This is a genomic window from Halovulum sp. GXIMD14794 (assembly GCF_054457455.1).
Genome location: NZ_JBTLNF010000011.1, coordinates 57039 through 152073, shown reverse-complemented (window position 1 = coordinate 152073; position 95035 = coordinate 57039). Strand labels below are relative to the sequence as shown.

Genomic DNA, 95035 nt, shown 5'->3' with positions numbered 1-95035 from the left:
AACTGGGAAGTGACCATGGCCGAGTTGTTCTCGGACGCGGGCTACGCGACGGGAATGTTCGGAAAGTGGCACCTTGGTGACATGCCGGGGCGCTTCCCGACCGACCAGGGGTTTGACGAGTGGTACGGGGTCGCGAACACGACCGATGAATCCGAGTATTCCTCGCAGTTCCAGTTCGATGCCTCGGTAAGCGGACAACCGATGATCCAGAGGGCGGTGCGCGGCGAGTCCCCGACCGACGTAAAGCCGTACGATGTCGCAGCACGGCGGGAAATCGACGGAGATCTGACCGAACTCGCGATCGACTTCATGGAACGGCAGGTCGCTGCAGACACATCGTTCTTTGCCTTTGTGCCCTTTACGCAGCCCCATCTGCCGACCCTTCCGCATCCCGATTTCGACGGGATTACCGGCAATGGCCACTACGCCGACGTCCTGGCCGAAATCGACTTCCGGTCAGGGCAAATTCTCGATGCGATCAGTGATCTCGGGATCGAGGACGATACGCTCGTCCTCTGGCTGAGTGATAACGGGCCGGAGTATTTCGCTCCATGGCACGGCACAGCCGGTCCGTGGCGCGGTGCCTATTTCACCGCCTGGGAGGGATCGCTGCGGGTTCCGTTCCTTGCCAGGTGGCCGGGACGGATCGAAGCTGGCAAGACCAGTAATGAGATAGTCCACCTCGTGGATTTGCTGCCGACGCTTGCCGAGTTCGCTGGTTTCGAAACGCCCGACGACCGTATCATCGACGGTGTGGATCAATCCGATTTCTTTCTCGGAGAGCAGGAGACGTCCAACCGCGAGGGCTTCATCATCTACAACAATGATGACGTCTACGGGTACAAGTGGCGGAACTGGAAGGTGCACCTTGTCGACCTGGAGAACATGAACAGCGAACCGATGCCGCTCAATGTGCCCCGGATCTATAACCTGATCACCGACCCGAAAGAGGAGTATCAGGTCCAAGAGCAATCCACCTGGGTTCTTCCGGTTATCTTCAGCAAGATCGTCGAATTCCAGACCACGCTCGCTTCGGAACCACCTATCCCACTCGGCACGCTCGATCCCTACCTGCCGCCGAATTGAGACCCAACCTTAGAGCAGACATTGCCAGTTTGGGCCTCAAGGGCAGCTCAGCGCAGTGAGCGGTCCGATGCCACCTTCCGCCAATGGCGGCGTTGTCCGCGATCCGGGCGTAGGCTCGATCTTGCTTTAACGTCCGGTGCTCGTAGAAGCAGCCATTGGGGCGCGGGCGGGCGAAAACTGCGGCGCGACCTGAGGTACCCCCCGAAAACCGGACAGTGACGGAAGCTACGATCTGACGTCTGCTGGTCTCCAAGAACGAGGAGATCAGAACATGTCGAAACGCAGAAACCATGACGCGGGCTTCAAGGCTCGGGTGGCGCTGGAAGCCGTGAAGGGCGAGCGCACGGTGTCGGAGCTGGCCGCGGAATACGGCGTGCATCCGACCATGATCCATCAGTGGAAGAGGGCGCTGCTTGAAGGAGCGTCTGACATCTTCGAGCGCGGCGGCAAGAAGAAGGCTGAGGTCGACGAGGAGACGGTGCGGTCGCTGCACGCCAAGATCGGAGAGCTGGCCGTCGCCAACGATTTTTTGTCCAGAAAGCTCAAGCCGTGGACCGGCAAGTGAGGCGCGGAATGGTCGAGAAGGATCACCCCACGTTGTCGATCGGGGCGCAATGCCGCCTGCTGTCGATCTCGCGGTCGTCGTTCTATTACGCACCGCAGGGCGAGACCGGGATGAACCTGGCACTGATGCAGCTGATCGACCGGCAATTCCTGGAAACGCCGTTCTACGGGGTCCGGCAGATGACCTGGCACCTTCAGAACGAGGGGCATGCCGTGAACCAGAAGCGCATCCGTCGTCTGATGCGGCTCATGCGGTTGATGCCGATCTATCAGAAGCCGACCACCAGCAAGCCCGCCAAGGGCCACAAAACCTACCCCTACCTGCTTGGAGGCTTGCGGGTCGATCGGCCCAACCAGGTCTGGTGCGCCGACATCACTTACCTTCCGATGCGGCGGGGCTTCCTTTACCTTGTCGCCATCATGGACTGGTTCACCCGCAAGGTGCTGGCCTGGCGCATCTCGAACACCCTCGAAGCCGACTTCTGCGTCGAGGCGCTGAACGAGGCGGTCCACCGCTTCGGCCCGCCCGAGATCATGAACAGCGATCAGGGCTCGCAGTTCACGTCCTTCGCCTGGACGGACCGGCTGAAACGGCTTGGCATCCGGATCTCGATGGACGGCAAAGGGCGCTGCCTCGACAACATCTTCATCGAGCGCCTGTGGCGGTCTCTGAAATACGAATGCGTATATCTGCACGCCTGGGAGACCGGCTCGCAGGCCAAGGCCGGCATCGGACGCTGGATCAGCTTCTACAACCACCAGCGGCCCCACGCCGCCCATGGCGGACAGCCACCCGCCGTGGTCTACTTCAAACAGATCGAAACCGGCCAGCGGGGACAGAGAGTAGCTTAAATCAACCCGGAAACTGTCCAAAGATCGGGGAGTAGCTCACACAGCCGTGGCGAGTGACTCCCCATTTCGAACTGGCTCTGAGAAAGAGCAAGCGTACTGAGTTTTTTTCACCAACAGTGACCATGTTGGCTATTTGGTCGCTCCCGCCGTCAGGCCTGCCACTAGTTTCTTCTGCAGCGGCAGAAAGAGCATCAATGTCGGCAGTGTCGCCACGACCGAGCCGGCCATTACGGCCCCCCAGTCCACCTGAACGTCTCCGAAATACTGGTAAAGACCCAAGGGGATCGTTTTCTTCGCGTCGTCGGTGATCAGCGCAAGCGCCAAAAGGTATTCGGACCAGCACTGCAGGAAGCCGAATGTACCGGCCGCCACCATGCCGGGCCACATGATCGGCAGAATAATCCGGGTAACCACGGTGAACCGCGAAGCGCCGTCCACGATCGCAGCCTCGTCGAGGCTTTTGGGGATCGTTGTCAGATACCCGACCAGAAGATAAATCGTGAATGGCGTGATGAAGGCCGTGTAGCAGAGGATCAGGCCGATATGGCTGTTGATCAGCCCACCCCGCGCAAAGAGGATGAAGATCGGATTGACCAGGATGATCCAGGGAAAGAACTGCCCGCCCATGATCGCCCCGAAGATGAAGCCGCGACCGAAGAACCGGAAGCGTGACAGGCAATAGGCCGCGAACAACGCGATCGTGCAGCCCAGCACCGTCGCGGTCACGCAGACAAGCAGGCTGTTCGCGACATAGGTGAAATAGCCGCTCGTGAGGATCTTGGCGTAGTTTGCCAAGGTCCAGCCGCCGTCCGAAGCCACCAGCGATACCGAGAGCTTCTCGAACGAGCCCTTGAAGACATAGAACGCGGGCGCCAGAAGGAATATCGCGAAAAGGGCGAAGGCGATCAGCAGGCCCCCGTTCTCGATCAGCTGGGTTGGGTGTAAACGTCTGCGCATGTCTCAGCCCACCTTGTCCTGCATGTCCGACAGCCCGAACCAGCGGAAGTAAGCAGCGCCGAAAGCCGCCATCACTACCGCCATGGTGACACCGATTGCCGCCGAATAGCCGATCCGCAGATCCACGAAGGCCTTCAGGTAAACCTCGGTGGCCAAGACGTTGGTATAGGTCCCCGGCCCGGCGCCGGTGGTCAGCCAGACATAGACGAAATTGTTGAAAGTCCAGATCACGCTCATGAGGGTCAGCACCGAGATCGTTGGCATGAGGTAAGGCAAGGTGATGAACCGGAACTGCTGCCAACGGTTCGCCCCGTCGACCTCGGCAGCTTCGACCTGTTCCTCGGGGATGGTCTGAAGAGCAGCCAGCAGCGAGACACCCACAAGCGGCGTGGTGTTCCATACAATGATGGTGATGATCGCAGGCCAGACCGTCGCGAGGTTCGCCGTGAAGGCCACGGGGTCCGAGATCAGTCCGGTATTCAGCAACGCCTCGTTGATCGGCCCGTGGGTCGGATCGAAGAGCCAGCGCCAGGCAATCACGGCGACCACCGGGGGCGTCGCCCATGGCACCAGCAGAATCAGTCGGGCGATGGTCGTCATCCGCATCTCGCGAAGAAAACGCGAGTTCAGCAAGAGCGCGAAACCAAGCCCGAGGAGGATCCGGAAGAACACCGAAAGACCGGTCAGCCAGACGACCGTGTTGATCGCGATATCGAAGAAGGAATCGCTCGTCAGGAACTCTGCATAGTTTGCCAGTCCCACCGGGTCACCACCCTTGCGCAACTTCAACAGCGTGATGTCCGTGAAACTGAGCTCCAGGTTGTAGAGGGTCGGGTAGAGGTAGAAGCCCACCAGTACCAGGAAGGTCGGTAGCAGCATCGAGAAAATCGTCAGCTTCTCGTGCATTCGGGGGGAAAGCCGCATGTGTCCTCCGGCAAAGCAGCGGGGCCGGCGGAACCGGCCCCGTATTCAGGGTCCGGGACTCAGTTGCCCAGCATCCGGTCGATCTCGCTCAGGAGGTCTTCGGCCGCATCCTCCAGCGAGGACTGTCCCGAGAGGGCGGTGCCGAAGGCGCGCGAAGTGGTGTTCCAGAGCGGCCCCACTCCGACGCCGCTGTCGGCATACGCGCCCCAGGTGCGGGTGTGTTGTGCAAGCTGGGTCGCAAATCCGCTTTCCTCGGGCCGGTAATCGATTTGGCTCAGCAGGGTCTTCTGCGCAGGGAACTGATTGACGTAGTAGTCTTCGAAAAGACCCGCTTCGGTCAGATACTGAACCAGTTTCCACGATTCCTCGGGATGGTCGGTGCTGGCGTTGACCACCAGGGTGCGTCCGCCGAGATGGGTCATCGGGCCTTCGCTTCCAGCCATCATGACCCCCGACTGAAGCGGCACATCCGCGCCGGGATTGGCCTCTTCGTAGGCTGCGAGCAACTGCCGGAAGGTGTTGGTCGGCATCACCCCGATCGCCTGCTCGCCCTCGAGCATGGCCTGCATGATAGCTGGGTCATGGGCCTGGTCGATCGCCAGGATCGACTGCGGCGCGAGTCCCTCATCGAGGTATGTCTTGAAATAGCCCATTGCTTCGACGAGCTGCTCCTGGCTGACACCGGTGGTGTATCCGCCATTGCCGTCCTCGACGATGAAGGCCGAACCGTTCGACCAGAGATAGTAGTTCACCGGGAACCACACCTGGTTCGCCGCCGCGAAAGAGAAGCCGGTCTTGCCGGTCTTTTCCTTGACCGTACGGCTGTCCTCCAGCAGCTCATCCCAGGTTGTCGGCAGGTCCTCGATCCCGGCCTCTGACAGTACATCTGTGCGATAGACCATCGCCCAGGTGTCGGCGGACCAGGGCACGCCCCAGGCCTTGCCGTCGTACATTGTCAGGTCTGTTGCGATGAAATCGTCGAAGCCGTTGGGAAACTCGCCGTACTGCGTCAACTCGTCGACGGGCAGAACGACTTCAGCTTCGGCCATTTCCTGCGTCCAGACAAAAGCAATGTGAACAACGTCCGGCCCTTGCCCCACTGCGGATTCGCGCAGGTACTGGTCCCGGCTGTCATTCCAGGAAATGGTCTGGAGATCGACCTTGATGCCGGGATTGGCCGCCTCGAATGCATCGAGTGCGGCACGCATTTCTTCCCGCTCGCTGTCATTGAAGCGGAAAGAGATTTCGACGTCCGCCGCAGCCGACAGTGCGGTGGTTCCCAGCAACGCCGCCCCGACGGCAAGCGTGCGAATTACTTTGGTGGGCATTGAGACCTCCCTGTGGTCCATTGTCATTTCACCTCGCATCGCGCGATGCAGAAGCGCTTCAAGGCGTCCTCGTCCGGCACGAAACCGATGCCGTCCCCTTGAGGAACTGGCACGAACCCGGCGACCGGACGCAGGTCGATCGGGCCAAGTTCTGTTCTGAGTGGGTTGGGGTTGGCATCGAGCTCCACGCGGCCACCGCCACCCAGTGCGGCGAGGCAGTGGAACGAAGCCGCAAGACCAAGTGCCGTTCCCATGTAATGCAGCGTCACGCCCACGCCGTGAGACAACGCATGACGGCCCGCAGCCATACAGCCCGATACGCCGCCCCATTTCGCGACATCCGGCTGGATGACCCCCAGCGAGCGGTTCTCGACATGCGCTGCGAACCCGGCTTCGGAGAGGATGTTCTCGCCTGCCGCCAGAGGGCACGACACGTTCTCGGCAAGCTTGCGCCAGTCTTCGGGCGACGCATGTGCCGAGATCGGCTCCTCGACGAAAGCAAGATCGAACCTGGCCAGATCCGCGATCGCGACCGTCGCGGACGCGGCAGTCCAGTTCTGGTTGGCGTCGACGCAGAGCATTAACCCATGCGCGTCGTTGCTGCGAAATCGAGAGAGGATCGCCAGATCCCTTTCCGGATCGAACCCGACCTTCAGCTTTGCACCCGTATGTCCGGCCTCGTGCAGCCGCTCCGCCAGACTGTCGACCTCCCCCACTCCGGGAGTGGAGGCATAGACCTGGACCCTTGCCTCAGGTTGCTCCGAGATCGCCGCCGACAGCGGCACTCCGGCCCGCCGCGCGGCCATGTCGGCCACTGCCATGTCCAGGGCGGCCAAAAGGTGCGCAAATGGCCCTGGCTCTCCGGTATGGATGATCATGCGGGCAAGGTCCCGCTCCAAGGAAGGGCGCAGTGCGGTCCAGTCGGACGGGGTCCGCCCCAACACCGCAGGGCCCACCGGATCCTCGAGCAATGCGAGCTTCGCCAGGTTTCCCTTCGGCGGGTAATTGCACCAGGCCTCCCCCCATCCCGAAGCGCCATCCGATGCCGTCAGTTTCAGAAGCAGGCCGTTCCGCACCGGCATCGGAGCAAGGCTGGAGACCGGGCCACCGTCGACCGCACAAGACAGCGCGAAGGCTTCGAGTCGGTCAATTCTGCCGCCGTCAAGCATGGAGGAACACTCCGGATTCGTACTTTGCCCATAAAGTACCTACTGATTAATCAGTGTTTGTCCAGTGATAAATCTTTGATTGACCAACCTCGTTCCGCACCCTATGCAAAACGGAAGGAAACTTGATGAAGAAACCAAGCATGTCCCGCGCAGACGCCTATCACGACTTCCGCGACCGCCTGCTTTCGGGCGAGCTGTCCCCCGGTCAGTTCGTCACCCAAAAAGAGCTGGCCGAGCTTGCGGGGGTACCGCTTGGCACCGCGCGCGAAGCGATCCAGCGCCTGCAACATGAATCACTGCTGAAGGTACATCCGCAGCGGGGTATCCAGATCGTCGACGTGACGACCCGCTTCATTAGGCAGGCTTTCGGCTTGCGCCAGGCGCTGGAAACGTATGCCGTGCGTGTTTTCGCGGGCGGGGGCTTCGAAGCCGAGATCGACGCGCTGCTTGGCGACACACGTGCCATCCTCAACGAGGCCGAAGGCGCGCACACGCCCGAAACCCTGCAGCGCGCGGTCGAAATCGACTGGGTGATGCATGACCGGATCGTCGACAGCACGGACAATGCGCTACTGATCGAAACCTTCCAGGTCAACGTCGCCCGCCTGCGACTGATAAAGGTCAACAACCGGCTCTCTCCCGAACGCGCGCTGACCGCACTCGCCGAGCATATCGAGATCCTTGAATTCTGCCGCGACGGCAAGGTGGCCGAGGCCGTCGACGCCATGTCGCAACACATCGACGTGGCGACCACACGGGCGCTGCAAGGCATCTGAAGGACAGCAAATGGCACGCATCCAGCTTTCGTCGGCGGTAAAGAAATACGGCGCCCAACAGGTGATCCACGGCGTCGACATCGACATCGAGGACGGGGAGTTCACGGTGCTCGTCGGTCCTTCCGGCTGCGGCAAGTCCACCTTGTTGCGCATGATCGCGGGGCTCGAAAGCATCTCGGGCGGCGAGATCTCCATCGGCGAGCGGGTGGTGAACGACCTGCGCCCGAAGGAACGCGGCATCGCCATGGTGTTCCAGAACTACGCACTCTATCCGCACATGACAGTGGCCGAGAACATGGGCTTTGCGCTGCGCCTTTCGAAAGCCGGCAAGGGAGAGATAGATCAGAAGGTCCGCGCCGCTGCCGACATTCTCGATCTCGGGCCCTTGCTTGAACGCTACCCCCGCGAATTGTCCGGCGGGCAACGCCAGCGCGTCGCAATGGGCCGTGCGATCGTCCGCGATCCCTCGGTCTTCCTGTTCGACGAGCCGCTGTCGAACCTGGATGCCAAGTTGCGGGTACGGATGCGGACCGAGATCCGGGCTCTGCACCAGAAGCTGCGTACCACCGTTGTCTATGTCACCCACGACCAGATCGAGGCGATGACCATGGCCGACAAGATCATTGTGCTTGAGGGCGGCCACGTCTCGCAGGTCGGTAGCCCGCTGGAACTCTATGACCGCCCGGCCAACCGGTTCGTCGGGACCTTCATCGGCTCCCCATCCATGAATATCCTGCCCGCTGTTGCCGAACCAGGCGGACTGCTGCTCGAGAATGGGCAAGGACTGGTCGCGCCCCATGCGCTGGCCGCTGGCCGATCGGTCGAGTTCGGCATCCGCCCCGAGCACCTCACGCTTTGCGGCGACGACGCCGGCATCGCTGCCCGCGTACTTGTGGTCGAACCAACCGGCGCCGAGACCCATGTTGTATGCGATGTGGCGGGCACCGAGGTAACTGCCGCGCTGCGCGACCGAGTTGACTTCGGCCCCGGCCACATCATGCACCTGGCACCGGATCCGGGTCGCGCCCATTTCTTCGATCCCGAGACGGGTCTTTCCCTGGCCGCCCCTACCCACTGACCACGACACCCGCTTCCGGAGGCTCTTGCGCCCATGTCAGAACGGCCGAATTTCATCTTCATCATCGCCGACGACCACCGCCACCGCTCGATCGGCACGAACGGGTGTCGCGATGTAGCCACCCCGCATCTCGATGCGTTGGCTGCACGAGGCACCAGCTTCGATGCGGCGCACTGCCAGGGCGGCTTCGACGGCGCCGTCTGCGTTCCGTCCCGCGCGACGCTCATGACCGGGCGGAACGTCTTCGCAATCGACCACGCGCAGAAGGCGATGTCCGGCCTGCCATGCCCTTATACCGATCGCACCGCGACGATCCCGACGGAGTTCCGCACATTCCCCGAGATCCTGCGCTCCGAGGGCTACAACACCCACGGGATCGGGAAATGGCACAACGACCGGGCGGCGTTCGCCCGCTCGTTTGCCACAGCCGACAGCGTCTTCTTCGGAGGAATGTGCGATCACGACAAAGTGCCACTGCATCACCACGACCCCGACGGCGCCTATCCGCCCGAGGCAGCGCAGGAGGTCAAGGGTTTCTCGACCGAAATCTTCCGCAGCGCGGCGCAGCGCTTTCTGGAAAGCCGCACCGGAAGTGATCCGTTCCTGCTCTACGTGGCCTTCACGGCCCCGCACGACCCGCGAACGCCACCAGCGCACTTTCGGCCAGATCCCGGCGCATTGACCCTGCCCGCCAATGTCATGCCCACCCATCCCTTCGACAATGGCGACGCCGCTTTGCGGGACGAGCTGCTGGAAGGTTTCCCCCGGTCCGAGGAAGCCGTCCGCGAACACTTGGCGGACTACTACGGGATGATCGCGCAACTCGACGATGCGATTGGCCAGATACTCGCCACCGCCGAGACGCGTAACCTCCTCGAGAACACCGTGATCGTGTATACGTCCGACCACGGCCTGGGCATTGGCAGTCACGGGCTGATGGGCAAGCAGAACATGTACCAGCACAGCCTGGGCATCCCCTTGATCTTCGCCGGCCCCGGAGTAGCGGCGCGCGCTCGCTGCGATGCTCTGGTCTGGCATGCGGATACGCGAGCAACCCTGCTGGACCTTGCCCGAAGTGACGCGGTGAATGAGGACGGGCAGTCGTTGAGGCCCTGGCTCCGCGGCGAAGAAGGTGAGCGACGCTCGCATCTCGGGGCGGTTTACAAAGCCTCGCAATCGATGATCCGGGACGAGCGATACAAGTTCATCCGCTATTCTTCGGGCAATGGTGCCGATCCGCAACCGGCCCGGAACTCGACAACACCAGGATCCGATACGGAGCAACTGTTCGACCTCATAAAAGACCCGGACGAGCGGTCAAATTTGGCGTTCGCACCCCAATTCACGTCGGTCCGGGAGAAGTTAGGCGCTGCCTTAGATAAATGGCACCAGTCTCTTGATGCATAGATCCCGTAGAGAACACACTCGAACGGTTTAGTTCCGCGTAATGCGTACGGAGAAAGGCTGCACGGGACCTGACAAATCGAAATAGTCCAAACCGCGCTCCTGGCGGAGAATAATGCGATCATCGGTGCCATCCCCTATCCCCTGTGGCCGGACTCGCGGAAGAAGCTGGCCACAGGCTGGCGCGCATTCTTTTAGACCTTGCCTAGTTCATACAGCTTGCGAATGAACACCTTAGGGCCGCCAAAACATAAGGTTCCGACGCACAACACCCGCCGCACACAAAGCGATCGGACAATATGGCTCCCCAATACCTCTAGGACTTCGGGTATTTTGGTGACCTGACACTGAACTTTCACCCAGCCGCGACCGGAGTCCGGTTGGTGTTTGTGCCGGTTGGCGCGGGTTCGCTAAGCGGTCTGATCACGAGACCGTGTCTTATCAATGTGGTCGTAAAGCTCCAAACGGTGGCCCTTTTAGGACCCGCCGTTCGCAGGCCGCTATGTTCAGATGGCTCGGTACCAAAATCCGTACCGAAGATTCCGTGGATGTTCCAAAGATTACACGCCATATCGGTACCAACGCAGCAAGGGAATACCGAAATGGAAAACGCCGGCAGTAAGGGGAACGCCAACCTCACCATCTCTGACGAGGTGGATGCCAGACATGCCGGTTTTGCCGAGAACTTCGGCAACGACGGCTTTTTCGAGGACGCCCTCATCACCTGCCTCGGGCAGATAGACCGCATCTGCACCGTGTTTTTCGGCGAGGAAGCTAGTGCAGCAGGTCTCGACGCAATGGTCGGGCACTACTTCTCTAAGCTCGTAGCTGAAGGCGGGTGGAGACATGCCTTGGAAGAGGAGTTCAGCGGCATCTACTCAGGACTTCCTATTGGCGGGTTGTTCCATGACCTTGATGCTTATGCGAACTACGGCATCGTATTGGCGCCGGCGAGAGACGAGGCAATCCGGGAACAGCTTCTCGCTGCCATGGTCAAGAAAGCCAAAGGCTTTCTACAAGCGATCCCCTTGAACGCATGGGGCATCCGGAACGAGCATGCGGTCGCACTGGTACGCAAGGCGTCGGTACGCTTCAAGCTCGATACCGGGCAACCCGTAGACGCGGAGGAGCTTTCTGTGATCTCCGGCCTCGCCCTGCAGTCAATTAAGAACCGGCTTGCTGGGACGACCAAGGAGATTATCGGCAACCAGAACAAGATCGAGGCGCGGGAGGCCTTGGCCTGGCTCTCAAGCCGCAAGGACTTCCGGCCATCACTTTGGCGGCAGCAGGATGACGGAGAAACGATCAATCACCTGGAAGCCAGCATGGCGGAAGCTGTCTTCATTCCGGTAGCGGCAGATGGATCGGCTTTCACCACCAGCAGTTCAAAAGATGGATACTACTACGTCGGAGCGGAAGGCTACGAACGCCGCTTCGAGGACTACGATGAAGCGCTTCTCGCACTTCAGGCGATGGTGACGCCGGTATGGCGTCGCCCAACTGCCGGCGGAACCTGGACAAGGGTGCGAGCAACCGGCTGGCGACGCATCCCGCGCTCCGAACTCACCAACGCCTAGCCTCCCCGGCCAGGACACCTCAATCGAACAAAGCGAACACCGCGGCCTCGGCCGCGAACAGAGAGACTCTGTCATGCCCAATCCGATAACGTTCCTGTTCAACCTAGACTCTCGCGGACAATACCGACTTGCGCAGGACGACGCACAGTGGATCGTCGAGAAAGGCCAACCTGGAAAAGCTATTCCTGGGAAAGATCGCGGCTACCGCGGACTCGATTTCGTCTGCAGCCAGAAGACCGTTCTAGAGCGATGCATCCGCGAACGCGGTATCGTACTTTGCCTGTCGGCTGTACATCTCTTGATGGCCCTTCCGAGCAGTTTCTCCAGTTCGCGGTCCGCAGTCGCTCGGTACGGGGGAGACGAATACAGACGAGATCTAGTCGCGGCTGCCAAGGAAATCGCTCTACGAGCCAGTTCCGACCTCGCTCCCGATGTACGTACCGCCCACTTTCACGCACTGATCCCGCTCGAAACTCCCGTTGCGGAGACGCTGGGCAAGAAGATCCTTTTGAGCAACCGCGATCCAAGACCGGAACTGATCAGCGCCGATATGTTCCCCAAAACTCACGATTGGGTCCGGAGCCTTGGGCCAGACGTATACGCGCTGTGGCTCAATTGGGTGTCACGATCGGTTCGGAAGAAACTCAGGGGAATACCCACCGCTAAAGGCGTGCTTTCCGAACCCGCGGCCGGCACCGACGCGGCCTAGTCTTAGACCAGCCCTGCAATGCACGATCATGCGCCTGCAATCCTTCCGGCAAGTCATTCGGTCCGTTTAGCTGTGTTCCACCCACTGAACTCGCCAGCGGCATACCGGAGCTCGCCCAAGAGCAATTTGCCAGACGGCAACATAACCAAAGCCCGCGAGGTTGTGTCGCCCCGGAAACATCGATCCCCATACCCACCATCGCGCCAGAAACCTTCCGGTATCTAGGATCCGCACCCGCCGCTGCCAGGGATGCCCCGCATAACGAAGCTGCTCCACCGGAACACCTACGGAGCGCAGAACAGGGCGAAATGGATCCGGACAGCACTTGGCTAACTCGATGGTCCGGTGCGCCACCCAAGCCGGTCACCTGCGAAGAGCGCCAGCATGAGGTTCTGTCTTCGCAGACGAGGGAAAAAGAACACGGCCGCACGCTACGAACGCAAAACTCAGAGTAACGAAGGAGCCCCCCCAATGCCGAAACCTGATCTAAGCCGGGTAATCGACTTCCCAATCGATCATCAGCCCCACCGCTTGTTCCTCGCGGACGGAGAAGAAGTAGACCCGACGATCTTTTACAAGTTGGAGCCAACGAGTGCCAAGCAGGTAAGATATAATGGCAGGTTCGACCTTCGCCCGGAGATCGATCTAAAATCGTACACCTGCAATTCGGTCATCGACTGGATCGAAATCTACTTTGAGACCGCCGATGAACACCAACCAAAAAACATACAACGCCGCCTGGCAAAAGCTTGCAATAAGACAGTTCACGCCAGGGTCTGGTGTCCGCTTGTAACAACAGAACACCAAGATCAGGGGACGCAGTTCGTCTTGCGTATGCAGGAACCGGACGCCCGCGCGCTATTCAGAGCGATCGATGCGATAAGGTCCTATCCCGACCTACTGCCCGCAGAATATCAGCCGATCACCATAGAGGCGATGGAGCTCTCGATCGACTTCTACCCGGAGGACCAAAGCGCGTCCGCGCGCCTTCGAATGACCGACGTTCTGCGACGGCATCTTCTGCCTCAAGACGTAATTTGGGCGCACAAAAACGGATTCCCCAGAGTTGCGTTCGATGAGTTGACACCAGAGGGTGTGCCGAAACTACGCAGGAACGGCAGGCCGAGAACGAAGACCCGCCCTCTGCTCGACATCCCGGAGGACTTCCCTGACCACTCAAACGACGTAGACGAAGCAACACACCGCGCGAACATGGTGCGGCTTCAGACGGACCGACGCGGACTTGCAAGGTTTGGTCCCGTCACCGGGACGTACTATGCAGGTGCGCAAGGGGACCCTCTGATGGTCAGGATCAACGACAAAGTCGAGGACAAGCGAAACCTTGCGAAGGGCACGGTACACCTCCTGACACCGGAGCAACGTCGATCCAGGATAGAAGTTGACGTGAAGGGCCCGGTGCTGAACGTACTCGGCCTGACCTTCGTAGAGGACCTTGGAAACTTCAATTTCCAAGAACTCAGAAAGTACGTGTTCGACTTCAGGATCCCCGTCGTCGATGTGCCGGCGGGTATGGGGGAAGCAAGCACGCAAAGTGCGCTCAAACGAAGCCCTCAGATCAGAGCTTTCGAACGCAACGGAATTATGGGCGTGCAGGCTGCGTGTTTTTCGAAGCATCGGATGGATGGGGAGGATCACCTAGAGAAGCGGATGCTGGGGGAGCAGAGCAAGGCTCCGAGAAATCAGGGAGTGAAGGGCTATACGGTCGGGTATGTGGAGCTTGTGAAGGTAGTGCACTCGAGACTGGGAAACCTGACACGGAAATGGAGAAGAGACGTAGCAAGGGAGATCGACAGGCGTGGATGGTCGGTGTCAGAGGAGAAAGCGGATGACGAGTGAAGTTTTCGTCGTGCCGTTTATCGGGGCCCTCTCCTTCTCCCCCAGTCAGCAAATAGGGAGGCCTCTAGAAGGCGGCTGGATTGACCGACCGCATTCAGTCAGGAGAGCCTTGTTTCATTGCTACTCAGCGCTGACTTGACTCGCTGTCGGGCGCCCAATGCAGGCAAATCGAAATGAGGCAGAAAAGTTCTCGCCCGAAACCGGGTTTAGGCGACGACCGAGCACCCCGCCTGGGGTGCTCGGGAAGAAGCTTCAGTAGGCACCCGCGACTAGCCTCCGTGCGCCTCGAACATCTCTCGGAACATCAACTCGCAAGCGAGATAGAGTGCGGGGTTCATCCGGAGGTCCCGCCCCTCACCTGCTTCGTCGTAGGCCTCCAGGATGGCTTCTTCCGTTCTTGTCAGCGGGTGGGAGAAATGCTCCAGGAGGACACTCCAGACCTCTGGGTGGTACTCACGCATTGCGGCGCGGAGAAGCGGGATGGGCTCAACCCCGCAGGCACTCGCAATAGCCGGGATCCGCTCGATGGGCACACGGGCCTCTCCGCTCTTCATCATCGACAGAAAGTTCGGTCGCCCCAGTCCGGCTCTCCTCGAAATCTCGGCTTGTGTAAGGCCGGAATAATCGATTGCTCTCGCAAGCATGCCTGCAATGCTCTCTTTATGCGTCACTGCTTGTCCTTTCTCAAGTGATGCCCTCAGTTATGTTGTATATGAAATCGTTAGATCCTTCAGATGCGGACACAACAGATATATTCATCCGTTACTTATAAGTATAAATTAGATTTATTATTCAAATTTAGGACGGCATTGGAACGAGAGGAACTTTGAGCGGCGCGAGATGCCGTCAAATTTCAGAAAACCTAAGTACTTAAAAAAAGTATGTTTTTCGACGTACTTGGTACGCATCCACGACGCACCATAAATACCACAACTATATGAATTATAATCATAAAATGAAATATCAGTTAGGCATCTAGATTCGGCGACAGCGACCCACTCAGAGTGAGGCCCGGCAGATCAGCAAGAAGCCGTTCACCGGTGATGATTACTATCTTTTTTCTTCCGAACTAGGGAAAACACCCGACGGCAGAGCCCGCTCGTCGTATAATAGACGCAGACAAACACAGAATGAGAGCTGCCCAATGACGAAGACAAAAACCATCCGTGACGCCTGCGACGCGTGGCTCAAGACCTGCGAAAGGAACGGGCTGGAGCGCGCAACGCTTCGAAGCTACCGCGGCCATGTCGCTCATCACATCGACAAGAAGATCGGTAGTCTGCCGGTCGCGGAGCTCACTCGAGCCGACGTTCGTGACTTCATCGATGAAATGCAGGACGAAGGCATGTCGCGCTCAATGACCAAGAAAGTTCTCGCGAGCTTGCGGTCGGCTCTTGGGGAGGCTGTCGAACGCGAATGGATTCCCCACAACGTGGCCCGGGATGTGAAAATGAAGCGAAATCGGCGCGACGAGCCGGAGCGGGCAATCCCCACCAAGGAAGAGATCAGAATTATGATCTCAAACACTCCGGATAGGCATCGCCCCCTGATAGTCACGGCGATCTTCACCGGGATGCGGGTTTCCGAACTGCGTGGACTGGCCTGGGACAACGTTGACTTCGACCGGAAGGTGATCGAAGTCGTTCAGCGGGCGGACTACTACAACGAACTCGGTAAGCCCAAGAGCCGCTCAAGCAAGCGAGTGATCCCGATGGCGCCGCGTGTCATCGAGGAGCTCTCGCAGTGGAAGCCCAAATGCCCGGCGGGTCCACAGAACCTCGTCTTCCCCAACGGTGCGGGAAAGATCGAGAACTTGTCGAACATCTACACCCGCGTCTTCGCCCCGCTACAGAGGGAGAACGGCATGGTCGGCGATGACGGCAAGCCCAAGTTCGGCTTTCACGCGCTACGTCACGCTGCAGCCTCACTCTTCATTGAACAAGGCTGGACGCCCAAAAAGGTGCAGTCGATCCTCGGGCACTCGTCCATCACCATGACGATGGATGTCTACGGACACCTCTTTGAGAACCCAGAAGAGGACGTGGCGCTGTTTGAAAAGATGGAGAAAGATCTGCTCGCAGCCTAGGAAAAATCCACATGAAAAAATACAGAAGGGCTCCCCCGGGAGCCCTTTTCTCATATTACGAAGAAGATTTTTCGGTGAAGCAAGAAGTCACTTGGTGGATTATGATTCCGCTGCTCTAACCGGCTGAGCTACTCCGCCACGGCGAGGGGGTGTTTAGGGAATCGCGGGGAGGGCGTCAAGCGGGAATAAGCCCTGACCCGAGCTTCTGTTCGACGCCATCCGACGGGCAAGGCGCTCAGGAGAATTCGCTTTCGCAAAGAGCCGATTGGACCTTGCACTATGAGTTGCAAGACCAAGGCCAGGCCGAGCGGCGCTCTTGCCGGAAAGGTGACGGCTGCGAATGCACCCGCCTCGCCAGCCTCCTGTGGACTTCCTGTATCAACCGAAGATGTCGGCGGTGATCCCGGCGTACCAACCGAGCGATTCCTCGTAGGTCTGCTTGCGCAACTCTGCGGCCTCGCCGGTCTGACTGACGAAGCTCTCGGTGCTGGCGATCCTTTCGTCGGTCGCCTCGTAGGCCCCGCCGACCTTCACACCATCTTCGGGGGCGATCAGCGACCAGCAGGTGTTGGCGAACTTGGGCGGGAATGCTCGGCTGCCGGTCAACTCGGCGCGGATCGCCATCGACGCGACCTTGGCCTGGCTGTTCGCCGAGAAAGCGGACTTCGGCATGTCCCCGGCGATTGTCGCGTCTCCGAGAACATAGACGTTCGGATCCACGCGGCTCTGCATGCTGGCCGGGGCGATCGGGCAGTAACCGCTGTCGTCTGACAGACCGGCTGCTTCGGCGATGTGGCCGGCCTTCTGCGCGGGGATCACGTTGCAGACGTCAACCTTCTCGACCTCGCCGTCGATGACAATCTCCATTGCGTCCGGCCGCACCTCGACATTATCGCCGCCGAAATCAGGTCCGATCCGGTCGATCATGCCGGTGTAATGCACCTGCCAACCTTCCTCGAACAGGCCCTGCTTGGAGTACTTCTCCTTCGGATCCACGATCAGGATCTTCGCGGTCGGGTTCGTCTGCTTCAGCAGATGCGCGACCATCGAGACTCGCTCGTAAGGTCCTGGCGGGCAGCGATAGGGATTGGGCGGTGCAATCATGCCGAACACCCCGCCCTCGGGCATTGCCTCGATCTGCGCCTTGAGGAGCTGCGTCTGAGACCCCGCCTTCCACGAATGCGGCATCCGGTTCTGCTGGCTGATATCCCAGCCGGTAACCGAACCGTCGATGAAATCGATCCCGGGCGAGACCACCAGCCTGTCGTAGGGGAGCGATCCGCCCGAGGCGAGCGTCACCGTCTTCGCGTCGCGGTCGACGCCCACCACCCAGTCGTGCACGACGTTCACCCCGTAGTCCGTGGCCAGCGTGCCGTAGGTGTGCCCGATCGACGCGAAGTCGCGGAAGCCACCGATGTAGAGGTTCGAGAAGAAGCAGGTGTAGTAGGTCCGGGTCGGCTCGATCAGCGTTACATCGAGCGCACCGTCGCTGTCTTTCGCAAGGTATCGTGCGACCGTAGCGCCGCCTGCCCCGCCACCGATGACGACAACGCGCGGCGCGCCCTGCCCGGCAACCATCGACGAAGCCAGTCCGGCGGTGCCGGCCGCCGCGGCGCCGAGAAACAGTCTTCTGCTGAGTCTCATGATATCCTCCCCGTTGTCACTCTATGGTTTCGAAGTAGGCAGCGAGCGCGGCGATCTCCTCGTTCGACAGCCGCCCGGCCATCATCTGCATCACGGGATGCGGCCGGATCTTGGACTTGTAGGCGTGCATGGCGATCACAAAGTCCTCGGTAGGCCAGTTCGTGATCGACGGAATACCCTCGTCGGCGCCATCGCTCTGGTGGCAGGTCACGCATTCACTGGAGAGGTACTCGCCCCAGTCCGGATCGCCTTCCAGCGCAAGGATGGCCGGGTCGAGTGCGTGGTCAGTCGGGGTCGCGGTCGGTTCTGCCTCGGGAATGTCGCGCGGGCTGTCGGAATGGCTGCGCAGGTAGGCCAGAAGGTCCGCGCGGTCATCGGGGTCCTTCAGCCCGGCATAGCTCATTCTCGTGCGAGAGACGACGGACTTGGGTGCCTCGATGAACGCGTCGAGTGTCTCGAGGGTCCAGATTACCCCGTCCGCGCCAGCGCGCTGCATCGCCTTCGAATAGGTGAAGCCATCCACCGCACCGGCCGGCCGCCCGAAGATACCGTTGAGGTGCGGACCGACCCGGTTCTGCGCGCCGTCGCCTATCTGGTGGCAAGACTTGCATTGCGCGAACAAATCCCCGCCCCGCTTGGCATCACCGATCAAATCGGCCGATGCGGGCAACGGCGCGAGGCAGATCGCCAGTGCTGCGAACCTAGTCCGCATGCGCCTGAAGATAGGCGATGATGGCGGCCAGATCCTCGTCCTCGCGCAGGCCACGGAAAGACATCTTGGTGCCTTTCATGAAGCCTCGCGGGTCTGCGAGGAACGCCGCCAGGCTGGGCTCGTCCCAGACGAGGCCGTCGTCGGCCATAGCCGACAGGGCCTTGGAGTATCGGAAGTCTGCGACCATACCCGCCGGCTGGCCATAGATGCCGTTCAGCACAGGCCCTGTGCGGTTCTTGGCCCCCTCACCCACCTGGTGGCACGACTGGCACTGGCGGAACACCTTCTCGCCCGCAGCGACCAGTTCCGGGTCGGGACCGGCGGTCGCGGCTTCCGTTTCCGCCTCGGCCTCGGCGGCGGCGACTTCGGTCTCTTCTTCCGCCTTGGCCACCGCTTCGGTCGTGCCGTCGTCGTCCGCTGTGTCGGGTGTCACGTCTAGTACGCGTGCGCGCATGGTGATCTCGACGCTATCCTTGCAGGTCTGCATGCAGGGCTCTTCGCCGAAGGCGTCAAGTTCAACCTCGGCACGGTCGTCGGGGAAGAAGCCCTCTTCATTCGGCAACCGCACATCGAGGAAGTTCTCGTGGCTCAGTTCGAATTCTTCGTCGTCAACCACATCGTTGACGTAGAGGATGTAAGCGGTCAGTGCGTAGACCTCGTCGTCTGTCAGCGACTGTGCATCGCCAAATGGCATCGCGCGGTGGACATAATCCCAGACGGTCGAGAGGTAGGGCCAGTAGGAACCGACAGTCTTGACCGGATCCTCGGTGTCGAGCGTGTCGAAACCGCCCGCAAGCGCGGGCCAACGTCCGACGGCCTCGCCGAAATCACCATGACAGGCGGCGCAACGTTCCGCGAAGAGTTCCTCGCCATCCCAGACCGTGCCACTGCCTTCGGGCAGACCGGCGCCGTCGGGGCGGATGTCGATATCCCAGGCGGCGATCTCCGCCTCGGTTGCGGGGCGTCCCAGCCCCAGATCGCCCGCCAGCACCGGCGAAGTCATGAGGGTGGCGGCGAGAGCGGCGTTAAGAAACTTCGACATTTTCCGCGATGCCCTTCTCGTTCACGGCCCAAGTCTGGATGCCGTTGTTGTGGTAGATCGAGTTGGTGCCCCGGACCTCGCGCAACTGGTCCTTGGTCGGCTGCACGTAACCTGTGGAATCATGCGCGCGGGACTGGAGTAGCAGCGGCCGGCCGTCCCACATGAACTCATAGTAGAAACGGTGCAGGGACTTGTTCAGGCTCGGTCCCGACATGCGGGCCTGATGCCAGTTGGCCCCGCCGTCGAGGGTCACGTCCACGCGCGGAATCGTGCCCCGCCCGGACCAGGCGACGCCGGTAATGACGGTGTGACCAGGGCCGTGGGTGATCGGCGCTTGCGGCGAGGGATTGGTGATGACCGATTTCGCGTCCATCTCCCAGGTGAAGCGCCGCGCGCGGCCGTCCTCCAGAAGGTCGGTATATTTCGAGGTCTCCTCACGGTGGTGCCAGGGCTCATCGCCGACCTCGATACGGCGCAGCCATTTCACCCACATGTTGCCTTCCCAGCCAGGCACGACCAGCCGCACCGGGTAGCCCTGTTCGGGCCGCAGAGCTTCCCCGTTCATGCGGAATGCGACGAGGCAGTCGTCCATTGCCTTCTCGAGCGGGATCGAGCGGGTCATGGCGGAGGCATCGGCGCCCTCGGGCAGGATCCACTTGCCGGCGGTCTTCACCCCCGCCTGGTCCAGGATCAGGCGCAGCGGCACGCCGGTATACATGACGTTGTGGATCATGCCGTGGGTGAACTGGCAGCCGTTCAGCTGCGCACCGCGCCATTCCATACCGCTGTTTGCGGCGCATTCCAGGAAATAGGCGTGGTTCTCTCGCGGGAAGCGCTTGAGGTCCTCCAGCGTGAATACCAGCGGCGTGTCGACCAGCCCGTTGATCATCAGCCGGTACATCCCCGGATCGATCTCGGCGATCCCGGCATGGTGGCGCTCGAAGCAGAGCCCGTTGGGCGTGATGATCCCGTCCAACTCGTGCAGCGGCGTGAAATTGACCGAGGAGACTGCGTCGGCGGTGAGCCAGGGCACATTGCGCCTCACGACATGGGCCTCGTGCTCCGAAGGCATTCCGTAGGGGCGCGCATCCACCCCTTCGCCCAGCGCCTGCGCCCAGGGCTGCACCTCGGTGATCGCCGGGTCGTCTGCGCGGGCCTGCGCAGCGACCACCGCACCTCCGGCGGCGAGGGTGCCGGTCAGAAAGCCGCGTCGGCTGGTTTTGGCATCATCGGACATAGCGGTCTCCTGCTTCTCGGGTCAGGCCCCGACGACTTTCACGCTTTGATTGGCATCGAGCTGGATCGTGCCCTGGCGCCGGATGTAGGCCTCGGCCACATCCCAGATCGGCGGGCCCTCGGTGCCTTCGTTCACGCTGGCCCAGCCGGCGACCACATAAGTCTTGGCCGCGTCGATGAGTTCGCCGGTCTTGAGCAGCGTCATCTCTGTGATCCGGCTGCCTTGCGGCTGGGTGATATCTATTCGGTATCCCATGCCCCCGACGCGGACCATGTCACCACCTTGCTGGTAGTAGGGATCGGGGTTGAAGAGGTTGTCCGCGACGTCCTCCAGCACGGTGTGCAGGAACTCCCCCGTCATCTCGGTGCGGTAGGCGTTGGGATAGCTCATCGCCGTAACCCCGAAGAGCGCCTCGCGGGTGATGTCGGAGCCGGGGATCAGCGACGGCCCCCAGCGGAAGCCGGGCGACAGGGCGATATCGGCCTCGCGCTCCTCGATCAGGGCCTGACACAGTAGATCGTCCCAGGTGCCGTTGAAGTTCCCGCGCCGAAAGAGCGTGGTCTCGGTCGTGCCCAGAACCTCGTTCAACTCCGCTTCGTAGGGCGCGCGCTCCTCGTCGATCAGCGCCGCCATCTCGGGATCCGGCGCGATCACATCCGAGAAGAGCGGGATCAGCTTGTGGCGGAAACCCTTCACCTGGCCGCCCTGCACGTCGAGGTCCAGCCGCGTCAGGAATTTGCCGTGGCTACCCGAGGCGATCAGCAAGGTCTTCCCGACCACCACCGGCTCGGGCAGCGCATCGTGCGTGTGCCCGGTCAGGATCACGTCGATGCCTGGCACGCTCGCGGCCAGCTTGCGGTCCACATCGAATCCGTTGTGCGACAACAGGACCACCAGCCCGGCCCCTTCGGCCCGTACCTCCTCGACGATCTCGGCCATGTTGTCCTCGCGGACTCCGAAGGACAGGCCGGGGAACATCCAACTGGGATTCGCAATCGGCATGTAGGGGAAGGCCTGGCCGATGACGGCGATCTTCACCCCGCCGCGCTCGAAAAAGACGTAGGGATCGTAGGCCCGTTCGTCCCATTCGGTGTCGAATATGTTTGCGCCGAGGAAGGGGAATTGCAGTTCGTCGTCCACGATCTCGGTCAGCCGGTCGATGCCCAGAGTGAACTCCCAGTGCGCGGTCATCGCCTCGATGCCCAGCGCGTTCATCGCACGCACCACGTCGCCGCCATCGGTATTGAGCGCGGTGTAGCTGCCCTGCCAGGTATCGCCGCCATCAAGCAGCAGCGCATCAGGTCGATCCGCCCGGATCGCCTTGACTGCCGTCGCCGCCCGGTCAAGCCCGCCGACCTTGCCATAGGCCTTGGCAAGCGCCGCGAAGTCAGAGTTGGTCAGCGCGTAGGCGGCCGGCGTGCCCGGTTCTATACCGTAGAGCCTCAGGAAATCGTCGCCGGTGATGTGCGGAGGCAGGCCCCGCGCCTCGCCCACGCCGATATTGATCCCCGGTTCGCGGAAATAGACCGGCTTCAGCTGGGCATGGATGTCGGTGATGTGGATCAGGCTGACATTGCCCATCGTCTCGAAGCTCAGAAGGTCGTCCTGGGTGAGCGCCTGCTGCGCGGCCAGCCGGGCCCAGTTGCCGTAGCCGCCCGCCCCGTAGAGCGCTGCTGCCGCCATGCCGGTCTGCAGGAAATCGCGCCGAGAGATCATAGGTCCTCCGTTCCGCGCCCGACGCGCGGTTCCTGGAAGCCCCCGGAGACCTCCGGGGGCGACTGCTGCTGAGTTTGGCTTGCCGCTACTGGCGGACGGCCGGGCTCTCGATCGACAGGCCGTTGCCGCGAGATGCGACGTAGAGCTCGAGCGCCCGGAACACGTCGGATCCCTCGGCGAAGGTCTCGCCTCGCGTGTCCCGGATGCAGCCACGGAAGCGGTTGTGCTGCGAGATCAGCTTGCCCTGCTTCAGCCGATAGGTGGGAAATCCATTGGTCTGCCCCTGGCTCAGATGGTCGGCCCGGATGTTGTAGCCGTAGTTCTGCTCGTGGCAGTTGGCACAGGACAGTTCCAGCTGGCCGAACCGGGTATAGTAGGTCTCTTTCCCCTGCTCCCAGTAGGGCGCGGCTGGGCCGTCGATGGCGACGTTCATGGGCAAACCCCGCGACTGATGCGCGATCAGGGCGACCATGCCTTGCATGTCATCGCCCGACCATTTCCAGGGCTCGGCCTTCATGTTCTCGGTACGGCAGTTGTTGATGTAGTCCTCCATGGTCCACAACTCGCCGACGGCCTCGTTCACCTTGGGCATCGTGGTCCGCAATCCGGTGAAGCTCTCGACGTCACCGTGGCAGGACTGGCAGCTTTCGCCCGCCTCGCCCTCGACCGTCGCATAGGCGTCGAGCGCCGCGTCGACATAGATCATGCCGGGATTGTCAAAGTCGTCCATCTGCAGCGCCTGGGTCTCGGGCGTGCGGAACCGCCAGCCCGAGTAAATGGTACTCAGCGCGTCCGAGAGATGCTCGGGCGCCGGCGCCTCGGTGGTCAGTTCGAGCTCTTCGTTCACGATCAACGTCGAGTCGTCCTGACCGACTGCCGCGGTGGCGGCAAAGGCGATACAGAATGCTGTTGCGACAGTCTTCTTCATTGTTCCTCCCTGGATCGCAGGCCTCAGGCCATGGCGACCGATTTGGATTCCTCGTAGACGTCGCCGTCGTCGTCATACCAGGTGAACTGGAAATCACCGGCCTCCGGCACCTTGGCCTCGAACTCGAAGTACGGGTTGGTCGACACCGCCGGGTCCATCGTGACGTCGATCACGTTCACGCCGTTGAAGTCGCAGGTGAACCTGTTGATGATAGAGCGCGGGATCACGTTGCCGTCGCTGTCCTTGCGCTGGCCCGACTCCATCGGGTGGCTGATGAGGGTCTTGATCGTCACCACCTCGCCGGCCGAAGCCTTCTTGGGGACTTTCACACGGGCTTTCACACCTTGTGCCATTCTCGGTTCTCCTCCTGCTCAGCCGCCACAACCGCCGATCGTCACCTTCACTGTGCGCGCGGTCCGGACGAAGGAGCCGTCGGCCAGCTGCGCGACGGCGATGACGTTCTGGGTCTTGGCAAGCCGGATCCGCGTCGACGCGGCCTGCGACCCTGCAAGCTCACCGAACCTGAAGGTCACGACCTCGGCCTCGGGGTTGCCCTCGGCAAAGACCGCGATGGCCGCTGCGCCGGGCGCCGACACCTCGATCGGAACCGTGTTGCCGTTCTCCGCGATCTCGGGCGTCGTCAGCTCGATGCCGTCACCGTCCGCCACGTCCGCGCCGCCGGTGAAGTCGGCCATCGCCTCGTCCATCGGCTTGGCCAGCGCGCTCAGAGGCGCAAGGCCCGCGGCGGCGACTGCCCCCGCACCGATAATCATCCACTGCCTTCTGGTCAGGTCCATCTCAGCTCTCCGCTATTCGTCCTTGAGCGTCATCAGGAAGGCGACGACATCCTCGACTTCCTGCGCGGTCAGCAGAGGCTCCAACGCGCCGGAAGGTGCCTTGCCGGTAAATGCATCGCCCGGACGGGTGAAACCGGACGTTCTGTAGAAGGACGGCATCACGGTGCCGTCGAACATCATTTTGGCATTCGAGACGATGCCCCGCAGTTCCGCCTCGCTCCAGCGATCGGCAACACCGTCGAGCATCGGCCCGACGTCGCCCTGGAACTGCAACTCGCTCAGCGCCGACACGTTGTGGCAGGCAATGCAATTGCCGGATCCCTTGTCCATCAGCACGGCTCCATTGGCCGCGTTGCCCGGCTGCCCCGTCAGCGAGGCCGTCACCGCGCCGTCCTCGAAGACGACGTCATCCGGCCCGACCGTTTCGGCCTGGGCCGCCGACACCGCGCACACGAGCATGATCGCGCTCAGCCGCATTCCGCTCCTCCCGTTTCGCATCGTTGTTTTCAAGTATGGTAATCGCGCCCTGCCGCTGATGTCTACAACAATTTCGTAATCGAGAAACTGTTGAATTGAATGCCGTGCACTAGGACCCTTTCGTCACTGCGCATTTACGCGCTCGTTGTGCTTGCGGGCATGGTACTTCTGGAAGGTTTCCTCTCCCTCGTAGCGGTCTTCCAGAACCCATGTGATCAGGTCGAGCGTGGTCCCCTTCTCGAATGCGCCCGGCATGGATGCGACCGCCGCCTTATTTGCCGGAATCGTGCCGTCAACCTCCTCGGGGAAGAACATCAGCGTCGGCGTGAAGATGAGTCCCCACTTCCGGACCATCTCTTTCTCGGGAAGGGTTTCACCATCGAAATCCGTAACCTCGACATCCCCGAAGAAATTGATCTGGATGACGTAGAGGTCATCGCTCAGATGCGCTGCGATCACAGGGTCGGAGTACACTTCCTCATGCATCTTGGTGCAGTAGGAGCAGCCCCTCTGCTCGACCATCAACACCAGGCGCTTGCCCACGGCAGTGGCGTCGGCAAGGTCCTCGGACAGGTCCTTGAACGTGTCCTGCATCCAGACGGCCTTGTGGAGCCCGTCATCCCCCAGTTCCGCGGCAAGGGCCGGTCCCGTTGCCTGAAGCGCCAGCATCAGCAGCGCGGCAGTCAGATGTCTCATATCCGTCTCCTTCCCTATTGCAGAACGCCGATATCGGGGGCGATGGCGAGCATCGCCTCGGCGATGTAGTTGATCGTGTTGGTGCCGATGAGCACCGCGAAGACGACCAGCAGGCCGCCAGTGACCTTCTCGATGGTGCCGAGGTGTTTCCGGAAACCGGCCATCCAACGCATGAACGGGCCGACGAAGAGCGCCGCGAGCATGAATGGCAGGGTCATTCCCAGTCCGTAGGACAGCAGCAGCACGGCACCGCGCTGAACATCCTCCTGACCGGCCGCCGTGAACAGGATCGCAGCCAGCACCGGGCCGACACAAGGCGTCCAGCCGAAGGCGAAGGCCAGCCCGATGGCATAGGCCGTCAACAAGCTCCAGTTCCCTTTCCCGCCCACGTCCGCACGATACTGCCGATAAAGAAAACCGATCTTGATCACGCCGAGGTAGTGCAGCCCCATGAGCAGTATCAGCAGCGCTGCTGCATAGCGCAGCACGGGCATCCATTCGCGCACCAACTGCCCGAAGGCGGTGGCGCTCATCCCGAGCAGCACGAAGATGGTGATGATACCGGCAGAGAACGCAACGGCCCCGAGGAACGCCCGTCGCCTGACCGCCGCATCCAGCGGAACGCCGGTGTCGACCGCCTGCACGCTCTGCCCGGCCATGTAACCGAGGTAGAACGGCACGATGGGCAGGATGCAGGGCGACAGGAACGACAGGAGCCCTGCAAAGGCGGCGCCAGCAATGGAGACATCGAGCACGGGGCCCCTCCGCTTGACATAACAGTTTCACGTTAGATTGATTGTTTAATCATCGTCAATCGCCTACACTTGCGAAATGAAGCAAGCATTCCTCCTCCTGCTGCTGCTCATCGCTGCGCCGCTTCGGGCGCAGGAACTGGTCATGTTCGAAGAGCGCGGCTGTTTTTGGTGCGCCCGCTGGAACGAGGAAATCGCCCCGATCTATCCCAAGACGGCGGAAGCGAAGATTGCCCCGCTGCGGCGAGTCGATCTGCACGCACCCCGACCGGACGACCTTGCGGGTATTGGTGCCGTGACCTTCACCCCGACCTTCGTTCTGTTCCACGAAGGTGCGGAGATCGGCCGCATCGAGGGCTACCCCGGCGAAGACTTCTTCTGGGGGCTGCTGGGACGAATGCTGAAAAACATGGAGGAGGGATCATCATGAAACGCACTGGATGCGCGCTGCTGGCAGCTCTGGCCGTCATGGCCGGACCCGCGTTTGCGCAGGACGACGACGACGCTCTTGTCACCTTCAGCGTGCTTCAGCCCGAACTGGCGATCGACCTCGCGGTGAAAACGATGGAGGCCTGCCGCGCCGAGGGCTACCAGGTCGGTGTCGCCGTGGTCGACAGGTTCGGCACCGTGCAAAGCTTCGTCCGCGACCGGTTCGCGGGACCGCATGTCCATGAGACGGCGAACCGCAAGGCCTGGACCGCCGTCAGCTTCCGCACCGACACGCTTTCGCTCGGCGAGTTGACCGCCGAGGGCACCGCCCCATCGGCGATCCGTCAGATCTCGATGGCTCTGCCCTTGGGAGGCGGCGTTCCGATCGAGGTCGCGGGCACGCTGGTCGGAGCCGTGGGTGTGTCCGGCGCGCCGTCGCCTTCGGCAGATGATGATTGCGCGCGGGCCGGGATCGCGGCAATAGAGGAACAGTTGCCGTTTTAGGGGGACATTGGGTGGCTCTGCCTGAACTATCCGAGGATCTGAGCGACGAGGACCGGGAGAAGTTCCTGGACCGCGCGACGCAGGCTGCGGACTTTCTGCGTGCGCTCGGCCAGGAAAGCCGGCTCATCATCCTCTGCGCCCTAACGCAGGGCGAGCGGTCGGTCACGGAACTGGAACAGTTGCTATCGGCCCGCAAGGCGGCAGTCTCGCAGCAACTGGCGCGGCTGCGGCTTCAGGGGCTGGTGAAGACCCGGCGGGACGGTAAGAACATCTACTACAGCTTGACCGATGACCGTCCGCGCAAAATAATCGAGACGGTGTACGAAATGTACTGCCGCGACGACGAGGCGGACGCCTGAGAATTCCGCCCGTCATTGGGAGGGATTCATGCTGGACTGGCTCAGCGAAGGACAGCTCGCGGCCGTAGCCGGCGCTTTCGGAGGCGTTCTGCTCGGTCTGGCCGCACGTATCGGCGGCTTCTGCACCCTTGGCGCGATCGAGGATCACCTGCACGGTGGTAGCAACGTCCGGCTACGGATGTGGGGGCTGGCGATTTCGTTCTCGATACTCTTCGTCGCGGTGCTGACGGCATTTGGACTCTTCACCCCCGCAGACTCGATTTATCTTTCGACCGGCTGGAACCCGTTCGCGGTGATCGTCGGCGGGCTCATGTTCGGCATCGGCATGGCGCTAACCGGGCACTGCTGCCACGGGGCGCTGGCACGCCTCGGCGGCGGCGATCTGCGCGCCTTCGTCGTGGTCCTTGTGATCGGGATCTCCGCCTACATGACGATAGCCGGCCCGATCGCCATCCTCCGTGTCTGGCTGTTTCCCGTGACCGAAACACCCAGCGCCAGCATGGCCGACATGACCGGAGTGCCGTTCGTCTGGATGGCCGGCCTCGTCGGCCTCGCCGGCACCGCCTGGATGCTGTCGAGCCGCGACTTTCTGCAGCATGGCAAGACACTGGCATGGGCAACAGTTATCGCCTTCGCGATAGCCTCGGGATGGGCCGCGACGGGCTGGATCGCGTCCAACGGATTCGGCGCGGAACAGGTCAGGTCGCACAGCTACGCGGCACCTACGGGCGAGACGCTGCTCTACGTGATGACCATGTCCGGCTCGTACATCGACTTCGGTATCGGCTCGGTGCTCGGCGTGATCGGGGGCGCGTTCCTCGGCTCGATGATCCGGCGCGAGTTTCGCTGGGAAGCCTGCGAGGACCCCCGCGAGCTGCGACGCCAGCTGTTCGGCGCCTTCCTGATGGGCACCGGCGCGGTCACGGCTTTCGGGTGCAGCGTCGGACAGGGCCTCTCCGCCTTCTCGGTACTCGCGCCGAGCGCGCCTCTCCTGTTGATTTCAATCTATGTCGGGGCGGCGGCGGGGCTTCGCTTCCTTATCGAGGGCTTCCGCCCCCTCGCGATCCGGCCCTTCCAGCGGGCCGGACGCTGACGTTTTAACCGCTGGGATCCGACTTCTTCCGCGCGCTAGGAAAGTCGAACATGTGTTGCGGACGCGGCAGTTGCGCAGGCGTCTCGGCGCCGAGCCCCGACTTCCGGTTCGTCGCGAAATCCCGCATCGAGACAGAGCCAGAGAGGTTGTAGACCTCCTTGAACCCGTGTTGCAGCAGGATGCGCGCGGCAACATAGGATCTCAGGCCGGTGCGGCAGGCGACCACGGTGGGCGCTTCTGGGTCCAGCTCGCCCAACCGCTCGCGCAACTGGTTCAGTTCGATATGTTTCGCGTGAGACGCGTGCGGGAAAGGCCGCTCAGCCACCTCGGTGTCGGAGCGCACGTCGACCACCTGGAACGGACCAAGGTCATTGCCCGGATCCATCAGCGGCGCCAGCCCGTCGAGGTCGTTCTGCGCGGCGAAGGCCGCCATATGGAGCGGATCCTTGGCCGAGCCGAATGGCGGCGCATAGGCCAGGTCCAGTCCGGCAAGGTCGTCGACGGTGCCATGGAAATGGATCAGCGTGGTGACCACGTCGAGCCGTTTGTCGACCCCGACCCGCCCGATCACCTGCGCCCCGAGGACCCGCCGGGTGGCCCGGTCGTAGACCAGCTTCACCGCCAGCGCCTCGGCGCCCGGATAGTAGCTCGCATGATGGAACGACACGATGTGCACTGCGCCGGCGTCGTAACCCCGTTTCGCCGCCTGCGACTGGGACAGGCCGGCCAGCCCTGCCGCGCCATCGAAGGCCCGCACGATCGAGGTGCTCCACGCGGCGGGACAGGGCCGCGCAGAACCGGTGGCCGCATGCTGCCCGGCGACCCGCCCGGCCTTATTCGCGATCCCGGCCAGCGGGACGCGCTGGCGCATGCCGGTGGGGCCGAACTGGTACTCCGCGGCATCGCCCACGGCATAGATATCCGGATCTGACGTCCGCATGAAATTGTCGGTCGCGATACCGCCGCTTTCACCGATCTTCAGTCCTGCGGCCTCGGCCAGTCCTGTCAGGGGGCGCACTCCGATGCAGAATAGCACGATGTCCGCCTCGAGGCGCGTGCCGTCGGCCAGGGTGACGCCGGTCGCCGCGCCGTTCTCGGCCTCGACGGCGGTGACAGCACGCCCCAGCTCGAGGCGCACGCCATGGCGTTCGATCTCGCGGTGCAACGGCTCGGCGATCTCGTAGTCGAAGAAGGGCATGACCTGGTTCTGTAGCTCGACGATGCTGACGCCCAGCCCACGCCGGGTGAACTGCTCAGCCATCTCGAGCCCGATGTAGCCCGCGCCGATGACCACCGCCGAGCGCGCGTCGGGCATGGCGGCGATGATGCGGTCCATGTCGGGGATCGTCCGCAGGGTGAACACCCCATGCGACTCGATCCCGGGGATCTGCGGCAGGATCGGCACCGCGCCCGGCGACAAGATGAGCTTGTCGTAGGTCGCGTGATAGGTCGACCCGTCCAGGATGTCGTGTACAGTGACCGAACGCGCCTCGCGGTCGATGGCCGTCACCTCGTGCTGCACCCGCGTTTCGACCCGGAAGCGGTCGTGGAACAGTTTGGGCGTGGCGACCAGCAGCTTGTCACGGTCGGTGATCTCGCCGCCGATGTAGTACGGAAGACCACAGTTCGCGAAGGAGATGTAGGGATCCTTCTCGAACATGATGATCTGTGCCCTCTCGTTAAGGCGCCGGGCGCGGGCCGCGGCCGAGGCGCCCCCTGCGACGGCGCCGACGATCAGGATTTTCGGGGCGGGATCGCGGGCGCTCATGCGCCTGCCTCCGGCATTGAAGTATGGGGCGTCAGGTCCGTTGTCCAATCCTCCATCCGGGTATCCCTTCGATCGCCATCATGGCCTGCACCGCCACATGCCTGTCAATTTGCGCTCATGGTCACGGCTCTCCGAGACGAGCCTAACCTCGGAATCACCAGCGCGGATTGAGGCGGATCAAACCTTCTGGGGTTGCTAGACGTTTCCATGGGGCGTGCGAGGATTGTCAGTCGCTTCTCACGACGGGCATTTGTCGGGGCCCAAATATCATGCACCGCGCCGAGCTCACCTCATAAAGCTATGGTCTCAAAGCCCTTTCTCTCGAGAACCTTCCGGATTCTGACACCCATAGGTTCCGCCTATTTGCGCGCGCGCCTGCCTTACGGCCTTATCCCGGCCATCGGTTCAACAGGAGACCAAAAACATGAACAAGATCCCCCACAGCTTCGGCCTGGCCTTCGCGGCCCTCGCCACGTTCGCGACCGCCGCGGACGCGCAGGTCGAGATCCGCCTCGGCCACGTGCTGCCCGAAGCACACAGCTGGCACACCGCCGCCACCGGCTTCGCTGAAGAAGTCGCCGAAAAGACCGAGGGCCGCGTCGCCATCGAGGTCTTTGCCGGCGGGCAGCTGGGCAGCGAGAAAGAGGTCATCGAGGGCATGCAGTTCGGCGCTGTGCAGGCCGGTGTCATCGGATCGGGCTCGTTCCAGTATATCGAACCGAAAATGGGCATTATCGAAATGCCCTATGCCTGGACCTCGCGCGAGCAGGCGTTCACCGCGCTGGACGCCGATCTGGGCGACGCGCTGGAAGCACTGCTCGAGCCGAAGGGCATGGTCGTCCTGTCCTGGTGGGAAACCGGCTTCCGCAACATCACAAACAACACCCGTCCGATCGAGAAACCGGCCGACCTCGAAGGTCTGAAGATCCGCGTCACCCCCGACAAAGTGCGCCTGGCGACCTTCGAGGGCCTTGGTGCCGAGCCTGCCCCGCTGGCCTTCGGCGAGCTCTACTCGGCCCTGCAGCAGGGCCTGTTCGACGCGCAGGAAAACCCGCTGTCGATCATCGACGCCGCCTCGTTCTTTGAAGTGCAGAAATACGTCTCGAAATCCGAGCACATCTTCGGCGCGGCCAGCCTGACCATGTCGAAGATGACCTGGGACCAGATCTCGGAAGAGGACCAGACCATCGTGCTTGAGGCTGCCCAGCACTGGGCCGAAGAACAGCGCGTGATGGCCGCCGAAGCCGAAGCCGGGCTGGTCGCGACCCTGGAAGGCAAGGGCATGGAATTCAACGAGGTGGACAAGGCCGCCTTCGTCGAGGCCGTCGCCCCGATCTGGGAAAGCCAGGCTGAGGTCTTTGGCCCCGAGCTTCTGGGCATCCTCGACACCTACCGCAAATGAGCGGTTTGCGTCCCGAGGTGAAGAACGTTGCATCGGTCGAACCGGTGCAACTCTTCGACTTCCAGCAGCAAGTTCTGTTCTCGCCCGCTCAGCGCGGCGAGGGCTTCATCAAGTTCGCGCTGACCACGGGGCGCAAGGGCGCGAAATCCGTCGCCCATTCCCATCCCCGCGACGAGGTCACGCTGACCCTCAAGGGTCGTGCCGTGCTGCGCGCGGGCGGCGAGGAATACGAGATGACCGAGGGCACGGCCGTGCGCCTGCCCCCGGGCCTGGATCACGAGGTCGAGGTGCTGTCCGACGAATGGGTGGTAATCGCCGCCTATTGCGACGAGTGCAGCCTGTGCCGCGGCCCGAACGGAGCTTTCGGCGATGACTAGGATACCCGAAAAACTGGGCACCGCACTCGATACCGGCATCCGCTGGATCGGCGCGGGCCTGGTCGCGGCTTTCACTACCGCCGTCGTCTACGTGGTCGGCTCGCGCTACCTGGCCGGCCACACTCCCCGCTGGGCCGAGGAACTGCCCCGTCTTCTGCTGGTTTGGCTGACCTTTTTGGGCGCGGTCTCTGCTTTCTGGCGCGGCACGCATTTCCGCGCCGGGCTGACCGACCTGCTGGTGTCGAACCCCGCCTTGCGCGGCGCGATCCGCTTGCTCGCCGCCGCCGCCACCGTCGTCTTTCTCGCGGTTCTGGGCATCAATGGCGCGAAGCTCGCCGAGATGACCTGGTCCCACACAACGACCGCGCTGAGCCTGCCCGTGGGCCTCTTCTACCTGGTCCTGCCCGTAGCCTGCGCGCTGTCGCTGATCGCATTCCTGCTGGGAGGATGGCGCAAATGAGCCTGGCCCTTGTCCTGCTGCTGGCCGCCTTCGTCTTCCTGGTGCTGATCGACGCGCCGATTGCCGTCGCGCTTGGACTCAGCTCGATCTTCTACATTTTCATCGCCGACACGGCGCCGATGATCGTGGTCGCGCAGCGCGCGGTCGCCGGTATCGACAGCTTCACCCTTCTGGCGATCCCCCTGTTCCTGCTGGCGGGCCTCCTGATGGTCCACGGCGGGCTCGCGCCCCGGATCATCGCGCTCTGCTCGGCGCTGGTCGGCCAGCGCACCGGCGGCATGGCCATCGTGATGATCATCGCCTGCATGCTGTTCGGCTCGCTGTCCGGGTCGGGCGTGGCGGACGTGGTCGCCATCGGCACCATGATGCTGCCCGCGATGAAGCAGCGCGGCTACGACCCCGGCTTCAGCGCCGCAGCCCTGGGCTGCGCGGGCTCGCTGGGCACGGTCATTCCGCCGTCTATCGTACTCATCGTCTACGGCACCGCGACCAACAGCTCGGTTGGACAATTGTTCGTGTCCGGCATCGTGCCGGGGCTGCTGCTGGGCATCGGTCTGATGATCGTCGCCTGGATCCAGTCTCGCCGCTTCGGCTGGTCGGGGGGCGAGCCCTTCGACGGTGGGAAACTGGCCGCCGCCGCGAAGGATGCGGTTCTGGCGCTGCTGGCTCCGGTGATCATCGTCGGCGGCATCCGCTCGGGCATCTTCACCCCGACCGAGGCCGCGGGCATCGGCGTCGCCTATGCACTGGTGATCGGCCTTGTGGTCTATCGCAGCCTGACGATCCGCAAGGTGGTCAAACTGCTGCGCGAGACGACCGAGACTACGGGCGCGATCCTGCTAGTCATCGCCGCCGCCAGCGTCTTCGGTTGGATCCTCGCCGCTGAGCGCGTGCCGCAAATGGCCGTCGCGGGCATCACCCAGGCCACCGACAGCGCCACCATCGCGCTCCTGCTGATGATGCTGGTGCTGCTGATCCTGGGCACGTTCATGGAATCCATTGCCATCATTCTGATCCTGGCACCGGTGTTCCTGCCAATCCTTGGCCAGTACGGGATCGACCCGGTCTACTTCGGCATCCTGCTGACGGTGAACCTGGCCATCGGGGCCAACACGCCGCCGCTGGGCATCGACCTGATGGCCGCCTGCCGCGTCGCGGACATCCCGCTGTCGCGCGCCTTCGGCCACCTGGTGCCGTTCCTCGGCGTGATGATCGCGGTCCTGGTCGCGATGATCCTCTTCCCCGCGCTGGTCACCGGCCTGCCGCACCTTCTGTTCTGACCAAGGGAATAGACACATGACTTTTTCTGCGGAAACCCGCACCGACCTTGCACGCTTCTGGTCAACGATCGAGGCTTCGGCCGGCATCGGCGAAGGCCGTCCCGGTGGGCTGTCCCGTCTGACGCTAGGCGATGCCGACCGGCAGATACGCGACCTGTTCGTGACCTGGTGCAAGGATGCGGGCCTGAGTGTCGAGGTGGACGAATGCGGCTCGATCTTTGGTCGCCGCGAAGGGACCGATCCGGATCTCCCCCCGATCCTGATCGGCAGCCACCTCGACACCCAGATCAACGGCGGCCGGTTCGACGGCATCGCCGGAGTGCTGGCCGGGCTAGAACTGGTGCGCACGTTGAACGACGCGGGCCACACCACCCGGCGGCCCATCGTCATCGTCGACTGGACCAACGAGGAAGGCGCGCGCTTCTCGCCGCCGATGGTCGCCTCGGGCTGCTTCATCGGCAAGTACTCGGTCGACTGGGTACATAACCTGATTGGCGACGACGGCGCCCGCTTCGGCGACGAGCTTGAGCGCATCGGCTACAAGGGCGACCGCCCCTGCAAGGCGGGCGAGATCGACGCGTATTTCGAGCTTCACATCGAGCAGGGTCCGATCCTCGACGCCGAGGGGCGCGAGGTCGGCATCGTCACTGGCGGCTACCCGGTGCGCGGGATGCGCGCCAGCTTTGCAGGGCAGACCGCCCACACCGGCCCGACACCGATGGACCTGCGCCACAACGCGCTGGTCGCGGGCGCGCGCTGGTTGACCGCCGTCGATGACATCGGCTGGGACTTCGCGATACACGACGGCAAGGCCACCGCCGCCCGGCTGACCGCCTGGCCGAACAAGCCAGGCATATTGTCCGACACCGCCGAGGCGGTCTGCGACGTGCGCCACCCCGATCCGATCACCACCCGCGCAATGGCCGAGCGCATGCGCCGCGCCCTGTTCGAAAGCGCCGCCATCGCCGGATGCGAAGCGACGATCGAGGACGAATGGGAATGGGGCGGCGACATCTTCGACGCGGATCTTGTCGACAGCCTGCGCCAGCAGGCGGTCCGACTAGGCGCGAACTGGCGCGACATTCAAAGCCAGGCGGGCCACGACGCCTATTTCCTGGCGACCCACTGCCCCACGGCGATGATCTTCACCCCCTGCAAGGGCGGGATCACTCACAACAACGAGGAACATTGCGAGCCCGAGGATTTCGGCCCCGCGCTGAACATCCTGCTACATGCGGTAGTCGAAAGGGCCGACCGGTGAGCCTTGGGCTTAGTGACGACAAAATCTCCGCGGCCCTGGACTGGGCGGCACTGATCGGCCAGCTGCGCACCTGGTTTTCGGAGAACGAGGTCGAGGCCCCTGCCCGCCAGGTTCTGCCGATCCGCCAACCCGACGGCAGCGAAGCCTCGTTGCTGATCATGCCCGCATGGGTGCCTGGATCGTCCATCGGGGTGAAGGTCGTGACCTTCTTCCCCGAGAACGCGCAAAGGGGAAAACCGACGATCAATGCGGGTTACATGCTCTTCGACGGCGAGACCGGCGAGATGCGCGCGGTGATGGACGCCGACCTGCTGACCGCGCGGCGCACCGCCTGCGCCTCGGCGCTGGCAGCGGACTACCTGGCGCGGCGCGATGCGAAGCATCTGCTGGTCGTCGGCACCGGCCAGCTGTCCCGGGCCATGGCGCAGGCCCATGTCACGGTGCGCCGCTACGACCGCATCAGCGTCTGGGGCCGCAGCCCTGACAGCGCCGAGCATGTCGCCCGCGACCTTGCTGCGCTTGGCCTTCCCGCGCGTGCAGTGAAGTCTTTGCAACTTGCCTGCTCCGAGGCCGATGTAATCTCGACCGTCACCGCCTCGACGTCGCCCATCGTGAAGGGGGAATGGCTGAAGCCGGGCACGCACCTCGACCTTGTCGGCTCATTCCGCCCGGACATGCGCGAAAGCGACGACCAGGCAGTGACCCAAGCGAAGATCTTCGTCGACAACACCGACAGCGCCATGTTGGGCGGCGACCTTGCGCAGCCTGCCAAGGCCGGGCTGATCGACCCGATGCTGTTTCACGCGGACCTGGCCGAGCTGTGCCAGGGCCGCCATCCGGGCCGCCAGTCGGACAGCGAGTTCACCCTGTTCAAATCGGCGGGTACAGCGCTCGAGGATCTGGCGGCTGCGGAACTGGCGGCGCGCTAACCCTCGTCCTGGTAGAGCGGCAGGATCTCTTCGGCGGTTTCCAGGAACCGCCGATCGGCCGGGGTCAGGTCCGCGACCGGCGCATGGACTAGATAGACGTCCGCTCCGATCGGGTGCTCGGTCAGCTTCAGCGGCCACAGCACGCCTTCGGCAATGTCGGATTGCACCGCGTCGGGCGGCAGAATGCCGATGCCCAGCCCCGCGACGATCATCCGCTTCACCTCGCGCAAGTTGGAACTCGTGCCGGTGATCCGGCGCCCAAGGTTCGCGCTGGCGCGCAGCACCGCCATCGGCTCCAGCCCCATGCCCTCGGTCGCGCAGGAGAACGAGATGAACGGCTCCTGCTCCAGTTCGCGAGCGGTGACGGTCTTGCGCCCGTAGAACGGATGCTCGGCGCCGCAGAACAGGCTGAATTCTTCGCGGAACAGGCGTAGCGAGTCGAGATTCAGCACCGGGCGGTTCAGCAGGCAGAACCCCAGCCCGATCTGCCCCTTCATGATGTTGCGCACGATCTCGTGGCTGTTGCGTACCTCGACGTGGAACCGAACCGAGGGATAGCGCTGGTGGAACAGACGGATCAGCTCGTCGATGAGCGGTGAAACGAGGTTCGAGATGATCTGAAACCGCACCTCGCCGCGCTCGTCCTCGGGATTGTCCTGCGCCAGCAAGGCGATCCGATCAGCGCCCTGAAACATCGCGCGGCACTCGGAATAGATCTTGTCTCCGCGCAGGGTCAGCTCGAAATGTCGGCTGTCGCGGAAGACCAACTGGCAATCGAGCTGTTGTTCCAGCTTCTGAAGGGACGCGCTGACCGACGGCTGGGAAATCCCAAGCCGCCGCGAGGCACCGGTGATGCTGCGCTCCTGCGCGATCACGTAGAAGGTGCGCAGAAGGTTCCAGTTGAGATCGTCCTGAACCGCCAAAGTCCGCCTTTCGATGTTCCGCGCGAAGCCTTTAGCAAAAGCCCGGGAACAGTTCACGCGTATTCATAGCAGCAGGTTATGGCAGCTCCGGCGCAGGCCCATTCCCCTGCCCCGCACGCAGCGCTATGAGTTGCGCGAATTCACACCAACGGAGCATTCCATGTCCATCACCCGTCTCGACGCCGGCAGCCGCATGAGCCAGGTCACCATCCACGGCAACACCGTTTACCTCGCCGGTCAGGTCGGCACCGAGAACGCCGACCTCGCCACACAGACCCGCGACGCGCTGGCCTCTGTTGACGCACTGCTGGAGCGCGCCGGCACCGACAAGTCGAAAGCGCTGCAGGTCATCGTCTGGCTGGCCGACATGGCCGATTTCGCCGAGATGAACGCGATCTACGACGCCTGGATCGACCCGGCAAACCCGCCGGTCCGGGCCTGCGGCGAAGCCAAGCTCGCCACGCCCGGCTACCGGGTCGAATTCATCGTGACCGCCGCGCTCTGAGCGGTCAGCCTGCCGTCCGGCGTGCGTTGGCCGCTTCGCGGACCAGCGCCGCCAGACGGTAGAACCCGTGCGCCATCTTGGTGAAAGGGGTCAGCAGAAAGAAGGCCAGCACGGCGCCGAGATGCGCCACCAGAAGCGCCGGCATCGCCGCCGTCTGCCCCAGCGCATAGAGTGCCAGCCCGCTCAGCCCGACAAAGCCGAGCAGCAGGATGAACGCGATCTCTCCGCTCCAGGCCGAGGGCGCGCCCAAGTTGCGGTCCGCCTTCAGCTTCAGCGCGATCATCCCGGCACAGCCCAACACCATCAGCAGTCCGCCCGAGACCCCCAGCAGCTTGGGTGCGGACCAGAACGCATAGGGCGCGTGCCGGCCCAATCCGTAATGCATCAGCGTCGCCACACTGGTCGAGGCGAAGCACAACAGGAAGCCGTACATCACCGCCTGGTGCGTGTGCCGCCGGCCCTGGCTGAACCGGTCCTCGTCCTCGAAATTGCAGCCGTCGCCATGCCCACCGGCAAGGTTGCGCATCTTCGCGACCAATCCCAACGCGTCCTTCAGGTCCGACAGCTGAACGTCGCCGCCGCCCGTGGCCTGCCAGTAGCGGCGCAGCCCGACGGCAAGGCTTGCCAGCGGCAGAAGAAAGGCGGGCAGGAAGATCGCGACCATGGTGCCGTGCGCCATGACGGCATAGAACCCCTCGCCACCCGACGGCAGGAAGGTCCGCGCGACCCAGAGTAGCACGGCGAAGCCGATGACCGTCGCCAGCGCCACCATCAGCGCGTTGCGCTGGAAGGCACGGGCGAGAACGCCGGGCCAGGCGAAGTCCTCCCAACTGGCCTGGCGCACTTCCGCCAGCGCCTGCGGCAGGTTCAGGTCGAACTCGTGCGGCGTGGTGTACTGGCAGGCGTAGTAGCAGCCCCGGCAGTTGTGGCAGAGGTTCGCCAGTTGCGTCAGGTCCCCATCCGCGAAGGCGCGTTCGCGGTGCAAGGCGGGAAAGACGGCGCAATAGCCCTCGCAATAGCGGCAGGCATTGCAGATTTCCACCTGGCGGCGGGCTTCCTGAAGAAGTTCAGCTTGCATGGGCGGCGGCCTCCCGGCCTGCGATGCGTCCGAAGACGGTTCCGATGGTCATGCCGAAGCCGGCGAGATAGCCCTGGCCCAGGATCGAGCCGGCCATGGTCTCGCCCGCGGCCCAGAGGTTCCGGATCGGGCCGGCGCTGGTGGAGCATTGCGCGGTCTCGTCGACCTTCAGGCCGAGATAGGTGAAGGTGACGCCGGTGCGCAGCGAGTAGCCGTAGAAGGGCGGCCTATCGATCGGCCGCGCCCAGTTGGTCTTGGGCGGCTCCAGTCCCGACGTCGCGACGCCGTCAAGCTCGGTCGGATGGAAGGCGGAGGTATCGCCGCAGGCCGCATTGAACCCGTCCACCGTCTCCCGCAGGGCGGCGGGGGGCAGGTCCATCTTCTCGGCCAGTTCTTCCAGCGTGTCCGCCTTGATCGGCGGAAAGACCGAGGGCATGAACAGTTCCAGCGACTTGGCGTCGATGATGACATAGCCCACCTGCTCGGGTTGCGCGGCGACCAGCCGGCCCCAGATCGCGTAGCGCTTGGGCCAGACGTCCTCGCCCTCGTCATAAAAGCGCTGCGCGTCCTTGTTCACCACGACCGAGAACGGCACGCAGTCGAGCCGGGTGACGATCCCGCCGTCGAACTTGGGCGCGCGCCCGTCGATGGCGACGGCATGGCACTGGGTCGGGTCGCCGACGCTCTCGACGCCCTGATCCAGCAGGTCCGCCAGCACGACACCCCGGTTGTAGGGGGTGCCCCGGATCAGGAAGTTCTTTGCCGCCGGGCCCCAGGCGCGGGTGAGCCATTCGGTATCCGCCTGAAATCCGCCCGAGGCCACGACCACCGACTTTGGTGAGACGCTGTGTCCCTGCCCGTTGTGTGTGTAGTCCACCCGATCGATCCGGTCGCCGTCCAGCTCCAGATGCGTGACGGCCGCTTCGTACAGCACCTCTACGCCCAGTGCCGCGGCGGTGCGGTAGTAGGCGTTCACCAGGCTCTTGCCGCCGCCCAGAAAGAAGGCGTTGGTCCGAGCCAGCGACAGCGTGCCCGACAGCGAGGGCTGGAAGCGGACGCCATGTTCCTCCATCCAGGGCAAGCATTCCTCCGAGGTGCGGATCGCCAGCCGCGCCAGCCCCTCGTCGGTCTTTCCGCCGGTGACCTTCATCAGGTCGGCGAAGTACTCGTCCTCGGTATAGCTGTCGGTCAGCGGACCCAGCGGGCCCCCATGCATGCAGCGAAAGTTCCGCGTGTGGCGCGAGTTGCCGCCGCGATAGGGTTTCGGCGCGGTTTCCAGGATCAGCACACGAGCGCCCGCCTCGGCGGCCGTGATCGCGGCGCACAGGGCGGCGTTGCCGCCGCCGATCACCAGAACGTCAGGTGCTTCGGTCATTCGCCATCTCCTTCGGCGGCCGCCTCGCGCAGGGCGCGGATGCGCACCCGCTGCGAGGCTTCTATATGCGCCCGCATACGCTGCTCGGCGGCCAGCCCGTCGCGCGCCTTCAGCGCCTCCAGCACCGCCTCGTGCTCCTGCACGGCCGAGGCGAAGCGCTCGGTCTCGGACAGCGTCGTCGGCCCGAGGATCATCAGCGCCTTGGACAGGCTGCTCATTGACTTGTGCAGAAAGCGGTTCTTCGCAGCGTCCAGCAGCGCGGCGTGGAACGAGCGGTTCAGACGGAACGCTTCCTCGGCGCTTTCCGCCCTGCCCAGCGCCACGTTTACCGAGGCCAGTTCCTCGATCTCGATGTCCAGCGCCGCATGCGCGGCAAGCCGCGCGGCGGTGCCTTCGAGCACGGCGCGCATCTCGTACAACTCCATCACCTCGGCGTAGTCGAGCTTGCGCACGGTCGCGCCTTGCCGGGGGGCATGAGCAACCAGCCCGTCGGCCTCCAGTTGGCGGATCGCCTCGCGCACCGGGGTCCGGCTGACGCCCAGGCGCTCGGCCAGTTCTGTCTCGCGCAGGCGATCGCCGGGGCGCAGGCGCCCGGTGCGAATCTCCTCGATCAAGGCGCGATAGGTCTGGCTGCCCTGCGGGCCATCGGCGGTGCTGTCTGTCTCGTCGGTGCGGGGCATGGTCTATCCTTGCATTCTGTATCCACCTGTATACATATGGATGCAAACACGTCAACCTCATGCGAAAGCCCGAGGCCACATTGCTTAAGACCGATTCCCTTGCCCGCCTTCTGACCCTTGCCGTCGCCATCGCAGGAACTGCCGCGTTCTGGGCCGCCGGCCTGCCCCTGCCCTTCCTGTTCGGCCCGATGACCGGCTGCCTGATCGCCGCGCTGGCGGGCGCGAAGCTGAAGGGTTTCGGGCAAGTGTCGGTCGGCGCGCGTACGATCCTGGGCGTCGCGGTGGGGGCGTCGATCACGCCTGCGGTGGTGGGTCAATTACCGCAGATGGCGGCCTCGGTTGCGCTTGTGCCGGTGTTCGTCACCCTGATCGCGCTGATCGGCGTGCCGTTCTTCCGGCGAGTCTGCGGCTTTGACACCATCACCGCCTACTACAGTGCCATGCCCGGCGGCTCGCAGGACATGATCATCTTCGGCGCCGAAGCCGGGGGCAATCCGCGCATCCTTTCGCTGATCCACGCGACCCGGGTGCTGATCATCGTGACCGTCGCGCCGATCCTGCTGGTGCAATTCTACGGCCAGTCGCTGAGCAACCCGATCGGCGAGCCCGCCGCGGCCTTACCCCTGCGCGAGTTGGCGTTGATGGTCGCGGCAGCCATTATCGGCTGGAAAGGCGGCGAGCGGCTGGGCCTCTTCGGTGCGTCGATCCTCGGCCCGATGATCGTCGCAACTGCACTGTCGCTGGGCAACCTGCTGCACGCCCGCCCGCCCGCCGAGGCGATCCTGGCCGCGCAGTTCTTCATTGGCGTCGGCATCGGCGTCCACTACGTCGGCATAACCGTCACCGAACTGCGCCGCGTGATCGCTGCCGGGGCCGCCTTCGTGCTGATCCTCGCGGCCATCGCCGCCGCTTTCGGCTGGGCCGCGACCAGTCTCGGCCTCGCCCCGCCGGTCGAGGCCTTCCTGGCCTACGCACCCGGCGGGCAGGCCGAAATGACGGTGCTGGCCATCGTCGCGGGCGCGGATCTCGGCTTCGTGGTCGCGCATCACCTGACGCGGATCGTTCTGGTGATCGCAGGGGCCCCGGTGATCGCGCGGCTGCTCAGGCCGAAGGGGCCCATACCTCGGGATTGATCATGTGGATGGGCTGCCCCTCCGCGTAAGCGTTCACCTGATCGAAGATGTCGGCGAACTGCAGATCAAACTCATCCTCGGTAACGAAACCGATATGCGGCGTCGCGATAAGGTTCGGGTGCGCCAGCAACGGGTCGGTGGGATCGGTCAGCGGTTCGACGTCAAAGACATCGATGGCTGCCTTGCCGGGACGCCCGGCGTTCAGCGCCTCGAGCAGCGCGCCCGGCGCAATCAGCCCGGCACGCGAGGTATTCACCAGCAAAGCATCGGGCCGCATCCGGGCCAGGTCGTCCCCGGTCACGATGCCCGTCGTTCCGGGCTTCAGCCGCAGATGGAGCGAGACCACGTCGCAGCCGCCGAAGAAGGCCGCGCGGCTCTCGGCCACCGGCTCGCCATCAGCTAGCGCCCGCGCCCGCCCCTCGTCCGAGGCCCACCACAGCACGTTCATCCCGAAGGCCCGTGCATAGCCCGCCACCGCCGTGGCGATCCGGCCATAGCCATAGAGCCCCAGTGTCCGGCCCCGTAGCGTCTTGCCCACGCCCGCCTGCCAGTGCCCCGCCTTGACCGAGGCCATCTGCCCCGGCAGATCCCGCATCCCTGCAAGGATCAGCGCAAAGGTCAGTTCCGCCGCCGCATAGGACGGCGTGCCCCCGTGCATGTTGGAGCACAGCAGAACGCCGTTGTCGGTGCAGGCGGGCACGTCAACATGCGGATAGACGCTGCGCTGAGAGATCAGGCGCAGGTTCGGCAACCGCTCCAGCAGCGGCCGTGTGACCTTGGTCCGCTCGCGGAACAGGACCAGCGCCTCGGCCTCGGCCAGACGCTCGGCCAGAACCTCCACTTCCTCGGTATGGTCGGTCCAGATAGTGACGTCATGGCCCTGCAGCTTCGAGAAGCATGGAAGGCCGCGTAGGGTGTCAAACCAGTCGTCGAGAATGTGAACCTTCACGTGTCGCGCTCCAGAACGGCGAGCGCGGTCCGCACCTGGTCGAGCTGCGCGCGTATGTGGTTGTACTGCTGGTCGCAGCCGGCGATCGGCATCGGGTAATCCTGGACTTCTCGTTGCAGAAGGGCGCGGGCGGCACGCAGCTCGTCCCGCGCGATCTGAAGGTGTTCCGACAGATAGTTCGACATCGACGGCCTCCGGTATGCAATAGTATACTGCGTCCTGCCCGGCCTTTCGTCAAGCCTCCGTCGTCACGAGTTCGCTTGCCGAAACGTCCGGACCGGCCCAGACCGAAGCAGGCACGTAGACCTTGCCGTCCGCAAGCTTGCGCGCGGTACGCACCAGCCCGGCGGCGTTCATCGAGAACCCGCCCTCAGCGTTGAAATCCACCAGCACCTCGATGGTGCCCGAGGCATGCTCCAGCACCACCTTTGCTGGGCTGGTCGCGGGCCGCTCCAGCAGCCCGTCCGAGACTGCGCCCGGCGTCAGCGCGCAGGAGGCAAGGCACTGTGCCCCTGTCACCGCCATCGCTGGATGCGTGTTCCACGGCATGAAATACCGCACCGCAACGGTCCCGCCCGCCTTGGCCGGGGCCAGCAGGCCGAACTTCGGGGTCACCGACTTCGCGATGTCGCCCATGCCCATCAGCGCGCCCGCCTTCAGGCGCACCGCCTCCATACGAGCGAAGAAATCGCGGTTGGCGTCCAGTTCGGCCACGCTTTCGTACCCGGTCAGGCCGAAATCCTCGGCACGGGCAATGACCATCGGCATCGCCACGTCCATGCAGGTGACCTCGATCCCGTCGATCTGATCCCGAAGGTTCCCGGTCGGCAGGAAGGACCCGGTCGAAGAGCCGACGACGCCCTGGAAAGTCAGCGCAACGGACGCGGCGGTGCCGGGCACGCCGGCAATGGCAGTGCCGCCCTCGTAGGTCAGCCTGCCGCCGGGGGTATGCACCCGCGCCAGCACCCGCGCGCCGGTGTTCACCGCACGGATGCGGACCTCGGTCTCGTCACCGGCGGGCGCGATCAGGCCCATCTCGATGGCGGCCGGGCCGACGCCGGACATGATGTTCCCGCAGGTCGGCTTGAAGTCTACCAGCCGGTCCTCGACCGAGACCTGCGCAAAGAAATAGTCGATATCCGCATCCGCCTCGGTCGAGGGCGAAAGCATGGCGACCTTGGTCGTCACCGCCGCGCCGCCCCCGATCCCGTCGATGTTCAGCGGATGGCCCGAGCCGACGGCGGCGATCAGAACTTCGGCGAGGGTTTCGAGGTCCTCGGGCAGGTCCGCGCGGTTGAAGTAGGGCCCGCGAGACGTGCCGCCGCGCATGAAGATGAAGGGAATACCGGTCTGGGTCATTTCAGCGGCCACGGCAGATCCACCGCCTCCTGCAGCAGGCCCGGGGGGAAGTCGCGGTTCAGTGCCCCGGCCATCAGGCACATGAAGGCGATGCCGCAGGCGGTCAGCAGCAGCGTCTTGCCCCAGCCGGCCCCGGCACGAACTTTCAGGAACGAGATCAGGAAGCCGACCAGCGCCAGGATGAAGCCGACAACGAAGGTCCCTGCGATCAGCGCGGCGAACCAGGCCAGCGTCGACCACAGCCCATGCGGTGCGTTGGCGTCCTCACCGGAGGCTTCCTTGTCGGCGAAGACCACGTCGCCCTCGGGACGGCGGATCATCTGCACCAGCAGGATCAGGCAGCAGAACAGCGAGAAGCCGCCCACGACCAGCGGGATGATCTTGTCGGTCATGTTGTAGTCGGGGATTGCGTTGGCGTTGACCAGCGCGACGACCAGGTAGGCCATGATCATCAGAAGGAACACCAGCGGCGCGCGCTTGGAGCCCGAGGCGACCTCGCCCTCGGCCATGATGGTCTTGGCCTGGCGGATCCCCAGCACGACCGAGACCACGGTGATGATCAACAGCACGATGACAATCGGGCTGAAGATGTAGTCGATGCCTTCCTCGAAGCTCTTGCGGAACCGGAAGCTGGCAATCTGGAATGCCTGATTGGTGAACTTCTCGACCGGATTCGACAACACGAAGCCGATCAGGAAGGCCGGGCGCGACCAGTCGAAGCGGCGCAGGAAGATGCCGATCAGGCCGATCACGAACAGCGCCAGCAGGTCCTCGAAGTTCTGGCCCGACTGGAACGCCGCGAAGCCGATCAGCATGAAAAGGAACGGCGCTAGATAGGTGAACCGGATCGTCGTCAGCTTGGCAATGCCGCCCGAGGCGGCGATGCACAGCACCGTGCCCAGCACGTTGGCGAGCGCCAGCAGCCAGACGATCGAATAGGTGATGTCGAGATTGTCCTTCAGCATGTTCGGGCCGACCTCGATGTCACCCGAACCCAACAGCGCGACCGCGCCGATGAAGATCGCCATCGACCCCGAGCCGGGAATGCCGAACAGCAGCGTCGGGACCAGCCCGCCGCCCTCCTTGGCGTTGTTCGAGCTCTCGGGCCCGATCACGCCGCGCACTTCGCCTTTGCCGAAGTTGGACTTGTCCTTGGTGGTCTGCACTGCGTGGCCATAGGCGATCCAGTCGACGACAGAACCGCCGAGGCCCGGGATCACGCCGACCACGACGCCGATCAGCGAGCAACGCACCGACAACCACAGGTTCGCGAACCAGTCGCGCACACCGTCGAGCCAGCCTCCGCCCAGTTCCGCGCCCTGCGCGATCGAGCGGTCCTGCCGCAGCAGAGATACGATCTCGGGCACCGCGAAGATACCGAGGCCGACGATCACCAGTTGTAGGCCGTCGGTCAGGTACGGAATGTCATAGGTTGCCATGCGCAGGCTGCCGCCCGCGTCGGCCTCGCCGATGGTGCCGATCATCATGCCAAGGCCCGCGGCCGCCAGGCCCTTGAGCGCGACGCGGCCGGCGAGAACCGCGACCATCGACAGGCCCAGGATGGTGATCATCAGCATCTCGGGCAGGCCGAAGGCCAGCACGATGGGCCGTGCGACAAGGATGAAAGCGGTCAGGAACGCCGCGCCGACAAGCCCGCCGAACAATGAAGACGCGAAGGCCGCCGACAGCGCCCGCGCCGCTTCGCCCTTCTTGGCCATCGGAAACCCGTCGAGGACCGTGGCCTGCGATGCCGACGATCCGGGGATGCCCATCAAGACGCTGGCGAACGTATCCGAGGTCGGGACGACCGCGACCATGCCGATCATCAGTGCAAGCCCGAGGACCGGGTCCATGCCAAACATGAACGGCAGCAGCAATGACAGGCCCGCGATGCCGCCCAGCCCCGGAAAGACACCGACTGCCAGGCCCATGACGACGCCCAGCAGCAGGTATCCCAGTACGACGGGTTGCAGGATCAGGGCCCATGCCTCGCCAAGCGCAGGCAGGGCGGTCGCGAAAATCTCCATCGGAGCCGCTTTCGTTCAGAAATGTGGAAAGAAGGAGGGGGGGCGCGCCCCGATGAGTTGGGGGAGGACCGGGGCGCGCCGACGTCGTTAATTCAGCACGACGCCATAGGCTTCCGCGAGCCACTCCAGCACATAGGCCTTCGCGGTGTCGGGAACGGTGGTGGCAGAGCCGACGGCCTTTTGGGCGCCGGCACCGACGAACATCGGGTACTGGCCGACCTGCTTGGCTGCGATCTCGGCAAAGTCGTCGCGGGCGCGGACGGCCTCGAAGGCAGCGACATAGGTGTCGATCACGTCCTGCGGGGTACCCTGCGGCAGGAAGGCGATCTTCTGCGACGGGAAACCGGCCACGAAGAAGGCTTTCCACGCGTCCCAGGCATCGCCCGAGGTCTCACAGCCATCGGTCGCCTCGCAGACCTCCTTGAAGGTCGGGATGTCCGGGAAGGTCGGGTCTCGGACGATGTTGCCGTCGTCGTCCAGCGCGCCCCAGGTCATCATCGGCACGGCGGCGCCGGATTCGACCAGCGCGGTCGAGCCGCCCAGGTAGCCCGACGAGGTCTGGTAATCGATCGTCGCCTCGCCGCGCTCGAACATCAGGCGGCCGTCACCGCGGCCCTTGATGCCGAAGACCGGCTCTACGTTCATGCCCAGCATTTCCCAGGCGAGCAGCGGCACCAGGTCCAGGCGCGTCGCGCCCTGGCTGCCGTAAATGAAGTCGATGTCCTTGAGCGCGTTGGCCGAGCCGTCGAACTTCGCGCCGTCCTCGGCGTTCAGATAGGCCACGCCGCCGGTGCCGGTGGCCATCACCGGGTTCCAGTCCGAGTACTCGTAGCGCACACGCGGATCGTCCAGCAGATAGGGAAACTGGGTCGAGCCGGACGAGCCGAACAGCAGAGTGCCGTCCTCGTGCTCCTGCTCCTGGAACCAGTTCGCGCCCTTGGTCGAGCCTGCACCGGGCATGAACTTGACGACGACAGTGGGCTGGCCGGGCAGCGCCTCGGACAGCAGCGGCGCGAAGAAGTTGGCCCACTTGGCCGAACCGCCGGTTTCCGAGAACGGGATCACCCACTCGATGGTCTTGCCGCTGAAGTCGACCTCGGCCGCGGCGGGCGCAACGGTGACGGTGCTTGCGGCAATGGCGAGGGCTACACGCCGTGCGGCGTTGAATTTGGTCATGGTTTCCTCCCTTATGACCAGACAACCACGGAGCGCGTATCGACGCGACCATGTTGACAATCTCTGGCGGGGTTTGATTCCCCGCCCTTGAGCACACCATGAGGGGCCAAGCTTGCGTGAAGCTTGCGTGACGAAGTGAAAAGAGCCGGCGCATGAGAATAGCCGTCGTCGAGGACAACGAGGCACTGGCCAATGCCATCGCCTACCGGCTGCGCGACCGGGGCCATGCCGCGGACGTGATCCACGACGGCGAAGAGGCCGACGCCTTCCTCGCCAGCGAAGGCGCGGACCTCGTTGTACTGGACATCAACCTGCCCGGCCTGACCGGGCTCGACGTTCTGCGCCGCCTGCGCGCACGAGGCGATGGCGCCCCGGTGATCCTGCTGACCGCCCGGAGCGAGACCAGCGACCGCGTTACCGGTCTCGACGCCGGGGCCGACGACTACCTTGTAAAGCCATTCGAGATGGACGAGCTCGAAGCCCGCATCCGCGCCCTCTCGCGCCGCAAGAACCTCGACTACGGCGCACGCGAACGCCTTGGCCCGCTTGAGTTCGACCGCACCAGCCGCCAGGTCACCGTAAACGGCGAGCCGCTCGACTTGCCCCGGCGCGAGCTGGCGACGCTGGAATGCCTGCTGGAGCGGCGCGGGCGGATCGTCTCGAAAGCGCAATTGACCGACCATGTCTACGGCATCGGCGCGGATGTAGACGACACCGCGATCGAGCCCCATGTCTCGCGCCTGCGCCGCCGACTGGCCGAGCACGGCATCGCGATCCGCACAGCACGGGGGCTGGGCTACATGCTCGAGACGCGGGACTGATGCCCCGCAGCCTCTCCCTGCGCCTGCGCCTCTTCACGCTGATCCTGGGGCCGTTGCTGCTGATGGCGCTGGCACTGGGCTACTGGCGATACCATGTCGCGCAGCAGACCGCCGAGGAACTCTTCGACCGCTCGCTGCTGTCTGCGGCGCTTGCGATCTCTCGCGATGTGGCCGTGTCGGGCGGCGATGCGCTGCTGCCCTCGACGCGCGATCTGATTGGCGACGCGGCGGGGGGCGAGGTGTTCTACCACGCCACCGGCCCCGGCGGGATCTACGTCACCGGCTACGCCTACCCGCCCTCGACCCTGTCGGCGCGGGACGCGGACCGTTACAGTCCGCGCTTCTTCGAAAGCCTCTACCGGGGCGAGCCGGTGCGCGTGCTTCAGGTAATCGAGCGGGTGACGATCGAGAACCTCACCGGGGACGCGACGGTGACCGTCTGGCAGCGGATCGCCGACCGCACCGCCTTTGCGAACGAACTGGCCCTGCGCGCTGCCGCCCTGATAGGCGGGCTGCTGACGACGCTGGCGCTGGTTGTCTGGTTCGGCGTGCAGGTCGGCCTGCGGCCGCTGCTGGATCTTCAGGACGCCATAGCCGCCCGCTCCCCGGACGATCTGAGCGTGATCCGCCGTCCGGTCCCCGCCGAGGTGCGGGGCGTGGTCGAGACGCTCAACCGACTGTTCGGACAGGTGAAACGCAGCCTCGACGCGCACCAGGTGTTCATATCGGACGCCGCGCACCAGCTGCGCAATCCGGCCGCCGCCGTGCAATCCATGGCCGAGGCCCTGCGCGATGCGCGCACCCCCGAGGACCAGGCCCGCCGGCTGGACGAACTGGTCGTCGCCGCTCGTGACTCCGCGCGGGTCGCGAACCAGCTGCTGTCGCTCGAACGCCTGCGCCATGGCAGCGGCGGGGAAAACATGGAGCGGCTCGATCTCCGCGCCCTGGTCGAGGAGGCCTGCGCTGTCGCCGGCGGCCCGGTGCTCGAAGCCGGGCTGGAGTTCGAACTCGAGACCCCGCCCCAGCCCTGCATGATACATGGCAACCCGGTCTTTCTCGGCGAAGCGGTCAAGAACCTGGTCGACAACGCGCTGCGACATGGCGGGCCCGGCCTGTCCCGCGTCGGGGTCCGCGTGGCGCTGGGGCCGGGCCATTGCACCGTAACCGTCGCGGACGACGGCAAGGGTCTGCGCCCCGAGGACGCCGAGAGTGTCTTCAGCCGTTTTTCCCAACTGCAGCCGGCCAGTGGCAGCGGCCTTGGCCTCGCCATCGCGCACTCGGTCGCGGAACACCACGGCGGAAGCCTGAGCATCGACCCGATGCCCTCGGGGGCGAGCCTCACACTACGCATTCCGCTGGCCGCCTGAAAATTTCGCCCCCCCCCGTTGGAATAGTTCCGCAGCCACAGACGTCTCTCTCCCAAGCGCCGCATGGCGTGGAACGCCGCGGGCAACGCGGCCCTACTCTGGGAGGACGAACATGACACCCGACGGAACAGGCAACATCGATCCGCAGGACGCGCACAGCGACGAGGGGAAAGCTGCATCCCCGGCCCGCCGCGGCTTTCTGAAGGGCGCGGGCCTCGCGTCGATGACCGCGGCGCTGGGGATGACGATCCCGTTCGGGCGCAATCTGCCGCAGGGCTTCGTCCCGGCCGCATTCGCCCAGGAAGACGTGCTCTCCGGCAAGGACGGGCTGACACTGCTCAACGACCGCCCCGTGAACGCCGAAACCCCGCCCGAACTGCTGGACGACGCGATCACGCCGACCAACCGGCATTTCATCCGCAACAACGGCCTCGTTCCGCCGGAGACCGCTGCAGACGGCTGGACGCTGACCGTAGATGGCCTCGTCGATACCCCGCTCGAGCTGAGCATCGCCGAGTTGCAGGAGCGCTTCGAGGTGGTGACGATGGCGCTGACCATCGAGTGCGGCGGCAACGGTCGCGCTTTCTTCGATCCGCCCGCAAGCGGCAACCAGTGGACCTACGGCGCGGTCGCCTGCTCCGAGTGGACCGGCGTGCGGTTGAAGGAGGTGCTGGAAGCTGCAGGCGTGCAGTCGAACGTCGTCTATACAGCACATTACGGTGCGGACGAGCATCTCTCGGGCGATCCCGAGAAACTGCCGATCTCGCGCGGCCTGCCGATCGAGAAGGCGCTGACCGACAACATCCTCATCGCCTTCCAGATGAACGGCACCGACCTGCACCCGATGAACGGCGCGCCGCTGCGCCTGGTGGTGCCGGGCTGGCCGGGCTCCTGCTCGCAGAAATGGTTGACCCGGATCGAGCTGCGGGACGTGGTCCATGACGGGCCGAAGATGACCGGCACCTCCTACCGCGTGCCAGGCTACCCGGTCGCCCCGGGCACCGAGGTCCCGGAAGAGGACTTCGTCATAATCGAGCGGATGCCGGTCAAGTCGCTGGTCACCTTCCCCGCCAATGGCGCCAACTCGGGGATGGAGACCGAGGTCCGCGGCCACGCCTGGTCGGGCGATCGCGCCATCGAGCGCGTGGACATCTCGATCGACTTCGGCGCCACCTGGCAGCAGGCCGAACTGGATACACCGGCGAACGACGGTGCCTGGCAGAACTGGCGCGCGAACGTCACCTTCCCGAAAGCCGGCTACTACGAGGTCTGGGCCCGCGCCACCGACAGCGAGGGCGTCTCTCAGCCCTTCGCCATCGACTGGAACCCGAAGGGCTACCTGAACAACAGCCTGCACCGCGTCGGGCTGGCGGTCAGCTGAGCCGCATTACGGGGTGGCGGCGTTCCCGCCACCCCCACACCATTTCCGGGAGAAGATACCCCATGCATTTCAAATGGATGCTGGCCATGGCTTGCGTCGCGGCCCTGCCCATTGCACCCGCCGCTCAGGCTCAGGGCGTGGACGAGTTGCTTGCAACCGCCGATCCGGCCGCCGGTGAGAAGGCGTTCCGCCAGTGCAAGGCCTGCCACACGGTCGAGGAAGGCGGCGCCAGCCGTGTCGGCCCGAACCTCTGGAGCGTGGTCGGCCGCGACGTCGCGTCGGCGGACGACTTCAAGTATTCCAAGCAGTTGCAGGACTATGGCGGCAGCTGGACGGTCGAGCGGCTAGACGCATTTCTCGAGAACCCGCGCGACGCTGTGCCGGGCACTCGGATGAGCTTCCGCGGCATCAAGGACGCCGCCGATCGGGCCGACATGATCGCCTATCTGAACGCCAACAGCTCCGCCCCGCTGGAACTCGCCTCGGCCGAGGCGGGCGATGAGGCAACTGAGGCGCCGGCTTCAGCCGAGGAGGATTTCGGTCTGCTGGTGAACGAGCCCGGTGTCGAGGAGACCTTCTACGCCTGTACCGCCTGCCATTCTGAGATGATCGTGGTTCAGCAAGGCAAGAGCCGCGAGAATTGGGACAAGCTGTTCGATTGGATGGTCGAGGAACAGGGCATGGCCGAACTGCCCGAGGACGAGCGCGAGGTGATCCTCGACTACCTCGCCGCGCACTACAATACGGACCGGCCCAACTTCCCGCAGCGCTGACCCTGAACACGCCCTGCGCCGTCAGGCGCAGGGTGCCGCCCGTTGCGTCGCGTCGCGCACGCCGGCAATCAGCGGCTCTTCCGGCCGGGCACCGCGGGTTTCCTCGCGCAGCAGTTCGGAGATCGCCGCGAAACGGTCCGCGTCCATACCCACTGCCAGCAGCGAGTAATGCAGGTCCCCGGCGGACCAGATTTCAGTCAGCAAGCCCTCGCCGCCCAGCAGGTCCGGCATCACATCATGGGTGCCGAACGTCAGCCGACAGCCGTTCTTCCCGGCGTAGTGCAGGAACAACGCCCCCGCGTCGGCGCGGCCGATGTCGACCAGCGTCAGCTCGGCAGAGGACAGGTCGGGCCCCTGTCCCATCCAGCGCGTTGTCGCGTCCAGCCCGTCGCCCCCGTAGTCTTGGGCGGTGAAATGCCGGTGCCAACCCAACGGGGTCTCGGGGCTCGTGGCCCGCTCGCCCAGCCCCCAGGCGCCCAGGCCGACAGCGATGGCCACGCTGGCTGCCAGCGCCAGCGGCCGCCACGGGATGCCGCGGCGGACCGGCAATTGAACCGGCGCGGATGTCTCCACCGTCTCGGGCCGCAAACCGCCGAGCGCGCTGGAAATCTCGGCCACCCCATCGAGTGCGGCGCGAAGCTCCGACTCGGTTCCGAGGCGGGCGCGCAAGCGTGCGGCGGTGTCCGGGTCAAGCTCGCCGTCGTGATAGGCGCTGACCAGCATCAGGTCTTCTTCGGAAAGGCTCATCCGTTGCGGGTCCCGCTCCTGCTGCCGGTGGCGGGGCTGTCCGCCCCGGCGTCGATCCGCGCGCGCAACGCCTGGCGGGCGCGGCTCAGCCGGCTCATGACGGTACCTGTCGCGACCCCCATCACCTCGGAGGCTTCGGCATATTTCAATCCCATGATGTCCACCAGGAACAAAACCTCGCGCTTGTCGGGCGGCAGTCTTTCGTAATGCAACCGGATCAGCGCGTCACGCGTCCGGTCATCCAAATCGCCACGTTCATCGGACTGACGTTTCTCGCGGGCAAGATATTCCCGACGGATCCGCAGTTTCCTCAATTCGTCGTAGTGCAAGTTCCGGATCACCCGAAACATCCATGGTCGCAAAGATTCGGGGAGCTCGGGGGTGGAGCCGCTTTTCAACGCGCGCTCCACCGCGTCCTGCACCAGATCCTCGGCCACCTCGGACTGTCCGCAAAGCGAGCGCGCGTACGCCCGGAACTCGGGCAGAAGCTGTTCGAGGGGCGGGCGGGCGGCCATGTCCCCATATGAGACCGGCGGCGCGGCGAGGTCAATTCGGGCGGGCGCCCGGCGCAAGCGGATTGCACGACGAAATTCGGAAGGGGAGCCACGTCGAATCCGGCATGAAATCCCGGCTTTTCATCGTGAAAACCCCCTTAAACCACTGATTTTAAACAGATGTTATGTGTGAAAACTTCGTAAACGCGAAAAACCAGGCTTCTGCGGGCCGCGCTCACCGCACTGTCTGCACAGCAAAACGCCTGCCGGGAAATGGTCCCGGCAGGCGCTGGCATGATACCCCAACGCGGGGCGCAGCAGGTCAGCCCGCGATGATCGTCCGGATCTGCTGCTGCTGGGCATTGCGCGACTCTTCGCCCTCGAGCACGCCCTTGATCTCAACCAGCTGCTCGGTGCTCAGGGCATCGACGTCGACATCCATGTTCCAACCCGCAAGCTCATTGCGGATCAGCGAGCGCAGGCCCAGATCGAAGCCCGGATCAGTGCCCCACTGGATACCCTTGTACTCGGTGTCGCCCAGAGTGACCTCGATCTGACGCTTGCGCTCGGCGAAGGAGTCCTCGCTCTCGAAGATGCCGACCAGTTCGGCCGACTGCTCGTCGGTCAGCGAGGCGGGATCAACGTCGTAGCCATAGGCGGCCAGCTGCTGCGTCACGGTCTTGTCCGAGCTCTGCGCGCCGTTGGTCGCCCAGGTCGCACGGGTGTCGAGGATCTGCTCGATCTGGCGCGACTGCTCGGCGCTGGACTCGTCGCCGTCGAGAATGGTCTTGATCTCGGCGACTTCGGCCGCGGTGAACATCGCACCATCGGACACTTCAAAGCCCATGCCCTGCAGCTGCGACTCGATCGAGGTTTCGAGCGAGCTTTCCTGGGCCGAGACGGCCAGCGGCGACAGCACGAGGGTGGCGGCAGCGGCGGTAGCAAAAAGCTTCGTCTTCAGGGTCTTCATGGTCGTCCTTCCTTTCTTCATCGCCAGCGCTCAGCGGCGCGGGATGCCGGATCAACGACGCCTCCGCCAGAGTTGTTCCTTCACCCGTGAAATAGCGACGTGCAGCGGGGTCGAGCAGGACGACCCGACTCGCAAAGAAGTCGAGTGAATCCAATTAAGTCCATGAATTAAAAATAAATAATTGTGGCGATAGACCGCTTTCCGCAAAGATCAATGGCGCGATCACCGAGTGTTTACCGCAGTGGCCGCACCCCGCCTATCGCGCCTCAGCGGGCCATCCAGCCACCGTCCACCGAGAGCACCGTGCCGGTGACATAGGACGCCCCCGGTCCCGCCAGGAAGACCGTCGCGGCGGCCAGATCCTCGGGCTCGCCGAAGCGGCCCACCGGGATCCGGGCCATGAGCTCCGCACTGCGCTGCGGATCGGCCCGCAGCGGCGCGGTGTTGTCGGTGGCGATGTAGCCGGGGGCGATGGCGTTGACGGTGATGCCGCGCGGCGCAAGCTCGTTGGCGAGCGCGCGGGTGACCCCGACGATGCCGTGCTTGGAGGCGGTGTAGGCCACGACGCGGATACCTCCCTGGAAGGACAGCAGCGAAGCGGTGTTGATGATCCGCCCCCCCTGCTCCATACGGCCGGCGGCAGCGCGCGACAGTTCGAACACCGCGCGCAGGTTCACGGTCATCACCGCGTCCCAGTCCTCGGTCGGGTAGTCTTCGATGTCGTGCCGGCGGATGATCCCGGCGTTGTTGACCAGGATAGAGACCGGGCCCAGCGCCTGCTCGGCCTCGTCCATGACAGCCCCGGCGTCGAAGGCTGCCCCGAGGTCGACGGTCAGTTCGTGGAACCCGCGGCCCAGCGCCTCGACCGCGGCGCGGGTCTCGGGCATCGGCGATGAGCCGAGCCCGGCTATGTCGGCCCCGGCCTCGGCCAGCGCGATGGCCATGGCCTGCCCGATGCCGCTACGAGCGCCGGTAACAAGCGCGGTGCGGCCGGTGAGGTTGAAATATTTCATGGCGGGGCTCTCCATCGACGAATGCATTCAGCGGAACCAGGCGAAAAGACCGACGCCTACCGCCGGCAACGCCAGGAGGCGGGTCAGGCGCCAGCCGACGACCATCAGCAGCAGCGTGCGGATCGGCCCGCCGAGAAGCGAGGCGACCAGCACCAGCAAGAGCAGCGCGATGGCGATGAGGTCCGGTGCGGCGGACATGTCCCTGGCTCCGTTCTCCGGGCCTTGCGGTCCCGTGCTCCGGCCTAGCCGATCCACGCGCGCCTCGCCAGACCACGCGTCCGGACCAGCGCGCGGGCGTTGCGTTTCCGCCCATCGCGGCAGCGCCGATAGTTCATGTACGGGCTTGAACTTCCCCCGGTTCCCGGGTTGATCCTGTCTGCGGGAGGAAACCGAACATGACCAAGCTGCCCGACCCCGCCCTGCTGGAGGCCGCGGAGAGGTTCTCGGCACCGAAATCCGAACTCTCGGCCGAAGGAATGCCCGAGGTCCGCAAAGCGTCCCGCGCCGCCCGCGTCGGGCTGACCGGACGCCTCTCGGATGAGGTCGAGGTGACCGACGAGGACCGCGAGCGGCGCTTCACCCCGAAGGCAGGCGCGGACCCGTCGCTGGTGATCGTCTATTTCCACGGCGGCGGCTGGGCGAATTGCGACACCGTCACCCACGGCGGGATCATGACCGACCTTGCCGTCCTGACCGGGCATGTCGTGATCGGCCCCGAGTATCCGCTGGCCCCCGAGAACCCCTATCCGGCGGCGCTCGACGTTACCTGCGCCGCGGTGCGGCGGGCGGCGGCGGAGGCGCCCGGAGCGAGGATCGTGCTGGCGGGTGACAGCGCGGGGGCGAACCTGGCGCTGGCCACCGCGCTCAGGTTGCGGGACGAGGGCGAAGGCGCGGGGCTGGCCGCATTGCTGCTGTGGTACGGCTGTTTCCGGCGCTGTTTCGACACGCCCTCTCACATGGCTTTTGGCGACGGCACCTACGGGCTGACCTCGTCTAACATGCGGACGTACTGGGACTGGTATCTCGGGGATCACCCGGACCCGGTCTACGGCGATCTGACCGGCGCGCCGCTGGAAGGGCTGCCGCCCTGCTATCTGGGCGAGGCGGAGTTGGATTGCCTGGCCGACGACACCCGCTGGCTGGCCAAGCGGCTGACGCAGGCGGGGATCGCGCACACCTACGACTTCGCGCCGTCGGTGAACCACGGCTACATCCATTTCGGTCAGGTCTACGATCCCAGCTTCGATGCGCTGCGTGCCGCCGCGCATTTCCTGAAGTCGCCGGCGGTCGCCGGCGCGAGCTGAGGGGGAAACCGATGGCACGTATCGACCGGGTCGAGATCTTCATGGTGAACCTGGAGCCGGAGGTGCGCCGCACCGACGCGATCCAGAGTTTCGAGCGGCAGGAAACGCCGATGGTGCGCATCACCGATGCCGAGGGCGCGGTGGGCACCGGCTACAGCTATACGATCGGCACCGGCGGACCCTCGGTCGTCGCGCTGCTGGAGCATACGCTGGCCCCGGCGCTGATCGGGCAGGACGCGGACTGCATCCAGCAGATCTGGCACCGTCTGCTGTTCCGCACCCATGCGACGGCGGTGGGCGCGATCACCTCGCTGGCGCTGGCGGCGGTGGACACGGCGCTCTGGGATCTGCGCTGCTGCCGCGCCGGGCTGCCCCTGTGGAAGATGGCAGGCGGGGCGAAAGCCTCGGTGCCGGTCTATTCGACCGAGGGCGGCTGGCTGCATATCGAGCCGCAGGCGTTGATCGACGACGCGCTGGCGATGCGGGCGCAGGGGTTCCGCGGCTCGAAGGTCAAGATCGGTCGGCCGCATCTGAGCGAGGACCGCGCGCGGCTGCTGGCGCTGCGCGAGGCGGTGGGGCCGGCCTACGAGATCATGACCGACGCCAACCAGGCCTTTACCCTGCCCGAGGCGGTGCGCCGGGCGCAAGTGCTCGAGGAGGCGGGCGTCGCCTGGTTCGAGGAGCCGCTGCCCGCGGACGACGTCGACACGCACCGGCGGCTGGCGGCGACGACGCATGTGCCCATCGCCGTCGGCGAGAGCCTCTACTCGGTGTCGCAGTTCAAGGACTACCTGCAATCGGGCGCCTGCTCGATCGTGCAGGCGGATGTGGCGCGGGTCGGAGGGATCACGCCCTGGCTGAAGATTGCGCACCTGGCCGAAGCGCACAACGTGCCGATCTGCCCGCATTTCCTGATGGAACTGCACGTCAGCCTTGTCTGCGCAGTGCAGAACGCCCCCTGGCTGGAGTATATCCCGCAACTGGGCGCGATCGCGCCGGAGAGCCTGAGCATCACGGACGGGCTTGCCAGCCCCTCGCCCGAGCCCGGCCTGGGGATCACGTGGGACTGGGAGGCCATCGCGCGGGCCGCCGCGATGACGCCGGTCGAGGTCCGCGACGCGGGCTGAGGCGTGCGGGTGCGGACTTATTCGGCAATCCAGACCTCGCGCCTTTGAACGGGCCAGAATGTTCCGGTTCGCCGGGCAACGCACCCGTGCCTATATCGAGACCTGACCGCGAATGGTGGCGTGCCCGCGCACTCTGGGCGATAGCATTGGCCTTTCCCAGCTCTTTGCCCCTGCTGACGCTCCGCAGCACGAAGCCGAAGGCCTTTCAGGCGGCAGGCGCTCCGGCACCCATTACTCCCCGGTCCCTTCAGCCCTCCAGCCCAGCGTTTCGAGGCGCGTCAACACGTCGTCCGCGAGGGTTTCGTTACCGTATATGCCGCGCAGCATCACGTCGATCCTGGCGTTCGGCCAGGCGCGCTCTAGCTCCGCCAGAACCTGACCTGCCTTTTCGGTCTCGCCCAGCGCCGTCAGGGCGGCGGCCTGATAGGCCAATGACGGCGCGCTCAGCGGGTCGCCGTAGCGGCTGGCCTCGACGAAGGCTTCGTAGGACTGGCGATAGTTGCCGAGATGCAGGCTTGCCGCGCCGAGGATATTGCGGTTGGCGAAGCGCTGGTTGCTGCCGCCCCGGTCGTGGTCGCGGTCGGCGGCGCGGATCGCCTCGGCGAAATTCCCGGTGAAGAGGGAGACGGCTCCGTGGAAGTCGAGGACGTTGCCGTCCTGCGGCGCAAGCTCGGTCGCGCGGCGCGAAAGCCGGATCGCCTCGTCGCGGTCTCCGGTGGCCAGAACCGCCCAGGCGAGCGCGGATTGGGTCCAGGCGGACGCCGGATCCCGGCGCATCGCGTCATCGGCCATCGCACGCGCCGCCGTCGCATAGGCTTCCCGCTTCTCGCCCGGCCGCGAAATCATGGCGAGCGTGCCGAGGGTCTGTGCCGCGCCGGCGTAGCCACCGTGATAGTCGGGGTCGAGCGCGATCGCGCGCTGAAAGACCGAGAGGATCATTTCCTGCCGCGCGGGATCGAAGATCGGGAAGATCATGCTGCGGGCTTCATCGGCGAGGTTCACGGCCCGCAGGGCCGCTGGCGACTTCTCGAGGATCGCATCGCGGCGCACTTCCTCGATCAGCATGCCCCGTTCGGCCGAGACCGGCTCCGGCGCCACGGTCGCTGGCGGCGCGGGCGCCATCATCGCCCCGATCAGCCCCCCGGCGAGGCCGCCGATGGCAAAGGTCGCCGTCGGAAGGCTGGCCATCTTCAGGAACCGCAGGGCTACCGGCGTCTCGGCCTTGCCGGTCGTCTCGAACCGCGGGCGGTAGGTGCCAGTGTCCAGGTGGATGCGCACGGGCTCACCCTGACCTCCGGTCTCGTAATGGAGTTCCAGAAGCTGACGCAGGCGTCTTGCGTCCACGCGCACCACATTCTCGGGGTCTGAGCCATCGTCGGGCGTCCTGTCGTAGACGTCCTGCGCGATCGTCTTGCCACGGATCGCGTCGCCCCGGCCCGCGATCTCCTGCTCGACGATGTAGATCAGGAACTTCCGGAGGCGTTCAGCGCCGGCGAAGTGATCGTCGGCGAGCGCGCGGCGCAGCGCCCTGCGCTTTTCGCGCCCGGTCAGGGTTCCTGTAGCAGTCGTTGCGGTCAATGGGGGCCCCGCAGGTCATCCAACCGGAAGAATGCCACAATTTCCGTACGAGTCACGCGCCGCGGGCACCGGAGTCACGACGTGACTCACGATGACTCCGTTACCTTCCACCGCTCCGCTCAGCATTTTCGAACGCATGCAGATGCCGGAAGCGGCGCCCAAAAGGGAGGATCAGATGCTAACGAAATACAGGGCCACCCGACTAACTCTCTGGTTCGCGGCCGGTATGGCCTGCGGGTTCTGGACAACGGCCCCCGAGCGGCTCACCGATGCGATCGGCGAAGGAGTGACCGCTGCACTGACGCCGTCCGCTGCGCTGGCGCAGGAGGCTGCCGAGGTTTCGCCGACCATGGTTCGGGACCGGCCGCGGGACGTCTACTATCCGAACACCGAGGATCTGGCGCCCGACGAGATGCGGGTGATCGCCTGCGGCACCGGCATGCCGACGACCCGGGCGGCGCAGGCCGCGGCCTGTTTCCTCGTCGAACTGGGCAATGGCGACAAGTTCCTGTTCGACATCGGCTCGGGCTCGGCAGAGCGGATCTCGTCCCTGCAGATCCCCTACAACTACCTCGACAAGATCTTCATCGGGCATCTGCACACGGACCACTTCGGGGCGCTGCATGACCTTTTCATCGGCGGCGCGCTGATGGGGCGGTCGGTGCCGCTGCGCGTCTGGGGACCAAGCGGGGCGACGCCCGAGCTTGGCACGGCCTACGCGCTCGATCACATGCAGAAGATGCTGACCTGGGATCTGGCCGGCCGTGCGGGCAACGTCGATTTCCGCGGATACCGGATGGAGGTCACCGAGTTCGACTTCAAGCTCGAGAACGAGGTGATCTACGAGGAGAACGGCGTTGTGATCCGGACATTCCCGGCGATCCATTCGATCGACGGCGCGGTAAGCTATGCGCTGGAATGGAACGATCTGAAGTTCGTCTTCAGCTCTGACACCTACCCGAACACTTGGTTCCGCGAATACGCGCAGAATGCGGATCTCGCGATCCACGAGTGTTTCATCGCGGTTCCCGAACTGGTGACGAAGATGGGCTTCACGCCGGAATCCGCGCTGCTCGTCGGAACGCAGGTGCATACCGCGCCGGAGGCATTCGGCAAGGTGATGAGCGACATCCGCCCGCGTATGGCGGTCGCCTATCACTTCTTCAACGACTTCGACACGGTGACCTCGGTCTACGAGCGGATCCGCAAGACCTATGACGGCCCCTTGAGCATGGCCAACGACTTCATGGTCTGGAACGTCACCAAGGACGAGATCACCGTCCGCATGGCCGCGACCGAGGAAGCGACCTGGTCGCCGCCCCTCGCCGCCCCGGCCGAGCCGCCGTCGGAAGCCGACCGCGAGGAGTTCGCTCAGCGCGTGGGGATCGACGTCTCGAACATCGGTTTCTCGGAGTTCACGCAAGGCGGCTTCGATGACGTTGACGACGTGCTGCGCCCGATCTTCGAGGAAGCCAGCGAAGTGCTCGGCCGTGAGTTCCCCTATCCGGGCGACTGAACCCGAAGACCTGCGGAGGGCCCTCGGGCCCTGCGCGCCGACGCCCCCGGCCGCTGGGGCCAGGACACCAGGCGAAATCCTTGGGAGGACATCATGGGCAAGATGCTGGGTCAGATCATCCTCGGGCTCATCTGCGGACGGCGCCATGCTGGTACCCCCTGTGGCGGGGTCCGCCGCGCCTTAGTGTCTTCCCCATCGTTGCACGGTCTCGGCATCGCGGCGTTCGTGGCTGCCGCGCTCGGCCCCGCGCCGTCCTCGGCGGACCTGGTTTCCCCTTACGGCGGCGAGACCGCGCCGAATTTCGTGGAGCTTTCGGTTCTGGAAGACCGGGTCCGCGTGGTGCTGGAGATCGAGCCGTCCGACTATCCGCGGTTCGTCGCGGACGGCGACGGGTCGCTTGCGGCGCGCACCGGGCAGACGCTGCAGGTGATGGCGGACGGAGCGGCGCTGGAGCCCCGGACCGTGGCGGTCGACCTCAGACCCCGGAAGGAACGGCGGACCGCGAATTCCGCTTTACCAGCGAGGCCGCGAAGCGCCGAAGTGATCCGCGCCGAGTTGGAGTTCCCGTTCGAGGGGCGTCCTGACGCGATCACCTTCGCGCCGCCGCTTGGACCGGACGGCAGGCCGCTTGCCGCTATAGGGGTGATGGCCGAGCATATGGATGTGCCGGTGACCGACTACCGCTACCTTTCGCAGGTCGAGACCATGCGGCTCGACTGGGACGATCCCTGGTTCACCGCGTTCGACAACAGGAACCTCACGCGGCACCACAAGTCGCCGCTGATGTCCTTCGTGACGGTCGAGCCGCGCGAGGTGCGCCACGAGGTGATCTTCCGGCTCCGCGATCTGGAGCAATGGATCGATCTCGGGCTCGGCGATGCGACAGAGCTGAACGCTGCCGCGATGGCCGACATCGAGGCGCAGGCAGCCGAGTTCTTCAGCAGCAGGAACCCGCTCGCGATCGACGGACGCAAAGCGCTGCCAGCCGCGGCGCGAGTTGCGCAGATACGAGTGGGGGCCGAGGGGCTAAGCATCCTGGAAGACCCCGTGCGGACCGACAGGGCCACCGCGCTTCTGGGGATCGTTCTGTCATATCCGCAGCCTAGACTGGCGCGCGATGTCTCGTTGCGCTGGGACCTGTTCCCCGAGGGGGTCTCGGAGATTCCGGTCACCCTGACCGACCCTGCAGGCGGCGTTCCGGCGCAGATCCGGCGCGACGATCCCTCGGTGACCTGGCGCAACTACCTGACAAGCTGGGAAGAACCGGCGGTGAAGAGCATCACTTTGCCGGCCGGGGCGTCGGCGCGCCTTCCAGCATGGTCTCTCTTGCTCGCGGCAGGTGCGGTGGTCCTGATCGTTGGAGCCGTCCGCAGCTCTGGCGCGCGCCGTGTCGCCGCCACCGCGGGCGCAGGCGTTACCGGCGTGGCCATGGTCCTCTTCTGGTCGCAGACCACCGAGGTCCGGCTGCCCGCCGCGGGCACACCTGACGGGGAAACCGCGCAGGAAGTCATGGCCGGGCTTCTGTCCAACATCGGCACCGCATTGCTCGAAACCGAACAGGACGGGTTCGACACGGCTCTCGCCGGTTTCGTGCCCGCGTACAGCACCGGCCCCGTCGGCGCCGAGATCCGGCGCGGGCTCTCGGTGACGTTGCCCTCCGGCGCGCGAGGCCGCATCGAGAAGATCACCGGGATCGCGATCGAGACGGTGACCGGGATCGAGGGCGGCGGCAGCCAGATCCTTGCGCGCTGGAACGCCGAGGTCAGCGGCGGGCACTGGGGCCACCTGCACCGCCTGCAGGTGAGCTATCGCGGCCTGCTCGACGTGAGCCACGAGGCCGGTGCGTGGCAGCTCGACGGATTGACGGTTCTCGGCGCAGTGCGCGCGCCTTGAAGGAGGGTTCCATGCGCATCCGCTTAACGACCGTTGCGACGCTGCTTCTCGGCATGGTCCTCGCCACGCAGGCGGCGGCGCACTTCAAGTTGAACCTGAACGTGCGGATCCATCACATCGTCCGGCACGACCAAGGCGCGGAAATCTATCTCAGAACGCCCATGTCCTACCTGGTCGCGGACAGGATCGGCGAGACGGCGGACGGCGGCCTTCCGGACCCGGCGCCCTATACCACCAACGGCCTTGAGGACGGCATGCTCATGCACCTCGTCGATCCGGTGGCGTTGAGTGCCGATCCCGAAGGGCTGGGCGCGTTCGCGGCGCAGTCGCTGCAGATCGAGGTGGGCGATGTCGTTCTGCGCACCGAGGTTGTGGCGGTGCGCGTTCATCCGCTCGGGATCGAACCGGGCTTCGCGACCCGCGAGGAAGCCGAGAGCGCCCTTTCCGCCGGACCGGCCTTCCCCAGAACCGCGCCCGAGACCTATGTCGGGGACGCGCTGGCCGACGTCCACTTGCGGATCCGGACAAACGCGCCTTTCGATCGGTACGCGATCTCCAACTCCGGCAATCCGGGGCTGCCGGGACAGGACGAGACGGCGAACCTGATCCTCGACTATGGAAGCGGCCCGGTGCGCACCTATCGTGCGACTGGCCTGATGGCGACGCCTGTCGAGGTCTCGCCCTCGGCCTCAGCGGCAGCCGCGACTTTCGTGATCGAGGGGATCCGGCACATCCTTGAGGGCTTCGACCACGTGCTCTTCGTGATCTGCATGATCCTCGGCGCCGCCACGCTGCGCAGCCTGCTGGCGCGGGTGACGGGCTTCACTATCGGCCACACGGTCACTCTTATCCTCGGCTTCGACGGAATCGCGCCGCAAGGGGCGTGGTTCATCCCGGCGGTCGAAACCCTTATCGCGGTCTCCATCATACTCACTGCCGCCGAAGCGGTGCTGCACCCCGAAACCGGCCGCAGCGCGATCTTCCGTGCCGCCGGCATCACCGGGCTGATCGGCCTGCTTCACGGGTTCGGGTTCTCGTTCATGCTGCAGAACATCCTGCGGGTGGACGCCCCGAACGTCTGGCAGAGCCTGCTGGCCTTCAACATCGGCGTCGAGGTCGGCCAGTTGATGATCGTCGCCGTCGCCTGGCCGGTCGTCGTCTACCTTCGCGCGCGTCCCGGCCCGACATGGAAAATCGCGTCCATCGGCACGGCCGGGCTCGCGGCATTCATCGCCACCGGCTGGGTGATCGAGCGTGTCGGCGGGGTCTGGGCGTAGCGTCTTCGCAGAAAGGGTGCACCGCTGTCTATCGTGGCGCGCAACCAGCCGATGTTGACGGCGTCGCCCTCCTGGGCCCACGTTTTTCGGCGGTTCAGGCTTTCCCTGAGAGGGACGTCGTCCAATTCGAACTCCGCCAGAATCTCCATAGGCGGGGGGTTCGCTTTACTAAGGCTTTTCAGCTCCGCCAACTGCGCGCGCCCCATCCCACCGAAACGCTTTCGAAAGTTGCAGCATGCCGCATCGCGGATACCGATACCGCGCTAGGCAGATGCCACCACATTTCCAACCGTCAGTTTCAGGTCGACCTCGCGCAGCGGCTTGAGCACGTCTTCATCCGAGTGAAGCGACCTCGCCATGCTCAATCAACTCCCACGGCCAATGTATTGGCCTGGTTCCGGTGGCAGTGCGGCAAGCCTATCCGTCCCCGCTGAGAGGAAGAACAGGCTAGGAACATGCCGATACGCGCCTTGATCTGGGACAATTTCTGAACAGCAAGGCCCAGCTAGGATCAACATGAACCGTACTCGCATCAGGCCAAAGACCTGAAGAACGGTCGCAGGGCTCTGGGAGGGGTGCGATGTGATTCCGATGACCACGATCAGGGGCTGGGGCCCGTTGCCCGCTCTGGTGCGGGACATGGCCGGCGAGCGGGCCCTGAGTGCCATCCTGAAGCGACACGACCTTCCGGCGTCAGTGATGGGGATGCCACACCGCCGCGTACCGCTTGCCAAGATGGTGCGTGTATTCGCAGCGGCGGCCGATGTTCTTGGGGACGAGAGGTTCGGTGCCACGGTCGGCGATCGGACCCAGCCGGAAAGCTATGGCTCATGGTCGGTCTACGCCTATTGCGCGCCGACCCTTGGCGAGGGTCTTCAGCGCGTCTGCCGAACGATCTGGGCGCATGAGACCGGCAGCAGTATGCTGCTCTCCGAGCGTCGGGCACATGTGGTCTGGTGCTATTCGACCGGTCTCGCGGATCACGAGAACGTCCGCCAATTCACCGACCACCTGTTCGGCTCGATGATCGCGTTCATCCGCAGTTTCCTCGGCGCGGATTGGCAGCCCGCCTGGATCGAACTGGACTATCCGCGTCCGCCAGGGCCGGATCGGCCCCACGAACCGCTGGACGTTCCGGTTTTCCACGACATGCCCTGCGCAGGTATCGCGATCCCCAAGGCAGCGCTTTCGGCGGAACACATCCCGGGCACGGCCCTGCCGCGCCCGCTGACGATGGTGGATCTGCTCAAGCTCAGACCGCGCGGACATGTCGACCCGCTGGAGCATTATCTCGAGGCGGTGGACCTGTGTCTCGTGGATGGCCGGACGGACATCGACAGCACAGCAGGACTGCTGGATCAGGGGCCGCGAACCCTTCAGCGTCGCCTGCGCAAACATGGGGTCGGCTTCCGGGACCTTCTGCGGATTGCCCGACGACGGCGCGCAGCGGCGCTGCTGGTCGAAACGGATCAACCGGTCAAGGCAATCGCCGCGCAGCTGGGCTACGGATCGCCGGAGAACTTCACCCGCGCGTTTCGGGACTGGTTCGACGTCAGCCCGTCCGAGTTCAAGCGTGCGCAACGACAACAGTATCGGGCGGCCCCACCTGCCTGAACGACGGCGCGGCAGCGGTTTGTCGCGAAATGACAGGTTCGATTTCTTGGCGGGCTCTGTCCGCCTTGTACACTTGGACCGACCGGGTGAGGCGCCCTCCGGCGTGTCGGCCGACATCGAAGAGGATGCATCTGATGGAGGACAGGATGTCCACAGCCACTTCCAAACTCACCCGATCGCAGGCGATCTTGTTCTCCGGCACCGCTCTGCTGGCGTTGATGGCGACAGGCGCCGGGGCCTTCGATGGCGCGATCTCCGAGGAAAGCATGGCAGGCGACGAGACCTATTCGCCCTTCGTCGGCCGGTCCTACCCCGACCAGGTTCTGTTCGGCGACCTGCATTTCCATACGGAAATCTCCTTCGACGCGGGACTGATCGGCACGTCGCTCAACATGCATGATGCCTTCCGCGTCGCGCGCGGCGAGCGGATCATCTCCAACACCGGTCAGCCGGTGCAATTGATCCGTCCCCTCGATTTTCTCGCGATCACCGAACATGCCGAGATGCTGGGGCTCGCGACCGCGATGCGAACCTCCGATCCGCGCCTGCTAGCCGATGACTGGGGGCGTCAGACCTACGAGTTGTTCAACTCCGGCCAGGAGGGGCGGATGGCCGCCTTCGCCGACATCATCAACGTCGGCACCGTCCAGGGGCGCGATCCGCTTGAAGGGACCGATCTGGACGGGGACATCTGGCTCGACATCGTCGAGACGGTGGACGCCTACAACGATCCCGGCGCGTTCACGTCGCTGGCGGGGTTCGAGTGGACCTTCACCCCCCAGGGCGACAACCTGCACCGAGTGGTAATTTTCGGCGACGGCGCGGACAAGACATCGCAGACCCGGCCGTTCACCTTCTTCGAGGGCTCCGATCCCGAGCTTCTGTGGGACTACCTGGCGAAATACGAGGCCGAGACCGGTGGCCAGGTGATCGCCGTGCCGCACAATGCAAACACCTCGAACGGCCTGATGTTCGCACCGACCAAGTTCGACGGCTCACCGATGGACGCCGACTACGCGACCAAGCGCGCCCGGTGGGAGCCGATGCACGAGATGACGCAGATCAAGGGCGACGAGGAAACGCATCCGCTGCTGTCACCCGACGACGAGTTCGCCGATTTCGAGACATGGGACGTGAGCAATCTCGCCGGGACCGCGCCCAAGACGCCGGACATGCTCGAGTACGAATACGCCCGCTCCGCGCTGAAGGTCGGGCTGGAAGTCGAGCGTGAGATCGGCGTGAACCCGTTCAAGTTCGGCTTCTACGGAACGACCGACACCCACACGGCGATCCCCACCACCCGCGAGGACAACTATTTCGGCAAGTACCAGCACACCGAACCCTCGCCGAACCGGCACAACGGCGAGGTCATTCCCGCCGACGATCCCGCCCTGCGGATCCTGACAGCGCAGGAGTCCGCCGCCGGCCTTACCGCCGTCTGGGCGCGCGAGAACACCCGCGACGAAGTCTACGGCGCGATCACCCGCAAGGAGGCCTACGCAACGACCGGCTCTCGCATCCGGGTCCGGGTCTTCGGCGGCTGGGAGTTCGAAGCGGACGACCTCGGCGCGCCCGATTTCGTCGCGAACGGCTATCGCAATGGCGTGCCCATGGGCGGCGACCTTGCGAACGCGCCCGACGGCAGCGCGCCGCGTTTCCTGATCCGGGCGCTGCGCGATCCGGACGGGGCGAACCTCGACCGGGTCCAGATCATCAAGGGCTGGATCGACGATGCCGGCGAAACGCATGAGCACGTTTATGACGTCGTGGTCTCCGGAGATCGGGTCATCGGCGAGGACGGCCGCGCACGGGAGCCGGTCGGATCGACTGTCGACATCGAGAATGCGACATACAGCAACACAATCGGCGCTGCGGCCCTCGCCGGCCACTGGCAGGACCCCGAATTCGATCCAGCCGAGGATGCTTTCTACTATGTGCGGGTGCTCGAGATCCCCAAACCGCGCTGGACGACCCACGATGCCGCCTTCTACGGCGTCCCACTTCCCGACAGCGTCCCGGCCGAGGTCCAGGACCGCGCCTACACCTCGCCGATCTGGTACAAACCCTGAGTTGCGTGGCTCGGGGCTACGGGTTTCGGTCGAAACACGGTGGCAAACATCGCCGTGGCTGGTGGAAAGAATGCCAGTATCGACCGTTTCGCTAGCATCGCCGGACAAAGCCTTCTCGACGAAACGAAAACTCGTACCACGCGCTGGAAGCGGTTGGTCTCAAGATCGAAAGCGAAGTTGCACTATTCATGACGCAAGCTGACCTGCCCCAATGAGGTGGTCCGACTTCAGTCTTAGTGCATTGCGGGTCTGGGAGCTACGGTCGGGGTGGCCGGCGAAGCGGCTCCGGATGGCGGAGCCGGCCATTGCGTGACCTCGGGAGTTGGCGGCCGATCGCCCAGGGATGACTGCGGGCGCTTCGTGTTGTCTTGCTTGCGCCAGTCCTCGATGACGGTCCGTGCCTCGGCCAGGCTGTGAGAGATCCCGCCGTTAGGCAGCTCATACCTGCGCTTCGCATTGAAGCTCTGGCGGTAGCCGTTCTGCCAAAGGCCTGTCCGGCTCGATACAGGCCGTCTTGGCGCCGACCGCGGCGACCCGTTCTCTCACGGCCGTGACCACGAACTCCGGGCCGTTTTCGGACCTGATGCGGTCTCGGGCACCCTGCGGGATGAGCTGATCCGACAGCACGTCGATCACGTCCGTGGATTTCAACTGCCGATCAATGCGGATCGCCAGGCACTCCCGGGTGAACTCGTCGATCAGGTTGATCGGGCGGCCGCTCCTTCCGTCATGGGTCCGGCTCTCGACGAAGTCTTAGGACCATACATGGTCAGGTCGCTCCGGTCGCAGGCGGACGAACGATCCGTCGTGGAGCCAAAGCCGGCCGCGCTTACTCTGCTTTGATGGAGCCTCCCGCCCCTCACGCCTCCGCTGGCCCTCGTCCTCGGACTGACGGCTCGCAGCTCGACCCGCTTGTGGTTGAGCTCTTGGACGCCTTGACGATCAGGCTACATAGCCGCCGCACCGGGTAGAAGGATTAGGCGGATCATTCGTAGTCAGGACAATAGTAGGCCCCGCCTCCGCACTGGGCTTCGCACAGCGCGTTGGGCAGTACCATTTCGTCGAGCTGGTCGTAGGGGAAATCATTGCGACTCATACGGATGTGGCGCAGGTATGTGAATGGCGTGCCATCCTGGACGCCTTCAGCGCTCAACCGACCCACGATTGCTGTGGGACTGACGCCGACGAGATCGAGGCGCATCGGGATGCCGTCTTCGGAGTGGGTTGGTGCGGTCCAACGGGGCAACCGCTGGCTGCTGCATCCGGCTTCGACGTAAACCAGTTCCGCGAGGTTGGCTCCGGTCGATGATGGCGCGGACGTCCATTCGGGGTCTTCATCAGCAACACCAACGAGATCGGCGTTGAGTTCGCGCTCCGGGTGCTGAATGACGAGGTCCTCACCCATCTGGAAGACCGTCGCCGGCTGCATGCCTGCCGGCGGTATCCCGTTGGTGCCGTAGCTGGTTGTAAGCACGCCGGGTCCCGCCTCGACCTCGTACTCGCCAACCCAGAACCCGTCACCGATCTCACCGCTCATATTGCAGATATCAATGATGTAAGCGAGGCAGTCCGCCCGTGCCGGCGTCGCCGAGAGAAGTGCGGCTGTTATCGCGCCAATGAATAATCTCGAAAAATCATACATCTCACTATCCTCCCGAGCGTGAGCGTAGCAGAACGGCGGCAATAGCGCTTCAGAGTAAGAGAATTATTCGCATCCAGCGCCGATTGGCGCTCTTCCGGTCATCAACTGTATGACCGCGCTTTCATCACCTTGCAGTTCCAATGGGGAACAAGGTCCAGAGCAACAGCACGTGCAAGTGAGTTCGCATTTTCAATCGTCAGAGCGTCGATATAGGCGACATGGCACGTATTGCCCGGGCTGATCTTCGCTACGACGAGCATCTGTTTTTCCGGCAAGTCGGCCGCAGAGCGGTCGATGTAGTACCTAAGGATAGACGCTACGGGTTCTCCATCCTTCGAAATCCACTCTATCTTGGCCCCAATACGATTGGTGCCGAGCACCGACTGCGTCCACACGAACTCTTCTTCTGGACGCTCACCATATGAGACGAACGTTTTGTGGTCGCCGACGCCAATGAGAACTTTGGTATCGTCAAGACCACTGCAATGGAATGTGGGGCCAAACGCCGCTTCCCGACCTGGCGTGCACTTGGCCAGATCGGTATCCGAGTAGGTAAATACGTGAGACTGCGCCCAGGCTGCCTCGCAAGTGAGCGCCAAAATCAGCACGAAAATTCGAGGCATACAGCCCATTGCGCCATTCCTTCTCTCCAATCTTGACGAGGGTCTCGAAGTTGCGGGAGACGATTTACTTCCATCAACTCGTCATCGGCGAACGCATCCGGCATTTCGTGCGTCAGCCTACCCAAAAACCCAAGCGGGCCTCGTGGCCCGACGCGCAGTTACCTGCACGTCACGGGTGTCCGGAACATGGCCTCGACCTCGACTTCCTGGCCGTTTGGGCCAGCCAGGGTTCCCCGGAATGTGCCCTCGATCAGGGGTGAGGATGCTTCATTCAACTGGCGGACGATGCTCAGGGTGCCGGGGCCCTCGAACACTTGCGGGAACTTGACGCCGACCCGCGTACTCGCCTTCGGCGGTCCGTCCCACAAAACCTTGGCGAGCGGGAAGGTTCCCGTCGCACCCGGAGGAATGACCGACGCTGTCTCGAAACCGATCTTTCGCCAGGTATCATCGGACGCTTCCCCCTTTCGGTATCCCACCGAAAGCGGCCCGCCTACGGGGCACCCGCCCGTGATCGTCGCACCGTCCTGACCGGTGAGAATGTGCCGAAAATCGTAGTCGCCCTGCACGTGGTACGCCACGCCATACGCCCGGTCAGGCAATTTCCTTATAGAAGGATCATCGTCCGCCACAACGCGAGTGTTATCGGGGACGGCCGTGGCAACGTCTTGTACCTCTGGCTCGGTTTCGGATTCCAGCGGCTTCGCCGGTAAAGGCTCCGGCCCTTCATCGTTATCGGAACTATCCTCCGCTTGCGGATCAGATTTTTGAACCGGAGAAGGCTTGGGTGTGGGCGGAGCCGGCTTAGGCGTGGGCCTCGGCTCCGGACGGAAGGCGATCCGATCGGCATTCACACAATCCGCCGCCGGCATATACGTAACTTGGCCGCGAAACTCACTTATCGGCAGGCTGAACCGGACCGACACATCCATGTTCGCGGGGCCGGTGAGCGGGTGGTTGTACCGCGTCGTATCGCGCCTCGCCGCGGCCATTCGGACCGCGCCTGCAATCCAGTGCGGGGTCAGTCGTTCGATCGTGAGGGTGCCAGCCTGCGTGTCATATTGCTGCTCATAACCTTCAACCATCGGATTGCGCTCGCCCAATTCGAAACCCGTGAGGAAGCGGTTGGGATGGCTTTCCGGATTGAGGTCGGTACCGTCGATCCCAATGGTGCTGAAGAGCGGGTACTCTCCCGCGCCCAGAGGCCCTTCGTTATCGATCATCACGAAGGCCTTGTCCCAGGTGTCGCGGCTGTGGAAATAGAGCCGGAGGCTGCACGGGTTCTCGAGCCCGACAACCGTTGAGCTGTCGCGAGAAACCAGGAAAGCTGACCGCACGCCGAAATCAAGCTGGATCGGCGAGTCTATATCCGCATTCGATATCGCGCTTCGACCGACCCGTGCAGCATGATGCAGGTAGGCATATTCCGTATATAGCGTCACTTCGAGAGTGAACGTTCGCTTCCTGTATTGGGTAGGGTCTGCACCAACATTTGCCACCCGGATGAAGTAGGTGTGTTCTACATCCGGCGAAGTCGAATCCCCGAGTTTGTCGAGAAAGAAATGGTTCGGCATCCCGATCGCGCCGGTCCCGACAGTATCGTACCGCTCGCCGTCGACGATCAGATGAAGCCCGTCATCCGGATCGACCAGACGTATCTCCAAAGCGGTGTTCGACAAGCCGAGGACGGGCAGGGAATAAGCCCAGGCGGCCAGATGATCGACCTCTCCGGTGAGTGTCAGCGTGCTGTTCTGCGGCCTGGTATCAGCTGCAAAGACCTCTTCGTGATGTCGGTTGTGAACCGTCTTGTAGAGCGACGGGTCGTTGCCGATCTTGGCGATGTAGGCCGGGAAGGCTTCATAAAGACCTTCGTCGACCACGCTGCGCAACCCGCTGTCGGCCCATGCAACGCCATCGCTTTCACCTTGGTTCTTGCTGAGACCGAGCAAAACGTCATGAAAAACCGCGATCCCGTCGGGAAGCGACCTGCCGTACTCTTCCGCGACGAACAGCCAGAAGGGATAGTTGACGTAATCGGGTAGCCCGCCGTCCGAATACCGCTCCCCCATGAATGCGACCGGAAGGCTCTCCGGCGCATCGAGAGGCGTGTCGAGATAGGGAAGCCCGGAACTGTTCGGGCCGCTGACATCGTCCAAAGCGCTTTCGACTGCGGTCGCCATACCTTCGGTTACCCAGTTACGGCTCGGGCTCCCGTGTCCGATGACACCCGGATAAGAGTTCTGAACGGCATGAAACAACTCGTGGATCGGGAGACCCAGAAGTTCGGTTGTAGGGACGCTGAACTCCTGCCCGCCATCGACCGAGAGTTCCTCGCCGAAGGCAAAGAACTTGTCATAAGCAAGGGTGAGCAGTCGGTCGGCATACCAGTAGCCGCCAGCATCGCAGGAAACGCCAAGCTGGCCATCGACAACGTCCTCGTAGCAGATGTCATTCGACCAAAAGTGCGCCGTGTAAGGCGGCGGCAGGTTCGGCGCACGAAACCCAAGGCGCTCGAGGGCAGTACTTGCTTCGTTCAACGTGGCGATCGCGGCTTTTACGCCCGGATCGTCCAGGTCACACTCACCGCCCTGAGCAATTCCTTCGTAGCAAGCAGCCGTCCATCCCGACGGATCCCATCGCTCAGCCGCAGGCGCGATGCCGGGCAGCAGGCCTTGCGAAGTGAGAAGAACGACGAGCAGCGATGCGATCCATCGAGCAAACGGAACGGATAGAAGTGTTCTCAACCAGAACGCCGCGAGAAAAGGTCGAAGACCAACGCCCATCTATCGCACCTGCAGGAGCGTATCGAACCTGCCCGAAACCTCCTTGCAGTCGGCGAGGTCAGGCTCGCCGTAGAGTTCCTGAACGAGGCAGATCTTGCCTGAAAAAGCCCCCGCGGCCTGTCCGGTCTCTTCACCGAGTTCCAGGCTTTCGAGGGTCATGGTCGCCTCGCCCGGCACTTGGTGGCTGGTATAGAAAGGCTTGCTCATGCCCTGAGGCATGAAGTTGATCTCCACCCCGGTTATGCTTTTCCCGGGGTCGTAGCCATTGAACCAGCTACCCGAAACAGCAAGTACATCGGACGTCGTGAAGCGCGGTTCGGGATGCCCCTGAAGGCTGAGGGTGGGCAAACGCTCCGGACCGCTGAACGACGCCGACATTGCCGTGCGCTCACCTCGCGTGACGCTGATAATGTGCCATTCCCGCTCTTCGCCGTCGAAACTGGCCGTCATGCCGCCGATCTCCTCGGCGGAGAGCATGGCTGGCAAGGCAAGGCTCAATGCCATCGCGGTGACGTGTATCTTCATTCGGTTATCCCCATTGGCGGTCCGAGTTCGAGTACCCGGTTCGTGAAAATTGTCCACCGGTGACCGAGGCGGCCTTTGGCCAGCAAGTCAATCGTCGGCATCGATGTGCACGATCGTCTCGATCTTGCCCGATGCGGGTAGGCAGGACGCTTCATCCGGATCGTCGTAAGGCCCCTCGGAATGGCAGAGCGTGGCCGTGAACTGCCCCGTCAACGCCCCTTCGGTGTCGGAAGCTTCTTGGAAGCTGTAGTCCATGTCGATATCTCGCGCCTCCCATCGCGGATCGGCGACACTGCCAAGAAGCCGGACGATGGTGATATCCGTGGGCCGGCTGTAGTCCGGCGTCTCGTCCGGATCGAGGGCCCGCGAGAAGACAATCGAGATCGCGAAACGCTCCCGCACCGCCGAATCCGCCGGATATGCCGTGATCTCGATTTCATCTACCAGGTTCCGCTTCCTGAGGCGCGCCGAGTGCCGAAGCTTACCTCGAACCTCCCGTAATTGCGTGACCCACTCTGATGACTCGCCGCCGAACTGCAGCGATAGATGACCGAGCGGTTCAGTTGCGGGAAGCTGCGTGGGATACACTGAAAGCAGCAGGGCAATATTCAGGCAAACGGCACAATAGCGCATTGGGGACCCGCCGAAAAAGTGAGGCAGTGCTTATTCTGATAGAGGGTACACGCACGCAGCGAAGCAACAAAGTGCGGACTGTCACTCGATCCTTGCTGCCCATTCCGCGCCTCCCTTCTGTGAGAGAACACGTCTGTTTGAACCCGGCATCCCTGGGGTCCCTTGGGAGGCGCTGATGGTACTATCAGCGCTCACTCGTGTTGTTCGCTTCGTGGGGAAGTCAAAGACAAACAGCTTCGGCGACCGCGAGAGTGATGACAGTCGAAGAGATCCGGGCAGAGATAGCCGAACGTGCTTTGCAGTCGGTGTCGCTTGCGTAGGGTCAGACCGTCGCGCAAGGCGGAGAGATCCGCGCGCAGAAAATCGCTAGAAAGGCGGAGGACAGTAAGCGGCTAAGCCTTAGTTCCCGTGGATCAACGTACGGCTTGCCCTTCTTCAGCCCGTCGCACGCCAACGTCACGGAACCCACCGGGCGTCGTAGGACGCTATTTCTTCATCGCGCTTGCGACCGCGATGGCCACGGCGGCGGCGATGAAACCTCCTGTGAAAAGGACGTGCACCCCTTCGATCAGGAAGTGCTCGACCAGAAGCGCCACCCCGAACAGGATCATGAAGATCCAGACCGCAGCCGAGCCGTCAAACTCTTCCTCTTCAGACCCGCCTTCGGTCGTTTCAGGCCGGGAGTAGTTTCCGCCCGGCGGCTCGCCTCCTGGTACATACATGTAATCAGTTCCTCTCTACCGGCTGGATGCGATCAATCCCCAGCGACGAATACCTCGATCCTGTAGCCATCATCTTCAGCCTTCTCGAGGATCAGCCGATACTGACCGATAATGGTTTCGAGGAACTCTTCCTTGGTGTAGGCAAGCGTGCCGTCCCGCAGCTGAAGTTCCCGCCAGGCATAGGGGATCCCGGCAAGGCAGGTCTCGCCTAGGCAGAGGATGCTGTCCGTGGCGGATACATCGAGCACCGGGGCGGCCGAGCTTGGTTCCGTGTGAAGGGAGCCCTCATCAGCCAGCATAACCAGATACGGCTCCAGGGTGTCGTCCACGATCCAAGTATAGAACGGATAGCGCAACTGCCCCCGTTCAAGAACGGTGGCGCCCAGGGCTGTGGTCATTTCAAGCGCATCGGCGAAACGCGCGAAAGGCTCCGTACCGGGATCGCGCCAAAGCTCGAGAAAACCGGCGTGGCCGTCTCCCATGCCAAAGCTCACAACCGCCTCGTCGCTGATCCGGGCAAGGAGTGCGGCCTCGTCTCCTTTCCGCGCGGCGGCGATGATCTCGGCTATCGCCTTCTCTGCCGCAGCAGGAACAGGGTCTGGTTTTGTTTGAGTGAAGGATCCGTGTGAGCCGGTCCGGACACTCCTGCTCGGGTCGTCGGCCGCGTTCAAGGCTGATGCCAAGAGGCCGGAAGCCACGAGAGCGACTGACAGGCAAGTGCTATTCATCAGGCGTATAGATACCTTTCGCACGGCATCAATAAGGCACGCAGCAGATTAATAGAGCAATGTAATGCCTTCCCCGGCCTTCTGAGCGACCTGTGCTCGGAACCGGCCGGCCAACAGGGGTCAGTCCTTGTAGTAGCTTTCCACCAGCTCGCAGCCGGCGCGGCCCGCCCATGCGCGCGCGGTGGATAAATCGGCGACAAGGGAGGGGACGCCCTGGCTGCTTCTTCCGATTTCGCTTTTCCTTTCTTGAGCGCGGGCTATCACTCTGTAGTAATCGGACCCGACCGCGTAGGGCGGAGCTGATCCGGCACCATCGAGCGCCGTGAGTGCATCGCGCGCACGCGCAGTCAGACCGGATACAAGCATCACCTTAAAGGCGGTTACCTCGGTCAACTCTGCCGGGTTCACGCCACTGCGACAGGGCGCCCAGTTCACCTCCTGCATTTTCACGATGCCCTTGTCCTCGCAGTTCGGAAGTTCCTCTTCGTACTCCTGGACGAGGTTGTAGGGATTGCACTGGGAACTCACCACGCCGTCAGCGACGGCGAGGTAGAGGCTGTGCGGTCCCCGCTTTCGCTCGGGCGCAGACCTGGGTGCCGAGGAAGAGGTAGCCGTAGAGGAGGACGCAGACCGGGACGAGCCGGAACTGCTTGAAGAGCCGCCTTTGCGCGGGGACGACGAGGCGCTCGGTTCGGTGCGTTGGATTCCGTAGTAAGCCTGCTCGCTCCTCGACATGAACTCGCGGTATTCCTTGCTGGTCGGATCCAGCATCGGATCGTACCAAGACAGATCCCGCGGGCTCCACGCCAGTTCATCCCGCCAGGCTTGGCGCTGGCGTTCGTCGAGGATCGCTTCGCGGCGTCGGTTCTCGGCGCGAAGCCGCTCCGCGCGCTCGTAGGCGCGCCGCTGTTCGCGCGCAGCGGTCATGTCGTTCAGCAAAACGTTGCGGCTGTTCAGAACGAGGGTCCATCTGGCCTTCTGCTGCCTATACGCCTCGCGTGCCGGGGCGATCTTGGAACTGATGGTCTGCGCAAGGCCATCGAGCCGCTTGATCGCATCCCCCTTGGTCTCTTCCGGCCACCGGTCCCAGAGTTCGTCGAGAATGCCACGAAGCTCTGCGAGAAGCTGCTTAAGCTCAGCCGTTTCCGCCTCGATCCCCGCCGCGGCGGCATTGAGACAGGACCCCATTTCCTTGTGTCTGCCATCGAAAGCGTCGAACGCGGCGCGACTGTCCTCTTGTGGTAGCGGGGGCGTCTCGCCGCAGTCGGGGATGGTCACAGACGCAGTCTCGATGCCGCGGATGATCGTGTCTATACGCCGCTCGACCGCGTAGAGCCGCTCTTGCTCTTCGATCTCCTCGGCGCTCGGACCTTTCGGCTCAGGGGCGGTCGGCGCGGGATCCTCGGCGGTGGCCGACAGCACCTTGCCGCCGGACCCGTCGAAGATCTCCTGTCGCCAGACCAGCGCACTTCCGACAATCGCGAGCAGGGCCAGGGCAGCCACAAGGCCCATCGGCGACAAACCACGCTCCTTCTCGACGCGCAGCGCGGCTCTGCGCGGCTGCGGAACAGGCTTCGTGGGGGCGTTCTTTCTTCGGGGCGAAGGGCCCCGGCTTTGCGCCGCCTTCGCCGCAGCCGGCGGGGCTGAGACAGTAGCTGAGTGCTCCTTCCGGTACTCCACCTGCAGATCCCGCAAACGCGCCTCGAGCTCAGCCACCTGCGCCTGCCGGGTTGCGAGCATATAGGGAAGCCGGCGGGTCCAGCCGGTGACCGTCGCGCCCTTCAGATCCTCCAGGATCCTGTCAGCCTGACGCGCGAGGGCCTCCCGTGCCTCCTGCTCGCGAAACAGGAACATGTCGTCCAGCGCGAATTCCCCGTCGTCCACGCACCGGGCGATTTCGTTCTTCGAGACGGCTTTGGTCAGGGCAAGCGGGACCAGGGCCGACGGAATGGGGTAGACCACCATACCCGGCCCCGGCATGGGTGTGCAGCGATCCAGCGCGGCGTCGATAGCGGGGGTCTCTTGCCTCAGACGGTCACGGATCTTGTCGATCGAGGATCTTTCCGCCCGCTCGCGGTCCGCTGCCGTCGCAAGGGCCGATAAGACCTCGAATGCGCCCCGCTGGTGGGCGATGCGCTTAGCCATGCCGAAGGGGGTGAGACCCCGGCCTTCCGGGTCATCCGCGAGCAGTACCTCGAGGATGCGGGTCAACCCCGGAACTTCGGCACGCGTCGGTCCGGCCCATTCCGGTTCGGTCGCCCGATGGAGCGCTTCGCCGGTTTCGTGAGCTGTCACCGTCGCCTCGCTTGCCGGCTCCTGCTCCTCGACGTCATCGCCTGCGATCAGCCGCCGGATAAGCGGATCCAACGCCGTAATGTCACTCCGACCGTACCCCAGGAGACCGAGGTTGCGGCGAACCATGCGACGGTGGTCTGCCGGGTCGTCACCAGCGAGACCACGCGTCTTCTCGACTTCGCTTGCGATCGTTTCCGCAGGGATCGGCGATCCCGTGTCCGCAGCAGGCAAAGACAACCAGGCATCGATCTCTTGCCCGGCTTCGGCGACCAAGCTCTCCATCATATGCACGGGCATCATACGGCTCTCGATCACCGCGCGATACGCGGCAACGATCTCGTGCTTGAGCGACGTGCTGTTCTCAACCTTGCGGTGTTCATTTTGAGCAAGAAGCGTGGCGAGGACCGGATCAGTCATGACGCCTGATCTCTCGGCAAGCTGATATGCGGGGCAAGGTCATGAAAGCGATACTCGGGGCAGTGAAAATTCTGAGGCCGATGAGGGACATGCAAATTACGAGGCCAATGGGCAGATGTACTGACGCACCTAAAGGTGGAATAGGGCATGTCTGTGGCGCAGATCGCGCCAGCGCGTGGTCTTGGGCACACACTTGCAAAAGCTTTGGGTGTCAGCTTTGGGCCGGTAGTGATCGGACTTAGGAAGGCCGGAGAGCAGTCAATTGCCGGGGCGCGAAGGCAACCCCGGCTTACTGCGGAAGCGGACATTCAGTTGGGTATGTTGATTGGTACTGCCAAACCGACGCAACGGACCGAGACCGCCCATTCGCTGCGGGTACGAGGCCCCGAGCATACTTGGCAGACCAGGCTCTAATCACTCCAAATGGCGACGCTCGTCCTCTGCCGCAAGGGACGCCAGCGCTCGCGCGGTTTCGACGTGGCCCTCACGAGCAGCGACAATGGCGCTTTCCATAGCCCAGCTGGCAAGCGGCGAGCGCAGGACCAAACTTGCCCTGACACAGCGTCCTTCGACCGACCGGCGTCCGTATCGGGGTCGGGTCGGAAGAGGCAGGTTACGGGGGGGTTGGTGGTGCATCATAACCTGCCTCTCGCCCGGGATCGCCTGGGGGGTTTCCGGCAATCCTAGCGCATTGCGAAGAGGGGTACTCCGGTCTGCGCATTTCTCAGTACCTCGGTGTGCCGAGGCACAGTTTCGTGTGGGTAGATCCCGCGCCCTACTGTGGGCAGGTGCCGGGCAACCCTGGATCGCCCGGCACCGTCACCCGGCGATCAAGCCTCGTCGCTGCCCGAGCCGCCAAGCGGATCTAGACCGCCCAGCAGGTTGCCGCCGCCAAGATCTCCGAGCAGATCGCCGCCGAGGCCACCGCCCCCCAGCAACCCGCCTTCGCCCAATACGCCGTCCAGCGGCGAGCCGTCTCCGCCCAGCAGTCCGCCCGCAAGGCCGTCTTCGCCCAGCAGTGCATCGACCGGGCTTTCACCGTCACCGAGCAGTGTCTCGACCAGGCCGCCCTCGCCCAAGAGGCCCTCCACCGGGCTTTCTTCAGCCAGAAGCCCGTCTTCGCCGAGCAGTCCATCAAGCAGCCCGTCGCCCGAGGCGTTGCCGTCGCTTTCGCCGAACAGACCGGTTCCGGTCAACTCGCCTACCAGTCCGTCGGCGCCGGTGATATCCGAGAGGCTGCCATCGTTCCCGGCAAGTTCGCCGGCCAGTCCGTCAGAGCCTGTCACTTCGCCCAGAGCGCCGCCGTTGCCGGTGAGATCGCCCAGCAGCCCGCCATCGCCGACCAGCCCATCCAGCAGACCGGTGTCAGGATCAACCGAGCCGTCGCCCAGCAGCGGCTGCCCAAGCAGGGAGTCTCCAAGCTCACCAAGCGGCGTGTCCTCGCCAATCAATTCGCCCATCAGGCCATCCGAACCAGTGACGTCACCGAGCAGACCGGAATTGCCGGTCAGATCGCCGAGAAGGCCTTCGTCGCCAACCAGCGGGTCGAGGAACCCCTGCTCGGTCGCATCGCCCGGATCGGTGCCATCGGTCGGGTCCGTGCCATCAGTTGGGTCGGTACCGTCTGTGGGATCGGTGCCGTATGTGGGATCGGTGCCGTCGGTCGGGTCAGTGCCATCCGTGGGATCAGTTCCGTCGGTAGGGTCAGTGCCGTCGGTAGGGTCAGTTCCATCCGTTGGATCGGTACCGTCTGTCGGATCGGTGCCGTCCGTGGGATCAGTTCCGTCTGTCGGATCGGTGCCATCGGTCGGGTCCGTGCCATCCGTCGGGTCGGTACCGTCTGTCGGATCGGTGCCGTCCGTGGGATCGGTGCCATCGGTCGGGTCAGTACCGTCCGTGGGATCAGTTCCATCAGTCGGATCGGTACCGACTGTCGGATCGGTGCCGTCCGTGGGATCAGTTCCGTCGGTCGGATCGGTGCCATCAGTCGGATCTGTGCCGTCCGTTGGGTCTGTGCCATCCGTCGGATCGGTTCCATCCGTGGGATCGGTACTGTCGGTCGGGTCGGCCCCTTCGTCCTTCTTGCCGTCATCGTCATCGTTCGCGGCCAGAGCTGCGAGGCCCAGAATGCCGGCGCCCGCCGCAATGGCAATTGCCTCTTCGCTGAAAGCGCCGCCCATGCCGGCGACATCACCTTCGCCATCCTCGCCGCCGACCTCGGTGCCATCCCCCAGGATCAGGCTGTGCAGAGAGCCACCTTCCGCCGGAAGGTAATAGTCCTGAACAAGGATGCTGTCGCCGTTTGTAAGCGAAACGATCAGGTTGTCGCCGTCCCGCGTGTAGCGAACGATCTCGTCCCGCGTCGCACCGATGCGTACGCCGATCTCGCTTCCTGCCTGGATAGTCGTCTGTGCCATCTTCCCCTACTCCTGGTCGAGGCGGCCCGTGCCGCGCAATGTGGTTCCCGAAAGGATGCATCTATCTTTCGTATGCATACTTTCAGCCGGAGGCAGTACTTGTCAATCAGAAAACGCTTTGGACGAGAGTGAGATGCGATGTCTTTCCGGGCGCAGCGGTCGAGAATGGTCGCGCGCTGGCCGTGCCACCGCATTTTGCAGCCGCACCCAGACTTTTGTCTGGGTGCCGCTGGGCTTCCTCAGGCCAGATCCGTGTCCGACACCCCGATGTCGGACAGCAGTCCATCCCCACCGGTCAGGCCCGACAACTGGTCCACGAGTCCCGGCACACCCGTCGCTCCGCCCAGCAGGCCGGACGCGAGTCCGCCGTCACCCAGAACAGACCCCTGCAGGTCATCCAGAAGGCCCCCGGCGAGACCGCCCTCGCCCCCGTCGCCCAGCAGCCCTGCTCCGGTCAGCTCGCCGATCAACCCGTCTTCGCCGGTCACATCGCCAAGCAGGCCACCGTCGCCAAGGATGTCGCCGGCCAATCCGTCGGATCCGGTCACGTAGCCAAGGTCGCCCGAGTTCCCCGTCAGGTCGCCTAGCAATCCGCCGTCCGCGATCACCGGGTCCAGCAAGCCGTCTTCGGCCCCAAGCCCGGACAGAAGTTGCTCGCCTACCGGTGCCACCGCCTCGGTTACGCCCTCAAGCAGCGCGTTGTCGGTCAGCGTCTCGGCCAACGGCAGCGCGTCGGTCACGCCCTCGACAAGATCCTGCGCGGTATTGAGCAGCCCTGCGACCGGCCCCGCGTCGCCAAGCAGGCTGTCGGTCAGCTCCTCGTTGCTGCCGAGCAGAGCACCCAAGGCACCGGTTTCCCCGACCACGCTGCCAAGCAGACCATCTTCCCCGCCGGGCAGGCCGCCCAGACCGTCATCGAGAACATCGCCGCCCAGACCGACCTGGCCCAACAGGTCGTCGGAAAGACTTTCAACGCCATCCAGCGCGGACAGAAGGTCCCCGGCCGGGCTTCCCTCTCCGGCAATGCCGTCAACCAGCGCCGAAAGCGGGTCCGAGGCATCCGTGGCATCGCCCAGCAGCCCGGTTCCCGCGACAGAGCCGAGCAGCCCTTCGCTACCGAGCAGTCCGGCCGCTAGCCCGTCGTCGCCTACGATCTGGCCGACCAAACCCTCGGAGCCGGTGACCCCGCCGAGAAGCCCTTCGTTTCCGGTCACCTCGCCCAGAACGCCGCCATCGGCGAGAACCGGATCCAGCAACCCGGCGTCCGCCTCAGGCTCGGCACTGGGATCGGTCGGGTCCGTGGGCTCAGTCGGGTCGGTCGGGTCGGTCGGGTCAGTGACCGACGTGGGATCCGTCGGATCGGCAGGCTCCTCGGGGTCGACGGGGTCCGTTGGATCCGCCGGCCCGTCCGGGTCGGTCGGATCGGTTGCATCCGTCGGCTCCTCGGCATCCCCGTCGTCGTCATCATCGTCGTCGTCGTCATTGGAAAGCGCCAGCCCCGCGCCCAGTATCCCCGCGGCACCAAGCCCGGCAATCGCCTCGGGCGGGATCATCCCGACGCCCAGACCAGCCTCGGCGTCGGTGTCCACCACACCCTCGACGCCGCTGAACGTGCCGTCCGCGAACATCAGGCGGTGCGCGGCATCGCCTTCTGCGGCGGTGTAGAAATCGCGAACCATGATCTGGTCCCCGCTCTTGAGCTCGACGACAAGGTCATCGCCGGCCTTGAGGTAGCGGCTGACGTCGCCGCCCCTTGCTCCGATGGTAACATCGACGGGCGCGCCCGCTTCAATCGTGGTCGTGGCCATGGTTATCCCCAAGGTTGTCCGCTCGCCCATGCGGGGCAGGCGGCAGCTTCAATCTTTAGTATGCATACTGGTGACATACTTTCGTATTTGCCGCAATACCTGAGATTATACTCCCGAAGCATTCCCGATCCGCATCGCCCGCCGGGCCTTGCGTCAGCGCACGGCTCGGGCCACAACTGTAAGGTCTCCAGCCGGAACGACCGGCCTTGCCCCGGCCGTGACAAGAGCCACCTGATCACGGAGCTGCAATTGACTGATCATCCAGAGAAATTTGCGCTACAGGAGTCGGGTTCCGTGACGGAAGGCGTGTCCCCCGAAGCCGACCAGCGGCAGCCCCAATCGGCGGGGTCCCGCCCCCTGCTACAGGCCATCGCGAGGATGATCGCCACCGACCGCCGGGCCGTCTTGCTTGCAACCGCACAGGGTGAAGTGCTGCTTGCCAATGCTCCGGCCAACCGGCTCGGCCTTGTCGATTCGCCGTTGCAGGATCGACTCCCCTGGGTTGAACTTTGTTCCCGCGCCCGCCGAGCCGGCAGCGTCCCGGCAACGGTGACGCTTGACGGGGCCGAGCTTGAGGGCGAGGTCGTCCAGCTGCCGCTGGGCGCGACCGAAAGCTACCTTCTCCGCCTGTCCGAGAACGACCACGAGGCGGCGTGGCTGCGCAATCGCACCCGAACGGCAACGCTGATGCGGGTTGCCCATGACCTGCGCACACCGATCCAATCGCTGATCGCCACCGCCGAGGGTCTGTTGACGCGCGAGGCCGGTGCCGATCCGACCAAGGACCGCGCCCGAATGGCCCGCGCCGCCGAGGTGGCGCTCGACCATATCAGCAACGTCCTGGCCGTGATCCGCGGCGAACAGGACGTGACCGGCCTGATCCCCGACGAGGATTTCTCGCTGACCGAAGAGCTTCGCGGCATCCTCGCGCTGGTCGAGCCCATTGCCCAGTCGCGCGGGGCTGAGGTTACATTGCATCTGGACCCGCCGCAGGAGCTTTGGGTCCACGGTCCCGTGCGCTTCGCCCGCGCGCTGATCCAGAACATGATCGACAATTCGATCAAGTACGGCGGCAAGGCTATCGACATTCACCTGTCCCACGCGCCCGCGCCCGAGGATCCGAACAGCATGCGGATCACACTTGAGGTTCGCGACCAGGGCGGTGGCCTGCCTCCCGAGCAGAGGACGCGGCTGCGCCGGGCATTGGGGGGTGACACCACTGCCGCTGCTGCGCCGGCAGAAGATGACCGCTCCGCCGTACCCTCGGCTGGGCTGAACGTTCTGGCGCATGCGCTGCGACAGCTCGGCGGCAGGCTGGAGGTGCTGGACCGAGGCGTGGACGGTGCCCCGCTGAATGATGCGACGTCACCTGTCACCGGGACCATCCTGCGTGCCACGTTCGCGCTTCCCGGCGCATCGCCCGCAGTGGCCGAGGCCCTGCCCGCCGGCGATACGGATGAACTCTCGGGTCTGTCGCTGCTGATCGTCGAAGACAGCCCGTCGAGCCGCGATTGGCTGGTGCACGTACTGTCGCGCGCCGGGGCGGAGGTCAGCGCTGCCGGAAACGGGCGCGAAGCGCTGGCTCTGATCCGGCGGCTCGAAGAAGACGGGCGACTCGACCTCGTTCTCACCGACATGACCTTGCCCCACATGACCGGGGTCGAACTTGCCGCACGGATCCGCTCGGAAGCGCAGACGCGGCCGGGTGCGTGGCAAGGTCCCGTGCTGGGACTGACGGCACATGTCGGTCCCGAAATCCGCGCAGCGTGCAAGGCGGCAGGCGTGATCCGGGTACTTGAAAAGCCGATCCGCCCCGCAGCGTTGCGCGATGCGATCCTCTCGGCCGTGCCGGACCGGAGCACGGCGGTTGAGGCCTCCGCCACGAACCAGCCCATCCGGAGCACGGAAACCTTCGGGGATAGCGGCCTCATCTCGATTGCAACAGTGTCGGATCTTATCGAGCAGCTTGGCGCGGATGGCACACGTGGCTTCATGCGCCGCGCCCTGGCTGAAGCCCGCGCGGTCGCCGACCGCCTGCGCGCCGACGGGCCTGCCCCTGACACCGGACGTCAGCTTCATGCCGCGACCGGGGCCTGCGGCCTGACCGGATTGACAGCTGTCGAGCGGTGCCTGCGGGCACTCGAGGTCGCGGTCGAGGCATCGGACGTGTCCCTTGACCCGCTGCGCCAGAAGCTGGATGACGCGCTGGACAGCACCGGCGAAGCCATCGATCGGGTCGGCTCCTGAGGCTGAAAAAGCGCGACGTGTAGCGTGGCACTTGCGGCACACCTAAACTTATGTATACATACTTACTGTCCCGCGCCGGCTCTCCCCCTGCCGCGCCCGCCGCGCGGAACTGGCGCACCAATGGCGAAACCGGACCAAATGACCAAGAACAACACAGACAAGATCAGGGTTCTCGTCGCTGACGATCACGCGATGGTTCTCGAGATGTTCGAGCATTTCCTGACCAACCTGCCCGATGTCGAGGCTGCCACCGCACCTGACCTCAGCACTGCACTTGAGAAGATCGACGCGGATGGCGCCTACGATCTGGTGCTGGTGGACCTGGACATGCCCGGCATGAACGGCGTCGCCGGCTTGGGCAAGGCGCTTGAGCACAACAAGGGAAAGCCGGTGGGTCTGCTGACCAGCAACCCCTCGCCAAACGTGGTCTCGGAGGTGCTGTCGCTGGGCGGCGCGGGCGTGGTGCTGAAAACCGCGTCGCTGAAGAACCTCGTCAACGAGATCCGGTTCATGGCCGCGGGCAGCCGTTACGTCCCGGTCGAACTGATCGAACAGCAACGCATCCGCAGCCGCGATACCGGCAACTCGCCGCTCTCCCCGCGCGAGATGACCGTACTGGAACTGCTGGCCGAGGGCCGACCCAACCGCGAAATCGGGGATGGGCTCGGGCTGGCGGAAGCGACAGTGAAGATGCACGTCAAGTCGATCTGCACCAAACTGGGCGCGAGCAACCGGACCCAGGCGGTGATCGTTGCGCGCGACATGAAGCTGATCTGACCGCCGAGCATCTGAGATCACAGTCGCACCCGAAAAAGGCCCGAGCGATGTCCAAACCGGTGATCGTCTTCGTAGGTGCCGTCTACCCGGGGCAGTTTGGCGGGCTCTGCGATCATCTGCGCCGCACCGGGCTGGCGGATGCCTGGTTCCTGACCACTCCCGGCCACCGCGAGAGGAACAAGCATCGCGGCGCACACATCCTGGGGTTTCGGCCGGACGGCAAGATCCTCGGTCCGCAGAGCTACTACTATTCCGCCAAGGTCGAGCGTTCGGCGCGGATCGGGCGCGGCGTGCTGGCGGCCCTGCAGGCCTTTCAGAAGCAGCGCCGGATCGACGTGGTCGTGGCGCATTCGCTCTGGGGCGCGCCGCATTTCCTTTATGACGAGATCGACGCGGCCATCGTCAGCTATATCGAGTTTCCCAGCTACCGAGCCCACGGCTGGGATCCGGCCTACCCTCCCGACCAGGCGCAGCGCATGGGGGACCGGAACACCGAGATGCTGCATTTTCACCAGGCGCTACGGAGCGACCTGGTGATCTGTCCCAGCCATCATGCCAAGCGGATGTTCCCTTCCGCGCTCCAATCCAACATCGAGGTGCAGCTCGAGGGTTTCGATTTCGAAGACGAAACGCCTGCCCCCGATCCCGCGCGCCCCTTCACCATCGGTTTTTCGGCGCGGGACCTGTCCAGCGCCAAAGGGTTCGAAACCTATGTCCGGCTGGTCGACAAGCTGGTCGCGCGTGGCAGCAGTGCCCGGTTCATCGCGCTCGGCGGGGCGGGTCAGAACACCTATGGCTACGAGGAACAATGGGTTGCCCGCGAATATGGCGGCGAGGTCGCGACTTTCCGCGATCACCTGTTGCGCACCTATCCGCGCGCCGCGAAGGCGATACACTTTCCCGGCAAGCTGCCCTACGACGAGTTCACTGCCCGTATCGCCGAGATCGACCTGTTCCTCTATCCGCTGAAATTCGGCGTCGCGAACTGGGGGCTGGTCGAGATCCTGGGTCGGGGCGGTTGCGTCCTTGCGCCGGACCGAGGCTATGCGTCCGAGCTGATCATGAATGACGTCAACGGCTGCCTGCTGCCCGACGATGATGACGCATGGATCGCCGCAATAGAAAGCCTCCAGCGCGATCCGGCCCGGCGGCTTCGCTATGGAACTGCGGCAAGGACATTGGCGCGACAGCAGTACAGCCTGCCCGCCGTTGCACCGCGCTACATGCGCCTGTTCCGCCAGGCGATGGACAATCACAAGGCGCGGCAGGCCGCAGAGAGCGCCTAGAAGCTCGCGTTGATGCTCAGCCCGAGGATTTGCCGGTCGTCGCCGGGACGTTCGCTCAATGGCGCCGCGAGATAGAGCGCCACGGGCGTCGGTCCGATATCGAAGGCAACCGACACACCCACGCTGCTGCGGGTATGCCACGAATCGTCTATGCGGCCGTCCAGCGTGTCGTCGAGCCCCCAGCTGGAGCCCACATCCATGAATATCCCGCCACGCACCGGACGCGGAAACGGTTCCAGAAAGGCGCGCTGAACTTCGATCGAGCCGACGAGGTAGTTGTTGCCTCCCAGCGTGTCGCCGCGGTCCCTGGGGCCGATGCCACGCGGCGCGAACCCCCGGAAACTGTCCGCGCCGGGGAAATACCGGTCGATGGCTCGCGTATTATTGCCCGAAACCCCGGCAAGCGTGCCGCCATTGACGCCGAGCAGAAGGAAGGTCTGCGGGGTGATCCGGAACTGGGTGTCCAGGTCAATCCTCGTATCGAGGATCGTATCGTCGGTGAACAGGTTCCAGACGTATTGGTCCAGCCGGGCGCGGTACTGGATCGCAGCCTCTTCGTCCGCCGAGCCGTAACTCACGGCGAACCGCAGGTAGGGCGCCGTCAGGCTGCCGGTTTCCTCCTGCAGCAGAAGCGGGCTGGCGTCGCGGTCGACATCGAACTGGCGATAGCCGCGCACACCGATCGCCGCCTCCAGAAGGGTGCGGTCCCCGGGGGTCCAGGCAAGAAAGGGCTCGGCCCGAATGCCCTTGGTCGAATAGCTGCGGTCGTCGAATTCGGTCCGCTCGCCAAGTATGTCGAACCCGAGGTCGATATCCTCGTCCCATATGTCCGTTCGATAGAGTCGCCCGTCGAAGCGCCGGACTTCACGCCCGAAATCGACCTGCAAGGCGCCGAACGTCTTCGGGAAAAGGTTGTATCGCTCGAAGGAAAGGCTGCCGATGATGCCGTCCTGGCTGGCATAGGCCAATGCGCCCTCGATCCGGCCGGGACGGGTGTCGAGTTCGACCACCTCGATCACCAGCACGTCGTCCTCGGGATAGAGCAGCACCGACTCGAAGACGCCGGTCGACATAAGGCATTCCTCGATCGCGCGCAGTTCCAGATCGAGATAGTCCACGTTCGGCTCGACGCCGCAGGTCAAGCGGATGTCTTCCGCGGGCACGAACTCGGCTCCGCGAACCTCGACGGTCCCATAGGGCCTCGCGCTGGCTGCTATCCCTGTCCCGACAAGCCCCACAACGGCGAAAATGAAACGACAGGTCCGGCGCAGGTCGGGCAACGCGCCGCGGCATTCGGCAGAGAGCAAGGCAGGTTCCAGTACGATAGGCAAGGCGCCAGGCGACGCGGGACGGGATGCAACGGGTATCGGACAGAAGGTCGGGTCAGCGCAAGCGGGCCTTGAGCAGCGGACGGGTCAGATAACTCAGGACGGTACGCTTGCCGCTTTCGATATCGACCTGCGCGACCATCCCGGGGCGGATCGGGTATTCCTCTTCGTAGCGCTGAAGATAGCTGCGGTCGGTCCGTACCATCACCCGGTAGAAATCCTGCGGTCCCTGGGGCGTATCCTCCTCGACCGTGTCCTCCGAGATCTGCGTGACAGTGCCGCGCAGGTCGCCGTAGGTCGCAAAGTCATAGGCGGTGATCTTTACGCTTGCCAGCATGCCGGGAGCGACGAAGGCCACGTCGCGGGGCAGTACCTTGGTCTCGATCATCAGTTGGTCATCGGTCGGCGTGATCTCCATGATCGGCTCGCCGGGCTGCACAACACCGCCGAGCGTGGTGATGTCGATATTGTTGACCCGGCCGGCGACGGGCGAGCGGATCTCGGTGCGCTGGAACTCGTCCTGTTTCTGCACCAGTTCCTGTTGCAGGCCGACCAGTTTCGCCCGGCGCTGCGCCAGGTCCTTGTAGGCATCCTGCACATAGATGTTGCGGGTCTCGCTGATCTTGCCGTCCAGTTCCGCCTTCTTCTGCTGCAACTGCAGAAGGTCGATGCGGCTGATGGAGCCGCTGGCGGTCAGCGGACTGGTGATCTCGATCTGCTCGACGATGGAATCCCGCTCGGCGCTCAGCGCTTCCAGCGAGGCTTCCAGTTTGGTGCGGCGAGCCGCGAACAGGCGCAGTTCGGTGCGCTCGGCCTCGTTCGGTTCCGGGCCGAAATCCAGCGCGGGGCGTTCCAGCACTTCGGCTTCCAGACGGGCAACCTCGGCGCTCAGCGCTGCGATCTCGGATTGTGTGGCGAGGAAAGCAGATTGCGAACGGGTCGGGTCGAGCCGCACCAGCACCTGGCCCTGCTCGACGATATCGCCCTCCTGCACTGGCAGTTCGGCGAGGATGCCACCCTCGAGGCTCTGGATCGTCTGCATCCGGCGCAGCGGGATCACCCTGCCGTCGCCACGCGTGATCTCGTTGATCTGTGCAACCGACGCCCAGCCGATCGCGATGAGCAGCGATAGGACGATGACCTTGATCGTCAGTCGTGCCTTGCGCAGCGTCTGCCGCCGGTAGCTGCCGTCGATATGGCTGGTGGTCAGCAGATCCGCCTGGCTCATGTCACCGCCTTGACCGGGTTCTTCTGCGCCGAGTTCGCCCGCGCCGCGTTGAGGATCTTCAGTAGGTCGCCATCACGCGCCACCCGACCGTCCTTCAGCACCACCGCCCGCTCGGTCAGGGCCAGAAGCTCTCGCTTGTGGGTCGAGATGATGACGGTCCGACCGGTCAGCCATTGCTTCATGTGAGCGATAACCTTGGCTTCGGTAACATGGTCGAAGGCCGAGGTCGGTTCATCGAGGATCACGATCTTCGGGTCCTGCAGCAGCACGCGGGCGAGGCCGATGGCCTGACGCTGCCCGCCTGACACGTTGGCGTTGCCGTGGATCTGAAGGTCCAGGCCACGCACATGGCGGCGCACGAACGTCCCCAGCCCGACGGCGTCGAGCGCGGCCAGCAACTCGTCATCCGAGTGCAACCCGTGGTCCAGCAGTAGGTTGTCGCGCAGCGTGCCTTGGAACAGCGCGACCTGTTGCGGCAGGTAGCCGATCTGCCGGCGTCGATCGATCGGGTCGATCTGTCCGAGCGCAAGGTCGTCGACCAGAACGGTTCCGGTCTGCGGGTCGAACATCCCGGCGAGCAATTTCATCAGTGTGGACTTGCCCGCGCCGTTGCCGCCGAGCAGCGCAACCCGCTCGCCCTCTGCGATATCGAGGGTGGGGATCGAGATCACTGGCGGCGCCTGCGGATCGTGCCGATAGGTGACATCCTCCAGCACGTAGTGCCCTTTCAGCGCCGGCGCGCGCACGAAATGCCGGTCGGAAGGACGCTCGACCGGCAGTTTCATGATCACGTCCAGCCCTTCCATCGCTGCGCGCACGTGCTGCCAGCGGGCCAGAAGCCCGGCGACCTGACCCATCGGCGACATGGTGCGGCTCGACAAAAGGCTGCAGGCAATCAGGCTGCCGACGGTCAACTGGCCGGCGCTGATCAGGTACACGCCACAGATGATGACCCCCGCATAAGCGAATTTCTGGGCGGTACTGACGATCTGGGTCATGATGTTGGTCAGTCCGCGAGTGCGGATCGCGGTCGTCGCCATTGTCGCGGTCAGCTGTGCATGTGCGCGCTGCAACCGCCCCTCGGCCCGTGCCGCCTTGACTGTTTCTAGGTTCGAGATCGTTTCAAGCAGAAGCCCGTTCAGCGCGGCGGCTTCGCGCGTGTTTTCGCGCGAGGCGGCGGCCAGGCGTCGCTGCATCAGCAGACCCGGCAGAACCGTCAGGACGACGCCGGCCAGCACGACCGCCGCGATCGGGCCGCCGATCATCCAGATCACCCCGAGGAAGATCAGCACGAAGGGCAGATCGCAGATCGCCGTTACAGTGCCCGAGGTGAAGAACTCCCTCACCGTGGCGAAATCGCGGACCTGGTTCGCGAACACCCCGGTCGAGGCGGGCTGATGCTCCAGCCGCATGTTGGTGACCTTGTCGAACAACTGCGCTGACAGCCGCAGATCCAGATCGCGCCCCGAGACATCCACCAACGAGGCGCGCATGATCCGAAGCACCAGCTCGAGGGCGATGGCGATGGCAACGCCGCTGGCCAGCACCCACAACGTATCGAAGGCGTTGTTCGGCACCACCCGGTCATAGACCTGCATCGAGAACAGTGCCGTGGCCACAGCAAGGATGTTGGCCGCGAACGATGCCAGCATCACGTCGCGATAGATGCTCCAGTTGCCCAGGACCGGACCCAGAATCCAGTGCCCGCGCGACTCGCGGGGAGTGTCCAGCTTGTCGCCGACGATGTCGATCGGGCGCGAAACCAAGACCCGGCCGTCATGCACCCGGTCGATCTGTTCCCGCGACCACAGCGCCCGGCCGCCGCCGGCTGCAGGCAGGATGACCACGCCTTGCCGGTGGTTGATTTTCTCGAGCACGACCGTCCCGCCGTCCTTCAGGAACAGGAGCGCCGGCAGGCTGTGTTCCGGAATGTTCGCCAATGGCTCGCGGCTGATGCGGCAGCTCATGTTTGCCCGGCGCAATGCCAGTGTGGCAAGGTCGGCGGTCATCGCCTCGCCCACGGCTCTCGGCAACCCGTCCGTCAACTGGACCGGCGAAGTCGAGACGCCCTGCACCCGGCACAGCTCGACCAGTCCCAGGATCAGGGGATCGGAGGACTGAGGGCCCGTCTCGCCGGAGTTCGGCGGGGTCGCGGTCTGGTTCATCCTCCGGCTCCCAATGCGGCAAGGATCAATGTGCCGAGCACGCCAAGGTCGCGCGCGGCCTCGTACTCGGTCCGCTTGCGCTCGTCATACGTGTCGAGCTCGTCGATCTGCGCATCGTAGAGGTCCCGGCCAGTGGTCAGCAGGTCGATCAACTCGCGCTGACCACCGATGAACTGCTTCTCGTAGGTATCGAGGACCTTCTGCGACTCGATCAGCTGGGCAGCGCGCGATGCCTCCGTTGCACGCAGGGTCTGCAGGCGGTCGAGGGCGCTGACTGCGCTGTTGGTCAGCTCCCGCTCGACAGCGGAAAGCGATGACTTCGCTGCGTTCCACTCCATTTGCGCTGCCTGTATCTGGCGCCGGCCGAGACCGCTCGAACTGATATCGACCCCGGCGGCAATGCCGATCGCGGTATCGGTGCGGCCGCCGTTCAGGTCGGTTCGCGCCTCTGCCTGCAGCTGGAACGCCGGCAGGCGCTGCGCCTTGGCGGTCTGGATTCCGGCCTCGGCCTGATCGGCCTCCGCCCGCGCGGCAACGTAGTCGGGCGCGATGAGCACCGCCGACCGGATCTTTGCCGCGCTGCCGTAATGCGCCGAGAATCCCAGTTCGGGGGGCGCAGCCGTCGCACCGGGCATCTGCTGCAGAAGGAACTCCAGCTGCGCCGCCGCGATCTCGCGGTTCGACTGAAGCTGGGACATCTGGTCGTCAATCCGTGCTACCTCGAGCCGCGCGCGCGCAACCTCGCCGGTATCGCCGACACCGCCACGCGCCCGGTCTTCGGCCTGCCCGGCAATCCGCTCCGCGAAGGCCATGTAGGTCTCGGTCCGGGCGATTTTCCGGTCCAGTACCTCGATATCAAGGAAATAGCCGGCGACCTGCAGAGTCAGGTCCTCGACGGCCATCTTCAGCTCGGACACGGTCTTCACCCGCTCCTGCGTGGCCGAAGCGACCCGGCTGCGGATCATGCCCCAATCATAGAGCACCTGGGACACGGTCAGCGTGATGCCCGGACCGTTGGCATCCGTCGTGCCGCTGTCGCCCGAGATGTTGATCGACGGGTAATAGGCGTCCTTCTCGGCCTGGATCTGGATGGATCGCCCCGCCACCTGCTGGCGGATCGCCGTGATGCCCGGATCCCGCTCGGTGGCCAACAGGACGGCATCCTGAAGCGACATCTGCGCCAACGCCTGCCCGCCGGCGCCAAGCAGGCAGGCCATCAGGGTCATTGCACGCAAACCGAAGCGCGGTTTGCAAACGAAGTTCATTGATCAACCTCCGGGGTCAGGTCCGAAACAAGTGACCCGAGCAGGTCCGCGTCATTGGCCGCGATGTCCATGGGCACACTGTCTCCCAGTATGATCCCGGTATCGGGCCCCACATCGGGCTCAACCGCGCCTTCGTCTTCCGCCTCGGCCGCCGCGTCCAGGTCCGCAAGGGGGATGGCTTCCGCTTCCGCTCCGATCAATGCCTCGATGTCCTCTTCTTCGATGGGGGCCTCAGCCGCCGCCGAGGCGCCACGCGATGTCCGGCCGCCGCTCGTGCCGCCGCTTTCAAACAATGTCATGGAGGCGAGGCCCGCACCCGTCAGCAGCAGCGGCTGCAACCAGTCGGCGGCGCCGTCGCCGAATAACGAACCAGCGTCTTCGTCGCCGGTATCCCCGGCGCCGCGCGAGGGATAGCCCTCCTCAGTTGCGTTATCGGCAGGCGGACCCGCTTCCGGCGCAAGCAATCCGCTGGCAACCATCTTGCCATCGGCCGTGCTGAGCGTGGGGTAATCCCCCTCGTCGTCACCGACGAAGAACTCCTGGATGGAAAGGTGACTTCCGTCAGCGAACTCAACCGCCAGATCGGCGCCGTTCTTGCCAATGGCTGCGATGTCCGGGGTTCCCGCATTCAGGATCAGACTGGCAGCACCATTCGCGACCACGACACCGTCCGAGTGCCGGATCGGACTTGCCGACGGCAAAGCCGACGGTGGGGCTGTATGTCGCGCCATACAAAACAGTCCAACAATGCGGGGAGAACTCGGGAACGCGTAACGAATAACACGCCTAGGGTACACCTACCCCAACGTAAGTCACAACCCTAAGATGCGAATTCGCGCAAATTGTTCGCAGAACCCTCGGCAATGCGCCGCCCGAGGGGCGCACGGACATCGCCGCATGGCGTCCACGTTAGCCTACAAAGCGCGATCAGCTATCTGCGTCGCCACCGTCAGGCTTGTCGAGCAGCGACAGCAAGCCGCCCGCCTCGTCGGCAAGGCTGCCGAACAGCGAGCCGAGCGCGCTTTCGTCAGCGTCCGCCGCATCCGTTCCGCTGTCAGAGAAGATGCCACCGCCGAGATCGCCGGCAAGATCGCCGCCGTCCAACTCGCCCAGCAGGGCACCGAAGGCATCGTCGTCATCCGGGATCTCGCCACCGCCGAGAATTTGATCCAGAAGCCCGTCCACCGCCTCGTCCACGCCAGACACGGCCGTCGCAGTCGTATCGACGAGGCCCTGATCGACCAGGGTTCCGGTCAGACCATCCAGCCCTGCGAGCCCCGCGGCAAGGTCGTCGGCATCCTCAGGCGCACCCGCGGCTCCGTCACCCAGCCCGAAGAGATCGTCCTCTCCCAGAAGTCCCTCGAGAACCCCATCGACCGGCCCCGAAAGAAGCCCATCCAGCAATCCGTCGTCCGGCTCATCCCCCAGCGGGTCACTCCCGCCGAGAAGTCCGCCCACCAGGCCCTCAACGTCGTCAACGATCCCGGACACCAGCCCGCCATCAGCATCATCCGGACCAGGCTCGCCATCGGTCCCGCCGCCGAGCAATCCACCTACGATACCGCCGTCACCAAGCACCGGATCCAGCAAGCCGCCATCGCCAAGCACCGGGTCCAGCAGACCGTCGTCGCCAAGCACCGGGTCCAGCAGGCCGCCATCGCCAAGCACCGTGTCCAGCAGACCTCCGTCACCAAGCACCGGGTCCAGCAGGCCGCCGTCACCAAGTACCGGGTCCAGCAGGCCGCCGTCGCCAAGTACCGGGTCCAGCAGGCCGCCGTCGCCAAGCACGGGGTCCAATAGACCACCATCGCCGAGTACCGGATCCAACAGACCACCGTCACCTAGCACGGGGTCCAACAGACCGTCGTCACCTAGCACCGGGTCCAGCAGACCGCCGTCACCAAGCACCGGGTCCAGCAGGCCGCCGTCGCCAAGCACCGGGTCCAGCAGGCCGCCGTCACCAAGCACCGGGTCCAAAAGGCCGCCGCCATCAGCCGGGGGCAGACCCGTAAGATCCCCGATCGGAGTCGATTCGATCGGGGAAATGGAAATCGGCGTGCTGCTGGACTCGTCGGCTGGCGTGCCAGGAGTCGTAGCTACAACGCCACCCCCCAGAAACGGTGTGTAACCGTTCGAGGCCGAAACGCCCTTCGGAGCAAGCGCTGCGATCACGGGCGCCTCGGTCTGGGACAGATCAGTCTCCGGCGCAGCCGTACGCGCCAGCGTTGACGACGGGTCGAATCCGCCTGGATCGGTGCTGGATTGTGCCCCACCCGCCTCTTCGCCGGTCGCCTCGTTGCCCGTCGCGCTTGCGGCGCCTGTTGCCGATATGGGTACGGCTTCGCCCAGGTCGACGCCCGGCTCGGATATAGCAAGCTCGGCGGTCGGTTCTGGCGAGAAATCCGTGGGTGTCAGATCTGCCTGAGAGTCCTGTGGAGTGCTTTGCGGTGCAGCTTCTGCCGCTCCGTCGACGCGCGTGCTGGCGACGGCGCTTTGGGCCACAAGGCCCATCCCGACAACGCTGGTTGCGCCGGTCAGACCTGAGGGCGAGCCCCCGCGGGATGCGTCGTCGGCACGCTCGACACGCGCAGCGTTCTGCCCGCCGAGCGTAGGATCGGCGGCGTCGCCGCGGACCTGTCCATCGCCCCGAATCTTCTTTGTCGCCACGTCCAGCACTCCGCTGATCTGCCAGTTCAACCGCTGCCATTTGCCAAGACGCTACGACCCGAGCGGGAATCTGTTGGCGCAAAAGCAACCCGAAAGACAC

General features: G+C 64.2%; 83 protein-coding genes and 1 pseudogene. 35 read left to right on the top strand and 49 right to left on the bottom strand.

Annotated elements, in window-relative coordinates; genetic code table 11:
• Both ACW9UR_RS23710 and ACW9UR_RS23705 read left to right on the top strand, forming a co-directional pair.
• Positions 1 to 1086, top strand: a 1086-nt coding sequence (locus ACW9UR_RS23710; protein ID WP_458919561.1) for a sulfatase-like hydrolase/transferase, incomplete at its 5' end; no start/stop codon positions are given.
• Positions 1087 to 1357: 271 nt separating this feature from the next.
• Positions 1358 to 2502 (top strand): IS3 family transposase gene (locus ACW9UR_RS23705; RefSeq protein ID WP_458919560.1). Its coding sequence is split into 2 segments (ribosomal slippage): positions 1358 to 1633 and positions 1636 to 2502, totalling 1143 coding nucleotides; the frame shifts between segments, so codons are not numbered across the junction.
• A 129-nt stretch (positions 2503 to 2631) separates the two neighbouring features.
• Here the strand turns inward: ACW9UR_RS23705 and ACW9UR_RS23700 are convergent.
• Genes ACW9UR_RS23700 through ACW9UR_RS23685 form a run of 4 tightly spaced genes read right to left on the bottom strand, consistent with a single transcriptional unit; the run spans position 2632 to position 6880 of the window.
• Positions 2632 to 3459 carry a carbohydrate ABC transporter permease gene (locus ACW9UR_RS23700; RefSeq protein WP_458919559.1) on the bottom strand — a complete coding sequence of 276 codons (828 nt, stop codon included), beginning with the start codon at positions 3457 to 3459 and terminating at the stop codon, positions 2632 to 2634.
• A gap of 3 nt (positions 3460 to 3462) precedes the next feature.
• A complete protein-coding gene (locus ACW9UR_RS23695) occupies positions 3463 to 4383 on the bottom strand; it encodes a carbohydrate ABC transporter permease (RefSeq protein WP_458919558.1) in 921 nt (306 codons plus the stop codon).
• Between the two features lie 59 nt (positions 4384 to 4442).
• Positions 4443 to 5711, bottom strand: coding sequence for an ABC transporter substrate-binding protein (locus ACW9UR_RS23690; protein WP_458919557.1), 1269 nt, complete (start codon positions 5709 to 5711; stop codon positions 4443 to 4445).
• Between the two features lie 23 nt (positions 5712 to 5734).
• Positions 5735 to 6880, bottom strand: coding sequence for a mandelate racemase/muconate lactonizing enzyme family protein (locus ACW9UR_RS23685; RefSeq protein WP_458919556.1), 1146 nt, complete (start codon positions 6878 to 6880; stop codon positions 5735 to 5737).
• A 125-nt stretch (positions 6881 to 7005) separates the two neighbouring features.
• Between ACW9UR_RS23685 and ACW9UR_RS23680 the strand changes: the two genes are divergently transcribed.
• The 6 genes from ACW9UR_RS23680 (at position 7006) to ACW9UR_RS23655 (ending at position 14281) form a co-directional block, all read left to right on the top strand.
• Positions 7006 to 7656, top strand: coding sequence for a GntR family transcriptional regulator (locus tag ACW9UR_RS23680; RefSeq protein WP_458919555.1), 651 nt, complete (start codon positions 7006 to 7008; stop codon positions 7654 to 7656).
• Between the two features lie 10 nt (positions 7657 to 7666).
• Positions 7667 to 8734: an ABC transporter ATP-binding protein gene (locus tag ACW9UR_RS23675; RefSeq protein ID WP_458919554.1), complete on the top strand. Its 1068-nt coding sequence runs from the start codon at positions 7667 to 7669 to the stop codon at positions 8732 to 8734.
• Positions 8735 to 8767: 33 nt separating this feature from the next.
• Complete coding sequence (locus tag ACW9UR_RS23670) at positions 8768 to 10141, top strand: sulfatase-like hydrolase/transferase (RefSeq protein WP_458919553.1); 1374 nt, start codon at positions 8768 to 8770, stop codon at positions 10139 to 10141.
• 599 nt (positions 10142 to 10740) lie between these two features.
• Positions 10741 to 11715 carry a hypothetical protein gene (locus tag ACW9UR_RS23665; protein WP_458919552.1) on the top strand — a complete coding sequence of 325 codons (975 nt, stop codon included), beginning with the start codon at positions 10741 to 10743 and terminating at the stop codon, positions 11713 to 11715.
• Between the two features lie 73 nt (positions 11716 to 11788).
• Positions 11789 to 12424, top strand: a complete 636-nt coding sequence (locus ACW9UR_RS23660; RefSeq protein ID WP_458919551.1) for a hypothetical protein — start codon at positions 11789 to 11791, stop codon at positions 12422 to 12424.
• Positions 12425 to 12895: 471 nt separating this feature from the next.
• On the top strand, positions 12896 to 14281 hold the full coding sequence (locus ACW9UR_RS23655; protein ID WP_458919550.1) for a hypothetical protein: 1386 nt from the start codon (positions 12896 to 12898) through the stop codon (positions 14279 to 14281).
• 269 nt (positions 14282 to 14550) lie between these two features.
• Here the strand turns inward: ACW9UR_RS23655 and ACW9UR_RS23650 are convergent, their stop codons facing one another.
• Positions 14551 to 14952 carry a helix-turn-helix domain-containing protein gene (locus ACW9UR_RS23650; RefSeq protein ID WP_458919549.1) on the bottom strand — a complete coding sequence of 134 codons (402 nt, stop codon included), beginning with the start codon at positions 14950 to 14952 and terminating at the stop codon, positions 14551 to 14553.
• A 473-nt stretch (positions 14953 to 15425) separates the two neighbouring features.
• On the opposite strand from ACW9UR_RS23650, the gene ACW9UR_RS23645 reads away from it, so the two are divergent.
• Complete coding sequence (locus ACW9UR_RS23645; RefSeq protein ID WP_458919548.1) at positions 15426 to 16367, top strand: tyrosine-type recombinase/integrase; 942 nt, start codon at positions 15426 to 15428, stop codon at positions 16365 to 16367.
• 378 nt (positions 16368 to 16745) lie between these two features.
• On the opposite strand, the gene ACW9UR_RS23640 is transcribed toward ACW9UR_RS23645, so the two are convergent.
• The 11 genes from ACW9UR_RS23640 to ACW9UR_RS23590 all read right to left on the bottom strand — a co-directional run bounded on the left by ACW9UR_RS23640 (position 16746) and on the right by ACW9UR_RS23590 (position 26371).
• Complete coding sequence (locus tag ACW9UR_RS23640) at positions 16746 to 18011, bottom strand: FCSD flavin-binding domain-containing protein (protein WP_458919547.1); 1266 nt, start codon at positions 18009 to 18011, stop codon at positions 16746 to 16748.
• A 16-nt stretch (positions 18012 to 18027) separates the two neighbouring features.
• A complete protein-coding gene (locus ACW9UR_RS23635; RefSeq protein WP_458919546.1) occupies positions 18028 to 18723 on the bottom strand; it encodes a c-type cytochrome in 696 nt (231 codons plus the stop codon).
• Complete coding sequence (locus tag ACW9UR_RS23630; protein WP_458919545.1) at positions 18713 to 19765, bottom strand: c-type cytochrome; 1053 nt, start codon at positions 19763 to 19765, stop codon at positions 18713 to 18715. Before ACW9UR_RS23630 ends, ACW9UR_RS23635 begins: the two co-directional genes overlap by 11 nt.
• Positions 19749 to 21002, bottom strand: a complete 1254-nt coding sequence (soxC, locus tag ACW9UR_RS23625) for a sulfite dehydrogenase (protein ID WP_458919544.1) — start codon at positions 21000 to 21002, stop codon at positions 19749 to 19751. The genes ACW9UR_RS23630 and soxC overlap by 17 nt, the downstream gene beginning before the upstream one ends.
• Positions 21003 to 21023: 21 nt before the next feature.
• Positions 21024 to 22718: a thiosulfohydrolase SoxB gene (gene soxB, locus ACW9UR_RS23620; protein ID WP_458919543.1), complete on the bottom strand. Its 1695-nt coding sequence runs from the start codon at positions 22716 to 22718 to the stop codon at positions 21024 to 21026.
• A gap of 85 nt (positions 22719 to 22803) precedes the next feature.
• Entirely contained in the window at positions 22804 to 23646 is an 843-nt protein-coding gene (gene soxA, locus ACW9UR_RS23615) for a sulfur oxidation c-type cytochrome SoxA (RefSeq protein WP_458919542.1), read from the bottom strand.
• 23 nt (positions 23647 to 23669) lie between these two features.
• Positions 23670 to 23999, bottom strand: a complete 330-nt coding sequence (gene soxZ, locus ACW9UR_RS23610; protein ID WP_458919541.1) for a thiosulfate oxidation carrier complex protein SoxZ — start codon at positions 23997 to 23999, stop codon at positions 23670 to 23672.
• A gap of 18 nt (positions 24000 to 24017) precedes the next feature.
• Positions 24018 to 24443 carry a thiosulfate oxidation carrier protein SoxY gene (soxY, locus tag ACW9UR_RS23605; RefSeq protein WP_458919540.1) on the bottom strand — a complete coding sequence of 142 codons (426 nt, stop codon included), beginning with the start codon at positions 24441 to 24443 and terminating at the stop codon, positions 24018 to 24020.
• 12 nt (positions 24444 to 24455) lie between these two features.
• On the bottom strand, positions 24456 to 24920 hold the full coding sequence (gene soxX / locus ACW9UR_RS23600; RefSeq protein ID WP_458919539.1) for a sulfur oxidation c-type cytochrome SoxX: 465 nt from the start codon (positions 24918 to 24920) through the stop codon (positions 24456 to 24458).
• Positions 24921 to 25043: 123 nt separating this feature from the next.
• Positions 25044 to 25616 (bottom strand): thioredoxin family protein, encoded by a 573-nt coding sequence (locus ACW9UR_RS23595; protein ID WP_458919538.1) that lies wholly within the window; start codon positions 25614 to 25616, stop codon positions 25044 to 25046.
• 14 nt (positions 25617 to 25630) lie between these two features.
• Entirely contained in the window at positions 25631 to 26371 is a 741-nt protein-coding gene (locus ACW9UR_RS23590) for a cytochrome c biogenesis CcdA family protein (RefSeq protein ID WP_458919537.1), read from the bottom strand.
• Positions 26372 to 26513: 142 nt separating this feature from the next.
• Between ACW9UR_RS23590 and ACW9UR_RS23585 the strand changes: the two genes are divergently transcribed.
• The 4 genes from ACW9UR_RS23585 to ACW9UR_RS23570 are packed head-to-tail and all read left to right on the top strand — an operon-like array spanning position 26514 to position 28753.
• Complete coding sequence (locus tag ACW9UR_RS23585) at positions 26514 to 26798, top strand: hypothetical protein (protein ID WP_458919536.1); 285 nt, start codon at positions 26514 to 26516, stop codon at positions 26796 to 26798.
• A complete protein-coding gene (locus ACW9UR_RS23580) occupies positions 26795 to 27301 on the top strand; it encodes a GlcG/HbpS family heme-binding protein (RefSeq protein ID WP_458919535.1) in 507 nt (168 codons plus the stop codon). Before ACW9UR_RS23585 ends, ACW9UR_RS23580 begins: the two co-directional genes overlap by 4 nt.
• 11 nt (positions 27302 to 27312) lie before the next feature.
• Positions 27313 to 27660, top strand: a complete 348-nt coding sequence (locus ACW9UR_RS23575) for an ArsR/SmtB family transcription factor (protein WP_458919534.1) — start codon at positions 27313 to 27315, stop codon at positions 27658 to 27660.
• A 28-nt stretch (positions 27661 to 27688) separates the two neighbouring features.
• A complete protein-coding gene (locus tag ACW9UR_RS23570) occupies positions 27689 to 28753 on the top strand; it encodes a YeeE/YedE family protein (RefSeq protein ID WP_458919533.1) in 1065 nt (354 codons plus the stop codon).
• A gap of 4 nt (positions 28754 to 28757) precedes the next feature.
• Here ACW9UR_RS23570 and ACW9UR_RS23565 read toward each other — a convergent pair whose 3' ends face one another.
• Positions 28758 to 30521: an FAD-dependent oxidoreductase gene (locus ACW9UR_RS23565; RefSeq protein WP_458919532.1), complete on the bottom strand. Its 1764-nt coding sequence runs from the start codon at positions 30519 to 30521 to the stop codon at positions 28758 to 28760.
• Positions 30522 to 30945: 424 nt separating this feature from the next.
• Between ACW9UR_RS23565 and ACW9UR_RS23560 the strand changes: the two genes are divergently transcribed.
• From ACW9UR_RS23560 to lhpI, 6 genes are read left to right on the top strand one after another with little or no spacing between them, the layout of a single operon-like run.
• Positions 30946 to 31923, top strand: coding sequence for a TRAP transporter substrate-binding protein (locus ACW9UR_RS23560; RefSeq protein WP_458919531.1), 978 nt, complete (start codon positions 30946 to 30948; stop codon positions 31921 to 31923).
• Positions 31920 to 32300 carry a cupin domain-containing protein gene (locus ACW9UR_RS23555; RefSeq protein ID WP_458919530.1) on the top strand — a complete coding sequence of 127 codons (381 nt, stop codon included), beginning with the start codon at positions 31920 to 31922 and terminating at the stop codon, positions 32298 to 32300. The genes ACW9UR_RS23560 and ACW9UR_RS23555 overlap by 4 nt, the downstream gene beginning before the upstream one ends.
• Positions 32293 to 32760: a TRAP transporter small permease gene (locus ACW9UR_RS23550; RefSeq protein ID WP_458919529.1), complete on the top strand. Its 468-nt coding sequence runs from the start codon at positions 32293 to 32295 to the stop codon at positions 32758 to 32760. Before ACW9UR_RS23555 ends, ACW9UR_RS23550 begins: the two co-directional genes overlap by 8 nt.
• Positions 32757 to 34040, top strand: coding sequence for a TRAP transporter large permease (locus tag ACW9UR_RS23545; RefSeq protein ID WP_458919528.1), 1284 nt, complete (start codon positions 32757 to 32759; stop codon positions 34038 to 34040). Before ACW9UR_RS23550 ends, ACW9UR_RS23545 begins: the two co-directional genes overlap by 4 nt.
• A gap of 16 nt (positions 34041 to 34056) precedes the next feature.
• Positions 34057 to 35301 (top strand): Zn-dependent hydrolase, encoded by a 1245-nt coding sequence (locus tag ACW9UR_RS23540; RefSeq protein WP_458919527.1) that lies wholly within the window; start codon positions 34057 to 34059, stop codon positions 35299 to 35301.
• Positions 35298 to 36230 (top strand): bifunctional Delta(1)-pyrroline-2-carboxylate/Delta(1)-piperideine-2-carboxylate reductase, encoded by a 933-nt coding sequence (gene lhpI, locus ACW9UR_RS23535; RefSeq protein WP_458919526.1) that lies wholly within the window; start codon positions 35298 to 35300, stop codon positions 36228 to 36230. The genes ACW9UR_RS23540 and lhpI overlap by 4 nt, the downstream gene beginning before the upstream one ends.
• On the opposite strand, the gene ACW9UR_RS23530 is transcribed toward lhpI, so the two are convergent.
• Positions 36227 to 37153 carry a LysR family transcriptional regulator gene (locus ACW9UR_RS23530; protein WP_458919525.1) on the bottom strand — a complete coding sequence of 309 codons (927 nt, stop codon included), beginning with the start codon at positions 37151 to 37153 and terminating at the stop codon, positions 36227 to 36229. The two genes, lhpI and ACW9UR_RS23530, sit on opposite strands and share 4 nt — an antisense overlap.
• A gap of 160 nt (positions 37154 to 37313) precedes the next feature.
• Here ACW9UR_RS23530 and ACW9UR_RS23525 point away from each other — a divergent pair, with 160 nt between their 5' ends.
• Positions 37314 to 37658: a RidA family protein gene (locus ACW9UR_RS23525; RefSeq protein WP_458919524.1), complete on the top strand. Its 345-nt coding sequence runs from the start codon at positions 37314 to 37316 to the stop codon at positions 37656 to 37658.
• A gap of 4 nt (positions 37659 to 37662) precedes the next feature.
• Here ACW9UR_RS23525 and tcuB read toward each other — a convergent pair whose 3' ends face one another.
• The 3 genes from tcuB to ACW9UR_RS23510 are packed head-to-tail and all read right to left on the bottom strand — an operon-like array spanning position 37663 to position 40791.
• Complete coding sequence (gene tcuB, locus ACW9UR_RS23520) at positions 37663 to 38736, bottom strand: tricarballylate utilization 4Fe-4S protein TcuB (RefSeq protein WP_458919523.1); 1074 nt, start codon at positions 38734 to 38736, stop codon at positions 37663 to 37665.
• Positions 38726 to 40111 carry an FAD-dependent tricarballylate dehydrogenase TcuA gene (tcuA, locus tag ACW9UR_RS23515; RefSeq protein WP_458919522.1) on the bottom strand — a complete coding sequence of 462 codons (1386 nt, stop codon included), beginning with the start codon at positions 40109 to 40111 and terminating at the stop codon, positions 38726 to 38728. The genes tcuB and tcuA overlap by 11 nt, the downstream gene beginning before the upstream one ends.
• On the bottom strand, positions 40108 to 40791 hold the full coding sequence (locus ACW9UR_RS23510; RefSeq protein WP_458919521.1) for a GntR family transcriptional regulator: 684 nt from the start codon (positions 40789 to 40791) through the stop codon (positions 40108 to 40110). The genes tcuA and ACW9UR_RS23510 overlap by 4 nt, the downstream gene beginning before the upstream one ends.
• A gap of 80 nt (positions 40792 to 40871) precedes the next feature.
• Between ACW9UR_RS23510 and ACW9UR_RS23505 the strand changes: the two genes are divergently transcribed.
• Entirely contained in the window at positions 40872 to 41924 is a 1053-nt protein-coding gene (locus tag ACW9UR_RS23505) for an AbrB family transcriptional regulator (RefSeq protein ID WP_458919520.1), read from the top strand.
• Here ACW9UR_RS23505 and ACW9UR_RS23500 read toward each other — a convergent pair.
• From ACW9UR_RS23500 to ACW9UR_RS23480, 5 genes are all read right to left on the bottom strand, one after another.
• Positions 41893 to 42873 (bottom strand): D-2-hydroxyacid dehydrogenase family protein, encoded by a 981-nt coding sequence (locus ACW9UR_RS23500; protein ID WP_458919519.1) that lies wholly within the window; start codon positions 42871 to 42873, stop codon positions 41893 to 41895. The two genes, ACW9UR_RS23505 and ACW9UR_RS23500, sit on opposite strands and share 32 nt — an antisense overlap.
• Positions 42870 to 43058, bottom strand: coding sequence for a hypothetical protein (locus ACW9UR_RS23495; protein ID WP_458919518.1), 189 nt, complete (start codon positions 43056 to 43058; stop codon positions 42870 to 42872). Before ACW9UR_RS23495 ends, ACW9UR_RS23500 begins: the two co-directional genes overlap by 4 nt.
• A gap of 49 nt (positions 43059 to 43107) precedes the next feature.
• Positions 43108 to 44232, bottom strand: a complete 1125-nt coding sequence (locus ACW9UR_RS23490; protein ID WP_458919564.1) for a 4-oxalomesaconate tautomerase — start codon at positions 44230 to 44232, stop codon at positions 43108 to 43110.
• The gene (locus tag ACW9UR_RS23485; protein WP_458919517.1) at positions 44229 to 46259 is read right to left on the bottom strand and encodes a tripartite tricarboxylate transporter permease; all 2031 of its coding nucleotides are present in this window, start codon (positions 46257 to 46259) and stop codon (positions 44229 to 44231) included. The genes ACW9UR_RS23490 and ACW9UR_RS23485 overlap by 4 nt, the downstream gene beginning before the upstream one ends.
• A gap of 87 nt (positions 46260 to 46346) precedes the next feature.
• Positions 46347 to 47435: a tricarboxylate transporter gene (locus ACW9UR_RS23480; protein ID WP_458919516.1), complete on the bottom strand. Its 1089-nt coding sequence runs from the start codon at positions 47433 to 47435 to the stop codon at positions 46347 to 46349.
• A 152-nt stretch (positions 47436 to 47587) separates the two neighbouring features.
• Here ACW9UR_RS23480 and ACW9UR_RS23475 point away from each other — a divergent pair, with 152 nt between their 5' ends.
• The 4 genes from ACW9UR_RS23475 to ACW9UR_RS23460 all read left to right on the top strand — a co-directional run bounded on the left by ACW9UR_RS23475 (position 47588) and on the right by ACW9UR_RS23460 (position 51777).
• Entirely contained in the window at positions 47588 to 48256 is a 669-nt protein-coding gene (locus tag ACW9UR_RS23475) for a response regulator transcription factor (RefSeq protein WP_458919515.1), read from the top strand.
• Positions 48256 to 49623 (top strand): sensor histidine kinase, encoded by a 1368-nt coding sequence (locus ACW9UR_RS23470; protein ID WP_458919514.1) that lies wholly within the window; start codon positions 48256 to 48258, stop codon positions 49621 to 49623. Before ACW9UR_RS23475 ends, ACW9UR_RS23470 begins: the two co-directional genes overlap by 1 nt.
• Before the next feature lie 112 nt (positions 49624 to 49735).
• Positions 49736 to 51004, top strand: coding sequence for a sulfite oxidase (locus tag ACW9UR_RS23465; protein WP_458919513.1), 1269 nt, complete (start codon positions 49736 to 49738; stop codon positions 51002 to 51004).
• 62 nt (positions 51005 to 51066) lie between these two features.
• Positions 51067 to 51777, top strand: a complete 711-nt coding sequence (locus tag ACW9UR_RS23460) for a c-type cytochrome (RefSeq protein ID WP_458919512.1) — start codon at positions 51067 to 51069, stop codon at positions 51775 to 51777.
• A 21-nt stretch (positions 51778 to 51798) separates the two neighbouring features.
• Here ACW9UR_RS23460 and ACW9UR_RS23455 read toward each other — a convergent pair whose 3' ends face one another.
• The 5 genes from ACW9UR_RS23455 to ACW9UR_RS23435 all read right to left on the bottom strand — a co-directional run bounded on the left by ACW9UR_RS23455 (position 51799) and on the right by ACW9UR_RS23435 (position 55199).
• Positions 51799 to 52524, bottom strand: coding sequence for an anti-sigma factor (locus ACW9UR_RS23455; protein WP_458919511.1), 726 nt, complete (start codon positions 52522 to 52524; stop codon positions 51799 to 51801).
• Complete coding sequence (locus tag ACW9UR_RS23450) at positions 52521 to 53039, bottom strand: RNA polymerase sigma factor (protein WP_458919510.1); 519 nt, start codon at positions 53037 to 53039, stop codon at positions 52521 to 52523. Before ACW9UR_RS23450 ends, ACW9UR_RS23455 begins: the two co-directional genes overlap by 4 nt.
• 301 nt (positions 53040 to 53340) lie before the next feature.
• A complete protein-coding gene (locus tag ACW9UR_RS23445; protein ID WP_458919509.1) occupies positions 53341 to 53988 on the bottom strand; it encodes a hypothetical protein in 648 nt (215 codons plus the stop codon).
• A gap of 266 nt (positions 53989 to 54254) precedes the next feature.
• Entirely contained in the window at positions 54255 to 55001 is a 747-nt protein-coding gene (gene kduD, locus ACW9UR_RS23440; RefSeq protein WP_458919508.1) for a 2-dehydro-3-deoxy-D-gluconate 5-dehydrogenase KduD, read from the bottom strand.
• 27 nt (positions 55002 to 55028) lie between these two features.
• Positions 55029 to 55199, bottom strand: coding sequence for a hypothetical protein (locus ACW9UR_RS23435; protein WP_458919507.1), 171 nt, complete (start codon positions 55197 to 55199; stop codon positions 55029 to 55031).
• Between the two features lie 197 nt (positions 55200 to 55396).
• On the opposite strand from ACW9UR_RS23435, the gene ACW9UR_RS23430 reads away from it, so the two are divergent.
• The gene (locus tag ACW9UR_RS23430; RefSeq protein WP_458919506.1) at positions 55397 to 56305 is read left to right on the top strand and encodes an alpha/beta hydrolase; all 909 of its coding nucleotides are present in this window, start codon (positions 55397 to 55399) and stop codon (positions 56303 to 56305) included.
• 11 nt (positions 56306 to 56316) lie between these two features.
• Positions 56317 to 57432, top strand: a complete 1116-nt coding sequence (locus ACW9UR_RS23425) for a mandelate racemase/muconate lactonizing enzyme family protein (RefSeq protein ID WP_458919505.1) — start codon at positions 56317 to 56319, stop codon at positions 57430 to 57432.
• Positions 57433 to 57663: 231 nt separating this feature from the next.
• Here the strand turns inward: ACW9UR_RS23425 and ACW9UR_RS23420 are convergent, their stop codons facing one another.
• Entirely contained in the window at positions 57664 to 59010 is a 1347-nt protein-coding gene (locus tag ACW9UR_RS23420; RefSeq protein ID WP_458919504.1) for a tetratricopeptide repeat protein, read from the bottom strand.
• Between the two features lie 175 nt (positions 59011 to 59185).
• Between ACW9UR_RS23420 and gntH the strand changes: the two genes are divergently transcribed.
• The 5 genes from gntH (at position 59186) to ACW9UR_RS23395 (ending at position 67379) form a co-directional block, all read left to right on the top strand.
• Entirely contained in the window at positions 59186 to 60526 is a 1341-nt protein-coding gene (gene gntH / locus ACW9UR_RS23415) for a guanitoxin biosynthesis MBL fold metallo-hydrolase GntH (protein WP_458919503.1), read from the top strand.
• A 93-nt stretch (positions 60527 to 60619) separates the two neighbouring features.
• Entirely contained in the window at positions 60620 to 62419 is a 1800-nt protein-coding gene (locus tag ACW9UR_RS23410; RefSeq protein WP_458919502.1) for a hypothetical protein, read from the top strand.
• An 11-nt stretch (positions 62420 to 62430) separates the two neighbouring features.
• A complete protein-coding gene (locus ACW9UR_RS23405) occupies positions 62431 to 63696 on the top strand; it encodes a HupE/UreJ family protein (RefSeq protein ID WP_458919501.1) in 1266 nt (421 codons plus the stop codon).
• A 591-nt stretch (positions 63697 to 64287) separates the two neighbouring features.
• The gene (locus ACW9UR_RS23400) at positions 64288 to 65310 is read left to right on the top strand and encodes an AraC family transcriptional regulator (RefSeq protein ID WP_458919500.1); all 1023 of its coding nucleotides are present in this window, start codon (positions 64288 to 64290) and stop codon (positions 65308 to 65310) included.
• Between the two features lie 146 nt (positions 65311 to 65456).
• Positions 65457 to 67379 carry a DUF3604 domain-containing protein gene (locus ACW9UR_RS23395; protein WP_458919499.1) on the top strand — a complete coding sequence of 641 codons (1923 nt, stop codon included), beginning with the start codon at positions 65457 to 65459 and terminating at the stop codon, positions 67377 to 67379.
• 233 nt (positions 67380 to 67612) lie between these two features.
• Here the strand turns inward: ACW9UR_RS23395 and ACW9UR_RS23390 are convergent.
• The 11 genes and pseudogenes from ACW9UR_RS23390 to ACW9UR_RS23340 form a co-directional block, all read right to left on the bottom strand.
• Positions 67613 to 68246: pseudogene (locus tag ACW9UR_RS23390) on the bottom strand (integrase core domain-containing protein); the annotation flags it as partial.
• 118 nt (positions 68247 to 68364) lie between these two features.
• Positions 68365 to 69021: a hypothetical protein gene (locus tag ACW9UR_RS23385; RefSeq protein ID WP_458919498.1), complete on the bottom strand. Its 657-nt coding sequence runs from the start codon at positions 69019 to 69021 to the stop codon at positions 68365 to 68367.
• A gap of 101 nt (positions 69022 to 69122) precedes the next feature.
• Complete coding sequence (locus ACW9UR_RS23380; RefSeq protein ID WP_458919497.1) at positions 69123 to 69653, bottom strand: hypothetical protein; 531 nt, start codon at positions 69651 to 69653, stop codon at positions 69123 to 69125.
• A 149-nt stretch (positions 69654 to 69802) separates the two neighbouring features.
• Positions 69803 to 72427, bottom strand: coding sequence for a hypothetical protein (locus ACW9UR_RS23375; protein WP_458919496.1), 2625 nt, complete (start codon positions 72425 to 72427; stop codon positions 69803 to 69805).
• Entirely contained in the window at positions 72428 to 72952 is a 525-nt protein-coding gene (locus tag ACW9UR_RS23370) for a hypothetical protein (protein ID WP_458919495.1), read from the bottom strand.
• Between the two features lie 87 nt (positions 72953 to 73039).
• Positions 73040 to 73585 carry a hypothetical protein gene (locus ACW9UR_RS23365; RefSeq protein WP_458919494.1) on the bottom strand — a complete coding sequence of 182 codons (546 nt, stop codon included), beginning with the start codon at positions 73583 to 73585 and terminating at the stop codon, positions 73040 to 73042.
• Positions 73586 to 74070: 485 nt separating this feature from the next.
• Positions 74071 to 74307: a hypothetical protein gene (locus tag ACW9UR_RS23360; RefSeq protein ID WP_458919493.1), complete on the bottom strand. Its 237-nt coding sequence runs from the start codon at positions 74305 to 74307 to the stop codon at positions 74071 to 74073.
• A gap of 32 nt (positions 74308 to 74339) precedes the next feature.
• The gene (locus ACW9UR_RS23355) at positions 74340 to 74978 is read right to left on the bottom strand and encodes a hypothetical protein (RefSeq protein ID WP_458919492.1); all 639 of its coding nucleotides are present in this window, start codon (positions 74976 to 74978) and stop codon (positions 74340 to 74342) included.
• A 177-nt stretch (positions 74979 to 75155) separates the two neighbouring features.
• Positions 75156 to 77747 (bottom strand): hypothetical protein, encoded by a 2592-nt coding sequence (locus ACW9UR_RS23350; protein ID WP_458919491.1) that lies wholly within the window; start codon positions 77745 to 77747, stop codon positions 75156 to 75158.
• An 830-nt stretch (positions 77748 to 78577) separates the two neighbouring features.
• The gene (locus ACW9UR_RS23345; protein WP_458919490.1) at positions 78578 to 80164 is read right to left on the bottom strand and encodes a BapA prefix-like domain-containing protein; all 1587 of its coding nucleotides are present in this window, start codon (positions 80162 to 80164) and stop codon (positions 78578 to 78580) included.
• 239 nt (positions 80165 to 80403) lie between these two features.
• Positions 80404 to 81972 (bottom strand): BapA/Bap/LapF family prefix-like domain-containing protein, encoded by a 1569-nt coding sequence (locus tag ACW9UR_RS23340; protein WP_458919489.1) that lies wholly within the window; start codon positions 81970 to 81972, stop codon positions 80404 to 80406.
• A gap of 294 nt (positions 81973 to 82266) precedes the next feature.
• On the opposite strand from ACW9UR_RS23340, the gene ACW9UR_RS23335 reads away from it, so the two are divergent.
• From ACW9UR_RS23335 to ACW9UR_RS23325, 3 genes are all read left to right on the top strand, one after another.
• Positions 82267 to 84219 carry a hybrid sensor histidine kinase/response regulator gene (locus ACW9UR_RS23335; RefSeq protein ID WP_458919488.1) on the top strand — a complete coding sequence of 651 codons (1953 nt, stop codon included), beginning with the start codon at positions 82267 to 82269 and terminating at the stop codon, positions 84217 to 84219.
• A 138-nt stretch (positions 84220 to 84357) separates the two neighbouring features.
• A complete protein-coding gene (locus ACW9UR_RS23330; protein ID WP_458919487.1) occupies positions 84358 to 84996 on the top strand; it encodes a response regulator transcription factor in 639 nt (212 codons plus the stop codon).
• 47 nt (positions 84997 to 85043) lie between these two features.
• Positions 85044 to 86282 carry a glycosyltransferase gene (locus ACW9UR_RS23325; RefSeq protein WP_458919486.1) on the top strand — a complete coding sequence of 413 codons (1239 nt, stop codon included), beginning with the start codon at positions 85044 to 85046 and terminating at the stop codon, positions 86280 to 86282.
• Here the strand turns inward: ACW9UR_RS23325 and ACW9UR_RS23320 are convergent.
• The 6 genes from ACW9UR_RS23320 to ACW9UR_RS23295 all read right to left on the bottom strand — a co-directional run bounded on the left by ACW9UR_RS23320 (position 86279) and on the right by ACW9UR_RS23295 (position 94935).
• On the bottom strand, positions 86279 to 87445 hold the full coding sequence (locus ACW9UR_RS23320) for a BamA/TamA family outer membrane protein (RefSeq protein ID WP_458919485.1): 1167 nt from the start codon (positions 87443 to 87445) through the stop codon (positions 86279 to 86281). The two genes, ACW9UR_RS23325 and ACW9UR_RS23320, sit on opposite strands and share 4 nt — an antisense overlap.
• Before the next feature lie 220 nt (positions 87446 to 87665).
• Entirely contained in the window at positions 87666 to 88838 is a 1173-nt protein-coding gene (locus ACW9UR_RS23315) for an HlyD family type I secretion periplasmic adaptor subunit (protein WP_458919484.1), read from the bottom strand.
• Positions 88835 to 91003 (bottom strand): type I secretion system permease/ATPase, encoded by a 2169-nt coding sequence (locus ACW9UR_RS23310; protein ID WP_458919483.1) that lies wholly within the window; start codon positions 91001 to 91003, stop codon positions 88835 to 88837. Before ACW9UR_RS23310 ends, ACW9UR_RS23315 begins: the two co-directional genes overlap by 4 nt.
• On the bottom strand, positions 91000 to 92268 hold the full coding sequence (locus ACW9UR_RS23305) for a TolC family protein (RefSeq protein WP_458919482.1): 1269 nt from the start codon (positions 92266 to 92268) through the stop codon (positions 91000 to 91002). Before ACW9UR_RS23305 ends, ACW9UR_RS23310 begins: the two co-directional genes overlap by 4 nt.
• Positions 92265 to 92930, bottom strand: coding sequence for a hypothetical protein (locus ACW9UR_RS23300; RefSeq protein ID WP_458919481.1), 666 nt, complete (start codon positions 92928 to 92930; stop codon positions 92265 to 92267). Before ACW9UR_RS23300 ends, ACW9UR_RS23305 begins: the two co-directional genes overlap by 4 nt.
• 265 nt (positions 92931 to 93195) lie before the next feature.
• Positions 93196 to 94935 carry a hypothetical protein gene (locus ACW9UR_RS23295; protein WP_458919480.1) on the bottom strand — a complete coding sequence of 580 codons (1740 nt, stop codon included), beginning with the start codon at positions 94933 to 94935 and terminating at the stop codon, positions 93196 to 93198.
• Positions 94936 to 95035: the final 100 nt, after the last annotated feature.

Coding starts and splice junctions, on each gene's coding strand:
- ACW9UR_RS23700 (WP_458919559.1), bottom strand. CDS start 3,459: ATGCGCAGACGTTTACACCCAACCCAGCTGATCGAGAACGGGGGCCTG.
- ACW9UR_RS23695 (WP_458919558.1), bottom strand. CDS start 4,383: ATGCGGCTTTCCCCCCGAATGCACGAGAAGCTGACGATTTTCTCGATG.
- ACW9UR_RS23690 (WP_458919557.1), bottom strand. CDS start 5,711: ATGCCCACCAAAGTAATTCGCACGCTTGCCGTCGGGGCGGCGTTGCTG.
- ACW9UR_RS23685 (WP_458919556.1), bottom strand. CDS start 6,880: ATGCTTGACGGCGGCAGAATTGACCGACTCGAAGCCTTCGCGCTGTCT.
- ACW9UR_RS23680 (WP_458919555.1), top strand. CDS start 7,006: ATGAAGAAACCAAGCATGTCCCGCGCAGACGCCTATCACGACTTCCGC.
- ACW9UR_RS23675 (WP_458919554.1), top strand. CDS start 7,667: ATGGCACGCATCCAGCTTTCGTCGGCGGTAAAGAAATACGGCGCCCAA.
- ACW9UR_RS23670 (WP_458919553.1), top strand. CDS start 8,768: ATGTCAGAACGGCCGAATTTCATCTTCATCATCGCCGACGACCACCGC.
- ACW9UR_RS23665 (WP_458919552.1), top strand. CDS start 10,741: ATGGAAAACGCCGGCAGTAAGGGGAACGCCAACCTCACCATCTCTGAC.
- ACW9UR_RS23660 (WP_458919551.1), top strand. CDS start 11,789: ATGCCCAATCCGATAACGTTCCTGTTCAACCTAGACTCTCGCGGACAA.
- ACW9UR_RS23655 (WP_458919550.1), top strand. CDS start 12,896: ATGCCGAAACCTGATCTAAGCCGGGTAATCGACTTCCCAATCGATCAT.
- ACW9UR_RS23645 (WP_458919548.1), top strand. CDS start 15,426: ATGACGAAGACAAAAACCATCCGTGACGCCTGCGACGCGTGGCTCAAG.
- ACW9UR_RS23640 (WP_458919547.1), bottom strand. CDS start 18,011: ATGAGACTCAGCAGAAGACTGTTTCTCGGCGCCGCGGCGGCCGGCACC.
- ACW9UR_RS23635 (WP_458919546.1), bottom strand. CDS start 18,723: ATGCGGACTAGGTTCGCAGCACTGGCGATCTGCCTCGCGCCGTTGCCC.
- ACW9UR_RS23630 (WP_458919545.1), bottom strand. CDS start 19,765: ATGTCGAAGTTTCTTAACGCCGCTCTCGCCGCCACCCTCATGACTTCG.
- soxC (WP_458919544.1), bottom strand. CDS start 21,002: ATGTCCGATGATGCCAAAACCAGCCGACGCGGCTTTCTGACCGGCACC.
- soxB (WP_458919543.1), bottom strand. CDS start 22,718: ATGATCTCTCGGCGCGATTTCCTGCAGACCGGCATGGCGGCAGCAGCG.
- soxA (WP_458919542.1), bottom strand. CDS start 23,646: ATGAAGAAGACTGTCGCAACAGCATTCTGTATCGCCTTTGCCGCCACC.
- soxZ (WP_458919541.1), bottom strand. CDS start 23,999: ATGGCACAAGGTGTGAAAGCCCGTGTGAAAGTCCCCAAGAAGGCTTCG.
- soxY (WP_458919540.1), bottom strand. CDS start 24,443: ATGGACCTGACCAGAAGGCAGTGGATGATTATCGGTGCGGGGGCAGTC.
- soxX (WP_458919539.1), bottom strand. CDS start 24,920: ATGCGGCTGAGCGCGATCATGCTCGTGTGCGCGGTGTCGGCGGCCCAG.
- ACW9UR_RS23595 (WP_458919538.1), bottom strand. CDS start 25,616: ATGAGACATCTGACTGCCGCGCTGCTGATGCTGGCGCTTCAGGCAACG.
- ACW9UR_RS23585 (WP_458919536.1), top strand. CDS start 26,514: ATGTTCGAAGAGCGCGGCTGTTTTTGGTGCGCCCGCTGGAACGAGGAA.
- ACW9UR_RS23580 (WP_458919535.1), top strand. CDS start 26,795: ATGAAACGCACTGGATGCGCGCTGCTGGCAGCTCTGGCCGTCATGGCC.
- ACW9UR_RS23570 (WP_458919533.1), top strand. CDS start 27,689: ATGCTGGACTGGCTCAGCGAAGGACAGCTCGCGGCCGTAGCCGGCGCT.
- ACW9UR_RS23565 (WP_458919532.1), bottom strand. CDS start 30,521: ATGAGCGCCCGCGATCCCGCCCCGAAAATCCTGATCGTCGGCGCCGTC.
- ACW9UR_RS23560 (WP_458919531.1), top strand. CDS start 30,946: ATGAACAAGATCCCCCACAGCTTCGGCCTGGCCTTCGCGGCCCTCGCC.
- ACW9UR_RS23555 (WP_458919530.1), top strand. CDS start 31,920: ATGAGCGGTTTGCGTCCCGAGGTGAAGAACGTTGCATCGGTCGAACCG.
- ACW9UR_RS23550 (WP_458919529.1), top strand. CDS start 32,293: ATGACTAGGATACCCGAAAAACTGGGCACCGCACTCGATACCGGCATC.
- ACW9UR_RS23545 (WP_458919528.1), top strand. CDS start 32,757: ATGAGCCTGGCCCTTGTCCTGCTGCTGGCCGCCTTCGTCTTCCTGGTG.
- ACW9UR_RS23540 (WP_458919527.1), top strand. CDS start 34,057: ATGACTTTTTCTGCGGAAACCCGCACCGACCTTGCACGCTTCTGGTCA.
- ACW9UR_RS23525 (WP_458919524.1), top strand. CDS start 37,314: ATGTCCATCACCCGTCTCGACGCCGGCAGCCGCATGAGCCAGGTCACC.
- tcuB (WP_458919523.1), bottom strand. CDS start 38,736: ATGCAAGCTGAACTTCTTCAGGAAGCCCGCCGCCAGGTGGAAATCTGC.
- tcuA (WP_458919522.1), bottom strand. CDS start 40,111: ATGACCGAAGCACCTGACGTTCTGGTGATCGGCGGCGGCAACGCCGCC.
- ACW9UR_RS23510 (WP_458919521.1), bottom strand. CDS start 40,791: ATGCCCCGCACCGACGAGACAGACAGCACCGCCGATGGCCCGCAGGGC.
- ACW9UR_RS23495 (WP_458919518.1), bottom strand. CDS start 43,058: ATGTCGAACTATCTGTCGGAACACCTTCAGATCGCGCGGGACGAGCTG.
- ACW9UR_RS23490 (WP_458919564.1), bottom strand. CDS start 44,232: ATGACCCAGACCGGTATTCCCTTCATCTTCATGCGCGGCGGCACGTCT.
- ACW9UR_RS23485 (WP_458919517.1), bottom strand. CDS start 46,259: ATGGAGATTTTCGCGACCGCCCTGCCTGCGCTTGGCGAGGCATGGGCC.
- ACW9UR_RS23480 (WP_458919516.1), bottom strand. CDS start 47,435: ATGACCAAATTCAACGCCGCACGGCGTGTAGCCCTCGCCATTGCCGCA.
- ACW9UR_RS23475 (WP_458919515.1), top strand. CDS start 47,588: ATGAGAATAGCCGTCGTCGAGGACAACGAGGCACTGGCCAATGCCATC.
- ACW9UR_RS23470 (WP_458919514.1), top strand. CDS start 48,256: ATGCCCCGCAGCCTCTCCCTGCGCCTGCGCCTCTTCACGCTGATCCTG.
- ACW9UR_RS23465 (WP_458919513.1), top strand. CDS start 49,736: ATGACACCCGACGGAACAGGCAACATCGATCCGCAGGACGCGCACAGC.
- ACW9UR_RS23460 (WP_458919512.1), top strand. CDS start 51,067: ATGCATTTCAAATGGATGCTGGCCATGGCTTGCGTCGCGGCCCTGCCC.
- ACW9UR_RS23455 (WP_458919511.1), bottom strand. CDS start 52,524: ATGAGCCTTTCCGAAGAAGACCTGATGCTGGTCAGCGCCTATCACGAC.
- ACW9UR_RS23450 (WP_458919510.1), bottom strand. CDS start 53,039: ATGGCCGCCCGCCCGCCCCTCGAACAGCTTCTGCCCGAGTTCCGGGCG.
- ACW9UR_RS23445 (WP_458919509.1), bottom strand. CDS start 53,988: ATGAAGACCCTGAAGACGAAGCTTTTTGCTACCGCCGCTGCCGCCACC.
- kduD (WP_458919508.1), bottom strand. CDS start 55,001: ATGAAATATTTCAACCTCACCGGCCGCACCGCGCTTGTTACCGGCGCT.
- ACW9UR_RS23435 (WP_458919507.1), bottom strand. CDS start 55,199: ATGTCCGCCGCACCGGACCTCATCGCCATCGCGCTGCTCTTGCTGGTG.
- ACW9UR_RS23430 (WP_458919506.1), top strand. CDS start 55,397: ATGACCAAGCTGCCCGACCCCGCCCTGCTGGAGGCCGCGGAGAGGTTC.
- ACW9UR_RS23425 (WP_458919505.1), top strand. CDS start 56,317: ATGGCACGTATCGACCGGGTCGAGATCTTCATGGTGAACCTGGAGCCG.
- gntH (WP_458919503.1), top strand. CDS start 59,186: ATGCTAACGAAATACAGGGCCACCCGACTAACTCTCTGGTTCGCGGCC.
- ACW9UR_RS23410 (WP_458919502.1), top strand. CDS start 60,620: ATGGGCAAGATGCTGGGTCAGATCATCCTCGGGCTCATCTGCGGACGG.
- ACW9UR_RS23405 (WP_458919501.1), top strand. CDS start 62,431: ATGCGCATCCGCTTAACGACCGTTGCGACGCTGCTTCTCGGCATGGTC.
- ACW9UR_RS23400 (WP_458919500.1), top strand. CDS start 64,288: ATGACCACGATCAGGGGCTGGGGCCCGTTGCCCGCTCTGGTGCGGGAC.
- ACW9UR_RS23395 (WP_458919499.1), top strand. CDS start 65,457: ATGTCCACAGCCACTTCCAAACTCACCCGATCGCAGGCGATCTTGTTC.
- ACW9UR_RS23385 (WP_458919498.1), bottom strand. CDS start 69,021: ATGTATGATTTTTCGAGATTATTCATTGGCGCGATAACAGCCGCACTT.
- ACW9UR_RS23380 (WP_458919497.1), bottom strand. CDS start 69,653: ATGGGCTGTATGCCTCGAATTTTCGTGCTGATTTTGGCGCTCACTTGC.
- ACW9UR_RS23375 (WP_458919496.1), bottom strand. CDS start 72,427: ATGGGCGTTGGTCTTCGACCTTTTCTCGCGGCGTTCTGGTTGAGAACA.
- ACW9UR_RS23370 (WP_458919495.1), bottom strand. CDS start 72,952: ATGAAGATACACGTCACCGCGATGGCATTGAGCCTTGCCTTGCCAGCC.
- ACW9UR_RS23365 (WP_458919494.1), bottom strand. CDS start 73,585: ATGCGCTATTGTGCCGTTTGCCTGAATATTGCCCTGCTGCTTTCAGTG.
- ACW9UR_RS23360 (WP_458919493.1), bottom strand. CDS start 74,307: ATGTATGTACCAGGAGGCGAGCCGCCGGGCGGAAACTACTCCCGGCCT.
- ACW9UR_RS23350 (WP_458919491.1), bottom strand. CDS start 77,747: ATGACTGATCCGGTCCTCGCCACGCTTCTTGCTCAAAATGAACACCGC.
- ACW9UR_RS23345 (WP_458919490.1), bottom strand. CDS start 80,164: ATGGCACAGACGACTATCCAGGCAGGAAGCGAGATCGGCGTACGCATC.
- ACW9UR_RS23340 (WP_458919489.1), bottom strand. CDS start 81,972: ATGGCCACGACCACGATTGAAGCGGGCGCGCCCGTCGATGTTACCATC.
- ACW9UR_RS23330 (WP_458919487.1), top strand. CDS start 84,358: ATGACCAAGAACAACACAGACAAGATCAGGGTTCTCGTCGCTGACGAT.
- ACW9UR_RS23325 (WP_458919486.1), top strand. CDS start 85,044: ATGTCCAAACCGGTGATCGTCTTCGTAGGTGCCGTCTACCCGGGGCAG.
- ACW9UR_RS23315 (WP_458919484.1), bottom strand. CDS start 88,838: ATGAGCCAGGCGGATCTGCTGACCACCAGCCATATCGACGGCAGCTAC.
- ACW9UR_RS23310 (WP_458919483.1), bottom strand. CDS start 91,003: ATGAACCAGACCGCGACCCCGCCGAACTCCGGCGAGACGGGCCCTCAG.
- ACW9UR_RS23305 (WP_458919482.1), bottom strand. CDS start 92,268: ATGAACTTCGTTTGCAAACCGCGCTTCGGTTTGCGTGCAATGACCCTG.